Here is a 113073-nt window from a genome sequence, read left to right on the forward strand (position 1 = left end):
TACAGCAGTCTGTAAATGGGAACCAAACTCTCATCATACCTTCGAACGTTTCGACCATGAACGTAGCGGTTGCTTGCACGTGCTATCAGGGCGGTATCATGAAGATCAGCGGGATGTATCTCCGAAAGAAGCTTCCCGTTCCTTTGAAGATAGTTTCCTCGCCGGACACGATGGTTGCAAATAATGCAAACTACTCCAGCCAAATACAGACCGCGAGTGTCCATCCCGGTGATATCATTTCCTATAATCTGTCCGTCGCTCCATCATGGCTGCAAATGAATTCTGCCGGCATTCTATCCGGTATTGCTCCGTCGTCTTCGGGTGTCTTCCCTGTAACGATCGTCGCGAGTGACCAGCATGGCGACAAGGACTCGATCTTGTTCAACATCCACGTCGTAGAACCGGTTCACGACGCGATTCAAATAGGTTCTCCTCCCGATACCGTCGTTGCTCCCAATGCAATGTATTATTATCCAATCTACGCCACGGGGTCATATCTCACGGACTCGCTGCAATATTACAAGCTCAGCGGCCCGGCGTGGTTATCAATATCTCCTGACGGCATTCTCATCGGCACTGCCCCTGCAACGGATTCGATAACGCATATGGTTTCAATTCTAGTTAGAGACCAGCATGCCGATGCAGATACCCAGTCTTTCTCGCTCGCAGTTCACCCTCTGGTTATCGATAATTTTGGCTACAACGATTCTCCGCTTGATCACGGCTGGCTTGCGACGACGGGAAGCGGAACCGTGTCTGTCGGTTTTGATTCCACAATTAATGCACGAACCATGAATCTATCCACGTCCAGCGGTCTAGACTTTGGCGTCGACAAGTACGGCCGCTGGCTTGCCAATACAATCACTGCGGAAGTGAAATCGAGTTCGGATTTTATGTTGAAAGTGTGGGTGACTGACTCGAACGGGACTTCCGTCTACCTGCAATATTTCTCAGGTGATGGCCAGACGGCGACAGGTTCGGGCAACACATTTTCTTTTTATCTTGGCAGCCAGATTAAGAACGGAAGCTGGCAGTCGTTCGCTAGGAATCTTAATAGTGACTTGAACAGCGCAAAATGGGGAGCTAGCGTACGAAGGATACTAGGGTTCTCCATCAGAGGTGCCGTCCAGATCGGCAACTTGGAGTTAGGCGAAAAAGTAGATAGCCCCGACGGAGCTGACCTCCTGCCTTTTGCAAGATCATTTAAGTTGGAACAGAATTATCCTAATCCCTTCAACCCGTCAACTACTATAGATTACTATATCGGGGCGCCGAGTCGTGTAACAATAATCATTTACAACATACTCGGGCAGAAAATCAGAACTCTTTTCCGAAACGAGGAAAGGGGGGACGGGAATTACTCGGCGATCTGGCGAGGCGACAACGATTCCGGTCAACTAGTGAGCAGTGGCGTTTATTTTTATCGCCTTCAAGCCGTATCTCTCGATGGTGCGCATGATTATTTGACCACGAAGAAAATGATGCTCTTAAAATAAGATAGGGCTATCAAGGTACTAGGTCTCGATGCATTCCTTTTGGATCATAATATCCATGGACAGTAAGGATTCGCTAAAAAAATTCAAGGCATCAGATGCTGTCTTGATTTACGCAGCAGGAATGAGAATTTTATTGCGTTCCAGTTGAGTTTGCATTGTTTTAACATATATATAACCCCTTCACAGAAATTTGTGCATAACCCAAAGAAGCAAAAATAAGATATAATGAATGCTGGTGAATTCAAATTAGGAATATTAGGGTGTGGGAGGTGGGGAATAAATCACGTGAAGACGGCTCATCAGCTGTTCGGGAAGGAATTAATTCTGGTTTCCGATCCGGCGACGGAAGCATGCGGCCGAGTGAAAAGGATTTCGGAATCGATTGCGTTTACCACCAAAGCCGATGGGGTGATCAACCATCCGGAGATCAATGCCGTGATTGCAGCAACTCCCGCGGAGACTCACTACGCCGTGGCGCGGAAACTTCTCGAAAGCGGGAAAAATGTCCTGGTCGAAAAACCGATAACTCTTCATCCGTCGGAGGCTGAAGAGCTGATTCGAATTGCGGAGAGAAAGAGATTGAAACTGATGGTGGGCCACGTTCTTCTGTACCATCCTGCGGTGCTGAAGCTGAAGGAGCTTGTCAAAGGCGGGAAGATAGGGAGGCTTCAGTATCTGTACAGCAACAGGTTAAATTTCGGCACTGTGCGGACGGAAGAAAACATACTATGGAGTTTCGCTCCGCACGATATTTCGATAATTCAGTTGCTGACGGAGTCGAATCCGGTTCGAGTCGAAGCCCGTGGAGCATCGTTCCTGCAGAGCAACATCGAAGACTCGACTGTAACATACTTGTCTTACCCGGGAAATGTTCACGCGCATATATTTGTAAGCTGGCTTCACCCGTTCAAAGAACAGAGGCTGGTGGTGATCGGCGATAGGGGGATGATGGTGTTCGAAGACAGTGCCCCAAGAGACAAGCTGAAGTTTTATCCGAAGAGGTTCGATAACGTCAACGGCACGATACAGAAGTTCGACGGCGAGTTCGAGGTTATCCCGCACGACGACAAGCAGCCGCTTGCGGAAGAACAATGCCATTTTATGAAATGCGTAACAGAGAATCTGACACCTTTGACCGACGGAAAACATGCGCTCGAAGTCCTGGAAATACTCGACAAAGCCGGGAAGAACCTAAAGGAAATGAGGAACGGAAAATGAATGATGAGAAGATGCATCCCGGTGCATCCGAGAAGAAATACTATGTCGACGAACATGCCGTCGTGGATGCTGATGTAGAAATTGGAGAAGGTACAAAGGTTTGGCACTTCTCGCATGTCCAATCGGGAGCGAAGATCGGGCATCATTGCGTGATCGGGCAGAATGTAAACGTTGGGAATAATGTAACAATCGGTAACTACGTGAAGATTCAAAACAACGTTTCAATTTATGAAGGGGTGACGCTTGAGGATTACGTTTTCTGCGGGCCATCCATGGTATTTACGAATATTCTGGATCCCAGATCAAAGTATCCTCAGGTCGGGTCTAAATATTACATCAAGACATTGGTAAAGGAGGGAGCTTCGCTTGGAGCGAACTGTACGGTCGTGTGTGGACACACGATAGGCAGGTTTGCGTTTGTCGGAGCCGGCGCCGTCGTGACAAAGGACATTCCTGATTTTGCGCTCGTGGTTGGAAACCCTGCAAAAATAATGGGTTGGGTGAGCGAAGCGGGAAGGAAGCTGGAGTTCGATAAGAATGGGGTTGCCTACTGCGAGAAATCAAAAAGGGAATATAAGTTGGAAGATGGAATCGTGAGGGAGATTGCTCAATGAAAGTTCCACTGCTGGATTTAAAAGCGCAATACAGTTCAATGAAACGTGAGATCGACGAAGCATTAATCAGGGTTGCCGAGTCACAGCACTTCATACTCGGGCCTGAAGTAGAGACATTAGAGAAGAAATTGGCTTCATATTTAGGTTGCAAATATGCGATAGGCGTTTCCTCCGGCACAGATGCACTTTTAGTTGCGTTAATGGCGATCGATTTAGAGCCCGGAGATGAAGTCATTGTCCCGACGTTCTCATTTTTTGCAACTGCCGGAGTCGTTGCACGATTGAATGCTGTACCTGTCTTTACAGATATCGACCCCGTTTCATTCAATATGGATCCGAAGGATGTCGAGAGAAAGATAACGAAGAAGACTAAATGTATAATGCCGGTGCATTTGTACGGACAAAGCGCGGACATGGCTGTCGTGATGGAGATCGCTGAGAAGCACTCGTTGAAAGTAGTTGAAGATGCTGCGCAGGCTATCGGGGTACAGTATAAAGACGGCAGAAGAGTTGGGACCATTGGAGATATCGGATGCTATTCCTTCTTCCCGAGTAAGAACCTGGGAGGATTTGGAGACGGAGGAGTGGTCGTGACAAACGACGATACCCTCGGAGAGAAGTTAAGAATAATGAGAGTCCACGGCGGCAAGCCGAAATATTATCACAGGATGATCGGTGGAAATTTCAGATTAGATGCGTTGCAGGCAGCAGTGTTGAACATTAAACTGCCTTACCTTGATGGATGGTCGGAGAAGAGACGTGAGAATGCTGCCTTATACACGCGGCTGTTCGTTGAAAAGGGACTCGCGGAGAAGGAGGGGGTTACATCGTTCAACGACAGGAACATGGTACTTCTTCCGAAGGCTGTATACGCCGCCGCCGGACACAAGAATCATCACATTTACAATCAATATGTAATCCGTGTCGAGAGAAGAGACGAACTCAGGAAATGCCTTACGGATAATGAAATCGGTACGGAGATATATTATCCTGTGCCGTTTCATCGGCAGGAATGCTTTGCATATCTGAAATGCAATGACAAAGATTATCCTCATTCAAACTTTGCCGCGGAGCACTCCCTGGCGCTCCCGATTTATCCCGAATTGACTAATGAACAAATCGAATGGGTCGTAGATTCGATAGCCAAATTTTTGAAGAGAAATTAGTGCAAGAATTTAAAATTAGAATTTAGTCCATGAAGGTACCGTTCCTCGATCTCAAAGCGCAATATCATTCAATCAAGAATGAAATCGATGAAGCAATTTTCAACGTAATCGAAAACTCTTCTTTTGTTCTCGGCCAAGCGGTATCCGATTTCGAAAATTCTTTCGCGTCATCGCTTGGAGTAAAGCATTGTATAGGCCTAAGCTCAGGAACTGACGGGAATCATTTGGTCCTTTGGGCTTTGGGCATAGGCCCAGGTGACGAGGTGATTATCCCTGCAAACACATTTGTCGCAACCGCCTGGGGTGCGACACTCTGCGGTGCGGTACCCGTCTTCGTGGACTGCGAAGAGAAGAGTTATAATATTGATCCTGCAAAAGTGGAAGCGGCAATAACACCAAGGACTAAAGTTATTGTGGCTGTCCATCTTTATGGTCAACCGGCTGACATGGACAGCTTGAAATCAATCGCCGAGCGGCGTAATCTGCTTCTCGTCGAGGACGCGGCTCAGGCGCACTTTGCGGAATATTTGACCCGTGAGACAAATGTGGCCCAAAGCCAAGATAGTCTAGGTCTTACCCGAAAGTGGAAAAAAGTCGGAACTTTGTCACGTGCAGCTTCGTTCAGTTTCTATCCCGGAAAAAATCTCGGAGCTTATGGCGAAGCTGGTGCAGTGCTGACGAACGACGATGAACTTGCCGCAAGGTTCAGAATGATGAGAGACCATGGCGGCACTCAGAAATATCTTCACGAAGTCTACGGCCACAATTACAGGATGGAAGGAATCCAAGGTGCAGTGCTCGGAGTAAAGTTGAAACACTTGGAACAATGGAATAATGCACGAAAAAATGCTGCGGAGAAATATCGCGAAATGCTCGGCGATGTCGAAGAGATCGTCCTCCCGGAACAAATGGAGTATGCGAAGCATGTTTATCATTTGTTTGTTGTAAGAGTAAAAGATGAACGGCCGAAGAGGAAGGACAGATTGCGGAATGAATTGCAGAAGTTCTTGGCAGAAAGAGGTATCGCGACAGGTCTCCATTATCCCGTTCCTTTGCATTTGCAGCCGTGCTTCTCGCATCTCGGTTACAAGAAGGGTGTGTTCCCCATTACAGAAAAATTGGCTGAGAACGGATTATCTTTACCTATATACCCCGAGATCTCGGCGGATCAACTTGAGTTTGTTGGCGAATCTATCAGAGCTTTTTTTAAGAACTAATTCGGGTCCAGAAGATTGTCTTGAGATTTCCACTTTATAAATATGCGCTGCTCGCGATAGACCTCATCGTGGTCCTTGTGAGCTTCTGCCTGGCGATCATCTGGCGATTCGGATATTTTATGACTTATGAATTCGCCGCAGCAACCATCCTTCCACTGCTTGGAGTGTTCATTCTTCAATACAACAATCTCTATAGGATCAATGTTTTTCTCGATAGATCTGTGTCAGCTGTACAGGTCGTTAAATCAATAGCGGTATTGGCGATTCTTTATGTTATCGGAGGTTATCTTAGCGACTTTGCGCTGGTCTCTCCGAGCAGGCGTGCTTTTGAGTACTTCGTGTTTCTTTTGTTATTCCTTTTTATGGCGTACCGTGTAGTACTGCTCCCTATTGTTTTTGGAAGACTCGCCCATCGCGGAGTGCTCTTAAGGAAAATCTTGGTTGTTGGTGCAGGCAAGTGTGCTCAGAAATTTGCGAGGGAGATTGGTTCAAACAAAAAGCTCGGTCTGCAAATCGCCGGATTTGTCGACGATTCTATTCCCGTCGGTACGGGTGTATTAAACGGGTACAAAGTTCTTGGTGATAGCTCGGAAATAGATTTCCTTGCCAAAGAAACGGGATGCGATGAAATAGTAATAGCAATTAATAAAGTATCTCACAGTAAATTGCTTTCACTTATTAACGAATCAAAGAACACGGGTGCATCAGTCAGGGTTGTATCCAACCTGTTCGAGCCGGTAAGCTCAGTATCTGTTACTGAATCTTATACGTTTCATCCCGCGGTCACAGTAACGCGAGGTTTCTACTCCGACATGACTGCTATTTATCAGCGGATCTGTGATTTCATAATCTCGGCCATTGCCTTGCTCGTCCTTTCTCCTCTATTTCTCGTGGCGGCTTTGGCCATTAAACTTACCTCGAAAGGCCCGGTCTTTTATGCGCATGAAAGAATAGGGAAAGACGGGAAAGTCTTCAGGATGTACAAGTTTAGGTCGATGTATGTCAGCCAAAACGGCGACCGCAAGCGAGAGAAACTCATGCTGGATTTTATAAAAGGTGCAAGCGGAAAAAATGGTTCAGGAAAAATAATAGTTGATTCCCGTGTCACCGTGGTTGGACGAGCCTTGAGAAAGACAAGTTTTGACGAGCTTCCGCAACTAATAAACGTGATTAAAGGAGAAATGAGTTTGGTTGGGCCGAGGCCGTCTCTTCCTTATGAATATCAGGCGATGAAAGATTGGCATCGCGAGAGGAACAAGGCGTTGCCGGGCTGTACCGGGTTTTGGCAGGTTTATGGCCGCGGAAAATCTTCCTATGATGACATGGTGATGATGGACTTGTACATGATGGAGAATATGTCACCGTGGCTTTATTTGCAGTTGCTGTTAAAGACTTTTCCCGTACTCCTGTTCGGGAGGGGCGGAAAGTAATTTTCAAAGGAGCAAAGACACATGAAGATTGGTATCGTTGGGCTGGGGTATTGGGGACCAAACCTAGTGCGAAATTTCCTTGGCATCGACAATGTCACGGAAGTTCATGCGGTAGATAAGAATGAATCTCGTCTGCATCAGATTGCGAAAAGGCTGCCGGGGGCAAAGTATCGAAATGATTACGAAGAAATGCTCAAGTCAAGCGGGGTCGATGCCGTTGCAATCGCAACGCCGGTGGCGAGCCACTTCCCTCTGGCAAAAATGGCGCTGGAATACGGAAAGCACGTGCTTATTGAGAAACCGCTAACTGCTTCGGTTAGGGAAGCCGAGGAGCTCTGCAATCTCGCAGCTAAGAAGAATCTCGTATTGATGGTGGATCACACGTTTCTCTTCACCGGTGCGGTAATGAAGATGAAAGAACTGATCGATTCCGGTGAGGTGGGTGATCTCTATTATTTTGACTCGGTCAGAATAAATTTGGGTTTATTCCAGCATGACGTAAATGTGATCTGGGATCTTGCTACTCACGATATCTCGATTATGAACCATCTCATAGACAGAAAGCCCATCGCAGTCAGTGCTTACGGCACATCCCATTATAATCATGTGGAAGATGTTGCTTATGTGGTAGTGAAGTTCGAGGATAACCTCATCGCACATTTCCATGTCAACTGGCTTGCACCCGTGAAAATACGACGCATACTCCTCGGAGGACAGAGAAAGATGATTGTCTATGACGATATGGAGCCGAGCGAGAAAATAAAGGTCTACGACAAAGGCGTGGAAATAAAATCCAAAGAAGGAATTTACCAGACCCTCATCCAATACAGAACGGGCGACATGTACGCTCCGAAGCTGGAAGGAATCGAGGCTCTCTCTTTGCTCTGCAACAATTTTGTGAAGAGCGTCTTTAAGGAAGCGACCCCCGCTTCCGATGGAATCTCCGGACTGAACGTCGTAAGAATATTAGCGGCTGCAAATCGTTCTTTGCAGAATAACGGCAAAGATATCCTGCTCGACTAAAGACTGGTGTTATCATAACCCTAAGAGAACTGTTTTCGCGTTCCATAGGAATGTTTATTGCATTGTCACCGTGTGGAGTAGAGAGGCCATAATCGAGACATATCATGCTTAGAGTTGCTGTTCTAGGAAAGAACGATATCGCAATAGAGGCCACAAAAATCTTGACGGGGAATCAAAATTGCGAGATGGTTTTTGTGTCTCCCAATAATAGCGATCCTGGAGAAGATGGATGGCAAAGGTCGTTCAAGAAATTTGCCATTGAGCAGAAAATACCTACGGCGACTTTTCCAAAAATAAAATCTAAAGACTCAATTGAGTCTCTCATCAAATCGCGAATTGATCTCTTGTTTTCGTTTCAATATGACCAAATAATTAATCAGGAGGTCATCGATACGGCTAAGTTTGGAGCTATCAATCTTCATTTTGCTCCTCTCCCCAAGTACCGTGGGGTCTCTCCGATCGCGATGGCAATGTTGAATGGAGAAAATGAATTCGGGGTCACTCTCCACTACATGGATCCTGGGGTGGATACAGGGGATATCATAGCACAGAAGATTTTTGATATGTCTTTTGTAAAAAGTGCCAGGGAGCTTTATGATCTTTGTGTTGGCAAAAGTGTGGAATTACTAAGGGAAAATGTGGATGACATATTGAGGCTGAAGAATTCCAGGGTACCTCAGGATAATTCAAGAGCCTCGTATTATCCAGCAGGTCTCATAGATTTTAAGAAAAATGTGGTGAGTTGGAATAGGGACACGCGATCATTATATAATTGGATTCGCGCATTTATCTTTCCACCTTTTCAATATCCGGTCTTTCAGTCGGACGGAACTACGTTTGAGGTTCTCGAGTCGAGCCCAGATTATCGGAAAAACAAGTATGAGAAACCCGGGACAGTGGTTTTCAAAAAGGGTAACTTTTACAAAGTGGCTACCCACGATAGTTATCTTGACGTGTTTGTCCGAGAATCTCGAGACAAACTATGAGGATCTCGCGGCAACCAAGTGACATGTGCGGGCGGACCTCATCAGGAAACTGTAGATTTTGATTTTTAGGTTTTCGATTTTAAATTTACATTCAATGTCTATACCTCGGTTGGGCTGAAAATAAGTCTTCGAATATTTCAAAACCTAAGATTTTAAAAATGAGAATTGACTCGTGAAGATTTCCGTAATTGGTACCGGCTATGTCGGGCTTGTCACAGGCACATGTTTCGCCGAGACGGGGAATAATGTTGTCTGCATGGATGTGGACGCGAAGAAAATCGCACAGCTAAAGAAAAGGAAGTCTCCGATATACGAGCCGGGGCTCGATTCGCTTCTTGAAAAAAATATCAATGCAGGGCGGCTTTCGTTTACGACTTCTTTGAAGGAAGCCGTTATCGATTCTCAAGTGATTTTTCTTTGCCTCCCAACTCCACCCGGTGCGGATGGAGGGGCTGACCTGAAATATGTGATTGATGTTTCGCAGGAAATCGGGAAAATAATAGATACGGAATCACGGGGAACGCGCGGCAAGCTTCAGGGAAACGCCGGAGAGGCCGCATATAAGCTCCTTGTTACAAAAAGCACCGTTCCTATAGGAACAGGCGACAAAATTAAGGAAATTCTCAAGAGATATTCTAATGTAAAGCTTGAGATGGCTTCTAATCCGGAATTTTTGAAGGAAGGGAATGCAATCCAGGATTTCATGTTCCCTGATCGCGTCGTTCTAGGCGTCGAGAATGAGAAGGCGGAGCAAACTCTTCGTGAATTATATGAGCCCTTCGTTCGCACAGGAGCGCCGATTCTCTTGATGGAAATCCGCAGTGCCGAAATGGTAAAGTATGCCGCGAATGCGTTTCTTGCTACGCGGATATCTTTCATAAATGAGATAGCATCGCTTTGCGAAAAACTTGAAGCTGATGTGGACAAAGTCCGGATGGCGATTGGCTACGATAACAGGATTGGTCAGAAATTTCTTTTTCCAGGAATCGGATGGGGGGGAAGCTGTTTCCCGAAAGATGTCAAGGCGCTTATCAAAATGGGCGAGGAAGTATCGGTTGGAACGCCGGTTGTCTCAGCCGTGAATGCCGTCAACGAACGGCAGAAAAGAGTCCTCCCCCAAAAAGTAAAGAGACATTTTGGCCTCGACCTGAAAGACAAAAAATTTGCTATATGGGGATTATCCTTCAAACCGAAAACCGATGACATGAGGGAGGCCTCCTCTGTAGTCGTAATCGAGGAGTTGTTGAAATGCCGCGCAACGGTGTCGGCATTCGATCCGGTTGCCATGGAGAATGCAGAGAGAATCTTTGGGAAAAAAGTTTCTTATGCCAAAGACCCATATGCCGCTTTGAAAAATGCCGATGCATTGTTATTGATAACCGAATGGCAGGAATTCCGAGAACCGGATTTCGAGAAGATGAAGATGTTGATGAAGAACCCTGTAATATTTGATGGGAGGAATATATATAATCCTGGCAAGGTGAGAGCGGCAGGGTTCGAGTATTATGGAATTGGAAGAAAATAAGCATCCTAAAATCGAAAACCTTAAATCACAATTTAGCATCATCTTGTGTCAACTATCCTAATAACTGGTGGCGCCGGCTTCATAGGTTCGCACCTCTGTGACAGGTTTCTGACAGAGGGCGAAAATGTGATTTGTATGGATAATTTTCTTACCGGAAGTCCCGACAACATCGCCCACCTTATCGGAAATCCGAAATTCAAATTCATCCAGCATAACGTTACGGATTTTATCTATGTTGAAGGAAAAGTTGACGCCGTACTCCACTTCGCTAGCCCGGCTTCACCTATAGATTACCTCAAGCTGCCCATCCAGACTTTGAAAGTTGGTTCGTTAGGGACACACAAGGCACTCGGTTTCGCTAAGGCGAAAGGAGCTCGTTTTCTTTTGGCATCGACGAGCGAAGTCTACGGGGATCCGCTTATCCACCCCCAGCGCGAAGAGTACTGGGGGAATGTCAATCCGATTGGGATACGCGGGGTGTATGACGAAGCAAAGCGATTCGCCGAGGCACTGACAATGGCATATCACAGGTATCATGGTCTCGACACCCGCATCGTCAGGATATTTAACACGTTCGGTCCAAGGATGCGGCTTAACGATGGAAGAGTCCTTCCCGCCTTTATGAAACAGGCTCTGTTAGGAGAAGACCTCACTGCATTCGGCGATGGGACACAAACTCGCAGCTTTTGTTATGTGGATGATTTAGTCGAAGGTGTAGTTCGCCTATTGAGAGCAGACTACCATGAACCGATCAACATTGGCAATCCTGACGAAATTACTATCTTGCAGTTTGCTGAAGAGATCATCGAGATTACGAAGTCCGGAAGTATGATTTCCTTCATGCCTTTGCCAGAAGACGATCCGAAAGTTAGGCAGCCTGATATAACGAGAGCGAAAGAAATACTGAAGTGGGAGCCAAAGATAGCGAGAAAAGATGGTCTGAAGAAAACTCTTGAATATTTTCGATCGAGGATTTCTTCCCACCAAGAATGAATGAGTGAGAGGTCTTCTTGGAAGGAATTTGGGCATGGATTGGCAGTCGATAAGCAAATTCACGATTTCCCGGATGGATCTTTGGACAAGCGGCCGTCGCGATGCGTCTCATGAACGGATCAGGATGGCTTCTTTGTTTTAGAGATGGTGGTCGCGCCGTGTGCGCAGGGGCAAGGAGTAGTCGATAATCTAGTGATATAGTGTTAGAAAGCACGTCTGCTCGAAAGGTCTAGCACTTTGCTACATTTGTTATGCCGAAACAGCTAATTATGTGACTGTGGCGATATAGTGCTTGACAAATTTTTGCGCATGAGCTAACTTTTTGTTCAAAGGTAGGAGGTTTTAGGCGGCTTCTTAAAAAGGGATGTCTAGAGGCTGCTTTAAGGAGATTTGGACAAAAGACAGACGCTGATTCATGGTTTGAGGCAAAGGAGAAAAGGTTTTCGGGATGCCTCGAGCATGGTTGACAAAACTGACACCTCTTGCAGAATCAGGGACGCAAAGGGTCTTGCAACTGTAGTGGTCAGGCTTCTGAAAGAAATGTAATTCATTCTCTTTCAGGAGAAAATGCTGTTAATTTAAGGCATTAGTCACACGCAAGATAAATACTTGGCTCTCACGAGCTGCCCTGCTAAATATTTTTTCTTCTAGGCAGAAAGGTGAAAGACCGTGGTGTATCATTGTGGCGGTCTTGATGGTTAGTCACTCGACTGTGAGTGAGATAGCGAAGCTGTGGAAAAAATCTTCACGGTTTTGAGTGGACAAAGAAAGAGTCAGCATTATCATGGCATCCGCATGCAAGGCAATTCAAATAAAACTCGGCAACAATAAATGAAGAAAGCTCTTATCACCGGCATCACGGGGCAGGATGGCTCGTACCTCGCCGAACTTCTACTGTCGAAGGGATACGAAGTTCATGGGATAATTAGGCGCGCATCGTCCTTTAATACCTCGCGAATTGATCACATCTATGTCGATCCTCATGAGCCAAACGTGAGATTATTCCTTCACTTCGGTGATTTGTCTGACTCAGAAGAGATTTCAAGCATTATCTACAACATTAAACCCGATGAAGTGTACCACCTGGCCGCTCAAAGCCACGTTAGAGTGAGCTTTGATACTCCAGAGTATACCGGGAACGTCACTGCTTTAGGCACAACCCGCATTCTCGAGACTCTTAGAAGGAGTGGCCACGACATAAGGTTCTATCAGGCATCGAGCAGTGAAATGTTTGGATCCTCGCTCCCTCCTCAGAGCGAGGAAACACCGTTCAAGCCGAGAAGTCCGTACGCGGCTGCCAAAGTATATGCGTACTGGATGACTAGGAATTATCGAGAAGGGCAGGGCGTATTTGCATGTAATGGTATTCTGTTCAATCATGAATCTCCGAGGCGTGGCGAAACATTCGTAACTCGCAAAATCAGTGTCGCAGTGGCAAACATCCTGGCGGGGAAACAGAAAAAAATCTTCCTCGGAAATCTGGACGCAAAGCGAGATTGGGGGTTCGCTCCGGAATATGTTGAAATGATGTGGCGTATGCTCCAGGCTGAAAAGCCGGGTGATTATGTGGTCGGGACATCTGAAAATCATTCGGTGAGAGAATTTATTGAGCATGCATTCAAATATGTGGGAATATCTGTTTCTTGGAGTGGTTGCGGTGTCCAAGAGAAAGGTATCGCGGAATCAGTTGATGAAAGATGGCATCATATCCTCAAGCCGGGTAGCATCATCCTTGAGATTGATCCGTGGTATTTTAGGCCGACGGAGGTCGAGGATCTGAGAGCGGACATAACAAAAGTCAAAAATATATTTGGATGGACGCCGCGAGTGAACCTTGAAGCTCTAGTGAAAATCATGGTAGATTACGACATGAAAGCGTTAGCTCTCACGCCTCCCGGGGAGGGCGAAAAAATATGTTCTATGAAGGGATTCGAATGCTATCATTTTTGATGTTGGTATCGCTGCCCAGGAATCTCTGTCTATTCTTGTTTGGTGGCTGTTCAGACCATCTTGACTCTAGTATAGTGGTCGATGGTAGATAAATTGGTCCGTTATGTCCGCGAAGGTGAAACGGTTATCGCGGTAATGATACGGAAGGACTTTACTAAGGATGGAATCCATTTCTTCACCGAAGGTGAGTCTTCTCAACAATTGGCGTTCATGAAGCACCCCAAGGGTTATATCATTCAACCTCACGTGCACAATCCATTTTCCAGACAGATCCGAGATACAATGGAGGTAATTTTCATAAGAAAGGGCGTCTTGAGAGTTGACTTCTATTCAAGAAACAGAGTCTATCTTGAGAGCTCTGTTCTTACCGAAGGAGACGTACTGATGCTTGTTTCTGGTGGACACGGATTTCAAGCTCTAGAAGAGGTTGAGATGTTTGAGGTGAAACAGGGTCCATATGCGGGTGAAGCTGACAAGACGAAATTTAAGAATTTCCCCGACGAGAATTTACGAATCATTTGAATTGAGAGGAACGTTGATGTCAAAGCGGATTCCCGTGTGCGAGCCTTTTTTGAACGGAAATGAGCTTGAATATGTGATGGACGCTGTGAGAACCGGATGGATTTCCTCTGCCGGGATATATGTCAAGAGATTTGAAGAAGGGTTTGCGAGCTATTGCGGAGCTAAACATGCGGTAGGCATCTGTAATGGCACGAGCGCATTACATGTAGCTCTGCGAGCAGCGGGCATATGCGCAGGCGATGAAGTGATCATACCGGATTTCACGATGATTGCCACGGCCTTCTCGGTGTGCTACACAGGGGCTAAGCCGGTGTCTGTCGACGCCGAAGCAGAAACGTGGAACATTGATCCCGAAAAAATCGAATCCCGGATCACAAAAAGAACAAAAGCAATCATGCCGGTCTCGATCTTCGGCCATCCCTGTGACATGGATGCCATAGGCGCGATAGCCCGCGCAAAAGGCATTCTCGTGATTGAGGATGCCGCAGAATCGGTCGGCGCAGAATACAAGGGCAGGAAGACAGGAACTCTCGCGGATATAACCGCTTTCAGTTTTTACGCCAATAAGAATCTGACGACTGGGGAAGGCGGGATGGTGGTTACGAACAATCTCGATTTTTACAAACGAGCGATGCTTTTGAAGAACCTTTTTTTCCCGTTGGACGGAATCCGTAATTACCTTCATGAAGAAATCGGGTTTAACTATAGAATGTCCAATCTCCAGGCCGCAATCGGACTTGCTCAGCTCGAGAAGGCGGACGAGTACAGAAGGCTGCGAACGGAGCACGCGAAGATGTATCGTAAATACTTAATCGACGTTCCTGGAATTACTATGCAAAAGGACAAACCTGATGTGGTAAATGTGAACTGGATGAATGGCATAGTTGTAGATGCCGCGAAATACGGTCATTCGCGAGACGAGTTAATGTCTTATTTGGCCCGGAATGGTGTCGAGACGCGATTGTTCTTTGTTGGTATGCATCGCCAGCCTTCACTCTTGAAGTACGGCTGTAATTTTGATGGAGATTATAACGTGACCGATTGGCTGTCACAAAACGGATTTTATTTGCCGTCAGGAAGTAACCTTGCTGAAGATGATATCAGAACAATAAGTGATCTCATTGCCGGCTATGCCGGATAATGGAGAACAATCGGATGAATTTCACTGGCTACGCAAAATATTATGATCTCCTGTACGGCGACAAGGATTATGTCTCAGAAGCGCGGTATGCGCAATCACTGATCGAAAAATTCGGCGCCGGTTCAAGACGCTCCATTCTTGATATTGGATGTGGCACTGGACGGCACGCCGAATATCTCTCAGGGCTAGGTTACGAGGTTGATGGAATTGATCGGTCGAGAGAAATGATTTCGATAGCAGAAAGTCGAAGTATATCGCGGTGTCACTTCAAGGTAGGTGACGCAACGACATTTGTTTCGGAAAAAAAATACGATGTGGTACTTTCATTGTTCCATGTTCTCAGCTATCAAACAAAGAATGAAGATGTGGAGCTGATGTTGACAAATGCAGGACAAAGCGTCCGGAGGGGTGGGCTGGTACTTTTTGATTTCTGGTACGGACCTGCGGTCTTGACAGAAAAGCCATCCACAAGGGTCAAAACGGTCGAGAGCGATGGGCTGGTTATCCAACGTGTGGCCCGCGGCCATCTACGCGAAGACCAGAATATCGTTGATGTAGAAATCGACGTTCTGGCGCTTAACCACGCGACGCATAGTTACGAGCGACTCAATGAAGTTCATCCTATGCGTTATTTCTTTATTCCGGAGTTGGATTTTTTTCTTTCAAAGGTTGGGTTGCAGTCGAAAGCGTATTTTGCCTGGGAAAGTCAGGATCCGCCGAGTCCGTCAAGCTGGAGTGCATCTTGCGTCGCAGTGAAAGTTTCATAACTTTTTCATGACGAAGAGAGTCAGGACATCTCATCGAGCATATTCAAGTTGGTCGACCGTTGGAAAACGGGAAAGCACGAATGCAATGAAAGTCCGTTTGGTTCTGAAGGATCGAGGGTGGATACTCGAAAAAATCGCAAAGCGTCTCGCCGAATATCTGCCGAGATGGAATGTCAAAGCTGAGATTGACCAATTTCCTTCTTCCTCGGTTGACGTTAACCATTGGATGCTTTATTACGACACCGGCGGAAAGTTTGTGTCTAAGAATACTCTTGGAATTACTCATGTTGACCGCCGCGCCAAATTGCACGTTTTGAAGCGGCGATTAGAATCGGCAGATATGGGAATCTGCATGTCGCGGATGATGGTTGAGCAATTAGTCGCGCTTGGTGCTCCGCGTGACAAACTTTGCTTCATTTCTCCAGCGCATGACGGTTTGGTGAAACCTAAGAGGATTGTGGTGGGAATAACGACGCAGATAAGGCCTGATGGCGCCAAGAGAGAAAGCATACTGGTAGAAGTGGCAAAGAAGACTCACCTGGGAAATTTTCACTTTGAAATAATAGGTCCAAACTGGCAAAGAGTAATTCCTATCTTGAAGGCTGCAGGAGCTACCGTTAATTACAATGAAGGCCACTATACTAAAAGCAATGAAAGTCATCTAGCGTTAGTTGTCGACGCATTGACCCGCTTTGATTATTATTTGTACATGGGATGGGATGAAGGCTCTATGGGTATACTGGACGCACTGGCTGCTGGAATTCCAACCATTGCTACACCGCAAGGTTTTCATCTTGACATAGAATCCGGCATAACGCATCCGTTCATTGACTCGAAGGATTTGCATGAAATTTTCATGCGTTTAGGGAATGAGAGACAATCACGTATTGATGGAGTAAAGCATCTCACTTGGGATGAATATGCGAGGAAGCATGCGGCGGTATGGCATGCTATTGTAGGTGGGGAACGATCTCCCACAGATTCTGCAATCCATGAGGGAGTGACATTTGGCACAGACCTGCCGGAGAAATCAGGGACGGATTGGCGGGAGAATTGGTCGAGGATGCGGACAAGGACTAACAATACTGCACTGAAGGATGATTTTGCTATGTTATGGGAGTTTTACACGGGTAAGAAGCTTAGAGAGAATCGATTTTTCAAATTTGCCAAACGCCTAAAGTCAATGCTTCAATCAGACGAGCATATTCTGGGGAATTAGCTCCTTTACCCGAGGAAAAAGAACGTTCTCCATATCATATTGATAGGAATATTATCACACCCACTTGACCCCTTTTACTGATGCAAAGCTTCTATAGTTGGAGAATGTCAGGTGACCCTATCTTGACTTGTCAGAGGGACTAAACTCAAAGAAGGAAATATATCAGCTTATGAAATATCTTGTGACCGGGGGAGCAGGATTCATCGGCTCCAATATTGTGGAAGAGCTACTACGTAGAGGTCAGGAAGTTCGAGTCTTAGATAATTTTTCGACCGGTAAGAGACAAAACATCGAGAAGATACAGGAACGCATCGAGTTGATAGAAGGCAACATCTGCAGTTATCACATAGTACGTCGAGCGGCGGTCGGAGTAGACGTGATTCTACATCAAGCTGCTCTCCCTTCTGTGCCGCGATCTATAGCGGATCCTATCACTTCTAATGAAGTGAACGTCGATGGAACTCTCAATGTATTGAACGCCGCAAAGGAATGCGGAGTAAAGAGGATAGTATTCGCGTCATCTTCTTCTGTTTACGGTAATGCAACAGAATTACCGAAGCATGAAGGATTAAATTCTAATCCCATGTCGCCTTACGCTGTTTCTAAACTTGCCGGGGAAAAATATTGCGAAGTATTCTCACGATTGTATGGACTCGAGACGATCGCGTTACGATATTTCAACGTCTTTGGTCCGAGACAGGATCCCGATTCGCAATACTCGGCGGTGATTCCCAGATTCATAACGAAGATGCTTCACGACGAGCAACCCGTGATTTATGGTGATGGCAAGACAAGCAGAGATTTTACATTCATCTCAAATGTAGTAAACGTAAATCTGTTGGCTGCCGATTCAAAGATTGAACCTGGTTCCTGCTTCAACTGTGCGTGTGACAGAGAAATTTCTCTTAACGATCTTGTGGCAACAATAAACGTGGTTCTCGGAAAGAAGATTTCGCCAATTTACGCTGCAGCGAGGCCTGGCGACATAAAGCATTCTCGTGGGTCTATTGACCAGCTAAGGAGAAAGCTGCATTTCCTGCCTACAAACAACTTTGAAGACGAAATCAGTCTTACAGTGGAGTGGTTTCAGAAAAAACATCTTCGGTGACTACTCTTTGAATATTCTCAGAATCGAATCATATAAGAGAGGAATGGTTTTCTCCTCTTTATTTAACATCGGATCTAAGGCGTTAACGTTCTTCCAGAGCATCGTGATAGCCTATTATTTTGGTGCCCAGGCCGGGACGGACGTATTTTTCTACTGCCTGTCGGCCATTGGATTTATATCTTCATATTTTGTTAGCGTCAACCAAGCAGTGCTGATACCGGAAGCGATGAGAATCTCCATTCAAGACAACAAGGGGAAATCCATCCGCTTCTTGAATTTCTTTCTGCTCCTTTACGTGCTGATCAGCCTGCTGGTGATTCTTATACTCTATATGAGTCCGATCAAAACCTTCCTTCTTATCTCCAGGTTTGATCAGGGAGTTTTGCAGTCGAATGCAGAAATAATTCTTCTTGCCATTCCACTCCTCTTCCTGATGAATCTATCTTCCGTCTTGGTTGACATTCTGACCTCCTATAAGTTTTTTACCATGCCGATGGTTGCCAGCATGACGTACAGCAGCTTCGCTCTGGTGTTCATTTTCGCCTTCCACAATGTTCTAGCAATAGCCAGTATTATCATCGGTTTGCTTGTCGGGTACTCCGTTAACGTCGTTGTTCTCTTAGCCCTGCTAAAGACGAAAGTGGAATGGGAATTCAAAGTAGGAGGGGTTTCTATCGGATGGAGGAACTGGAAGAATCTTATCCTGATCCAGTTAGGAAACATAACGACTACCCTTGGCTCGTATCTCCCGTTATACCTCATAAGCGGATTCAACACCGGTGTTGTAACCGCTCTTAATTACGGCCAAAGAGTGTCCAACATCCCCGATCAATTAATCACAACTCAAGTGAGCCAAGTCTCTGCAATAAAGTTCAACGAACTTTATGCGTTGAGACAATTCTCGAAATTGAACGATGCTTTTGTAGAGGCGGCTTCGTTCCTTATGTTTTTTTTCATACCTATTAGTTTCATTTTGTTCCAATTCAGTCCGGAAATAATAAAACTGCTTTATCAAAGAGGAGCATTCGATCCAAAGTCAGTTATGATCACGTCAGAATTTCTAAAATATTTTGGCCTTACGCTCCCGTTTGTGGCTCTTAATACATTATCCACTCGATTGATGATGGCAGGACAGAAAATTAAAGCTAGTTTTTTTTCACAAATCGTTGTTAACGTCATTTTCCTCGTACTTCTCTGTTATCTAGTCGGAAGAATCGGCCCGCTTGGCTACCCACTTTCGGTGGTGCTTTACTTGCCTATTAGCGTGCTTCCGTATAACTTCTTTCTCTTCAGAGTACTGTTTCCGGAACTTGCCTACTGGAGAGTCATACGGAACTTCCTGTTGATAACTCTCGTCAATGTGGCAGTGTCGGCCCCGATTTATTTTTTGATTCGTGTGGGATTTGAGGGAGCGCTCTTTCTCTTCCTGAGCGTGTTCTACTATTTTGTCGTTGTCATTGTTATCAATTATCGGTTTACGATAAGTGAACAAACAAAAGAACTGTCAAGGTTGACAATCAATAGATTGATCGTCACCTTGCATTACGGGTTCTCTTAGACTTATCGGATAGTCAACTTCTAAATTCACACCCTATGATCAAAAGATATCTGAAGAATTTTTCAGGCTTTCTTGATAAGTACTACTTTCTTAAAAGGAAAGTAATACAGTTAAACAGCGTCCAAGAATTAAAAAAGGTATTTGGTTGGACCGAAAACCCTGTCTTGGATCGACCGGACATACGCGAGTTCGACTCGGTTGATGATGTCAACGAAAGGAGGTTGCGGGATGCTGAAAGTCTGGGGACAGTGTTGATCAATCTAAAGCCCAGGGTTGCACTTGAAATCGGCACCGCCAACGGCATGGGGACAGTTTTAATTGCTGCAAATGCGCCCGGCTCAGAGATCTACACCATCAACATTCCACCCGAAGAGGTTCTCAGCGGGAAAGGGGGAAAGCTGACGACAGTAGCGCTGGAAAGAGAGAAGATTGGGATCGAATACAAGAAGCGGAACCTGACAAATGTTCACCAGATTCTAGCGAACACTGCTACGTGGTCACCCGAAATTGGTAAGATTGATTTTGCCTTTGTCGATGGTTGCCACGATAAAGAGTTTGTCTTCAATGACACAAGAAAGGTGTTAGACAATTCCCATAAGAATTCATTCATTCTTTGGCATGATTTCAGCCTTGGATTGGTAAAGAACTACAAATGGATCGATGAGGTGTGCTCGGGAGTTGAAAAACTCTATAGGAAGGGTTACTTGACCGGTTACATATTTCATGTCAGAGATTCTTGGGTCGGAGTGTACAGGGTCGAATAAAGCCCGAGCTACGTCATGAATTCTGATCTTAAGATACTTTATGGTTACCCGGTGTATCCTTCGGCCGCTTACGGGGATGTGGAAGCGATGAACAAAGAGTACCTGGCACGCCTCTCGAGTGCCGGTTTTGACGTCGAGGGATTCTGTTTGACATTGGACCCACCGAGCGCGGCACTTTCATTCAGGGAACTCAACAGCATGTGGAAGCGGGGAGATAGAAAGCTGCTGCGAATGTATGAGAGGCTGGAGAAGGTGCTGGAAAGCAAAGATGTCCTGATCAATGCCTCGGGAATAAACCTCCATCCTCGCTTCGTAGAACAACTTTCGGTCTTTACGGTGTTTCAGTGTTTCGATGACCCCGAAAATTCTCGTAACCTGTCAAAACCTGCCGCTGCGGCTTATGATCTGAGTCTTGTCGGAAATGTCGCCGAGGTTGAAACGTACAAGAGTTGGGGAGTCAAAAACGCGGAGTGGACCGCTATTGGCTTAATGCATAATATCTTTGACCCTGGTCTGACGTACGAAGAGATTCTAGAAGGCGAAAGAGATATAGACATTTTTCTGATGGCTGATAAGACTGCACCATGGAGAAGGGAAAGGTTGGAGAAACTTGAGGTGGCATTTCCCCACGGCCACTTTTATGGAAAGGGATGGGCTAAGGGTATCCTTCCCCGCGAAATGGAACTCCAGATGTTAAGACGCTCGAAGATAGGGCCGAACATACATAACTCCACCGGTCCAATAAATCTCCGGACTTTTTATTTGCCTGCCAATGGCGTGATGCAGATTTGTGATAACAAGAGTCACCTGAGCGTTCTGTTCGAGCTGGACAAAGAGGTCATAGGATTTGATAGTGTGGACGAGTGCGTTGAGCTATGCAGATACTTTCTAAGTCATGATGTTGAACGACGAAGAATAGCAGCTGAAGGATGGAGACGGGCGATGAAGGATTACACGGAGACATCTGTGTTCAGAAGAAACGTCGAGCTAATAAGAAAACACATAGGGGCGCAGGAAGCGCGGCGAAATGGACGCGGAATAGCCTTGAGACGCTTGAATGAAACGAAATGGATTAAAGAACTGTGGTTCTTTTTTGTACTTATGGAGAAGGTTGAAACGGGTACTGAGAGATTGATTCGTCTGATGAGATATCCGAGAAGATTACCGGCCAAGCTCTTGCATTTGATAACAAGTTCGTTCACAAACTGAACCTCAGGTCCGGGATATTCAAGGCTACTTTGAAAAGATGAACAGAGAGAAAAGCGTATTCATTCTTGTTGGGGCCCAATTGGTTTTTCCGATGGTTTCAAGTTTGCTCCTGTCATTTAGCGATTTGCAGGTTGTCTATATCAACTATATCTTTTTGGGAATCTGCGCCATTTTTCTGACGGTGATAATGCCGAAATCTCCAGGCAAGCTGATGACTCTTTTCGGGAGACGAGCTGCTGCTTTGGCGGTCCTTGGCCTCCTAATCTTGTTGTTTGACAGGCTAGTTCGCGGTCCGGGTACAATGTTCGCCATTGCCAGAAGTTATGGTCTGCTAAGTGCGGCACTTGCTCTATTTGCGTTATCCAAATTGCCCAAGGTGTCGGGGAAGAGGGTCTTTGACTGGTTAACGATATTCTGTGCAGTAGTATTTCTGATTCAACTTGGGGTTTCGATTCGACAATCGGTTTCCGGAGTCAGCCATGACTATCTTTCCAACTCATATGACTGGAACGGGATGGATAAAAGATTCAAGAGTTCGGATCAACAGATTTACGGTCCAGCGGATGTTGAAGACAGGCTTCAACTCAAAGTCTTCGCTGCGAATGTAAACGTGCCATTTCAGATTGGTTTCGATGGAATGCTAGGTGCAAGCAATCATTGGGGGACCCAGCTTCCTTTTTATCTACTCATTTTCCTTTATCGCATAACTGAAGCCAAGCCGAGGAGACTATTCTTCTTGATTTGTTCTTTCTTAATAATCTTTGCAGCTTTTTTTAACACAACCAGGTTTTCCATTCTCGCTGTGGTCGTCACGTTGGCAGTTTTTGGAAACTATGTGATGCCCGGACTGAGGGCCCTGAAGGGAATCGTCCTTGCGGCGGTTCTGATATTTCTCTATTGGTACGGGGTAACTTTGGCAAGAGCAGCGGCGGAATACGTGTCAAAAACAGATACCATGACGCTCCGTCTCCAGACCTGGTCTGTATTTGGGAGATTTATATTTGCCAGAGACCTGCTCAGCATATTGGTAGGGTCAACGTTTGATGGCCTGTATAGGATTAGACAACTCCTGCAGTGGCCTGACACCGAGAATGAGGTCTTGGAAATACTCTTTGATTATGGACTCGTATTCCTTATCTATGCATTTGCAAATGTTGTGTTCCTGGTTAAGAAGATGCGGAGAATGGGGCACAAGGAGTCGTTTTTTACTAAGCTCATATTGTTCGACGTTTTTGCAGTTACCATCTGGAGCAATGTTCTATTCAGGTATTCAACCATGATACCTCTGTCGATATTTACATACCGAATGCTCTTGAGCGTGTATGACAATGTCAGCCCCACTATGCAGGCGACAAGTGCTCCATGAAGACACTAAGCATTCTGTTGACCACGGAGTCTCTCGGCCCTGGAGGGGCAGAAAGGCAGCTTACTGAGCTCGCAAAGGGTTTGTCCATTCACAATGACTTTAAGTTGAGTATAGTGTCATTCTCGCGGAAAAGCCACTATGATGATGAAGTAGAAAAGTGCTCGCCTCTCTTTCGCATATCTGATAGATATGACGTTTGGCGGCTCTCTGTGCTCAGGAACCTAATGAAGGCATATGATGCTGTCCGGCCGCAGATTGTGCATTCCTTTTTGGTGATGGATAGCATCTACGTTTACCTGCTCAGCTATTTCAGGGATTTTGTTTGGATCAACGGTTCGATTCGCGACACGATTGGTACCAGGGATTGGCAGCAGTATGCAAAGAAGAAGCTGTTAAAGTTGGCACCCTACGTTGTTGCAAATAGTCACGCTGGCTTAGAACATTATGGATTCAAAGCGGATGATAGACATGTTGTCATCCACAATGGAATAGATGTAGGCAGGTTTTCTCGCGCGAACTCAGACTCACCAAGAGAGTTCAGCATATGTTCCGTCGCGAACTTCTCAAGTTATAAGGATCATTGGACCCTTCTGAAGGCATTCAAGATCATTGCTGATCGAAATGTCAGACTATATCTGGTGGGTGACGGGAAATTCAGACCTGAGTACGAGAGCTATGTTAGATCCGAAAACTTGTCGGGAAAAGTTATTTTTCTGGGGAGGCAAACCGATGTTGAGCAGATCATTTCAAACATGGATCTGGGAGTGCTTTGCTCATACAAGCAAATTGGAGAAGGTTTTCCGAACGCTGTTCTGGAATTTATGGCGAGCGGCGTACCTGTGATCGCATCGAATGTTGGCGGCGTGAAAGAAATCATCCGAGACGGAATAAACGGATTTGTCGTTGACCCGGAGTCCCCTAAAATCCTTGCCGAGAGAATTCAATTTACAATGGACAACATGGCGCAGATGCGGCCCATCATAGAAACCGCTTTTGTAGACGTGAAAACGCGCTATTCATCCGAAATCATGGCAGAGAAGTATGCAAATTTCTATAGAAGCATCGCCTGACGTTTATAGTTCTGACTTAACGGGAGTCATATAATCTGGTTTTATGAAATTCTCTTTGATTGTGACAACTCAGGGAAGGCCAAAAGAATTCAACAGGTTGATGAAAAGCCTCGCAGAGCAATCGTACAAGGTTCTTCAGCTCGTTGTAGTTGATCAGAGTGACAACGACCGTATAGAAGAACTAGCGGCTCTCTATTCCTCTCGCTTCGAGGTCTCTTATCTACGTGCGCAGAAATGCAGTCTTTCCCATGCTCGAAATATAGGACTCCGGTTGGCTTCGGGTATTGTCATAGCATTTCCAGACGATGATTGTTGGTACGCTCGGGACACATTACTCGAAGTAAAAGGAAGATTTGAGAACGGCATGGAGGGATGTCCTGCATTGGATGGAGTATCTGTTCGTACTTTGGACTGGAACGGCGGGCCAAGCTGCGTTAGGTGGTTTAATAAAAGGTGTTTTGTGAATTATCTTAACGTTTGGAACACCACTATTTCTGTCGGTATTTTCTTATCCGCGAACTTGATAAGGAAGACAGGGCCATTCGATGAATCCATAGGGGTAGGTTCAGGAGGCAAGATCAGATCAGGAGAAGAGACTGATTTTGTGCTGAGAAGCCTTAATGTGGGTGCCAAAATACTGTACGATCCAAAAATATTTGTTCATCATGAAGACAACTTTTCAGGGGCATCAGTGAGCCCGAAGAAAGGTTTCGTCTATGGATACGGAATGGGCTATGTTATGAGAAAGAATGACTATCCATTCAGATTTCTTGGGAGGTTCTTGGTCAGGTCATTGGGAGGGTCTGTTTTGAATCTTTTCAAGTTTCGTATTAGAAAATCAGCAATTTATATTTCGATTGCGACTGGCCGATTGATGGGGTTCTGCCAGGGGAAATAGTCGATGGATTTTCAATCGCGTCGTGGATCTCGACATCAATTATGACAAAACCACCACACTAAGAATATCGTGAACGACCCCATAGTTATAGATGTCAGGATGCTCAGGCAATCTGGAATCGGTACTTATATACGCAACATAGTGCCTGTTCTAATCAAACTCCGCCCAACGCATATGTTTTGCCTCATTGGGAACAAGATTGATCTGGATGCGTTTGAGTGGTCGCGAGAGGAAAACGTAGTCGTTATTAACAGTCGGGCCCCGATTTACTCAGTTAGCGAACAGTTGGCTTTGGTGGGGAAGGCGCCTCGAAATGCAGCACTCTTTTGGTCGCCTCACTATAATATTCCCTTATTCTATCGAGGAAAATTATTGGTCACCGTCCATGATGTTTTCCATTTGGCGAATTCCCATTATGTGAATGGCGTTCATAAGAGAATTTATGCCAGGTATTTCTTCAATACTATTAGAAGAAAAGCGGCTAGGATCATATGCAGCTCTAACTTCACAGCTAGCGAGTTTGCCCGTTTGGTCGGGGATGCGGAGATTGAGGTGATTTATCCGGGTGTCTCACCTGATTTTTTTGATATTCCCCGCGAGCATAGTCTATTTTCACGTCCTTACTTTCTATGTGTTGGCAATGTGAAGCCTCATAAAAATCTTGGCAGACTTATCAAGGCGTTTAAGAAAATAGAAGGCGACGTACCCCATCTCCTCGTAATAGTAGGTCAGAAGGACGGTTTCATAACAGGAGATCCAACCGTGCAAGAAATCATAGACAGGGGACCAGAAAGGATAATATTCACGGGTCATGTCCCTGATTCGTTGTTAAGGCAATATTTTGTTCAAAGTGATGCGCTCGTTTTTCCTTCAGTATATGAGGGGTTTGGCATCCCACCGCTAGAAGCGATGGCTTGCGGTATTCCGGTCCTTGCTTCGAGAATCGAAAGCGTGAAAGAAATCTGTAAGGATTCCGTCTTGTACATGGATCCTTTGGACATTGATGATATTTCAGAAAAGATGAGGTTAGTCGTCCATGATACATCACTGAGAAGCGCGCTTGTCGAACACGGTGCAAGTTGTGTCAGGACGTACAACTACGAATCGACCGCGAAAAAAATTGCCGATTTGATGTCTCAGATTATCGAGGATGGTGCATCCAAAAGATGAACCGGACGAGACGATTCTCGAGTAGACATTCATGAAAATCTTGCTCATGGAATGATTATCAATAGAGCAAAAGACAAAAATAGAAAATTAAAAATCGCCATCGTCACGGAAGATTTTCTTCCTTTCTATGGTGGGCAGGAAGTCAGGTATTTGGAGCTCGCCGAGAAACTTTCCGAGTACGGAAGCAGTGTAGACATATTCACTATGAGAGTATATCCTCAAACCGAACCTGAGGAACGGTTTGGCCTCGTCAATGTATATAGGATAACAAACGCCTTGCGTTACAAGAACTCCATCTGGGGGAGGCGAAATCCAATAGACATCATTCGCTTTACATTTTCGATATTCCGGAAAAGGCGGGAACTCTCAGGATATGACATCGTTCTTTTCAACATTTGGCCTCTATTGCCGCCTTTGTTAATCCCTTTCTTTCTGAACACTGTGTCAGTAGTCGATTGGTGCGAAATCCGGCGATCATTTCTTTGGAATATTGTTTACAAACTCTTGGCAAGAAAAGGGCTTTTTCACATCGGTGTCAGCAAAGATATTTGCGAACAACTTGTCGACCACTATTCGATTGATCCCAAAGGAGTCATGCCAATTCTAAGCGGAGTAGATTTTTGTGGCTTAAATTCTGCTGTCCGCAACAAAAGCCGGGGCATGCTTCTCTTCATGAGCAGGTTCACTCAACACAAGGATCCGGAGATTGTCCTTGAGGCATTCAGATATGGTGGTCTTTTCGACCGTGGATATAATTTACATCTCGTGGGACACGGCGAACTATACGATGGTTTGAAAAACAAGTATCTTTTGGAAAAAGGCGTCGTTTTTCATGGGAGCGTTTCCGATAGAGACAAAGCCGTCCTACTGTCTGAAGCAATGGTGTTAATACTCCCGTCCAGAAGAGAGGGATTCCCGCGAGTCATCGCGGAAGCTTCCGCGACTGGAACGCCCACCATTACCACCAATGATCTGGGGAACGGTGGGGCCGACGTGGTAAGTGAGTATGGAATCGGGTGGGTTTGTTCGCATAGCCCTCAGGACATAAGTAGAACGATCCTGGAACATATTAGTTTGGATAACAAAGAGTGGATGGCAGTATCAGAGAATTGCATAGCAGTAGCTAAGGAAAAGTTTAGCTGGGATCGAGTCGCGAATGACTTTTTGGGATTCATTTCGAGGATAGGTAGCTTTGGTGACGCCTGATATTTCCTCCGCGCGGTTTTCTCATTCTCAAGGATCAGAAATTCTAGAAAAGGAAGTATATGAGTAGCGAAGTAGTACTGGTGACAGGTGGAATCGGCTTCATCGGAATGCATGTGATCCAAGAATTGCACGGTCGAGGGATAAAGGATGTTTCTATCGTTGACAACTTGTTCAAGGGAAAAAAGGAGTTCATGCAAGAATTTAAGACGGCAGTCGATTTCTTCCCGTTGGACATCAATTCCCCCAATCTTGATGATCTGTTTAAAGCGAAAAGATTTTCGATGGTCATACACCTTGCGGCGATTCATTCGATACCATACTGCATTTCCAATCCGGTTGGTGTGTGTGATGTGAACATAAAGGGGACTCAATCTATTATCGAGAGGTGCAAGAAGTTTAACGTCGCCCGCATTTTTCATGCATCGAGCGGTGCGGTATATAAACCCAGCAATCATAGACATACAGAAGATGATATTGCGGAACCAATCGAAATATACGGTGTGTCAAAATTGGCGAATGAATATCAAGTGAAGCTCCTATCAAATGCTACAGGAGCTAGGTGCGTCGTCGGGCGGATATTCAACGTAGTTGGAGGATTTGAAACGAATGAACATCTCATACCTGACTTGTTGAACAGAATGAAACACAGTTGCTGCATCGAGGTGGGAGCGCTGGACCCTGTCCGGGACTATGTACACGTGAAGGATGTAGCTCGAGCGATTGTGGATAGTACGCTGAATTCAGAAAACAGGTTTGATGTACTAAACATAGGGAGCGGTGAAGGTTATAGCGTCAGGCAGGTAATTGACATTTTATCCCAAATTGTTTCTAAGGAAGTAAGATTCGAGACTACCGAAACGCTCGTTAGAAAGATTGAAAGGCCACACCTTCTGGCCGATATTCGAAAGATTCATTCAATATTTGGTTGGGAACCTCAATATCATCTCACAGATGCCCTTAAGGATGCGGCTAACTATTTTGAGGTAATCTAGTTTATTGTATCGCATTTCTGATCTACGAAGTCCACCCGTACCGTCGCAGTGATGCTCCTTTGGGAATGTGAGGGTGTCTTTCCTCGGGAAGAATCTGTACGTATATGACTATAAGAGAGGCGGTTGTTCGTCAAAAGGTTTTCAGTAAAGATCCAAGATGTTTTTTCTTTGTTGCAGTTCGTTTGGGCTTCGAGGACACCGGATTTGGTGAAAAATAAATAGTAGGAAAGCTAGGGAGTAAAACATGCCTGAAAGAAAAGAGGCACTTGTCTGCGGTGCTGGAGGATTCATAGGTGGTCATTTGGTTCGGAGATTGAAAGAAGAGGGTCTTTGGGTCAGAGGTGTGGATCTGAAGTTTCCTGAGTTCAGAAAGAGTGATGCGAATGACTTTATCATTGGTGACTTGAGGGATCCGGTCGTTTGCGAGAATGTTATAGACCGACCTTTCGATGAAGTCTTCCAACTTGCGGCAGACATGGGTGGAGCCGGATTTGTCTTCACGGGCGAGAATGACGCGGACATCATTCACAATTCGGCGATCATAAATCTCAATATTGCACACGCAGCAGTGGATGCAAGAGTAAAGAAAATATTTTACTCTTCTTCTGCATGCATTTATCCGGCATATAATCAGGAGAATCCGGACAATCCGAAGTGTTCTGAAGATTCTGCATATCCTGCTGCCCCGGATAGTGAATATGGCTGGGAAAAACTATTCAGTGAACATGTTTATTTGGCGTTTCACAGAAACTATGGGTTGAATGTTCGTATAGCCAGATTCCACAACATATTTGGACCAGAAGGGACATGGAACGGCGGTCGAGAAAAAGCTCCAGCGGCCATGTGTAGAAAGGTAGCGGAGACCGAGGACGGGAGCGAAATTGAGATATGGGGGGATGGAAAGCAAACCAGGTCATTTCTTTACATTGATGAATGCCTAGATGCACTCCGCCGCTTAATGGATGCGGAATTTCCAGGCCCGGTAAATATTGGCTCTGAAGAGATGGTTTCTGTCGACCAGCTTGCTGAAATGGTAATGGATATTGCCAGCAAGAAGCTCTCGATTAGACATGTTTCTGGTCCCCTTGGAGTTAGAGGGAGAAATTCCGACAATCGATTGATTTACGAAAAGCTTCATTGGAAACCTAAGCAAAGTCTGAGGTCTGGATTAGAAAAAACATATCCGTGGATCAAAAAGCAGGTTGAGCAGGCAAAGGCAACTGTAAAGTAATCTCGGAGTGCCGATCACTTGCAAGATGTTATTTCTTATTCCACAAGTAGCGGGACTGGCGTCTGGTTCTAGATAGTCAAGCAAGAATTCACTGATCCTTCCTATACATGTGATTTTATTTTCGTCATTAGAAAGTTGTAATGCATCCATCTCTTAGATCGGTTTATTTGTTAAGGGTTATCATTGATTTATTGGTTTTGGTAATCGCCTTTACGATCGCAGTTTTCGGCGCAATATGTTTTAGTCATGCCGAACTCGCGTTTGAGCATTTGACAAACTTTTGTGTTGGCCTCCTTGCTATATGGGTCATAACGGCGGGACCTGCTCATGTCTATGATGACTTTCGATCAAGATCACTGGCTGTGGAAATCCTGACAGTATTGAAAAACTGTTTCGCGCAGGTGATTGCCCTTGTCTTTCTGCTCTTTTTTTCAAAGGAGACCTTGCTGTCAAGGGCCTTTGTGTTATCATACGGAGTGGTAATTGTTATAATGCTATCGACGGAAAAAATTGCCATCAGAGGAATACTCAAGCGTATTAGGAAGCACGGGAAAAATATGCGGAATCTCCTCATCATAGGAGCCGGTCATATAGGGAGAGGTTTTGCAGACAATGTTCATGAGAACCCATTCCTCGGATATAATGTGGTGGGTTTCGTAGACGACAACAGAAAAGATCAACTTAATGGCAGATACTTGGGGCCCTTGTCTGAGCTGGGCTCAATCCTCAGACAGAAAAAGATCGACGACATTGTCGTGGCGCTTCCCGCTTCAGCTCACCAGAAGATAATCGAGTGTATCCAAGCCGGGGCTACATTTGGAAAAAGAGTAAGGATTATTCCAAATTTTATAAAACAATCTCCCCTTAGGTATTATGAATCCTCAATGATTGGAGGGTTTCCCGTAATCGGTGTTGGTACCGTTCCGCTTGATCAAGTCCATCTGCGCATAGTCAAGAGGCTATTTGACTTAATAGTATCTTCGTTCGTTATACTGTTCGTCTTGATATGGTTGATACCTCTGATCTATGCATTGCAGAAAATATTTTCTCCGGGATCGGTTTTTTTCGCGCAAGCAAGAATCGGTCGAGGTGGTAAAATATTCAAGTGCTTCAAGTTCCGATCCATGCATGAGATCAATTCAAATCATGCAAATTTTACTCCGACTTCTCAAAGTGACGGAAGAGTCACCAGGCTCGGACGAATTCTTAGAAAAACAAACCTCGATGAAATGCCCCAGTTTATTAACGTGTTTTCCGGTAGCATGTCAATCGTAGGCCCAAGAGCACATCCGGTGTGTTTCCATAACGAGTATATTCAGTATGTTGAACATATCAGGCTAAGAAATTTGGTGAAACCAGGCATTACAGGTTGGGCTCAGGTAAATGGTCTCAGAGGAGATTCACCCAATCGAGAGGAAAACAAAAAAAAGATTCTTGAGCGCGTTGAATATGACCTTTGGTATATTGAAAACTGGTCATTCTGGCTCGACGTTTGGATTATGCTTAAAACTATATGGCGGACAATAGTGGGAGATCCCAAGGCATGCTGATTTCACTGTCAAGCCTTACTATCCAATCCATGATGCAACATAGGTATTTAAAACTGTCGTCTTTTTCCATATGCTATTGATAACATGTGGCTTATTTTACCTCAAAGTTCTGTACTACATAAATTAGGGATAACATGAGCAAGTCGATCCATTTTCTATTTTTTGCGCTACCGATGGTTGCTTCGGCGCAGATCACTTTCCCGGGCGGCCTCACGCCTCAGCAAATTCAACAGCGAGCCGCGCAGATGGGCTATAGCGTAGATACGGCTCAGATAAAACAGGTTGAGCAAGCTCAGTTGGAGGCAACTCCCGGCAAATCTGCGACCGCTCAAGCGGAGTCTTTGTCTGTTCCATCCTATCCGTTCTCAAAACAGTATTATTTTGTTCCGGCTTTCAGAGGTAGATCGGGCGCAGACACTCTTAATGCTTTCGGTTATAATGTATTTACCTATTCACCGACCACTTTCCAACCTGCTATGAATGTCCCCACTCCAACGGATTATATCATCGGTCCAGGGGATGAGGTGATAATATCATTATGGGGTGAGACCCAGCTTGTGCAGGATATCGTCGTCTCGAAGAACGGTGACATTTATATACCTAACGTCGGTCTTGTGGAAGTGAACGGACTGACGATGAATCAATTGCGCGACAGACTCTATGACAGGTTATCGAAGGTTTATTCCTCTTTGCGAACAAATGCCAAGGGGAGCACCAGTACTCACATGAATGTTTCAACCGGACAATTGAGGAGTGTAAAAGTCTATGTCATAGGCGAGGTTGCCAAACCGGGAGGCTATACTTTTCCGGCTCTTTCATCCGCATTCACTGCGCTTTACTATTCCGGCGGACCGAACATAAACGGAAGTTTGAGAAATGTGGAGGTTGTTCGTGGTGGGAAAATCATATCCAGCATAGATATGTATAATTATTTGGTGAAAGGCGATCAATCTGAAGACGTGAGATTGAACGACGGAGATATAGTATTTGTTCCACCGGTAGGAAAGCGTGCAGCCATGACAGGGAGCGTGTTCAGGCCTGCGATTTACGAGATGAAGAAGGGTGAAAATCTCGGTGATCTATTGAGATTTGCAGCCGGACTCACTTTTGATTCATATTTCCAGCGGGTGCATATTGAGAGGATAATTCCATTCGATGAGCGCCGGCAGTATCGAAATAATTTACTGAGTATGGACGTGAATTTTGATAGTGTTGGCGGCCTCATGGAAAGTCGCTTTGAACTCGACGACGGCGATGTAGTTACGATACCGTCGATCAACAATGTCCCTGAAAACAGGGTCAGTGTTGGAGGAGATGTAAGGCAGCCCGGCGTTTATGAACTATTAGGTCATGGTATGAGGGTCAGCGATCTCTTGATGAAAGCCGATAGCGTTTTCCCGGATGCTTTTCTGAACAAGGCGCTGCTAATCAGAACGCTTTCAAATGAGAAGAAAGTTATGTTGTCAATGAACCTTGGCAAGGCAATGCAGGGCGATCCTGACAATAATATTGAACTTGTGAATCGAGATTCACTTTACATTTTTAGAGACACTGCCTTTTTCCCTACGAGAAAAGTAGAAATCTTTGGAAATGTAAAGAAGCCTGGGAAATATGATAGATATCAGGATATGACTTTGACCGACCTGATTATTATTGCCGGAGGACTTGACGATTCAGCAACCACTGAAAACGTAGAGGTTACGAGGCTCGACACTTTAAGTTCAAATGTTTACGCATCTAGATTCACAGTCAACATGCCGAATGATTACTGGAATGTGAACGATAGCAGCGATTTTAAACTTCAAGATTACGATCGAGTGTTAGTGAAGCCTGATACGGCGCGAGAATATGAAAAAGTTGTTGATATCACCGGTGAAGTAGTCTTCCCGGGGTCATATACGATTCTACATCGAGGAGAAAAGCTAAGTGAGTTTGTAAGGCGAGCCGGTGGATATAGAAACAGCGCCTATACGGATGGGATATATGTATTGAGGAGTAATCCACTCCTGACGTCATTGCGTCCCATGAGGATTTCAGACACCGCCATGGTGAGGATTTACCAAGGGCAGCCCTTGATCGATAGAACTCAGTTCAATGCGGAGTTCGGGAATAGAATTCCAATTTCATGGAGCGACATAAGAAAAGATTCGTTGTCAATTTACAATTTGGAATTGAAGCCTGGCGACACCTTGGTAGTTCCGAGAGACCCGGGCACCGTCAGCGTGGTGGGCGATGTCGGACTTCCATCTACTGTGCCGTACAAAGCCGGCGCGGGTTTGGGTTATTACGTCAAGCAAGCCGGCGGTTACACAACGACCTCTGCTCAAGGTGATGAAGTTGTCATTCTTCCCAATGGGAAAAAGTGGGAACAATCCGGATTTTTCTTGATCCCCGATCCGGAAATACTCTCCGGCTCCACGATATATATCCCGTCTTATATTAAGCAGCCATCTTCGGACATTTGGCCGTTGATAAGGGATGTAATCACCGTCGTAAGCTCGACGGCAGTGCTGATATTCACAGTAAGCAAACTGTGAAAACGCGGCAGAACGAACTACGATGACGCCGCTCACCGTATGATTGCTCTGGTGTCTTTTTGCCGCCATATTTTTCCAAACGTTTAAAATAACTTTGAATAATCATGAGTGATAAAGAATTAAATAACGATTCAATCGAAACGGAAGAGGAGGTAGAAATTTCATTCGAAGAAGGATTCAAGAAGACCGTCAAGCGGCTTCGTCCGCACTTCCTGGCATTATGGATGTACAGGAAGAAGTATCTCTATTTCAACGTCAGCGTGCTCGTCCTTGGTTTATTTGCTTTGCTTTTCTTCGTTCAACCTTATTACGTCAGCTCCATTACCATACTCCCGGATTATGGCAGCAAGGAAACGACATTAAGTCAGCTTAGCAGTCTGGCTTCTCTGGCCGGCGTCAGTGTAGGGCAAGGAACTCCGACCGGCGTTTATCAAAATCTTTTGACGAGTGAGGCCGTGCTTTATCCTGTCATCTACGCAAGATATAAGACGGAAAAATATCCCGACTCGGTAAACTTGATCCAGTACTTCAAGGTAAGAGCCCACGACAATTTGCCGAAAGATTTGCAGGAGAGAGAAATGTTTTTAACGGAGTTCAGATCTCTCGTTGAAACGCGAATCACAACAGACCTTGATAGGATGACTAATATTCTCGCAGTATCTGTCAGGATGCCGGAAGCAAATCTCTCTTCTGATGTCGTAAACAATATCGTCAACTCGCTCGATTCTTATATCAGGACAAAGAGAAAATCATTTGCAACCGACCAGATGGAATACATCGAGCGACGTATGACTCAAGTTAAGGATTCTCTTACCGATGCAGAGAACAGGCTGACAAATTTCAGGGAACAAAACAGATTGGTGATGCAATCGCCCGAACTATTGCTGGAGCAGAGCCGGCTGACGAGGAACGTGGAGATATTAGACGCAGTTTTCCTCGAGCTTAGCAAACAGCATGAGCTTGCAAAGATTGACCAGATCAAGGATACTCCCGTCGTCAACATAACAGATTACGCCAAAAATCCAATTGTGAAAGCCGGTCCCAGGAGGCTCTCATTGCTTGTTACCATTTTATTATTGTCGGGATTATTCTCCGGGCTGTACTTCATGTTTCGAGAGAACATAATGAAATACATAGGATATATAAGAGGAAATAATCTTTAGGTTGATCGCAGATCATAATAGAACATTCGCAACAATGACCGCTTATTTCGGTAACGGGCTAGCAGACCACAGCAGGCATCTTTATTTGGGTTGAAATATTTTCTGGGATAGAATATATTATTAAGGAAAAAGAAATTGTTTTAAATAAGAAATTTTTTCATCCGAATATAATATTCGGGAGCCGAGTTCGGAGAATGTGGCCGGCTCAAAATTGGCAGTGAAATTGGATTATTGATTCAAGTACCGGTATTGTAAGCCTTCCCCGGGATGTTTCTGGCGGTACTGGTAAAATAAAAAAGGAGAAATTTAATGGCTACGATGATCACTGAAGAGTGCATTAACTGCGGCGCGTGTGAGCCGGAATGCCCTAACACAGCGATTTATGCGGGCGGCGTCGAGTGGGAACTCTTCGGCGAAAAAAAACCACCGGTCTCGAATGATTTTTATTACATCGTTCCGGAAAAATGCACCGAATGCGTTGGGCACCATGAACAGGAGCAATGCGCGGCAGTTTGCCCTGTCGATTGCTGCGTCCCTGACCCGAATCATGTTGAATCGGAAGAAGAACTTTTTGCCCGTGCGGTGAAATTGAATCCGGAACTTGCAGGTCTCGAGCTTGTTGGGGCTAATTCTAAATACCGCAAGTAAGATGTAACCGCAGGTTTAGGCTGAAAGGTCGGGTGCACGCCCGACCTTTTTTGTTTAGACTCAGTTGTCTCCAAAGTGAAAACTTTTCAGCCCGCTTTAGATGTTGAGGATAAATATGACATGTCGATAGATTCCGAGGATTACTCTAAACACGATATTATAGATGCGTATAGGTAGCAATACATTGTTAGCCCTTGAGACCGGGCATTTTTATCTCGATGGCGGCGCGATGTTTGGGGTCGTCCCGAAACCTCTCTGGAGCAAAACAAATCCTGCCGACGACAGAAATCGAATCGACCTTGCTCTGAGGGTCCTGCTCATAATGAACGACAAGCAGCGGATCATGGTTGACACTGGAATCGGGGAAGGATGGAACGATAAGTTTATCGATATATACGGTGTCGATCACTCGAAAAGTGCTCTTCAAACTTCATTGAGGAAAATTAACCTAACGGCGGAGGATATCACGGATGTTATCTTGACCCATCTTCATTTCGACCACGTCGGCGGCGCAACTTTTACGGATAACGACGGATCAATTAAGCCAACATTCCCAAACGCAAATTATTATGTTCAGAAGAAGCATTATGAATGGGCGACGAAGCCTTCCGAAAAAGATCAAGCGAGTTTTGTCAAAGAGAAATATCTGCCGCTTTATCGTCAGGGCAGATTGAAACTGCTCGACGGAGAGACAGAATTATTTCCGGGGATATTCATACGACTTTCCGACGGCCATACGGTCGCGCAGCAGACGGTTCTGGTCACGGATGGGAAAAAAACTCTTTACCATCCCGGCGACATGATTCCGACATCCTCGCACGTTCCTCTTCCGTTCATTATGGGCTATGATAACTTCCCGCTGATAACGCTTGAAGAGAAGAAGAGTATTCTTGCTCGCGCTGTCGAACAAAACTGGGTAGTCTTCTTTGAGCATGATCCGAAGTGTGCCGCTTCAACCGTCGAAAAAACAGAAAAGGGATTCAGGGCGGGAAACCCTGTCGGTCTGAGCGAAGGTACGGATTAGCGGCAATGGATTATTGTGGCAAACGAATTCTATAATATTAAACATCGAGCACTTCGCCGATTGTTAACCTTTAATCGCTAAGATGGATAAATTCATAAAAGTCGCAGCATTGTCGGAATTGATTGAAAGCAAGGGCATCGTGCGAAAACTGGGTGATGATGAGATCGCACTGGTAAAATTGGACGGACATATTTCAGCATTCATAAATGTCTGTCCTCATCAACATACACCACTCGTCGACAAGTCCGGCGGACAAATCGCTGGAGAAAATCTCACTTGTCCGATGCATGGGTGGACGTATGACCTCAGGACAGGAAAAAGTGTTGACGTGCCGTCTTACAGTCACAACGAAGCGGGATTCCAAGATATAAACATTTCCGAACGGGACATCTCGCACACCGCAAATATGATAACGAGCGGAAAGAGTGGCAAATTGAAAATGCTCGGCGTAAAGATTGAAAGCGGCTGCGTCTTTGTCAGAAAAGTGCCGGGCGATTTTCCTTGGTGATCGTCGGCCGAATATAAAGCTGGGAAGACGAGAAATGTGGATGGTCGGAGAGAAAATCAACACTGCCAGTTTCATGAGAGAATCCGCGAGGGAAGAGGGATTCGATTTAGTTGGAATTACCGGTGCAGAATACCTGACGGAAGAATCGTTGCATCTGAGGGAGTGGCTGAATCGCGGCTATCATGGGACGATGGATTGGATGGAGAAAAATTTTGAGAAGAGAATAAATCCCGGGAAAATCCTCGATGGCGCTCGAACGGTCATATCGCTCGGGAAAAATTATTATGTGCCGGTCAACCATGATGCGGATTTTCTAAACATTTCGAGATATGCATGGGGAGATGACTATCATCTTGTCGTCGGCAAAATGCTGAGCAAGTATGTTGGTAAACTGCAGAAGCAATTTCCCGCGGGCAAGTTCTTGTATTATTGCGATACCGGTCCTCTGATGGATAAAGTCTGGGCCCAGCGCGCCGGATTGGGATGGATCGGGAAACATACAAATGTCATCAATCGAGAGATCGGGTCATGGATTTTTCTCTCGGAGGTTATCACAGATATAATCTGCGATTACAACGAACCTGAAGTCGATCACTGCGGCAGCTGCCGCGAGTGTATCGACGCGTGTCCGACGGAAGCGATCGTCGAACCTTACGTCCTTGACGCGAACAAGTGCATCTCGTTTTTGACCATCGAGAACAAGGATGAAAAAATACCTGATGACCTTTCGTCAAAACTGAGTAATTGGGTGTTCGGCTGCGATATTTGCCAGGATGTTTGCCCGTGGAACAAGAAATTTCAAGTATCTACAGACGAGCCCGGATTTTTCCCGCGCTCAGAAAATTTGAATCTGAAAGCCGGGGAAGTTCATCTAATGTCAGGAGAAGAGTTCGCTGAAAGATTTCATCAAAGCCCCGTCAAACGTGCGAAGCATGAGGGTTTTCAACGAAATGCGAAAGCAATTTTGAATTCCGAAAGGAAATAACCGTATTATAGCTGAACAATAGAGTCAGAAATTAGTAAAGCGTAAACATTGAAAAGGAAAATAATTGAAAAACAAATATAGAGGATTCATTTTCGATTTGGATGGTGTGCTGGTTGACAGCTCGAGAATTCACTATTCGGGGTGGAGAAAAGTGCTGAATAGGTTCGATGAGGATTTTGATTATGAAACATTCCGGAAAAATTACTTTGGAAAACGTGGAACCGATACTTTCGAGATGATTTTCGGTAAAGGAAAGTTTTCTGCCGAAGAAGTGAAAAGGTTGTCCGACGAAGTCGATTCGAATTTTGTAAAAGTAGTCGGGGAGGTCGGTGTGCCGGTCAGAGGAGCTTTGGAGTTCGTAAGGTCACTGAAAGAATCCGGTGAGAAGGTCGCACTTGCTACCTCTGCTCCGAGACAGAACGTCGATGCGTTTCTCGATGCGTTTTCGATCCGCGGGATTTTTGATGCGGAAGTTTGCGGTGACGATGTTTCGGAGGGAAAACCTGACCCGGAAGTATTTCTTACGGCCGCATCGCGTTTGAATTTGGCTCCGAACAACTGCTTGGTCTTCGAAGATTCGCTCGCAGGCGTAACTGCGGCAAAAGCAGCCGGGACAACCTGTGTTGCGCTGTTGACAACCACTTCAAGAGACGTTCTCAAATCTGCAGACTATTTCATCGAAGATTTCCTGGATGGTGGATTAAATAAGATTATCAGTTTAAGAAATAAGGTGAAAGCATGAGTCATAGAAAAGTCATCATAATCGGCTCCGGTCCTGCCGGGTTGACGGCGGCAATTTATACTGCACGCGCGAACCTTAATCCGATTATCTTTGAAGGAAGCCAGCCTGGAGGGCAGCTGACAATTACAACTGAGGTTGAGAACTATCCGGGATTTTCTGACGGCATCATGGGACCCGAATTGATGGATGTCATGAAAAAACAGGCGTTGAAGTTCGGAGCCGAGGCGCAGTTCAAAGACGTGTCCGAGGTTGATTTTTCGAAGCGGCCGTTTGTGGTCAAGGCCGAGGACGATACTTTGACCGCGGATTCTGTCATAATTTCTACAGGCGCTTCGGCAAAACTTCTCGGCATCGGGTCCGAAAAAGCTTTGATGGGTTATGGAGTTTCCGCCTGCGCAACTTGTGACGGATTCTTCTTCAAGGGTCGGGAAGTAATCGTCGTCGGCGGCGGCGATACCGCGATGGAGGAAGCCACTTTCCTCACGAAGTTTGCAAGCAAAGTGACTGTGGTGCACAGGCGCGATTCACTTCGTGCATCGAAGATAATGCAAGAGCGAGCGTTCAGTAATTCGAAGATAAAATTTATCTGGGATTCGATTGTAGATGAGGTCCTCGGTGTGGAGAACAGGCGTGTGCGTGGAGTGATGTTGAAGAATGTCCTGACCGGCGAAAAGAGTGAAATGAAATGCGATGGCGTATTCGTTGCGATCGGTCACCAGCCGAACACTGCGATTTTCAAGAGTCAAATTGAGACTGACAAAGTCGGTTACATCGTAACGAAGAACGGCTCAACGGAGACGAGTGTGCCGGGCGTTTTCGCCGCCGGCGATGTCGCCGATAAGAAATATCGTCAGGCAGTTACTGCAGCAGGAACAGGCTGCATGGCAGCCATGGATGCGGAAAAATATCTGGAATCGTTGCACCGGAAAGCAGAGGATTGATTGTGGGATGAGAAGAAACCTCCCATCCCACTTGATGTTCAAACTATGAGGCGACTTCTTTTGACTTTTCTTTGAATATGAGCGCGAGCACCACGCCTAGAATAATGTATTCGATCACCCCGTAAATAAACCATTGAAGTGCCAGCGAGTAAGGAATCGCGATCATGGCATAAGTCCCGTAAGCCATTCCCACGCTCATCCATACTCCAATGTAGAATCCGTATCGGACGCCTTCCATGATCCCTTTCTTCTCAAACCCTTTCGAGAATATGAAGGTGAAAAAGAAGGCGCTGAAAATGTTGATGACGTGGAATATCCACATCTTGGAACTCATGTCCGAGCGCCATACACCCTGAAGTGAGTTGAGGGTGCTCATTAAGATGACTCCGTTGACAAGGAAATCAATAATCTCCATGACTATAAAAACCGCGACGAAGCCAAGCCATACTTTCTTGCTCATCTTACCTCCTTTTTGATGTTCTTGAGATGACTTGTCACAAAGCGATCACTTTATGATCCGGATGAATTCTAACAACTGGTCAGCTCAAAATCAAATCGATGATGGGAGAAATTTTTTTCTTAAAACAGTTATATTGATAGAGTAGCTATGGACGTTAAAAGTCGCAGGAAGATTGTACTCGTCGGAGACAAGGTTTTGGTCTCTCCCGACAAAAATCAGGAAAAGACAGAACACGGCCTGTACCTGCCGCCAGGGGTGAAAGACAAGGAGAAAGTACAGGGCGGCATCGTTGTTCAAGCCGGGCCAGGGTATGCCATGGCAAATCCGAGCTACATCGATCAGGAACCGTGGTCGACCCCTCGTGAGCCCGTGAAATATATTCCTCTTCAGGCGGAAACGGGGGATTACGCTTTGTTTCTTCGTGATCAAGCGGTTGAAATTGAATTTGAAGATGAGAAATATTTCATCATCAGCCATTCATCGATCTTGATGCTTATTCGCAGTACCGGCTTTTCCAACGGCTCATTCGGTTCGGACTTAAGTCTCTAGATACCCTCCTAACTCCATCTGGTTCTTCCCTTCAAATTCTGTACCACGTTTGTTTCTTGTTATGTTTCAAGTTATTAACTTAATAGCCCATGAGAGAGTTGTTGGTTATTGACGATATCGCAGTGGAAGGAACACTTCTTACGCGCAGGTTTGCGTGCGACCTTCTGAAGTGCAAGGGGGCGTGTTGCAGTCTGCCGGGCGGAAGGGGCGCTCCACTTCTAGATGCCGAGTTGGAACAGGTTCAAGAGACTCTTCCGTACGTTCTTCCGATACTCAATCAGGACAAAAGGATCGCCATAGAGAAATTCGGATTTTTTGAAGGGGAACCGGGCGATTATGCCACGACTTGTATCGGCGATGAAGATTGTGTTTTTGTTTATCGGGAAAACGGGATTGCGAAGTGTGCGATTGAGAGAGCATTCTTTGACGGGAAAATTAATTTTAGGAAGCCCATTTCGTGTCACCTGTTTCCTATTCGTGTCAGTAAATTCGGCGGGGATGTTCTTCGCTACCATGAAATTCCCGAATGTAAACCTGCCGTAAAGAAGGGAGTCTCTGAAAACGTAAATGTTGTAGAGTTTGTCAAAGCTGCGCTCATGCGACTATACGGTGAAAAGTGGGTGAGCAAGCTCCTGCAACGAGTCCATTTCGAAGAAGCGAATACAGATTTAATCACAGTGATTTCAGATAAATCGAGCGAGAAGGTTTAATGGGTGGTTTGAGATGCTGAAATTCGGTCAGACACAACGTCTCAGTCAGGAATTAAGATTACAGCCGCAGCAGATACTTTACTACGATTTGTTGCAGCAACCTATTTTTGCTTTGCAGCAGCGGCTGAGGACTGAACTCGACGAGAATCCGGTGCTTGAACTGGAAGAGGTCGATGAGCTGGTCGAGGAACCGGAGCTCGAGCTGAAGGACGCTGACGAAAAGCCGGAGAATCCCATCGACGAACCCGAATTCAGCGATACCGACCTCGATGAATTTAGAAATGACGGCACTGAAGTCCGGCTGAAAAGACGCAATGAGGACGATGAGGAATATGAATTTGCCCCTCCCGCAGTAGAAACCATGTACGACCATCTTATTCAGCAATTGTCGCTTCTAGACTTAAGCGACAAAGAGAAACGCCTCGGTGAAGAGATAATAGGGAATATAGATGATGATGGATACTTGCGGGAAGATTTACAGAAAATCGTCGACGATACGAATCTATCTTTTCAGCTGGATCTAACGATCCAGGATGCTGAAAAGGTTCTTACAGAAATCCAGACACTTGATCCTATCGGAGTCGGTGCGAGAAATCTGCGAGAGTGCCTTATGGTGCAGCTGAAAGCCCGCAGAGATATCGATCCCCAGGAACGGGCAATTGCCTTGAAGATCATCGAAGAAGGCTTTGAAGATTATTCGAATCACCGGTATGACCAGCTTTCTAAAAAGCTCGGCATAACTAACGGAGAATTGAAAGTTGCCGACGCGGTCATTCGGAAGCTGAATCCTAAGCCGGGCGAAGGCTTCTCTCTTCCTTTGGAAACGACGGTCGTTGTGCCGGACTTTGTCGTTGCCGAGAATGAACAGGGTGAGCTGATTATCACACTGAATGAACGCGATATGCCGCAGGTGAGAATAAGTCCTAGATATCTTGACATGATGAAACGCGCTCGCGGGAACAAGACGGATGCGCAGACGAAGGATTTTCTAAAGAGAAAACTGGAATCCGCAAAGTGGTTTGTCAATGCATTACAGCAGCGGCGCCAGACAATGCTCAGCGTCATGAGGGCGCTTATCGAAACGCAGCGAGAGTTTTTCACGGAAGGCCCCGATAGAATAAGGCCGTTAATATATAGAGATATTGCGGATAGAACCGGATTTGATATTTCCACAATCAGCCGTGTTGTCAGCGCAAAGTATGTGCAAACGGATTTCGGTGTCTTCAAACTCCGTGAGCTCTTCAGCGAAGGCTTGAAAACGATAGACGGAGATGAAGTGGCGACCCGTGAGATCAAGAATAAGATCAAAGCAATGATAGAGTCTGAAGAAAAACCCCTCAACGACGAAAAGATCACGGAAGTTTTGAACCAGCAAGGATATAAAGTGGCGCGGCGGACGGTTACAAAGTATCGTGAGCAGCTCAAAATTCCGCCGGCAAGAATGCGGCGAGAAGCGTGATCGCAAGTCGGAATGTTATTCCGATCTGCAGATCCGGAGGAGAAAAATGAAAATTCGTTCTACCACTGTAATCGGCGTCAACAAGGACGGCAAGTGCGCTATCGGTGCTGATGGGCAGGTCACCATCGGTCAATCGGTCGTGAAGCACAATTCCAAGAAGGTGAGAAAACTTTATAACGATACCGTCCTCGCCGGATTTGCGGGAGCTTCTGCTGATGCATTTACTCTGTTCGAACGATTCGAAGACAAGATTCAACAGTACCACGGTAATCTGAGCAGGGCAGCGGTTGAGCTCGCGAAGGATTGGCGGATGGACAAATACCTGCACAGGCTCGAGGCTCTTCTTGCAGTGATGAACAAAGAAACGATGCTTCTCATTTCTGGGACCGGTGATGTAGTGGAACCTGACGACAAAATCGTTGCAATAGGCTCTGGAGGCAATTATGCTCTCGCGGCGGCGCGTTCTTTGATAAAGCATACGAACCTTTCTGCAAAAGAAATTGTGCTGGAGTCCCTCAACGTCGCCTCTGAGATTTGTATATACACCAACAAGAATTTTTCAATAGAAGAAATTTAGTATGGCAAAGTTTCCCAAACAGATAACCATTGATAGTGTAAAGAAAGAGCTGACTCCGCGTGAAGTTGTCCGCGAACTTGACAAGTATATCATCGGACAGGATGCTGCGAAAAAATCGGTTGGCATTGCGCTGCGCAACAGGTGGCGAAGACAGCAAGTGCCGGAAAACCTCCGTGAAGAAATAATGCCGAACAATATAATCCTGATCGGACCGACCGGGGTTGGGAAGACGGAAATTGCCCGACGTCTCGCCAAACTTTCTAACGCCCCCTTTGTCAAAGTTGAGGCCTCGAAGTTTACTGAAGTTGGATATGTGGGACGAGATGTTGAGTCCATGATACGCGACCTGGTGGAAATTGCGGTTGCTAATGTAAAGGCCGAGAAAACCGCGGAAGTCAGGGAACGTGCCAGGACAATGGCTGAGGAACGTGTGCTTGATGAACTGATGCCCGTGAAGCCTCAGAGGAAAGTCAAATCCGCCGAAAGCGGACCCGACAACGGCGAGGAGGAATTGGAACGGAGAGAGTCACGAGAGAAACTGCGGCTAATGCTCCGCAATGGAGAGCTTGATAAGAGAACGGTGGAAGTTCAGGTTAACATCGAAGTCATGCCTATGATGCAGGTCTTCGGGCCGTTCGGCACCGAAGATCTTGGACCGCAATTTCAGGACATGCTTAGCAACATCATGCCGAAAAAAACAAAGTCGAGGCGGGTATCGATTCCCGATGCCTTGAAAATTTTCGAGCAGGAAGAAGCGCAGAAGCTTGTTGACATGGAAGGAGTAATCAGAGAGGCTCTGCGGAAGGTCGAGGACAGCGGAATCGTCTTTATCGATGAGATCGATAAGATAGCTAGCACGGGCGGCGAAAGCCATGGCCCCGATGTCTCGCGTGAAGGCGTTCAGAAAGATCTGCTGCCGATTGTCGAAGGCTCAACGGTGATGACAAAGTACGGAATGGCCAAGACTGACCACATACTCTTCATTGCAAGCGGCGCATTCCACACCGCGAAACCGTCCGACCTTATTCCGGAACTTCAGGGCAGATTTCCGATCAGAGTTGAACTGAATAGTCTCAATGAAGAAGATTTTTACAAAATTCTGACGAAGCCCGAGAACGCTCTGATAAAACAGTATACCGCCATTCTCGCCACTGAGGGAATCGAAATAAGTTTCAGCGAAGATGCAATTCGTGAAGTTGCAAAAGTTGCGACGGAAGTAAATGAGCAGGTCGAAAACATCGGCGCGAGAAGGCTTCATACAATCATGACAACCCTGCTGGAAGATATCTTATTCGATGTTCCCGATAAAATTGACGAGCGGGAAATTATGATTACCCGCGATCTTGTCCATGAAAAGTTGAGCAAGATTGTCAGGGACCGCGATCTGAGCAAGTACATCCTCTAAAAAACTCGAAATCCTGAGCACTAAATTCAAAACAAATCCGAGTCTTCAAAATTCAAAATGCAGAAAGTTTGGATCAGTGAAATTTGAATATTTAGAATTTCGTATTTCGAATTTGTTTACGGTCTTGGATTTAGAGTCTGGAATTTGTTTTCTCTGAGATGGCTGACTTTAAAGTTGAGATAGCGGATTACGCAGCCTATGCAAAATTCTTGTCCGATAACCCTCCTGACAATCCTTATTCGCTTCTTCCTTTGTTGGAGGCATATAGGGATGCTTTCTCAACTGATTTCCAGTTGCTGTTGATAATGAGGAATGAAGTCCCGGTCGCATCCAGCGCATTGTTTGCGGGGAAAAGATTCTTTCAGCCAACAATAAAGTTGATGCCGTTGAGAATCTACGATGGCGTCCATTTCCGGATACTTGAAGAATCAAAATTCCAAAAGCATGAGCAGGAAAGACTTTCAGCGCTTCAGTCTCTGGAGAAATATCTTGAGTCGAATTTCGCATTTCATCAGATGGTTTTCCCGCCCGGATTTTACGACCTTCGATCCTACCAGTGGTCGGACGCCAGAGTAATTCCACAGTACACTTACGTAGTAGAGCTTTCGAATTTTTCAGAAGAACATTACACCAAGTCCTTGAAAGAAGTTCTGCGAGCCGCTGAACATTCCGGTCTAATTGCCGGAGCCGGAGGCGTGGAAGACCTGGTGTCGCTGCAACAAATTGCTTATGGCCGTCATCGGAGGAGATCCCCGGTATCGGCCGGCGTGCTGCACAAGCTATTGAGTGGATTGAATCTCACCGGGTTGCTCGACATAAAATGTGTAAGAAACAGAAGTAGCGATGTCGTTTCCGCGATGGCATTGCTACGTACGAACTTAAATACGTTCTTTTATGTTGCCGGAACCGACGCAGCGGCAGAAAAAGGTGCTTCTCATCTGCTATATCATGAAATACTGAAATCTGAAAAGGAAAAGGGGATATGTTCCGTTGATTTCTGCGGTGCAAACACACCTTCAATCAACCTTTTCAAATCCGCTTTCGGTCCTCGGTTAGAGATCTATTTTAGGGTCTGGAGAGCGAACCGCTTGCCCACACGCCTCGTGTCTCTCGTTAAGAAAATTTGATGGACCAAGCAGTAACGAAAGGCGAACCCGCCTACGGGGAAAGCGAACAAATCTCTCTCACTCAAAATGCAGGGCTTGTCGGAATCTCGAAGCTGATAAGCATTTTCGGTTCCCTCGTGGCTTCGATAGCACTCGCGAGGATTCTGTCGCGTTCCGAGTATGGAAACTACGAGCAAGTTTGGCTGGTTTACAACTCGTCTCTCCCTCTGATCGCGTACGGACTCAGCAGCTCAGTCTATTTTTTTTCGGCGAGAGAAAATAGACGGACCGTCTATTCGGCGGTTGTGCTCGCCGCGTCAATCATCGGCATTCTCGTTGGAATCGTCCTAATGCTCATTGCCCCATCGATTTCGCGATTGTTTAATTCCAGCCAGCTTACCGATTATATACGTATGTTTGCCGTTTACTCGGTGATATCTTCGTCCTCCATCATGTTTGAATCGGTTTTCGTGACCGAGAAGAAAGTTGGACTGCTGTTGTTGGGGAATACGATAACATCGGTTCTGTTTGCCATCATGGTTTCACTTTCCGCGTTTGAGTTTCACAGTTTGACCGTTGTGTTCATTTCGGTCATTATCGTCGGGGGATGCAAATCGTTTTATCTCTTGATTTTTCTAATGAGAACACGAAACTTAACCGTTCATAGAGTATTTCCCGTTATGAAGGCGCAACTGTACTATGCGCTTCCGATTTTCGTGAGCACCATGATGGGGATAATCAGCAAGCAGATCGACAAGTATTTAGTGACCCTTTTTTATTCTTCGGATCAGTTTGCGGTGTACGCGGTAGGCTCGAAGGAGATTCCGTTGATTGCGGTCATCACCGGATCGGCGTCTGCAGTCCTTTTCCCAGTGTTGAGCAACTTTGGTTTCCTTGAGATGCGTCATAAGTTCGTCGAGGTTTGGAAAAATTCCATTTCAAAGACCGGCTTTTTCCTTCTTCCGATGATGGTGTTCCTTCTGTTTTCTGCCGGAGATTTTATGTATTTTCTGTTCGGACAGAAGTACGTTGCGAGCGCAACTATCTTCCGCATTTTTCTACTTCTTATCCCGCTAAGGCTGGCATTTTACGGTCAGGCGCTTTTTTCTCTCGGGAAACAAAAACTTTACATGTATACTGCAATTGGAGAAATGATCTTGAGCGGCGCTGCATCATATTTCCTTTTGGCGAAATACGGGCTCGAAGGTGCTGCGGTCGGTAAAATAATCATCACATACCTTCAAGTGATAATCATTGTCGGGGCGCTTCTTATTTTTCTCAAAACAAACATCAGAGAATTTTTCCCATGGATTAAAATTCTGAAAATATTAATTTTATCCATGATAGCATCCGCACCGGCTTTCTATGTCGGAAATTATTTTTCAAACGTTTATGTGCGTTTTATGATAGAAAGTTCCCTTTTCGCATCGGCTTACGCCGCTGCGGCAATCGCGACGAAGTCCGTGCGTCTAGTAGATCTAAGGAGACTTCGATTTACCGTGAATTGAGGGGAAATGATAATGATATTGGGTAGGCCTGCAGAAAAGACAATTGAGAAAATAGAAGATTACGCAGGAGGCTCGTGCGGAATTCATCGCGGAGTACTTCTCGTTGCGGACAACGTCCCCTGGTCAGACTGCGTTGTCAGGAAGGGAGATGCTATCAAGGAATCCATGCGGCTAATTTTTTCATTAGCAAATTTGCGGCTTCGGTTGTGCCGGCGCGCGGCTGTGCAATGGTCGCTCACAAAATCTGAGAGGTAATCGTGGTTTATATTTATTATCATGTCGTCTCGATAGAGACCTACAAGGCTAAAATGAAATCTTATTTTGATCAGGCGAAAAAGTTTGGTGTAACTTCGATCGTGCAAAAAAGACATGAACCTGAATATTTCATGGAAATTATATCCACCCGGTCGGATGTCGGCGAGCAATTGAAAGGACTTTCTGAACTGCGGGCCAGCATGGGCATGACTAAATTATTGCTGAATAACAAAATACATGTCGAAGTTTTTGATGAACTTATTGGGGAAAATCGGTAAGGAGGAATAGCATCAACCGAAGAGGCACAGTCATATTCCGAGGACTTGCAGACTGAAAATTGCACTAAACGTCCAAAGAACTTTTTCGTACAAACTATTGAGGCACCTGGTGCAGTTGAGGGCAAATTTCATTATCCCGCTTATAATCAATGGAAAAGTTACTTTTGAAGATCCTATTTTGAAGAATAAATTAAAATCATATTGGAGTAGAAATGTCTAAACTTGTTTTAGTCCGCCATGGTGAATCGCAATGGAATCTTGAAAATCGTTTTACCGGCTGGGTCGATGTACCACTATCAGAGCGCGGTGTCAAAGAGGCGGAATCTGCCGGCGAGAAATTGAAAAGTTACAGGTTTGATCTCGGATACTGTTCCAAGCTCAAGCGTGCGATAGATACCCTGAAAATCGTCCTGCAGAAAACCGGACAAACCAACCTTCCTGTTGAATATGATACGGCGCTTAACGAGAGACACTATGGTGATCTTCAAGGCTTGAATAAAGCAGAGACAGCAAAGAAGTATGGGGATGAACAAGTGCATATCTGGAGGAGAAGCTACGACGTTCCGCCTCCAAACGGTGAGAGCCTCAAAGATACAGCGGCCAGGGTTCTACCTTACTGGAAATTCAAGATTTATCCTGATGTCAAGGCGGGGAAGGAAATTCTAGTCGTCGCGCATGGAAACAGCCTACGTTCACTCGTGATGTTCCTCGACAACATGACGAAAGAGCAGGTGCTTGAGTTGAATATTCCAACCGGCGTCCCGCTGGTTTATGAATTCAGCGGCGAGAAGGTTCTCAGCAAAAAATATCTGGAATAAAACTCCGTAACATGCTAAATTTAAAGCCCTTGGCGGAGTAGCTCAGTTGGTTAGAGCAGTGGAATCATAATCCACGTGTCGGGGGTTCGAATCCCTCCTCCGCTACGAATCCCCATCAAAACGGCCTTCGTTCGCATGCCAACGGTTTATTATTTAAGATTTCTGAAGCAACGTGGACGTTCAGAACAATTGCAGGTTAGCCGTCTTTGCGCTAAATTAGTGTTTGGCATTGTAAGTTTCATGGTCGCAAACACCATGAGGCTTTCTCTTACAGCACAGTACAAAAAAGGAGTCATTATGAGTGCTAAGACAGTTGAAAGGTTGCTTGCTGTACTGCTTTTGGTGGTTTGGGTTCTCCTGTTGGTACGGGCGCGCGCCCTTAATCCGGCTGCATTTTCTGAAATGCAAGCCATCATCATTTTGGGATCCCTGGCAGTGTTAGTGGTTGTTGTTTTGTCTTTTGCCATAAAGCATCGTCTGCCTGTTCAGAACAAGGCAAAAGATAATATCGTCGCCGAATCAACAAATAAGTGATTCCAGTTTTGAAATTGTCGCTTTGACCGGCGGTCATTCTAATTGGACGCCTGCAGTATCCGGCGTTCCTTGCTAGATTTCAGAATTGCAGAGATTTAGATCCCGGGTGTCGCGAACCTCCTGAATGCGCCAGCTTCTGTCAAAGATCAACTGCAAGGTTTGATCGACTTTGCAGGTAGGTACAGCTGCATTTTTCCTTCAAGACAAAACCAAGAGATTAAATCAACAATGAAACGATTTATCGCATCGTTTTGCGTTACAGTCGTGGCAATATCTCCATGCTGCTCGCAATCACTTGATAGTTCTTTCGTCTCAGCGCTTTTTCGCGGACATGATGGCACGTTTGTCCTGTGCGATAAAAACAAAGGCGAATATTTTAGATACAATTCTAAACGTTGCGCCCAACGTTTCTTGCCTGCCTCGACGTACAAGATTCCAAATGCGCTGATCGGATTGGAGACCGGCGTAATTCCGGATTCGAATTACGTCATAAAGTGGGACGGCAACCCTGAGCCCATCAAGGAATGGGAACGAGACCACGATTTGAAGTCGGCTATTCAGTTCTCGGTTGTCTGGTATTTCCAGGAGCTCGCACGAAGGGTAGGCAGAGAACGAGAGCAGCGCTGGCTTGATACGCTCGATTATGGCAACAAAATAATCGGCGACAGTGTCGACCGTTTCTGGTTAGATAACAGTCTGAGGATCTCCGCCGACGAGCAAGTTGAATTTCTGAAGAAGCTCTATGGTGAGACTCTTCCATTCTCAAAACGTTCGATGAAGATTGTCAAAGATATAATGTCGTCGGAGCAGATCGGAAAGGCAACGATTAAATTCAAAACCGGAACGGGTCATTTCGAAGACCCCACCGACAGAGCTACACATTTTATCGGATGGCTCGTGGGATATGTCGAGCGCGAAGGCGAGGTTTATGTTTTTGCATTCAATGTTGACGGAAAGGATTTTGATGAAGTCTCCCGCCTCAGGGATTCAGCTCCCGTGGAGATCATGAAAGAGGCGGGGATCCTGTGATGAGCTCGTCATCCCTCTAATTTTTTGGGCGGATGTCGGCCACTGCTTCTTCGACGGTTTTGAATTTAAATTGAAATCCATCTTTGGATAACCGTTCGGGAACAACGCGCTGACTGACAAGTATCGTTTCTTCCGCCAATTTTCCGAGGAAAAGTTTTACTAAACTCTTCGGGATTCTGAAAAGAGTCGGGCCAATTTGTTTGCAGACTTCGGTCATTCTTGCAGGAACCGGGGCCACGAGATTGTAAATTCCGCTTGAGGCTGAATTCTTGATGAGGAAATAAATTGCGTTGATTTCGTCTTCATAATGAATCCATGGCATCCACTGTCTCCCCGAGCCGAGCATCGTTCCGGTGTGATATTTGTAGGACGAAGCGAGTTTTGGAAAAGCTCCACCACCCGAAGAAAGCACGACGCCGCTTCTGATTATGACGCACCTTACTCCTGAGGTTTCGACAGCTGCAGTCGACTTTTCCCATTCCCTCGCGACTTCTGGAAGAAAGCCACTCCCGCCCTCTGAATTCTCCGTCAGAATTTCCTCTCCGCGTGTACCATAATATCCTACGGCCGATGCCTGAATTAAGACCTGCGGCGGGTTCTTCATCAGACGGATGAGTTCACTGATTAATTGCCCGCCTTTCACTCGGCTGTCCTTTATCTTTTTCCGTTTATTTTTTGTCCAGATAGAAGAGCCGATGTTTTCTCCCGCCAAGTTTACGATTGCATCGGAATTGTCCAGCTCTTTCAAGAGGCCGTTCATGTTGTTGAATGACCACTCGATCGCTTCGAGTCTGTTTCCTAATAAAGACCTAGCACGGCCCGGATTGCGAGAGAGTGCGATTACTCGGTTGTTTTCCTCAATAAGGAAATCGATAAGGCCTTTCCCAATAAAACCGGTCGCTCCGGTGACTGCAATTTTCATTCTGTGTGAAAATATAACATGCGTCTGACAGAGAAAGTACGGTAATCTTAGGCTCCTATTTGACTGTCAATCAACCTGAACCGTTTCGTCGCGCGCTATTTGACTTGTGGTTGTGTTCCTAGTGAGTGGCGGAAGTATCTTTTTCCCGGCCTGATCGTCTATTCTGAGGCGTGTAAATCCAAAACAGAATTTTAAACTTTAGAAGATGTAGGAATGTCAAACAGTAGTATGTCTGTACCAAGATTGTCTTTAGTTTTTACATTCGCTCTATTCTGCTTTGCGTCGTCATCAACTGCAATTGCTCAGAATTATTCAATACGAGGCAGGGTAATTGATGAGAACATGTCAGCTTTGCCCGGAGTTTTGGTCCGTTTGATCGGGTTGTCGGATTCTGCTAAGTCCTATGCGGCTTCCACAGATTTGGATGGCACTTTTGCGTTCAAAAATATTTCGCGACAATCTTATCGACTTGACTTATCGGCAGTCGGCAGGAAAAATTTCTCAACGGTCATCAAAGTGGTTGACAGAAATATCGACATCGGGGACTTGTCAATGAAAGAGTCTGCGATTCCAATGCACGGCGTCACGGTGGAGGGCCGTGTCCCGTCGGCGATACAAAACGGGGACACGACGGAATTCCAGGCAGTCGCGGTCAAGATGAACCGTGATGCAACTATGGAGGATCTGCTGACGAAGTTGCCGGGGATCGTCGTCACGAACGGCACCGTGACAGTCGGCGGCGAAACCGTCCAGCGTGTCCTCGTCGACGGAAGACCGTACTTCGGCGACGATCCGACTCTCGCGATTCGCAATCTCCCTGCTGAGGTGATCGACAGGATCCAGGTTTTCGATCAAATGAGCGATCAAGCGCAATTCACAGGTTTTGACGACGGGCAGTCGGTGAAAGCCATCAACGTCGTCACAAGACGAAACAGGCCCAATTTGAATTTTGGGAAATTCACCGCGGGTTATGGAAGTGATGATGGGAGATACGATGCCGCCGCTAACATGAACATGTTTGACGGCAACAGCAGAATATCTTTGCTCGGCTCATCCAATAACGTCAACCAGCAAGACTTTTCTACACAGGATATTCTCGGAGTGATCTCTTCGAGAAATCAGACGTTCACGCCTGGAGCGGGTGGTGCTTTCGGAGGGAGAGGCCAGAGACGGGTAAACCCGTTTGGACGATCCGGCGCGATAAGCTCCAACAACCAGTTCGTTGGACAGCAGCAGGGAATTAATAACACCAGCATGATTGGAACAAATGCCTCAGACAGCCTGGCAGACAATCTCTTTGCACAGGGAAGTTATTTCTTTAACCGCGTTGGCAACCAAAACAATCAATATGATCACCGCCAGTATCTTCTCGGCGGTGATTCGACAAGTCTGTATGATCAAAATAGTAACGTCGCAAGTACCAATTATAACAACCGTATAAACGGCCGTCTCGATTATGCCGCAGATCCGTCAAACAAATTAACGATACTTCCGGTCCTATATTTCCAATCTAATCGTGCCAACAATTTTCTCGATGCGACGACCTCACAAAACGAAGACACTTCGACTAATACGAATTCCCTTAATAACGGCTACAATCTTACCGCGCATGCCATATATCGGCACGCCTTTGATTTGCCTGGGAGAACTATTTCCATGGATTTTGGTGCCGGCGCGAATAGAAAACATACCAGCGGGCTTCTTTCTTCAGCCGACCAATATTATGGCATCGGTCCGAACGACAGTCTTTCGCAGCAATCAGACTACCTATCGAATGTCGAGACGGTGAGCGCCAATCTCATCTACACCGAACCGACGGACGTCAACGCAATGGCTGAACTTACATATAACCCATCGTTCACCCGGAACACTGCTTATAAGAACACATACAATTTCGATCCCTTAACGCATGGGTACACCGATTTCTATTCCCCGCTTTCAAATTCTTATTCGGATAATTATATGACACAGAAAATCAGTTTCGGGTATCGATGGCGCAGTTCGGGTACCGTGGGCCGCGGGATCGGACCGAGCGGAACGGGATGGAACCTTATGGCGAATCTATCCTATCAGTATGCCGAACTAAACGGTGATGATTCAACTTCTACAAAGATGAGTATCACGAAAAAGTTTTGGGACTTTCTTCCAAGTGTTCTAATCAACTACACGTCGCCTGACCACAGGAATCTCAGGATTTTTTACAGGACGTCTACAAGCGCGCCGGCGGTCACACAGCTTCAACAAGTGATCGACAATTCCAATCCTCTTCTTCTCACGACGGGCAATCCTAATTTGGCCCAGTCGTACTCGCACTTGCTTCTTGCAAGATACAACCTCACGGCGCTCGGCCGAGCTAGGAGCATGTTCCTTCTTCTATTTGCTACATATACGCAAAATTACATCGGCAATGCAACGATAATTCCATCCCGCGACACCGTCTTATCGGATGGAACAGCGTTGACGCAAGGGACACAACTGACATATCCGGTGAATTTGAACGGTTATTGGAGCGTACGTTCTTTTTTTACCTATGGACTCCCGTTCGATCTAATAAGCAGTGCGCTGAACCTGAGCGCCGGCATGACGTACAACCGGACTCCCGGCATGTTGAATAATGTGGTAAGCGATGCTAATACAATCGGACCAAACGCGGGTTTCGTGATAGGAAGCAACATCAGTCAGGATTTCGATTTTACTATTTCATACATGGGGAGCTACAATTTCGCGATGAATTCTCAGCAGACGACCGGCAACGCCAATTATTATTCGCATACCGCTTTGTTGAAGTGGGTTTGGGAATTCTGGAACGGAATTGTTCTGAATAACCAGTTGAGCAACCAGATTACGAGCGGACTCGCTCAGGGTTACGACCAGAATATTTTGCTGTGGAATCTCAGCCTGGCGAAAAAGTTTTTTGCGGATGAATCTGGCGAACTGCGTGTTTCCGTAAACGATCTCCTCAGTCAAAACAAAAGTGTGAACCGATCGGTGACGGATACCTACATTGACGACACCCAGAATGAAGTTCTGACGAGATACGTCTTGGTGAGTTTCAGTTATACCGTGCGATGAGTTGCAGCCTCGTGCGATCCTGCGATCAAATATCGAACAACAGCCCGCACGAAAGATAAATTATCGGACCGGCCTTTTCCTGCTCGGGAATTATGTATCCAAACCCTCCTTCAAATATAAATCTCTCGCCGGCGGCAACTCTCGCCTGTGTTCCAAGATTAACAATCGGGAACAATGCATTTGGCGGAATCTGGTCGCCCGTACCAAAGAGACTTCCCGGATAACCTTTTGCGGCTCCTAATCGGAGAGACGCGTAGTAATTCCATGTCGTCTCTCTAACCGTACCAATTGTCAGTGCGACATCGCCATTTGCACTCTTGCCGTCGGAATCGTCAGCGAGTCCGAGGCCAGCCTCAACCCGAATTCTTTCGGACACCTGATATCTTCCAACAACTTTTGCGGTCAGTGTTCCTTTCCCATTATCGCTTCTAACTACTCCTACCACATCTATTCCAAGGTCAAGATTCTCCGCCACGCCGCGTTTGTATCTTCCGAACCATCCCTGTCCGCCTGAATGTGCGCCTGGAAAGAGTGCGAAGCCGGTCCCGACGGCGAGTCCGACCTCGGAATGGCCGGTGTCGACGACCGCCGGCCCACCGTATGTAACCAGCGGAGACGGCGGTGCGAAAGTTGAGCATCCCTCAAGTAACGAAAACAAAAGCACGATGACAGAATACTTTACCATGCTGCGCTCCCTCTCAGAACTTTAGTTTCTTTTACTTTTTTCTTCCGCTGAAAACTGCAAGCTCCAGAAACTTGAAGTAGCAGTCTACGTCCTGGTAGCCGATCTTTCGGAGCCACTCGCACTGTCTCTCGACTGGCGCAAGTACGTTTGCCTCCTTATCGGGCCGGTTGTAGAATTCTCTCGCCACTTCCGATCTCGTAAACTTCTCACCTTGTTCAGTTTTCAGTTCATGGATTGAGTCGACGAATACTTCGTCGAACACCTCGTGCGCCCATGTCGACTTCGGCAGCACGTGTTCCATGTTAATGAACATTCCACCGTGCCGCAACAGTTTGTACACTTCGGAGTAGATGCACCTTTTTCTGTTGTCGGGTTGATGATGAATTGAGAAACCAGAGACGACGACGTCAAACGGAGCTCGATGCGAGACCAGCTGAACCCACTTTAGATTTGCATAATCGAACGTGATGAAATCCAAATTTTTCGAATTGTCTCTTAATTTTTGTTTTGCGGCGTCGATCATCGGATCTGCAAAGTCGAGCAAGACTCCTCTTGATTTCGGATACATTTGCAAAATCGAAGCTGCTAATATTCCGTCGCCGCAACCCAGATCGAGAAAGCATCTCACTTCCCGCCTCATCATTTTGATCAACAACATCATCACCTGGATTTGTTCATTTGCCATAGGAATCGCGCCGCGGATTCCGGTCAAATACATTTTTGCTAATTCAGGCGACTTCCAGACTTCTGCCGTCTTTTTCCGCATAAAATAATTGTACTCCGATATAATAGTTTAAATTATTCATTTGCATATTCAGTCACAACTATTCTAGTTTAATACTAGTGCGAAGTCGGATCATTTGCTATGTATTGATAACCAGTGTAAGCGGCGGCTCGGTTGTTTCCAGCTTGACTTTGAAAATTTACGCTGCTAAACTAGCAGCGTAAGATATTAGGTAATTGGCGAATAAAATATTGAGGAGAAAACATGCGACTGCGGACAATTATTTCCATCGTGTTTGTGCTCATTCTTTGTTCTGTTGCTGCATACGCTCAAGAGCGTTCGTTTCTTTTCACAATGACTCAGCCCGGACCGAACGAGCCGTCGTTTGTCCATTATGATGCGGCTTACGGGCGCCAAACTTTTGAGCCGTTCGGGTCAGATGGTGTCGAACAAAATCTCGGTCTCCAGGCAAATCTTGGAGAGACGCTCACATTATCTGCGTACCTTGGGATGGCTTTGAATGGCGGAGCAGGCGAGACAACTCAACAGGCCGAGTTGCTGTGCCGTATTTTGAAAACCACCGATGCTGGCATCGATTTTTCCGCAGGATTGGGATTCCGTCACGAGTACAGTGGCACGGATGTCCTTCTCGGGAGATTTATTGTTGGAAGGCGGATCAATCAATGGGACGCCTATGGGAACTTGATTTTCGAGCACGCATTCGCCCCGAATCGTGATGACATTGATTTGACTTCAACTCTCGGCCTCTCACGCGAGATAACCAACGGTGTTCGGTTGGGAGTCGAAGCAGTGGGGCAGGACCTTGAGGGGTTCTGGACGCCGGATGAAGCAGAAGGAGGGGCTGTTGTTTTTATCGGTCCCGACGCAAGCTTAGCTTTTCCTGGAACGCCATGGAGCCTTGTTGTCGGAGGAGGCGCCATTATCAGGGCGACGTATAGTCCCGAGGGCAGCAGTGCATTGAGAGCTTTGCCAGAGCCGCAGAGCAACGGGTTTATCGTTCGTAGTGTATTATCATATGGATTTTGACGAAGACCGTTTTCAGAGGATAGATTGAATGGCATCGTACTTAACCCATTCGGTCTGAATAGAGGGGGATGTTACCGAGTAAATCTTCGTCTTAGAAGCCAAAGCTCATCGTTGCACTGACAAGCGCCGGGGAAATAAGTTGATAACCGTTGACGTGAGTCATGACAGGAATTCTCAGATCCGCATAGAGATTGAGCTGCCGGGCCAAGTTCACTTCGACGCCTGGTGAAACATAAATTCTTTCATATCCGGTGTTGGAAGGATCGGCGTTCTCACCGCTGTCCGTGCCACGGAACGAGGCGATAAGTTGGAGCATGGGAATAATCCTGTATGTTTGCTGTAGGTTGTCGTAGTGTGCGCCTAGACTCAGATCGAAGCTATCTCCAGGTCGATAGCCTTCACGATAGTTAAACGCATGTTGCCACAGTGCCTGTGCGTACCATCCCCAACCGGTTTCCTGCCCCATCTGATAACCGCCAAGGAGCAAGTCCGTGGTTCCGCTTCCTATTTGTGTGTCCCTATCCATGAGCGATTCGCTGAATGGTCCCGTTGGGAGCTTCAATCCCAATTGAATCCCCGTCGACATGTCCTCGGATAATCCTGTATACATGCCCATTACGCGCACATCGCCTAATGCCATGTGATCAACGGACGCTAAGTCTCCTGCATCATCTATGGTCTTGAAATACCTGTTCCAGATCGGAGCCTCAATCATCACTCCCCATTCCCTGTCTATCATGTCCTGAAAACCCAGCGTGTAGAAATTCGTGCGGATCTGCTTATCTCCGTTGGAATCCGGCGATGCAATCCCCCAATTATTCCAATCTTCGTTTTGGTTCATAAAATTATAAAGCAGAGATAGCTTGTATCCTGGTGAAATCGGCATCATCCACCTTGCGCCCACCGAAAAAACGCTGCACCCGCATGCACAGGCTAAGGTCGTAGTCGGCAAACACAGACCTGCAATTAACATCGATACAATAACTTTGTTCCAATTGTCCATAGAATATCTTGTTTATTGGTTTAACAAATTTTGCTGTCTCAAGTTCCGAATACTCTTGCACTCTCAAACGGTTTCTTTATAATCCGGCATTCACTGAGATGGCAGACTCCATGATTTCACTTTTGTACTGTTGATTATCTCGAAAGGGCGTGTTACTTTTATAAAAAAGGTGCCACGTGAAGAACGGTCAATTAATTAGGTTCGGGGTCTCTATGGAGGACGAGCTTCTCGAAATGTTCGATAAGATAATCGACAGAAGAGGCTATACTAATCGGTCGGAAGCGATCCGCGATTTCGTCAGAGAGAAAATAGTCGAAGAAGGAATCCACGATGCGAATTCTCTCGCGTTTGGTGTCCTGTCGTTCGTTTATGATCATCACGTCAGGGAGCTCGAAGGGAAACTTACCGATTTCCAGCATGAGCACTTCAAGAGCATCGTTTCAACATCCCATATCCATATCGACCATGACAATTGTCTGGAAGTAATAATTTTGAAAGACAAAGCCGGAAAGATAAGTGAAATAGCTGACAAGATGTTGAGCTATAAAGGGGTGAAGCACGGTAAGTTGAGCCTCACGCTTACGGGAAAAGAATTCTAACATCAACAAAGGAAGAAATCATGAATTATCTTAGGTACATTTTATTATCATTGATTGTTTGTATTTCATCTGCATATTCTCAACCGCAGAAATCCGATTCGACAAAGACGTACTACACCGAGCCGGTCGTGGTCACAGGCACGCAAGAAGGACTGAGCAGAAAATATGTGCCAGCATCTGTTTCTGTCGTTACCTCATCTGATCTGCAGTCGAGCGGTCAGATATCATTATTGGATGCACTGAGTGAAGAGGTACCGGGGCTGTATGTTCCTCAAAGAGGCGTCATCGGTTATGGAATAGAAAATCCTGCTGGGACGATAAGCATCCGTGGCTTAAGTGGAAATCCGAACACACAGGTGCTTGTGATGATCGACGGAGTCCCGCAATTCATGGGGCTCTACGGACATCCACTTCCCGATTCCTATCTTAGCCAGGACGCTGTGAGAGTCGAAGTGATTCGCGGACCTGCAAGCATGCTTTATGGGACAAACGCAATGGGCGGAGTGATCAATATTATTACAAAGAAAGCTGAACAAAACGGAGTTGAGTTCACAGGCGGAGCCAGTTATGGATCGTTCGATACGCAGGAGTATAACGGCGGGCTCGGTTATAACGACGGTAGATTTAATATTCTCGTATCCGGTGACCATGACCAGACCGACGGAAGCCGATCATACTCAAGCTTCAACACCAATGACGGTTATCTGAATGCGGGATACAATGTCGATGAGAATTTTGATCTCCATGCGACAGGAAGTATTAACAAGTTCAAAACATACGATCCAGGACCGGAATCGGCGCCATTGATTGACAACTGGTTCGACATTCTTCGAAGCTCGGGCAGCATTTCTCTCGATGATAAGTACGCCCAGACAGACGGATCTCTGAAATTGTTTTACAGCTACGGACATCATTCGATCTTTGGCGGCTTTCTTTCTGACGATAGAAATTTAGGCGGTGTAATATATCAGAACTTCAGGCCGTTTGAGGGTAACGTTATCACTGTCGGTGAGGATTTTCAGCATTATGGTGGAGGTGCTTATGATGCGAGTACCGATTACGGCATTCATTACATCGATGAGTCTGGAATCTATGCGATGGTAGAGCAGTTCCTTATGGATCAGATCATGGTCGATGCCGGTGCGAGGTTCGTGCACAATATTACTTTCGGAAATCAGATCGTGCCGTCGGCAGGCATATCATGGGGCGCGACAAATTCCACGACCTTGAAGGCATCCGTGTCGGAAGGCTACAGAAACCCAAGCATAGGTGAGCTCTATATCTTTTTCCCCTTGGAGAACCCTAATTTGAAGCCGGAAAAGATGTGGGACTATGAAATCGGCTTGCTGCAAGGTGTGAGCGATCGCGTCGCCGTTGAGTTGACAGGATTCGTCGAAAAGGGAAGTAACCTTATCGAAGGAGGGTGGGCCACTTTCTCGCAATTTGTAAACTCCGGCAGCTTTACTCATAAGGGCATCGAATTCGGCGGGCACTGCGTACCAATTGATGGGCTGAAGATAAATGCAAATTACAGCTTTGTCGAACCCGGGCAGGAGACCTATGAAACTCCCAAGCACAAGTTGTTTGTCGGGGTTAATTACGTTTACGATCGTGCTACTGCCAATCTGACTTTCCAGCATATCGCAGTGCTCTATGGTGCCGACGGATCACAGGAAAAACTTCCTGACTATACATTGCTTGGCGCACGTGTCTCTTATCAGGTTGCAGAATTCGTGAACGTTTATGTCTCTGGAGAAAATCTCTTCAACAGCAGTTATCAGACAATTTACGATTACCCGATGCCGGGCAGAACGCTGTTTGCAGGATTGAATTTGAGTCTCGGAACGCGATAAAGGTTCTGGATTAAAATTATCAACAAAAATGAAAGAGTATAAATATGACAACTCGAAAAAAAGTTTCATCGATTCTTCTCGTGACAACTTTGCTGCTGTCGGTAGTTTTCATAACATCTTTTGACAGTTCTGAAAAAAAGACTCGGAAAAATTGCGTTCCATTCATTCTTCACCTCTCTCAAAATGAGACTGACAAGGTCACATCCATCCTCGACTCGACGAAGAGTGTTCAGATGAGATCCGGCTTTGTGACTCTTCAACCGGGAGAGAATGTAGGGTCGCATAATACTGGACAGCATGAAGAACTCCTCGTTATTCTGGATGGCAGCGGCTACGCGGACGTAGAAGATCTTGGAAAGACAAATATCGAGAAGGGAATGGTTGTATATATTCCGCCGAACAATCAGCACAATGTTTATTGTGACGGTTCGTCTCCACTAAAGTATATTTACATCGTGGCCCCAACAAAGTAAGTATCTCTTCTACTTGCGGAGGTAAAGGATAACCAGCCGCTTTTCGTCCGAATTCTAATTCCGTTCTCTCCGGTTTTTTGTTAAATTAAAACGAGAGGAATGATAACCAATAGCATAAGGAAGAGGCTGAAGGAAATTTTCGGGAAAGAAAATGTTCTCGATTCTGCGGAAGATAGAATCGCCTATTCATATGACGGAACGCCGCTTTTAAGCTCACTTCCGGAGGCGGTTGTGGTTCCTTCGTCGGTAGAGCAGATCAGCAAATTGATGCTGTTGGCTAACGAGGAAAAATTTTCGGTGGTGCCGCGCGGATCGGGGACCGGACTAAGCGGCGGCTCGATACCTACAGAAAACTCTGTCGTACTTCTCATGACTCGATGGAATAAAGTCATCGAACTCGACAAAAACAATTTGACTGCATGGGTTGAACCCGGTGTGATCACAGGAAAATTTCAGTCGCTTGCAGAATCTGAAGGCCTTTTTTATCCGCCCGATCCCGGCAGCTCACAGATTTGTACGCTCGGAGGAAACGTCGCAGAAAATGCAGGCGGCTTGCGCGGGTTGAAATACGGCGTTACGAAAAATTACGTCCTCGGATTAGAGGTCGTCCTTCCAACCGGCGAAGTCATGCATATCGGCGGCAAGAATACGAAAGATGTCGCCGGATATAACCTGAAGGATATTTTAATTGGTTCCGAAGGAACGCTTGGAATATTCACAAAAATACTTTTCAAACTGATTCCGATGCCGCAGTCTAACAGGACCGTTCTCGCTTTTTATGATTCTATGACCAAGGCGGCGGAAACAGTCTCAGAGATAACCGCAAAGAGAATAATGCCGGCAATGCTCGAGTTTCTCGATAATCCGACAATTCGAGCGGTTGAAGATTTTGCGCACCTGGGACTCGATGTAAATACAGGCGCACTGCTTTTGATTGAAGTCGATGGTGCTATCTCAGCCGTTGAAGAGGACACTGGAATGATCAGGACGATCTGTAAGAATTCTGGAGCGAGTGATATTAAGATCGCAAAGGACGAAGCCGAAAGTACGAAATTAAAAGCTGCTCGCAAAACCGCTTTTGCAGCTCTCGCGAGAATTCGCCCAACCACAATACTTGAAGATGTGACAGTCCCGAGAAGCGAACTTCCTGCAATGGTTGACTTTATAAGCGAGACCGCGGAGAAATATGATGTACAAATCGGAACCTTCGGCCATGCGGGCGATGGGAATTTGCATCCGACCGGCCTCACCGACGAACGAGACAGGGACGAAATCCAGAGAACTGAGCAAACGTTCGATGAAATATTCAGAAAGGCTGTCGATCTTGGCGGTACGATAACCGGCGAACATGGAGTGGGGCTTGCAAAGAAGAAATTCTTCGAAGAACTCTATGATACTTCGTTCATTAGATGGATGAAGCAAACGAAGGAAATGTTTGATCCCAATTGCGTTCTCAATCCCGGCAAGATTATCTCGGTTAAGCCGCGTTGTGAGGGTGCACTGCCCAAAAGCAAGGAGCAAATCGAGAAGATCGTTAGCAAAATGGACAATCCATCAGAGGCTTATTTTTGAAGCCAACAATTTCCGATGATCTCCTAACTCAATGCATGCACTGCGGACTTTGCCTGCCCGTTTGTCCGACATACGAATTGACCGGTCTGGAAAAGAATTCGCCGAGGGGAAGAATCCGATTGATGAAAAATATCATGAACGATTCGCTTCCGGTTACTAATGCCTTCATGGAAGAAATGTATTTTTGTCTTGATTGCCAGGCGTGCCAGACCGCTTGTCCTGCAGGAGTTAGATACGGTGAGCTTGTCGAGGCGGCTCGAACGCTTGTCGAAAAGAAAAAATTTCTCCGTTTGAAAAATTTTATCGTAAGAAATTTTGTCGAACGAAGAAGCGTCTTGCGGGTGCTTGCCGTAGTCATAAGATTTTACCAGGACAGTTTGTTTGAAAGAGGTGTGCTCACGTTTCTAAGAGTGTTTTCCCCGATGCTATACGGGCGTGCTAAGTTGATGCCTCGAGTTTCAAATAAATTTGTCTTCCGAGCAATCCCTGAGACACGCGAACCCGAAGGAGACATTCGCGGCACGGTCGCTGTCCTGACGGGCTGTGTCATGGATGTTTTCTATGCGGATGTTAATCGCGATACTATCGATGTCCTTCTTATTAACAGCTGGCGTGTCATGGTACCGCGGGGACAAGTATGCTGTGGCTCGCTCGGTGGACACAATGGTGACGCGGAGTATTCAAAACGACTCGCAAAAAAAAATATTGAGGCGTTCGAGAAATCTGGCGCAGAATATTATGTGGTAAATTCAGCCGGCTGCTGCGCCTTTATGAAGCGGTACGCTGAAGTGCTGTCTGATGATCCTAATTATTCAGAAAGGGCGCAAAAATTTAGTAAGAAAGTCAGGGAATTTTCAGAATTCGTTTATCTGACAGGATTCAAAAAAACCCAATGCAAGGTTACCGAGCCGGTAGTGTACCATGAACCATGCCATCTGGTTCATACGCAAAGAATCAGTGAAGAACCCCGTTCGATTGTCGTTGAAATCGCCGGAGATAATTTTCGAGAGCTGAATGAAGCGACATGGTGCTGCGGTAGTGCGGGGATTTATAATGTGCTGCGATTCCGCGATGCATCCGAGATACTTGACCGGAAGATTGATAATATAAAAAAGAGCGGCGCCCGTTTGGTCATAACCGGCAATCCGGGTTGTCTTGCGCAAATAGGCTCGGGAATTCAAAAAGAAAACCTGGGGATAGAGGTTCTTCATCCCGCCACGGTTCTGAACAGACTCTACAAGAAGGAAGGTGCCGGGTGATTCCTCTTAAAGACAGGAATCCGTCTCACATCTTTCCATTCATAAACTATCTTCTCATCGCGGCAAATGTCGTTGTCTTTTTCTACGAATTGTCCCTGGGGCGACATCTCGACGATTTCATTGTCAAATATGGCTTGATATCTCATAGATATTTTTATGCGGTCGAGCATCATACCCAATTAATAAACAGGTATGTCCCATTTTTCTCTTCCATGTTTCTCCACGGCGGTTGGCTGCACATAATCGGCAACATGTGGTTCCTGTTTATTTTCGGCGATAACGTCGAAGATAGATTAGGTCACGGAAATTATCTGGCGTTTTATGTTTTGAGCGGGCTTGCGGCCGCGGTAATACAGTTGCTTTCGAGTGTTGGGTCTTCTGTGCCGACGATCGGTGCAAGCGGCGCAATATCCGGAGTGCTGGGCGCCTACCTCGTGATGTTTCCGCGCGCGAAGATTGTTACTCTTCTCCCCATCTTCTTCTTTTTTGACATCATCGATATATCTGCCTTCTTATTTATCGGATTCTGGTTCTTCATGCAATTCGTGAGCGGACTGCAGGCCATCGGCCTCGACACATCGGGTGGAATTGCCTGGTGGGCTCACATCGGCGGATTCGTCGCCGGAATTTTGATGGTGCCGGTGCTTAAGAAGCGCTGATTCACGAAGAAGTCCGAGACATCGCCTTTCCCGTATTTCGATGGATTTTATGCACCATGGCATGAATAATCTTTAATTTTATTTTATCGAACTTTCCTTGCCAAAAGCCCGTTCGTTATTTATTATTGTTGTAGAGAGAGGATAGCCAAATGTCAAATCCGGAGAATGCACCGGGCTGGCCCGGCATAGTACCACGCTGGACCTCCAGCGCGAAGTGCGGAGTCGGTACTGCTTTTACCGGGGTCAGCGCGACATGGTTTACCATATCGCATGGGATATTGAACGAAATTTATTATCCGCGCATGGACCAGGCGATGATCCGCGATATGGAATTTATTGTAACTGATGGTGCCGATTACTTTTCAGAAGAAAAGAGAGATACTGAGCATTCTGTAAAGCTGATGGCTCCCGGAGTTCCAGCTTATATTCTCGTTAATAAATGTACAAGCGGCCGATACCGAATAGAAAAAAAACTCATCGCTGATCCAAGAAGACCGGTCATGCTTCAAAAGGTCAAGTTCATTCCAATTAAGAAAAGTGATTATCATATTTACGTGCTCTTAGCTCCTCACATCGCAAATCGTGGTGGAGGAAACACGGCTTGGGTTGGAGACATCAAAGGTGAACCCGCTTTGATGGCAACCCACAGGGGATTCTCTCTCGCAATGGTTTCGTCGGTGCCTATGAAGCTGGCTTCGGCCGGCTACGTCGGGTACTCGGATGGCTGGCAGGATCTCAAAGCCAACAAGAAACTCACGAATTTTTATAAATGCGCCAAAAATGGGAATGTGGCTCTGGTCGCTGAGCTGGATCTTGGATCGTCGGGCAACGCTGCAATTCTTTCTCTGGGTTTTGGCGGAACGATGGACGAAGCGGGCCATCACGCGCTCGTTTCACTCAAGAGCGGCTTTGAAGAATCACAAGAAATCTATATAAGGTCTTGGAGCGGATGGAGCAATAATTTGTGGTCGCCGAAACTAAGAGCCAGCCTGTATGACATAAGCAAAGTCGTCTTGAAGGAACACACCGGCGTCAACATGCACGGAATCATAGCAAGCCTATCTATTCCCTGGGGCTTTTCAAAAGGAGACGATGACCTCGGCGGATATCATCTCGTCTGGCCCCGGGATATGGTGGAAGCTGCCGGAGCATTTGTCGCAATCGGTGCAAAGGACGAGGTCCGGCAAGCTCTGTTATATCTTGAAGCGACGCAGGAAGCGGATGGCCATTGGCCGCAAAACATGTGGATGGATGGCAAAGCTTATTGGAACGGAATACAGATGGATGAATCCGCACTTCCGATCCTACTCGTTGATCTTGCTTTTCGCAAAGGCATCATCTCGAATCGTGATGTGCAAAGCTTTTGGCCGATGATGAAGAGAGCTGCGGGCTTTGTCGTCCGAAATGGTCCGGTCAGCCAGGAGGATCGGTGGGAAGAAGATCCTGGCTACACGCCGTTTACTCTTGCTTCTGAGATTGCGGCACTTGTAGTGGCTGCGGAATATGCAAAAAAATTTAACGAGAAGAGAATTGCCGACTATCTATTGGAGACCGCCGACATATGGAATTCAAATATCGAAAGATGGATTTACGTTTGCGAGACGACTCTTGCCCAGCAGCTTGGTATTGATGGCTATTACGTCCGAATTTCACCTATTGATATCGCTGAGGCTGGTTCTCCAAAGGATGGATTTGTCCCTATCAAGAACAAGCCGCCCGGAAGCTCGAGTATGAAAGCAACATACATCCTCAGCCCGGATGCCCTTGCGCTCGTGCGTCTTGGTCTCCGCGACGGAAGAGACGTACGCATCCAAAATACTGTCAGAGCGATTGATAAATTGTTACGTACCGAAACGCCGGCGGGTCCTTCATGGCACAGGTATAATGACGATGGCTATGGCGAGCATGAAGACGGAAGTGCATTCGATGGAACAGGCATCGGGAGATTGTGGCCGCTCCTCACGGGAGAAAGGGCACACTTCGAGCTTTCATGCGGAAGAGTTTCTGAGGCGAAGAAACTCTTGAAAACAATGGAATCATTTGCAGGAGAAGGTGGTTTGTTGCCCGAGCAGATTTGGGATTCGCATGACATTCCGGAGAGAGAGTTATTTTTCTGGAAACCTTCCGGCTCGGCTATGCCGCTGGTCTGGGCCCACGCGGAATATATCAAACTCGTCAGATCCATCGAAGAGAAAAAAGTTTTTGATCGTCCGCCGCAAACCGTCAAACGGTATGTCAAAGAAAAGCACCCGTCCAATTATGCTTCATGGAGATTCAACCACAAGATCAAAACAATGCCTAAAGGTTTGAAGTTGAGAATCGAAGTCCTTGCGCCCGCGATAATTCACTGGTCGGCGGATGATTGGAAGACCGTGACGGATACACCCACCCGTGACACCGGCCTTGGCTTGCACACCGCCGACCTGGACGTTGCAGGGTTGAACCCCGACACAAAAATTTTGTTTACATATTATTGGAGGGATTCACAAAGGTGGGAAGGAAATGACTTTTCAGTTATTATTGAATAAGGAGAAATTATGGAAATAGGCTTGATCGGGCTTGGCAAGATGGGGGCCAATATGGCCGAGCGTCTTTTGAAAAGCGGCCACAAGGTTGTTGGATACGACCGGGATGCGCAAGCGGTTAAAAGAATTGTGGATCAAGGAAACATCGGGGCGAATTCGATTGACGATCTTATTTCAAAATTGAAGTTACCGAGAACAGTCTGGGTAATGGTACCTGCCGGCAAGCCCGTTGATGACACTATTGACATTATGATCGCCGGGTTGAACAGAGATGATATAGTGATCGACGGAGGTAATTCATACTACAGAGACTCAATTCGTCGAGCGAAAAAACTTGCCGATCACGGCGTAAAAATGATTGATGCAGGCGTGAGCGGCGGCATCTGGGGATTGAAGGAAGGATATAGCATCATGGTCGGAGGTGAAAAAGGAACGGTGGATTATTTGAAGCCGATTTTTGAAGCGCTTGCTCCTGCGAAGGACAAAGGATGGGGACACGTCGGACCGAATGGTGCAGGGCACTTTGTGAAGATGGTTCACAATGGAATTGAATATGGTCTGATGCAGGCATATGCTGAGGGCTTTAACTTGATGAAAAGGAAAACTGAATTTGACCTGGACTTGCATCAGGTCGCTGAGATTTGGAGATACGGAAGCGTTGTGAGAAGCTGGCTTCTCGATTTGACGGCTGCGGCATTGCAGGACGACCAGAACTTAACCAAGGTTGCGCCGTATGTCGCAGATTCCGGAGAAGGGCGATGGACTGCATTGGAAGCAATTGAGCTTGGTGTGTCGCTTCCCATCATAGCTCAATCGCTTTATGAGCGATTTGCAAGCCAGGACAGCGAAGAATATGGAAATCGACTTCTGGCAATGATGCGCCACGAGTTCGGCGGACATGCCATAAAAGGAGAGGAAAAGTAAAATGAACAGTAAGAGGATACCGCCGTATTTGTTCATAATCATAGGAGGCACCGGCGATCTGGCAAGGCGAAAACTTCTTCCGGCAATCTGCAAATTGTGGGAGAAAAATTTATCCGAATTTTATTTGATCGGGTCGGGAAGTGGAAAGAAACACGACGACTCGACGTACCGCGACTTTGTAGCAAGATCGCTGGAAGAGGAAAATGTGGACACAAGCCATATCGATTCGCTCGATTGGCTTTATTATCAATCCGTTGGTACGGGCTCATTGGAGGAGTTTAAGTCCTTTGCGAACAGAGTCTTACAATTGGAAAAGGATCTCAACCTGACGGGAAACAGGGTCTTTTATCTCGCAGTTCCGCCGTCGATTTTTCCGAATACGATCAGGAATCTCGGGGAAGTTGGTCTGAACAAAAGCGGCGGCGAGATAAAGCTCGTCGTTGAAAAACCATTTGGGAAAGATCTGCAATCTGCAAAAGATTTGAACCGGCTGGTGCACACCTATTTTGATGAGTCGCAGGTTTACCGAATAGATCATTACCTCGGAAAAGAAACTGTTCAGAATCTTCTCGCTTTTCGTTTCAGCAACGCGATGTTCGAATCACTTTGGTCCCGCGACAGGATTGAAAGAGTCGAAATAACGGTTGCAGAAACTCTCGGTCTCGAACATCGGGCCGGTTATTATGACAAAGTCGGCGCTTTGCGCGATATGATACAAAATCATTTGACTCAACTCATGACGCTCGTGGCGATGGAGGTACCGACGGCATTGGAAGCCGATGATGTGCGTCACGAAAAGGTGAAGGTCCTTCGGGCTGTTTCGCCGATTTCTCCGGAGGATGTCGTGCGCGGTCAGTACACGCGCGGCGCTGTCGAAGGAAAAGAGGTCGTCGGATATTGCGAGGAGGAAGGAATCAATTGCAGCGATTCACGCACCGAAACTTATGCCGCAGTAAAACTGAATATCTCAAACTGGCGGTGGCAAGGCGTACCTTTTTTGTTGAGAACCGGGAAGAGGATGTTCAAAGAGGCAACAGAGATCGCAATCACTTTCCGTCGTCCCCCTGTCTCCATATTCAGACAATTTTCCATAAAAGATATTCAACCCAATAGACTCATCATCACGCTGCAGCCCAATGAGGGTTTTGACTTGTACTTCAAAGTAAAAGAACCGGGCGAATCATATAAACTTACGACTCAGAGTCTGCATTTTGAGTATTCCGAGATTTTCGGACGGTTGCCTGACGCATACGAGACATTGCTCCTCGATGTTCTGAAAGGCGATCAGACATTGTTCGTTCGCGCTGACGAAGTTGAATCGTCGTGGGAACTCTACACGCCGCTTTTATCCGGTGGTTCTGATGTGTACAAGTACGCTTCAGGAACTTGGGGACCGGTGGAAGCCGAAAGATTGCTCGACGGTGAGAAATGGTGCACGATGTGATTGGTGAGGTAAGAAAATTCCGTGACCTCATTGAGCTTAGCTCGGCCGTAGCGGAAAATATCGCCGAACTCATCAAAGAAGTCGTTGCTTCAAAAGGCGTTTTTCATCTTGCATTGTCAGGAGGGAATACTCCAACAACTCTATTCCGCATCCTCGCCACGACGTATCGTAATTCAATCCCGTGGAAATCTGTTCACGTTTTCTTTTGCGATGAGCGCTTCGTTCCGCACATGGACCCTCTGAGCAATTTTCGGATGGCGAAGGAAAACTTGTTTGATCTGCTCTCTATCCCGAGAGAAAACATACATCCTATTCCAACTGATTATTTGGAGTTTGAGATTTCAGCAGGATCCTACGAAACTGAGTTGCGAAAATTTTTCTCCGACGACGGAAATACTTTCGATCTCGCCGTCATGGGAATAGGAAAGGAGGGGCACACTGCCTCTCTTTTTCCGAATTCGCTGGCACTCGATGAAGAGGAAAGGTGGGTATTAGCTGTGCATGTGAATGCGGTTCCACCGCGGCGTGTAACGCTTACTTTCCCGGTTCTGAATCGCGCCGGGGCGGTCTACTTTCTTGTCTCCGGCACCGACAAAGCGGAAATCATGGGAAGAATTCTCGACAACTGGTTCGATTATCATGCTTGCCCTGCGGTCGGAATCATCCCTAAAAATGGCAGGCCAGTCTGGTGGATTGATTTGTCTGCGTCACCTGATGGGAGGTAAGAAACTGGGAGGCTAATATCAGCCGATCCTTTGTAGTTTGAAGAGGGCGGATTTCACCCAGGGCTACAGCCTTGAAATACTGTGTTGCTCGTATGCAGTACCTCTTTTTTTGCTTTTTCCCCTAAAGATTTTACGGATTATCTCGCCAAATTTTTAGTGAAATTGTCGTAGGATAAGAAAATTTATAACTTCCGCTAAATCAATAAGTTAGCACCTTGACTTTTGTCATCGTTTTTGTTATTATTTCTTGAATTCACCGGAGGTTTATTGGCAAATAAGGAAAAAAGAGTCATCGTTTCCAAAGGAAGCTCGAAGGTTCTTTATTCTCTTCCTCAGGATGATATTCTCCTGACAGAGTTTCGATCTGAAATAGCAATTGACGGGAAGAAGGTCTTCAAAGTCAAAGAAAGACCAAAGATTGCGGCGGAGTTGCAGGCATTTATTTACGCGTATTTGGAGACTTACCAGATACCGACTCATTTCTTTAGCCAATCGGGCGGAGAGCTTCTTGTGAAGCGTTTAAATATCATTCCCGTTGAAATAACTGTCCGAAATTTAGCATCCCATTCATTTGCCAAGAGGTTCAAGCATTTCAAATCGGGGCAACTGTTGGATTTCCCGATATTCGAATATCTTCTGAAGAATGAGGTGGGGGAGTCTTTCGTCAATGATACGCATTTGTACGCGCTGCAAATCTTGTCGCCGGATGATTTCCGGACGATGACACGACTGGCAAGCAAAATTGATGCAGTCATGAAAAGTTTTTTTGAAAGACGCGGTTTTACTCTTGTAGACATCACGATGAAGTTCGGCAAGCATAAAGGCATGATAATGCTCGGCGATGAAATTTCTCCCGAAAACATAACCGTGATTGACAACACGACCGATGAAGAGATTTCCGTTGTGGAGGCCCGTGACTCGCGCGAGGCGTCTAAGCAATATCAATTGGTCTATGATCGTATCTTTCCTTCCCTCCAGCGTAGCGCCGCACCTCCAAAGCGCAAGGCTTAACAAAGATGTTTCTCCGGCTAGCTCACTATGGTTACGACGTTGTCGCAGTTGTAGTGCTGTCGTGTGTCGCAGCGGTATTTGTCTCTTTTTTTGTTGCGAGCGCACCGGCCAAAGTAATTCTTGATATTGCAGCGCTTGCAGCTGGAGCCTCCACGTTCTATTTTTTCCGCGATCCTGACCGGACTTTACAGATGTCCGGTGATCATGTTGTGATATCACCTGCCGACGGCAGGGTGGTATTTTGCAGCGAGGTGGAGGAACCCGAGTTCCTGCGAAGCCGTGCGAAGATGATCAGCATTTTTATGTCGCCGGTCGACGTGCACGTAAACAGAATCCCGGTAAATGGCACGGTGAAGTTTCTCAAATATGTTAAAGGAGAATATCTTGTCGCGTTCGATGAGAAGTCAAGCGATAGAAACGAGAGGATGCTGATCGGAATTGAAAATAAAGGCGCCAGAGTTTTGTTCAAGCAAATAGCCGGTTTTATAGCACGCAGGATCGTATGCAATCTTTCGGAAGGTCAGACAGTCACCGCAGGCGAAAGATTCGGAATGATTAAGTTTGGGTCTCGCGTCGACGTTCTCCTTCCATTAAATTGCGATGTAAAAGTCAAGTTGAACGATAAGATTTTTGCCGGAAGCACTATAATCGGAGTGATGCAAAGTGAGCCGTGAGGTACGTGAAAAGTGCCGCCTTGCGGCACCGCGCAGATCATGTTTAGGGCGTGATGATCGGGAAAAAAGCAGTAATGATTGAATGAGTAGAAAAAGAAAATACAATATTCACATTTCCAGAGCGGTCATCCCGAGTTTTTTCACGATTCTCAACATGTTTTCAGGTTTCATGTCGGTCTTGTCATCTGCCGATAAAGATTATGCTTCGGCGGCATGGCTTATAATACTTGCAGCAATTTTCGACAGTCTCGATGGCATCATGGCACGCCTGACAAGAAGTTCCAGCGAGTTTGGCGTGGAGCTCGATTCGCTTTCGGACCTTGTTTCGTTCGGCGTCGCACCGTCGTTCATGATTTATCGAATCGGACTTCATACCCTCGGGCCGCTTGGCACTCTTTCAAGTGCGATGCTTATGGTGTTCGGTGGCTTGCGGCTTGCGCGATTCAACGTCCAGCTTGTCGGATTCGACAAGGATTATTTCAAGGGCTTACCTATCCCCTCGAGTGCAATCGTGATCAGTTCGTTCGTTCTTTCATTTTATGATAGGACCATGGGAGCTCTCGACACAGATGCCATAGTACTTCCTGCAATAGCAGTTTCTCTGTCTTTATTAATGGTAAGCACTGTTCGCTACGATACGATCCCGAAATTCAGCAGGCGCGCAGTTCGTTCACATCCGATGAAGTTTTCCATTTTTATGATATCGCTGTTAATTATAATTGCGACACTAGGTAAGGCGCTTTTCTGGTTATTTGTTCTCTACATAGTCGGCGGATTGGTCCGCTGGGTGGTTGAGCACATCAAGGCTCTTCTTTCTCCGCCGAAACGTGAAGAAGAAGAGGAAGATGTCGAGCTCAGTAGTTTTGATATTTGAGCTTAGATTACAGGGCGATGACCCTGGGACACAAATTGTCAATATTCAGAATTAGTGTGCTTGTTGGTTTGAGATTGTTCGATACGAGCTATGTTAGATTAAGGAGTAAGAATTGTATAAGGCAATAATAAAGGTTACGCTGAAGAAAAAAATACTGGATCCCCAGGGAAAAGCTATCGAAAGCAGTCTGCACAATCTGGGTTTCTCAAGTCTTACCGGCGTCAGAACCGGCAAGAATATTGAAATCTCTATAAATCAGAATGATCTCGAGCAGGCAAGGAGTTCAATCCAGTCTGCGTGTGAAAAACTTCTTGCAAATCCCGTGACGGAGGAGTTTGAGTACGAGATATTCGATCATGCTGGCACAGCCGTGGCTGGGTTCTCGACACAGCACAAGCAAGTTAAAGAACCGGTCGGTTAAGATGGCACACAAAGTAGGAGTTGTGGTTTTTCCCGGGTCGAATTGCGACCGGGATGCTTTCAACGCGTTCGGAAGCGTTATGGAGCAGAAGGTGGAATTTCTATGGCACAAGGACACGGATCTTGACGGCGTCGATGTCGTCGTTCTTCCGGGCGGTTTTTCTTACGGGGATTATCTGAGGTCCGGTGCAATTGCAAGATTTTCACCGATAATGAACGAAGTGAAAAAGTTCGCGGAGCACGGAGGACTCGTAATGGGAATTTGCAACGGTTTTCAGGTCCTTGTCGAATCAGGATTGCTGCCCGGGGCTTTGTTGAGGAATGCAAAGTTAAAATTCGTGTGCCGCCAGGTTTACTTGAGAACTGAAACTGTGAAAACGCCGTTCACCTTGTCTCTTAAACGCGGACAAATTTTGAAGGTGCCGATTGCTCATGGTGACGGGAACTATTATGCCGATGATACCACGTTAAAAATGTTGCAGGACAACGACCAGATTGTTTTTCGTTATTCAACGCAGGATGGCGTAGTTACACAAGAGTCAAATCCGAACGGCTCGATTCTCAATATTGCAGGCATCGTCAATAAGAACCGAAACGTTCTCGGGATGATGCCTCATCCTGAGCGGGCCAGCGAGCAAATCCTTGGGAGTGCGAATGGTGCGTTTGTTTTGAAATCGGTCATTGAAAGTTTAAATTGACAAAAAACGGAGGCGATCATGCTTGAGGATTTGAGCTTCGGAAAAATTCTTCTGATAGTTTTGGTGCTCGTCATATTCTTTGGCGCTAAGAGAATTCCAGAAATCGCACAAAGCCTCGGTAAGGGAGTGAAAGAATTCAAGAAGGCTGTCAAAGACATACGGGAAGATCCCGAGAAGAAGAGCGAAGAAAAGAAATAAGGTTTTGGTCATCGAGCTGCCGAGATACAGGGTTATTGAACGGATCGTCCCTCTCTGTGGTTGAGATCCTGCGCCTGCTGAACTGCGGGGGTGCTTAGTGATGGTTTTGAAGGTAAGGGGAGAAATTTTAAATTAATAAGCAAAGAATTTTTTCTTTGCTTGTTAATTCGAAGACAAAAGGGAGTCACCTATGGCGTGGCTCTGGAGTATTAACGATGCTTGAAGATTTAAGTATTGGTAAAATCCTATTGATTGTCGTGGTCATTTTGATATTCTTCGGTCCCAAGAAAATACCGGATTTAGCGCAGTCTTTGGGAAAAGGTATAAGAGAATTCAAAAAAGCCATGCGTGATGTATCGGATGAGATGCAGAAGCCGGTTAATGAAGAACCCAAAGCTACAGCGCAAAAATCGATAGAATCACCTCCGCAGGTTTCCCAAACAGATTCTTCATCTACAGCTCAACCAAAATCATAACAGCGATTGTCTGACACATACCAGAGTTTTCGGAAGCGGCTTCTTAACGCGGAATTCACCTGCAAGAGTATCACGGAATCCTATCTAAAGAGGGCCAAGGCAGGCTCAAACCTGAACGCTTTCCTTCAGCTCTTTGATGAATGCATGGAAGATGCGGAAAAAGTTGACGCGAAAGTAAAAGCTGGTACAGCCGGGAGGCTTGCAGGTCTCGTCCTTGGAATCAAAGATGTTATTGCAATCAAAGAAAAGCGTCTCACGTGCGGCTCTAGGATGCTTGAAAATTTCGTTTCTCCATACGATGCGACAGTCGTGGAAAGGCTGAGGGATGAAGATGCGATTATCATCGGCAAGACCAATCCGGATGAGTTTGCAATGGGCTCCTCGACGGAGTACAGTGCGTTTGGACCCACATTGAATCCCGTGGACACATCTCGCGTGCCCGGGGGGTCCAGCGGCGGTAGCGCCTCAGCTGTCGCTGCGGGATTGTGCCATGGTGCGCTTGGCACAGACACAGGAGGATCGATAAGGCAGCCCGCGTCATTTTGTGGGGTTGTCGGGTTGAAACCGACCTACGGTCGCGTGTCTCGTTACGGGCTCGTTGCCTACGCGTCGTCGTTTGATGTGATCGGACCGTTTGCAAATTCAGTTTACGATATTGCCCTGATTCTGGAGGTCCTTGCAGGGCACGATGAGCGAGATTCAACCTCCGCAGAAAAACCCGTACCGCAGTATACTTCTTTTCTTGACAGAGACGTGAAAAATCTTAGGCTTGGGATCGCCAGAGAGACGCTGAGTTCCGGTGTGGCGAATGAGATCAGGGAAGCGATCGAAAAGCGGATTGACGAGCTTCGTTCCGAGGGAGTAGATATTATCGAAATCTCGCTGCCACATCTCGATTATACCATTCCTGCCTATTACATTCTTGCAACGGCCGAAGCCTCATCTAATCTTGAAAGATATGACGGTGCAAGATACGGTCATCGTGCGAAGGATGTCGAAGAGCTTGAAGATATGTATATCCGCTCACGGACGGAGGGGTTTGGCCCTGAAGTCAAAAGAAGGATCATGCTCGGTACGTTCGTTCTTTCGGCCGGATATTACGATGCATATTACCGCAAAGCTCAGAAAGTCCGCAGAATCATCAAGCAGGATTTCGACGAAGCTTTTGGGAAGGTCGATGCAATAATAACTCCTACTGCTCCAACCACAGCATTCAAAATTGGTGAGAAGACTTCCGATCCGCTTCAAATGTATCTCTCCGATATTTTCACGGTCTCCGCAAACCTGGCTGGAATCCCGGGGATCTCAGTGCCGATCGAGAAGGATGAGAGATCGCTGCCGATCGGTGTGCAGCTTATGGGAAGACAGTTTGAAGAAGAAACGATTCTGACGTTAGCAAGTTTTATCGAACATTCCGTGAAAAACCGAAAGAACCACGATGAGCATACTCGTTGACAAATCCACGCGTCTGGTTGTTCAGGGGATTACAGGAAGTGAAGGATCCTTTCACGCTGGTCAGATGATCGAATACGGAACAAAGGTTGTGGCCGGTGTAACTCCGGGAAAAGGCGGCACGACGCTTCTGGAAGTCCCGATCTTCAACACTGTTGCAGAGGCGGTAGAAGATGAAGAGGCAAACACATCTATCATTTTTGTCCCGGCGGCGTTTGCCCCCGATGCGATCGTCGAGGCGGCAGATGCCGGAATCCGATTGATCGTCTGCATCACGGAGGGGATTCCGGTTCGCGACATGATCGGAATATATGATTATCTGAAGAAGAAGAATGTTCGAATGATCGGTCCGAATTGCCCGGGCGTGATTTCTCCCGGAAAAGCCAAAGTTGGGATAATGCCGGGTTTCATACATCGACAGGGGACCGTCGGCCTTATCTCGCGCAGCGGTACGCTGACGTATGAAGCGGTTGCGCAAGTGACTGCAAAAGATTACGGTCAGTCGACGTGTGTCGGAATCGGCGGCGATCCTATCATCGGAACAAAGTTCATTGATGCGCTTCGTCTTTTTAAAGACGACGGTCAAACCGAGGCAGTTGTAATGATTGGGGAGATCGGCGGAACCGCAGAAGAGGAAGCAGCGGATTACATTAGAAAAAATTTCGACAAGCCTGTAATCGGATTCATAGCGGGACGCACCGCGCCTCCAGGAAGAAGGATGGGACATGCCGGCGCGATAATTTCCGGCGGACACGGGACCGCCGATGAAAAAATGGCGGCGATGAAAAAGGCCGGCATCATCGTGGTCGAAAGCCCGGCGTCAATCGGCAATGCAGTCGCGAGAGTATTAGGGAAGAAATTGAAGAGTAAAAAAAGAGTAACGGTTTCCAAAAAACTTCGGAGAAGTTCTAGATTTAAGAAGTTTACGGCGGCAAAGAAGTAAGAAGCAATAAATCAGAGACAAAACGAGAAAATCTAATCTTAAGAATTATGGAAATGAATCGTACACTCGCAATATTAAAACCCGACTGCGTCCGAAAAAACTTGATTGGCGAAGTAATCGCACGAATGCAGAAGGCGAAATTCAAAATAGTAAGTATGAAAATGGTGCGTCTGACTGAAGAAGCTGCTGGTGAATTTTATGCGATCCATAGGCAGCGCCCATTTTACAAAGATCTGGTGCAGTATATGACATCGGGAGCGTGCGTCCCGATGGTGCTTGAAAGAGAAAACGCCTTCGAAGAGTTTAGAAAATTCATCGGCGCTACCGATCCGAAGGAAGCAGCACCGGGGACGATACGTCGCGATTTTGCCGAAAGCAAGCAGGAAAACATCGTACACGGATCGGACAGTCCGGAAAATGCCGCCCGGGAGATTTCATTTTTCTTCTCCGAACGTGAGCTAGTCGAGCTTCTTTAGAGTTGCCGCTTAAAAAGTTAGAAACACTCAACACAAAATCACTTCACAAAAACCCTTATTGGGAATATCGGCTCGATAACTATGTCCTTCCCAATGGCGACACTGGAGAGTACCACTATGTGCACAGTCCTGGCTCAGCGATGGTTGTCCCGGTGGATGAAAACGGCAGGCTCGTTCTTGTGAAACAGTTCCGTTATCTCTGGAAAAAGGAGAGTATAGAATTCCCCGCGGGCGGCATGAAATATGTCGATCCCCTTGTCACGGCAAAAAACGAGCTTGCCGAGGAAGCCAACTTGGGTGCTTCAAGCTGGAAGTTTGTCGGCGAGTTTAACCCCTTCAACGGCGCGACCGACGAGATCGCAACAGTTTATCTTGCGTCAGGTCTGAGTAGAATTGAAAAGGAAAAGGACGCTTCGGAGGAATTCGAAGTCATCAAGATGACGATTCCGGAGTTTCAAGCGGCGATCGATGGGAAGGAAATTTGGGATGGGATGACGCTCGCCGCATGGATGCTTGCACGTCCGGCTGTTCTGGACTACATTGGAGAATTAGAGAGGTGATTTTCTTTCTCGCTGTCACGGTAGATTTTAAAAAACGGCAGGTACGGCCGCACAAGTGCAAGTTGTCCCTTGAAGGCCGCCCGACTCTTCAGCATATTTTACATTAGTAAAGATGATTCGTTTCAACATTCCGCAAATTGAATGTCACCCTCTTTGAATTTCTTCCGCGCCTCGTTTTTTGTCGCCGCCATTGCGTTTTCTTTATCATGGTTCACCTCGATTTGTCATGCTCAGGAGCAGCACGGAAAAGAAGCGCGCAGGCCTCGCCCTCCGCGGGATACGACACAGCGGGTTTTGACCCCGCAGGATTCCGCGCGCCTCGCGGCTTCTAAGATAGACACGACCAAACCCGTGCTCGGAAGACTTGTTAGTCCTGTCTTTGACGCGGGAATGATCACAGATGAGCCCTCCTTTTCTATAACGGATTCCGAAATAACATGGAACGATTATACCTTTTCAGGAGAAGTTCTTAACAAGATTCCCGGAACGTATCTCGCGAATATGTACGGGGCGGGTGACCCGTCGCAGCTTTATTTCGATGGTATGGGAAGTCAGTATTCAAGATACTTGCTGGATGGAGTCGAGCTGAATGAACCGACAACTGCTTCAATGAACCTGTACCATGTTCCAATGGAATTTGTCGACAATGTCGAATACCTCGATGCGCTTCGTGCACCGATATATCAGTTCAACGCAAATGGGAGTTTGGTGAATTTTCAAACTCAATCTTACAGCGAAGCGAAACCTTATTCAAAAGTCAGGCATCTCGAGGCTCCGTATAATTATCTGATCACCGACGGGGTGTTCTCGCAAAATATCGGATTCAACTCCAACATTGATGCCGGCTTCGAGCGGCAGACGACAGATGGAAGATTTCAAAATACCGTTTATGACGGCGTCAACATTCGCGTGAAGTATCGTTACAGTATAGACTCTACCCACCAGCTGGCTGCGACTGAATTGTATTACCGCACCAAAGGAGGTGCGAATGGCGGTTCACTTCCGTACAGCGTGGACGCGAGCATCTTTGATCAGAATTTCAATTCCGTTCGAAGCTCAACAGCTGACTTAACTTATCTGCAGCATCATCTCCAGGTTGCGTACTCTGAGTCGGATCCGAAGGATTCTACTCAATTCTACACCCTGTCGGCGTATTACGATTACTATAATTTTGAATTCGGCGAGTTGGCGAATGAGAGGATCGACAGCTCATTTTACCTCACCAACATAAGCCGCCGAGCCGGCGCAAATCTGAGAGGAAGCCGGTCGTTTCTGGGCGGTCACTTCAACTTCGGTCTCGAAGCTGTCAGGGAAGAGAATCCGTACAATTCCCGCGCGAGCATTCCATCGGCAAATCGGGTTTCTGCATACGGCGATGAGGAGATATATCTTTTCGATTTTGTAAAGGTCGGCGTTTTTGGCAGGGGAGACATAGTGGTCGACAAATTTTATCCGGATTTCGGCGCGTCGTTCGGTCTCGGGAACGATATATTCAATATTGAAGCCGGCGGAAACGTCTCCGACCATGTTCCATCGATGTCGGACAAATATTTCGTCACAAGATATTTCGTCGGAAATTCGGATCTGAATGCCGAGACAGATAAAACTTTCCAGTTGAAGGCGGGTGTAAAACTCGGGGAATCTTTTGATCTTGCAGTAAAACCGTACATGAAACTGATTGATGACCCGATTTATTTTCAGACAAAATACGTGGGGCAGTCGGAATATCCGCAAATCTCGGTACTGAATCTGAATAACAGAAAAATATACGGACTCGATGCAAGCGTAAAGGTTGGCCTGTGGAAATTTACGGCGGACGGAATGTTGAATTACGTGGATGAAAAAATAAACAGCAATGAAGTCTACATATTGCCCAAGATATTTGCCTCGGGGGAATTATACTTCCATGATGTATTCTTCACGGGCCATTTAGATTTGAAGGTGGGAGTTCGCGGTCAGTTTGAAACGACCTTTAACGGGGAAGAGTTTTACCCGGAGGCAATGATTTTCTATCCCGGCACATTGAACAGTTTCGGGCCTTCCGGCAGTTCAGATTTCTTTGTGCAGGGGAGGGTTCGGGACGCCGTTATCTATTTCACGATATTCAACATAACCGGCCAGCTGTACGTTCTCGCTCCGGTTTATGCTGCGTTGAACACGAGTTTCGCTTTAGGAGTCAATTGGGAATTTCTCAATTGACAAGCCGGGAAAATTTAATCTAGCTTCGCGATCTCGTCACTTCCGGTCAATTGCATTTCTGACATGCGAAGCCAGGTTGCTCATTGAATACGGTTTGGAAACTATATTATTCACTCCCATCGAGATGAGATCCTCGACCTTTTCTCCTATGCTGAGTCCGGTCGCGAGAAGCACAGGCAGCTCCGGTTTCATATTTTTCAATACAGGATATACTTCGGCACCGGTCATTTCCGGCATAAGCATATCGAGGATCACAAGATCTATTTCCGAGCAGTGCTCTTCAAATGCGGCAATTCCTGCAGTCGCTCCTTCTGCAGTTAAAATTTTGTAGCCGAGTCCCTCAAGAATTTCACGAGTTAAATCCAGCAACGTCACTTCGTCATCTATGATCAGAATGGTTTCCGATCCGCGGGCCATTTCAGTCGGTGATGGTACAGCCTCGTCGATGGGCATTTTATCAGTAGCGGGGAAATAAATCCGAACAGTTGTACCACGGTCGGGCTCGCTGTAAACCTTTATCAGGCCTTTGTGATTCTTTACGATCCCGTAGACGATCGACAGCCCGAGCCCAGTCCCTTTTCCGAGAGGCTTGGTGGTGAAAAACGGCTCGAAGATTTTTCTTTTGATTTCTTGAGTCATACCGACTCCAGTGTCGGAGACGCTCATGCAGGCATACCGGCCGGGTTGAGCTTCGGGGAATTGCTTGAGCACCTGCGGAGTAAACTGGATATTTGATGTTTCAAGCCTTAACGTCCCTCCGTGCGGCATTGCGTCGCGCGAGTTGATGCTGAGGTTTATGATTATGCTTTCGAGCTGGCTAGGATCCGCTTCGATCGTATAAAGTGTTGGATCGAGCGCGGATTCGATCTTAATATTTTTGCCGATACTTCGAGTAAGAATCTTTATGCCGTCATTTACTATGTCATTAAGTCTCACCGGTTTGACGTCGCTCTCGTGCTGCCGAGAAAAAGTCAGAAGTTGAGAGGTGAGTTCTGCCGCTCTTTTTGCCGATGAGTCGAGAACGTCCAGATATCTTTTCAAGTTTTGATCGGAGTCGGCATATTTTTTTCTCATGATTTCTACGGCGCCATAAATTGAGCCGAGTAGGTTATTGAAATCATGAGCGACACCGCTGGCGAGCTGGCCGATGCTTTCCATCTTCTGCGATTGGATTAGCTGCTCTTCCAATTTCCTTGTCTCGGTTACGTCGACGAGTGCTGCCTGAATGGCAGGCTTCCCCATGTAAGTTATCCCCGCCGCCCATCCCTCCAGGGTCTTGATGCTTCCCGATTGTGTCACTACCCGGATTGTGAATTTCACATCTCTATTCGGGGATAATGCGGCCTCTGAGAATTTTTCAAAAAGCTGGACATAATCATTCGGATGGATGAAACTGTCCAGAGACATGCCAAGCAATGAATCCAACTCCGTCTCGAATAAGTTGCTGAGAGTCGGATTTGCATAGATGATGGCATCGTTTTGTATAACCATGACTCCAAGCAGTGAATGCTCAACGAGGCTCCTGTATTTCTCTTCAGATTCATGCAGGGCGGTTTTCACCGATTGCTCGACCGTCACGTCTCTCCCGATCGCAAGAATGCCGGCCACTTTATTCGCGACATGGAGCGAGGTCATGCTGAAATCGACGATCCGTTCCTCGTTGAACTTTGTGAGGAGTTTAATCATGCATCGGGAATGCTGCTTGCGTGATTCGAGCTGCTTGAGAATCTCCTGCACGATATCTGACTCGCCGGGGGCCGCCAGCATCGAAAAAGATTTTCCCCAGATTTCGTCCGCGACATATTGCGTCAGGTCGAAAAATCTTTTGTTCGCAAATACGAATTCGCATCTGTCGTTCAGCAGGATGACCATGTCGTTTGCCTGCTCCACGAGGTTGCGGTAGCGGTTTTCCGATGCGCGCAGTTGCTCCTGGAGCCGTCTCTTTTCGGTGATGTCTCTCTGAATTCCCCACATACGGACTAGGTGTGAATCCTGTACTTCCCCGAAGTATGAATTCTCGAAATAGTGAATGTTGCCGTGGTGATCTTTTTCTATCGTTTCAACGTTAGTGATTGAAAAGTTTTGTTCGGCGAATTTTACCTTGGACGCTATGTACACGTCCATGTCGGCTATGAATTCATTCGAATGTTTCCCTACAAGGTCTTCGGGATTTTCAAAACCGTACATCTGTGCCACAGCATGGTTACATTCCACAATTATGGCTCTTTCAGCTATTTGTTTTGCAATTTCATTTTTCCCCTGAGCCACACTTATGGGTTTTGTGAATTCTATCCTCCAAATTCCTTCCGAGCTGTTCTTGATGAAGGTTTCGTATCGTTGTGTTTGCAGCTCCAGCTCCTCAGTCGGCATTTCTGAATCTAGGAATGCCTCGCGCTTTTCCTGATGCGATTTGCGCTTTGAGCCGCCCGCCTGCGGAGATGATGGTTGACGCTTCATCAATATGTTAGAATTTGACTCGACATGCATTCGTCCAATTTTTCTAAACACCCATTGTCAGGGCACTAATAGACCGGGACCTCTGATATGAATTTATTGCAGGCTTACATAAAATTCAAATAACAAGTCAAATTCGGCCGCTTCAGAGGCATCAAGCGGATGCTCTAAGGATTTACCATTCCGAAAGGCAGAAGTTTCCCCAGCAGAATTCCCGAAGCAAACAAGAGTCCGAATTGAGAATGTAAGGCTGATGACGCTTTCATCGCCGGCATCATCTCTGCGGGTGTGTGTTTCCTGCGAAAGATCCTAATTGATTTGACCGCGGTCGGTATGCTTGCCAACGAGACGAGGACTGACGGAGATGCAAGTTTGAGAAGTACGAATAAAATGACAAGCGCGAAACTCGCGGTAAACATGATGCCCAGAACGGTTGTCGCTTTCGAGTGTCCTAATAATATAGCCAGTGTCCGTCGGCCCTTTTTCATGTCGCCGTCCGCGTCCCGAATGTTATTCGCCAAAAGAATCGCTGCGACTAGGATCGAGATAGGTAAAGACAAAATTACGGAATCTGACGTCACTGAACCCGTCTGAACATAGAAAGCGATCACTACTATCATCGGCCCCATGAGAATACCTGCAGTCAGCTCTCCTAAAGGTGTGTAAGCGATTGGTGATCTACCCCCGGAATAAAGATATCCAGCCAGCATGCTCACTGAGCCGGCAACTGCGATCCACCAATTCGTTCTTGCGCAAATATATGTTCCAAGCAAAACTGCTATTGCAAAGAAAAGCTCTGCCATATTCAATACAATTCTCCCGGAAATCTCATTTCGGACTATTACTCCACCAATTCCAACTGAGTTCATCGTGTCCAAACCTCGTTTGAAATCGAAGTATTCGTTGAACATGTTGACCGCAGATTGAATCAGCAACGAAGCAAACAGCATAGCTAAAAATAAAAACAGATCCGACTTTCCTTTTTCAAATGACATTGCAGTTCCAATCAGAACCGGCATTATTGATGCCGTGAGAGTGTGCGGCCTCGCGAGCCTCCACCATTTTTTTCCTGCAGCGGATTTGTTGTCGAACATGCCGGTTATTTAGACATTTTGCACAGAGGAACTAAGAGTCCATCAGAACAGCGGTCTATATCTGAACTTAGCTCCAATTTTTTCCTCGACGAATTTCTTCGTCGCTTCGGTGTCAATTCCATTTACGCCGACGATTGTCATCGAAACCTCTGAAATGTAATTCTTAGCTTCTCTTGTGAACTCGACCATCGCATCCCACTGTTTCCCATTTTCGGTCCCCATCAACTTTTGATATTCGACCGGATCGGTCGAGTTGAGGCTGACCGAAACTGCGTCGATAAGACCATGCAATTCCGGCAAGATGTTTCTATGGTTGATTATATTCCCGTGTCCATCGGTGTCGAGCCGCGCTCTCCCCCCGTTCTCTTTTACATAGCGCGCAACCTGTTTTACAACTTCCAATTTGATCGTCGGCTCGCCGTAGCCGCAGAAAACGATCTCTCTGAATCTCTTCGGGTCGCCAATTTCTTTTATCAGATCTTCAGGAGCAGGCTCTTTCTCGATGTGAAGATTATGTCCCTTCACCATGGCTTCACCTTTGCGGTCGCAGAATATGCAGTCGGAATCGCACCGCAATGTCAGATTCAAATAAAGTGAATCTTTTATTTGGTATGCAATCTTGGGTTCTGGCCTCTTTCCAACTCCGAATAATTTATATGCGTTATAGGAGGTTATGCGACGAATGTCTTCGTCATTGAGATTTTGTAACTCTGCGATTTTTCGCGCGATGATTGAAACATAAGCGGGTTCGTTTGTTTTGCCGCGATGGGGGACTGGTGCCAGATAGGGTGCGTCGGTCTCGATGAGAAAATGTTCCGGCTGGATTGTCGTCACGACTTTTTTTAATTCTGAGCCGGAATCATTGTGAGAGAATGTTACCATTCCACTTATGCCGAGGTAGAAGCCGAGATCGATTGCGCGGCGCGCCATGTTGTAAGTCGAATTGAAGCTGTGAAGCACACCGCGGGGCTGCGGATTTATTTGGTAGTCGAACCGCTTCGGTAAAGCCCAGCTGTCGTCCGAATTGCTCTCGAGAATGCTCATCAAGTCGAAATCCGACTCGCGATTGTGAATCGAAACCGGAAGCCTGACTGATTTGGCGATTTCGAGCTGCGCCTCGAGGGTTTTCTTCTGAACCTCCGGCGGAGAAAAATTGTAGTGATAGTCGAGTCCAATCTCTCCGATGGCGACGACTTTTTTATGCGAGGAGAGTTCCGCGATTTTTTTCAATGACTGTTCGTCTGTTTTCGATGCATCATGGGGATGAATGCCCACTGCGGCGAAAACCATCTCAAATCTTTCTGCAAGTGCAACTGCATTTTCAGATGATGGTACATCCCAGCCGGGAACCACCACGCACCCAACGCCCGAGGCGCTTGCCCTCTCTAAGATTTCTTCTACGTTCTTAAACTTCTCATGATTTAAATGAGAATGTGTATCGACAAGGTAACTCATACCGGAGAATTTTTATTTTTTTGTGTTCTAAAACTTCAACTTATAAGACAATTTCGCTAATGTGAAGGTCAAATGCAGGGTATTAGTGAGTCCGAAATCTGATTTTAGGCTCAAGAGCAGATACGCGAAAACCAATGGCTGGAAATACACGCCTTTGGCGGTCGCCGCCAAAGAAGTACGACGACACGGATGGGTTTGATGGCTCTTTATGGCATTTTGTCTCAACGAGGTGTGGACTGTCCACGGCAATGGCGCCTAATTCGTCCCGATTTCAGGGCATTTGTGGGCACGGCGTTTGACGCAATTAGGTCGTGAATTCTTCAAATGGAATGAGGTTGACCTGTCTTCAAGACCATTCCTTTGGAAGACAGACTGACAAAAGGTCTTCTGCGCACTATGCAAATCAAACAAACTCATGCTTCAGCAGGAACTCGATTTCCCGGAGATTCAATTCCCGAAAAAGAGGAAGTAAATGATTGAGATCAGAATGCATGGCAGAGGAGGTCAGGGTGCGGTCATCGCGGCCAAGATTCTTGCCTCCGCAATATTCAAAGAAGGAAAATACGCGCAGTCTTTTCCCTCGTTCGGCGTCGAGAGAAGGGGGGCTCCGGTGCTCGCGTTTACAAGAATCGATAACAAACCGATCAGGTTGAGATCTGCAATATACGAACCTGACCATCTCATCGTGCTCGATGCAACATTGATCAAATCGACGAACGTTTTTTCCGGATTAAAAAGGGGCGGAACAATTCTCGTTAATACCCCGAGTCCGAAAAGTTTGTTCAATTTTCCGGAAGAATATTCAGTTGCGGTTGTCGATGCGGCGGGGATTGCGGTTAAACATAATATTGGAACGAAGGCGATGCCGATAGTAAACACATCGATACTCGGAGCATTCGCAAAGTTTACGGGAATCGTAACGATAGAAGCGGTCGTGGAAGCAATTCGAGAGGAAGTTCCGATCCTGCGCGAGAAGAACGCTGAAGCCGCAAGAGAAGCTTATGACTCCATAGAAACAGGCGTCTACGGGAACCAGAATGTTTCAGTGGAAGCGACCGGGAAGGTTCATTAACATGGCACAATATGAATTCACTAAAGTGGAAACAATGCCGCCGCTGGCATTCTCCCTCGAATCGACGCGTAAAATTCCTACGGGAAGCTGGAGGGCTGTCAGGCCGATTTACAAAAACAAAACGTCGCCGTGTGAAACTGGCTGTCCTGCAGGTGAAAAAATATCGAACTACTTTGATCTCGTCCGGCAAAAGAAATATGACGAGGCGTGGCAAGTAATTCTGGAGGATAATCCGCTTCCCGGAGCAACAGGCCGGGTATGCTACCATCCGTGCGAAGCGAAGTGCAACAGAGCATCCTACGATGAACCAGCAGCGATTCACAGCATAGAGCGGTTCATAGCGGACAAAAATATACACAAGAAGCATCATCCAGCAGAATATGTTTCGCCTAAAAGTGAAAAGGTCGCAGTAATCGGTTCCGGCCCCGCCGGTCTTTCGTGCGCGTACCATCTTGCACGAAAAGGATACCGCGTAATCATCTACGAGGCGGAGCATGAACCCGGCGGAATGCTCAGGTATGGGATACCGCATTATCGTCTGCCGAAAAATATTTTAAAAAAAGAAATCGGCGACATCGTTAATTTTGGAGTTGAAATACGTACCGATTCACGGATAGGCACCAATGTACCATGGAGTGAGCTTGAAAGATTTGATGCCGTCTTTGCTGCCGTCGGATCGATGACAAGCAGGAAAATCGGAGTCGGAGGAGAAAATTTGAAGGGCGTCCTGAGCGGATTGGAATTCCTACACGGACTCAATGTCGGGTCGATTCCAAAAATCGGCCGGAGGGTCTTTGTGATCGGCGGCGGGAATACTGCTATCGATACAGCGCGGAGTGTCCTGCGTCTTGGCAGGAAGGCCACGATACTCTATCGGCGAACTCGTAATGAGATGCCTGCTGTCCCGGAGGAAATTGATGAAGCAGCAAAGGAAGGTGTGAAGTTTGAGTTTCTTGTGGCACCGCTTAAGATCATCGGCGATCATGGAAAAGTGTCGAAGATAGAACTTATCCGAATGGAGCTTGGTGATCGCGATGAGTCCGGACGGAGAAAACCTGTTCCTGTAAAGGGCTCGAAGTTTGCCGTCGTTGCGGATACGGTGATCACGGCAACCGGAGAAGAACCCGATCTATCATTTCTTCCTTATTCGTTCTTAAAAAAAGGCGTTAGAATATTTGTCGATGACGATCACTCGACCGGCGTACCGGGAATCTTTGCAGGTGGAGACGCGGCGACAAATCCGAACGGAACTGTCGTGGATGCAATCCGGGCAGGTAAAGAAGCTGCCACATCCATAGATGAGTTTCTCGGCTGGAAATCGAAAACGAATGGCTTGAGCCGGGAGATAGTAAAATTCGAAGACTTAAATACATTTTATTTCCCGCACCAGGAGCGGGTCAAGGTTCAGAGAATCACTATTGAGAAAAGCAAAGCATCATTTGCCGAGGTAAACAAGACTTTGAACGACAGAAAAGCACTTGATGAAGCCGACCGATGTTTCAATTGCGGCACTTGTATGCATTGCGATGTGTGTATGACGTTCTGTCCGGATGTTGCAATTCACAAAGACGAATCCGGAGAATATTTTATCGACTACGATCACTGCAAAGGATGCGGGATTTGTGTAAATGAATGTCCGCGAGAGGCCATGGAGTTAGTTCCCGAGAGCACACCCGCTGCAAATTCCGATTACATCCAGGACAGCGTTAGCGCGCGATCTTCAATCGAGGAAGTCGAGCAATGAGCAGCGAGAATAAAAACTATTTCGTTCACGACTCAACTGACAAGGTACTGGTCATCGAGGGGACACATGCTGCTTCCCACGCAGTTAAATTAGCGCAGGTTCAAGTCATAGCCGCCTATCCAATCACACCGCAAACCGGAGTCGTGGAGGAGTTGTCGGAATTTGTGAGCAGGCATGAGCTGGATGCAAAGTTTATCAAAGTTGAGTCCGAGCATTCCGCGATGGCGTGTTGCATCGGGGCTTCTATAAGCGGCGCGAGGGCCTTCACCGCGACATCGTCACAAGGTCTTGCACTGATGCATGAGCTGCTTCATTGGGCTTCCGGCAGCAGACTGCCGATTATTATGGTGAACGTCAATCGTGCCATGGCACCACCATGGTCAATATATGTCGACCACAACGACAGTCTCTCACAGCGCGATACCGGGTGGCTTCAGTTTTATGCCGAGAGCAACCAGGAAGTCCTTGATACGGTTCTGCACGCCTATAAAATTGCCGAGATCGTGCTGCTTCCGGTTATGATAAATCTTGATGCGTTTGTATTGAGTCATACGTCGGAGCCGGTGGCAATTCCGAAACAGGAGTTTGTCGATGAATTTCTTCCGAAGCGAAATGCGGAGTTTAAAATTAATCCAGCAGATCCCCATGCTTACGGAGCATTGATGGGCCCGGACGCCTACATGGAGATGCGATACAAATTATTCCAGTCTATGGAGGATTCACGCGAAGTTATTCGGAAAGTCGACGCTGAATATGCTGAGAAATTCGGGCGCTCGTACGGTGGATTAGTCGAGGAGTATTGCACCGAAGGTGCTGAGGTGGTGCTTCTGACCTCCGCTACCGCGGTGAGCACCGCAAGAATTGCAGTCGACGAAATGCGCGGTCTCGGATTCCCGGTTGGGTTGGTGAAACTCCGAACGTTCAGACCGTTTCCGGTCGACGAAGTTAGATCGGTCGCCGGACGTGTCGGCAAAATAGGAGTTTTGGATAGGGACATTTCGTTTGGTGCAACCGGAATGATTTATCAGGAAGCAAAAGCTGTCCTTTACAATGCAATGACCAGGCCGAAAGTATTCGGCTTCATAGCGGGCCTCGGCGGGCGCGACATCACTGTCGAGACTATCAAGGAAATTTTTTCATATGTCCTGAACCATGATGCACCCGGGAATGAAACAATTTGGGTCGACTTGAAATCCGACGATGTGGAAAGCGGGGATCGGATTCCTGAAACCGGAAACGGGAGAGAATAGAGGAGATCGTGGCACAGATAAAATTCGAGCTGCCGGTAGAAGAAATACTTTCGCCTGGTCACTTTGCGTGTCCGGGATGCAGCGGTGCTCTGACCATGAGGTATCTATTGAAAGCTCTTGGAAGAAAGACAATCCTGGTCATTCCGGCTTGCTGCTGGTCTGTGATCGACGGCCCCGTTCCATATTCAGCCGCAGGCGTATCCGTTTTTCATACTGCATTCGAAACCGCCGCTTCAGTTTCGAGCGGGATAAAAGCGGGGCTTGAAGTTCAGGGAGATCATGAGACGACGGTCGTGGCTTTTGCGGGAGATGGAGGCACTTTCGACATAGGTCTTCAGGCACTTTCCGGCGCAGCGGAGCGCAACGATGATTTCATTTATGTTTGTTACGACAACGAAGCCTACATGAACACCGGTATCCAACGAAGTTCTGCGACGCCGTTGGGAGCGTGGACGACTACTACGCCGAAAGAGTCACCGAAATCCGAGGGCAAGAAGAATATTATCGAAATTCTTGCCGCGCATCGCATACCTTACATTGCAACCGCAAGCGCGGCATATCCCGATGACATGATATCGAAGTTCAGAAAGGCCAAAGAGCTTCGTGGCACAAGATTCGTTCATGTGTTTTCGCCGTGCCCGCCGGGATGGAAGTTCGAGCCGGAGGATTCGATAAGGATTTCGCGGCTCGCGATCGAAAGCAGAGTATTTCCTTTGCTGGAAATCTTCGACGGGGTGGACTTTCGTTTATCGCACGAACCTTCTGGAATTCCCGTTCGCGATTACCTGAAAGTTCAGGGGAGATTCAAACATTTGAAAGAAAAGGAAGTTGAGATGATCCAGAAGAATGTTGACGAGGAATGGGAAACGCTGGCGTTAAAAGTTAGAAACAGCAAGTCAAGATTTAGAACCCAAAACTAAGAATCTGACATCTCAGTTGTTTCTTGCCCCTTCCTTGACCCATGTTTTCAATCCCTGGATTTGATTCAGTGTCAAGACGGACAAAAATGGGGTGTCATCATGGATGTATTTGCCCTCTATCCATTGAACGAAAACGCTGTGCGTGGTATCCCCATTAGTTAAAATTAATCCGGATACGGAAGTCGTTGCGCTTATGTAGTTTGTCAGGTTCAAACCACCCTCCGCAGGCCCATTTATTCCGTCATTATGACAGCTTATGCATCCCACGTTAAAAAGTGGTTGGACATGCACACTGTAGCTGACATTCGATGCCGGGAAAACGATATCGCCGATCGGGGTGTTCACGGTGTTTTTGCAGGATGAGAGCGCGATCGCAAAAGCTGCGGTGAGAAAAGCTATCGAGATTGATTTCATGGATCTAATTTAGCAATACTCCATGTCGAATCAATGGTAGGATCCAGTACCCATTTTTTCTCTCCTTTCAATTATTCGGACTTCAATTTAAATTAGACATGTGAAGGTTTTAGTTTTCTTCATCGCTCTGACTTTTTATCTCGCCGTTTCAAATGCCGAATCGAAACCGTCCGAGCCTGTCCCGATTGTTTACGTGCTGCCGAGAAAACGGCTGAGATTTCCCCGACGCCGTTGTTCAAACCTGGTGAACATCGGTATCATCGTCTAATTCAAGTTTGACATTAGAGTTCCTCTTCCGAAGAATTCAACGTTGAGAATTGGAGAAATGATAATTATCAATCAGAGTTTCCTGTTAACTGCATCACAACTTTCGGGAAACTTTGCCGATTGATGTGCTTGTTGAAAACCGAAAAGGAGAATCATGAAAAAAAGCATTATCAAAAATCTAATTATTCTGTCGGCTGTTCTTTTCGCGGCATGTTCGAAGTCGTCAAGCTCAAACCCAATGAGCTCTTCCGATACAACCAATGTGAGTTTTGCGAGTCAGGTACAGCCGATCTTCACCTCAAATTGCACCAACTCGAGTTGTCACGGGGGAACCACACCACAAAGGGGACAGAATCTCTCAGCCGGCCAGGCATACAACAATATCGTGAACGTCGCGAGTCAGGAAGTCCCATCATATGATAGAATCAGGCCGTACAGGTCGGACAGCAGTTATCTTTACCTGAAGATAACCGGTGCGTCGGGAATTACTGGAGCGCGAATGCCATATGGTGGATCACCACTTCAAACTTCCGACATTGCCACAATAAAGGCATGGATAGACCAGGGAGCAAAGAACAACTGATGGATTTGGAATCGGGGACTCGAGAATACAAAACCGGGGGCAAAGCGTAGGTCTGAATCGTGGTTTCTAGATGTTTGTTTTTTACGTTTTGCCTCCCGTTTCCCGCGTCATGTTCGAAACATTCAGACTACAACGTGGTCGGTCCGCCACCACCCGACGCGTCTGGCGTAAGCTTTTCAGGGCAAATCCAGTGGATATTTACTGCGAACTGTGCCTTGCCGGCTTGTCATGCAGGTTCTCAGCCGCAAGACGGGATGTCGCTGGAAATTGCCAAAGCCTACTCGAACATTGTGAATCAACCCAACATAGAGGTCGGCAATTACCTTATAGTAAAGCCATTTTATTCCGACAGCAGTTATCTTTATTTCAAGATAACAGGGAATTCGATAGCAGGCCCGCGAATGCCATATCAGAAACCGCCGCTTCCCGATACGCTCATACAAACAATAAAACTCTGGATAGATCAGGGAGCAAAAAATAATTGACAGTGCTGTCAGCTTTCAGAGTTATCAGCAATAAGATAAAAGCTCCTTATAGCGCTTGTTCTACTTCCACTTTTTTATTAGATTATATTAAGGCGATGGAGTTCGCCGAGTAACCATCGTGAATTCCCCTTGTGGGAACACAATTTAGCGATTGATGACTCCTACTTAATTAAGAAGTAGGAGTTTTTTATTTTATGACAATGGTAGCGAGCGTAGGAGTTAACGATTGCAGGAAAGATGCGAAGATCGCATTTCTAATGCTTGTGAAAGAGCTCCATCGACAACTGTCACTTGCATTCCCCGATCTATTGCCTCGCGTGGAAATCATAGAGGCGAAAATCTCCGATGAACAATTCAATCTTGTTGTGGTGGGCCAATTCAAGCGAGGGAAATCGACTCTTATAAATGCATTGCTGGGGAAAAATATACTCCCGGCTGCGGTCGTGCCGCTCACTTCGATCATAACGATCTTGCATTACGGGACAGAAGAAAAAATAACAGTCAGCTTCACTGATGCACATACGGAAGTCGTTGAGCGAGAGAGGCTTCCTCAGTACGTCACAGAGAAATTGAATCCCGAAAACTCAAAAAATGTTGAACAGGTCGATATCGAATTCCCGGGTAAATTTCTTGAGGGCGGTGTTTATCTTGTGGATACTCCCGGAGTCGGGTCAATTTATGCTCATAACACCGATACTGCAAATCATTTCCTCCCGGAATCTGACGCGACCATTTTTCTCATGACCGCCGACCAGCCTTTGAGTATCGGCGAAGTGGAATTCCTGCGGAACGTTCGCGAGCACGTTACAAAAATATTTTTTGTTCTGAATAAGGTTGATTTACTTTCTGAAGCTGAGCGCAATGAAGCGGCGGCGTTCATTAAAGATTCGCTGTCAAAGGAGATGTCCGTCCCTCAGGACAGCATAAAGCTTTTTCTTGTCAGCTCGAAATTCGCCCTTCTTGCGCGAGAGAGCGCAGACAAGGAATTAGAGAAAAAGAGCAATTTCGAATTTCTCGAAAGTGCATTGACGAATTTCCTGTCTAAAGAGAAAGAAGATGTTATGCTGGACGTTGCCTCAAGGCGTGCTCAGAGAATTGTAGTGGAAGCTTCAGCTCTTGCGCGGCTTCGATTGAAAGGTTATTCGCAATCTATAGGGAGCCTGCAAAAAAAGATCGAAGAGTTCAGGAAATTTAAGAAAGAGATTCAAAAGAGACAGCAGGACGTTTCCCGCGTGATCTATACAGCTTATAACATCACAACGATGATAGAAGAAGACGCTTTGATCTTTAAAGGGAAGACCCAGCCTGAGGTCGAAAGGCGTTTCGAAGAGATCGCGGCAAAGAACAAACATCTGCGCCCCACGAAGCTCATTGATGCGCTTGACAAAGCAATCATCCAGCTTGTTACGAAATTTGTCGACAAATGGCGCTATGAGGAAGAGGCAAAAGTAAAAGATAAGTTCAACGCAGGCGTTGATGAATTCTTCAGCAGAATGAACGAGCTTATAAACGATGTGTACCAGCATGCAGCTGAGCTATTCGACGTTGAATTCCAGAGAGTGGAAAGCTATCCGCTTTTCAGCGATGAGACCGAATTTTACTATTTCATCTTAGAAGACATAAAGCCGTCCCTCGAAGAACTTTCTGATGCGATCGTAAGAAGACTTCCGAGAGCGATCGCTAAGGGCCTGATTCTTAGAAAACAAAGAGAAACTCTCAAGATAGAATTCGATAGGCAATGCGGGAGGGTGCGTTATGATTTCATAAAGCGGATCGATAAAAGCATGATGAAGCTTGGAAAAACCTCAGCAGATACAGTGAATGACCACGTGGAAAAAATCGACAAGATAATTGCGGACGCTATGGCGATTCGTGAGAAAACATCTACGGAAGTTTCGGCTAGGATCGCTGAATATGAAGAAACACTTTCCAAGCTTACTTACCTTGGGAGCAAATTTGCGAAGCTTGAGAGTTGAGAAAAGGTGGAAGCAAGAAGTCGGACGTAAGAGCCATCCTTTGGAGAGCAATGAAAAAATGACGGGCAAGAAATAGATGTCTGAACTTAAAATCGAAGATGATCTAACGAGAGCCAAGCGCGGATTAACATGGCTAAGGTTAGAAGAAGCTCTTCATGGTACAGATTGTCCGATTTGTTCGCAAATGGAGAAAACCGAAAAACATTACATAGAAGGAATACTTTACGAATATGTGCTTGATGCTGGAGTTAGGAAGAAGCTTCACAATGGGCACGGGTTCTGTACACATCACGCCAAGTGTGCCCTCGAGGCAGAGAAAAAATTGCGGAGTGATGGGCTTCATCTTGCAACAATGTTTGAATCCGTGGTTGAGGAAAATCTGAAGATACTGAGAAACCAAATTGAGCTGTTGAACAATCTTACCAGCGAGAAAAACAAGAGGAAGAAGAAAAAATCGGTCCATTCTATCAATGTCACCGAATGTCTTATCTGCAATTTCGTTGAAGAGGCGGAACAAATAGCTGTCCACGGATTTCTGTATTTCTCGAGCGACGAGGAGCTTATTGAAACTTATGTCTCGTCGAGGACGATACTTTGCTTCAGGCATACGGAGATGCTGGTGAAAGAGAAAGTCAATACTCGAATCGTTAAGACGACGGTGAAAAAATTAGATAAGATAAAAGAAGACCTGTCTAATTTTATGAAAAAGCATGATTACCAGAGCGCACAAGATTACAGCGAAGATGAGCTTCGAAGTTACATCGACGCTGTAAATTTTTTTCCCGGAGAATACAGAAAATGAGGGATAGCGAAATCGGAAATTGCACCAAGAATCACGGATGCACTGTCTAATTTGTGATAGACGTTATATTGAATGCTTTTTCACTTTGGAAGAAATTCGTTGTCTTTTAGATTTAACACGGTGACGGAATTCGACGTTGATTTTCTCTGAGAGATGATGGCTCCTGCTGCGGATAATTCTTCTGCAACGAGAATTTTTTTGTACATAATCTAGAAGAAATCAAATGGTTAAGAATATGCTTGTTTTTGTCGGCGGCGGAATAGGTGCTGTATTCAGGTATTTCCTTGCGGGCTGGATCTACAGGGCCGTCGGAACAGATTTTCCATATGGTACGCTCGTAGTCAATGTGATCGGATGTTTTGTCATCGGACTTTTTATGACGATGGCGGAAGATAGATTTCTCATAATTCCTTCAATGAGGATCTTTGTCGCTGTCGGGATCATTGGAGGATTTACGACGTTCTCGACATTTAACTTTGAGACGCTGGAGCTTTTGAAGGATGGGGCCTTCACTTTAGGACTGTTGAACATTGGTGCGTCGATAGTTCTTGGACTATTGGCGACATGGATCGGTGCGGTCGTCGGGAGAATAATTTAATGGAGGCTAAAATGAAATTGGAAGGAACGGGAAAGCTTCTTCGCATATTTATCGGTGAAGATGATCATATAGACAAGAAACCGCTTTATCAGGTATTTGTGAAGCGTGCTAGAGAAGTCGGAATGGCCGGCGCAACGGTTTTACGCGGAGTGGAAAGCTTCGGCGCCGGTAGCATAATTCACACGGCGAGACTTCTTGAACTCAGCGAAGACTTGCCATTTGTGATTGAGATTGTAGATACCGAAGAGAAGATCGATGAATTTCTGCCGATTGTCGAGGAGCTTTTTGAAAAAGCAGGATGCGGCGGGATGATCACTTCGGAGAAAGTCAACGTGATTCACTATACTCACGGAAGAAATCCGTAATTATTTTTCAGCGTTAAGTAGTCAATCATCGGTCAGGAAGCAAAAACGAAGTGTTGAATCATGACAGCAGGAAATGAAATAACGAAAGAAGTCTTGTCCAAGGAAAAACATGCCGCACTAAGATTTGTTCTTCTTATTGGTGTGGTGAGTCTTTTTGCCGATTGTGCTTACGAAGGCGCACGCAGCATTACAGGTCCGCTTCTTGCGGTGCTGGGTGCGAGTGCAGCTCTCGTCGGACTTATCAGTGGACTCGGTGAGCTCCTGGGTTATGGCCTGCGCCTCGTTTCCGGCAGGCTGAGCGAGCGTACGGGAAAATTCTGGCCTATCACACTTCTCGGCTATGTTATCCAGATGAGCGCAGTGCCGATGCTGGCTCTAGCTCCGAATTGGCAGATAGCAGGTTTGCTGATCATACTGGAACGCGTCGGCAAGGCGACTCGCAATCCCCCTCGGGATGTCATGCTCTCACATGCCGGCAAGCAGCTTGGCGGATTTGGCTGGGTATTCGGGATACACGAGGCGATGGATCAGTTCGGGGCACTTGTCGGACCTATCGTAGTCGCATTTGTGCTCGCTGCCCGCGGCAGCTATCAACTTGCTTTTGCAGTGCTTCTCGTGCCGTCAGTTTTGACGCTTATGCTTATCTCCACTGCTCGCTTCTTGTATCCGAGACCGTCGGACATGGAAGTGAGTATTCAAAATGTCGAATCGAAAGGACTCCCAAAAATTTTCTGGCTTTATCTTGCCGGCGCGGTATTGGTTGCAGCAGGATTCGCGGATTTCTCTTTGATAGCGTTTCATTTTCAAAAAACTTCCGCAATCCCAAGTACATGGATTCCGATTTTTTATTCAATCGCAATGGCGGTGAGCGGAGGCGGGTCGCTATTGTTCGGAAAACTCTTCGATCGCGCCGGACTTCGGATATTGATTCCGTTGACCGTGATTTCTGCTGCTTCGGCTCCGCTCCTGTTCTTCGGCGGATTCTGGACCGCCCTCATCGGTGCCGCGTTATGGGGACTCGGTATGGGAGTGCATGAGTCCATCATACCTGCTGCGGTCGCAACAATGGTACCGCAGCAGCGAAGACCGTCTGCCTACGGACTTTTCACTGCCGGCTATGGGATCTTCTGGTTCGTGGGCAGCGTAGTGCTCGGAATATTGTACGACATATGGATACCCGCAGTTGTGATTTTCTCCGTTGTGCTTCAGCTGATTGCAGTTCCGATATTTCTGAGCCTTGGGCGAAAAACAGTTCCACATGACGCGGCTTGAGTAATTGAATCTTTCGAAGGTCAGCTTCGAAGTTACGCATCGTTCTCCTTCGCTGCCGGGCGATACAGCGATAGATTGATAAACACACCCACATTATCTAACTTTAGATGTACAACAATTCATAAATGGAGATCAAATGAAAATTAAATCTTTAGACGCATTAGAAATTTTGGATTCAAGGGGAAATCCGACGGTAGAAGTTAATATTATTTTAGAAGACGGTACGCGAGCAAGGGCCATGGTGCCGAGCGGAGCTTCGACAGGTGAGAAAGAAGCGACTGAATTAAGGGACGGCGACAAGAAACGATACGGGGGAAAAGGTGTGAAGAAGGCAGTAGATAACGTTGTCAAGAAGATTGCCCCGGAAGTAACGAAGCATGAATTCGGCTCGCAAAGGGAGATCGACTATTTTCTGATTGACCTCGATGGGACAGAAAACAAATCTGCACTTGGAGCAAATGCAATTCTTGGCGTTTCAATGGCGTTTGTCAGGGCATCAGCTGAAAGCGCAGGGGTGCCGCTGTACCAGTACATCGGTGGAGTCAATGCGAATCTTCTTCCCGTTCCTTGCATGAACGTGATTAACGGCGGGAAACACGCGGACAATACTGTCGACTTCCAGGAATTTATGATCGCGCCGCATAACGCGCCGTCGTTTGCCGAAGCGATTCGGATCGGCGAAGAGGTGTTCCATGCTCTGAAGTCTGTCCTTCATGGAAAAGGACTCAGCACTGGAGTCGGCGATGAGGGCGGATTTGCTCCTGATCTCAAATCTAACGAAGAAGCTGTCGAAGCCATATTGGAAGGAATCACGAAGGCCGGATACAAACCTGGAAAAGATGTCAGCATCTGTCTTGATCCTGCTGCCAGCGAAATGTGGGACAATGGCAAATATCTTTTCTTCAAGAGCACGAAGAAAACCAAGTCAAGTGACGAGATGGTTAAGCAGTGGGAAAGCTGGGTGAAGCAATACCCGTTCGTTTTGATCGAGGACGGGTTAGCTGAGAACGATTGGGAAGGCTGGAAGAATCTCACCGAGATACTTGGATCGAAAATCGAGCTTGTCGGCGACGATTTATTCTGCACAAACAAATCCATACTGGCAAAAGGAATCGGGAAGAAAGTCGCGAATTCAATCCTGATAAAACTGAACCAGATCGGAACCGTTACCGAGACTCTTGAGACGATTGAGCTTGCTTACCGGAATAATTACAATTGTTTCGTTTCTCATCGTAGCGGCGAAACTGTTGATACAATCATCTCGGACCTGACTGTTGCTGTAAATGCGGGACATCTCAAAACCGGTAGCGGCTGCCGAGGAGAAAGAATCGAGAAGTTCAATCAATTAATGCGGATTGAAAAACAACTGGGGAAAGCTGCTCGGTTTGCCGGCAAATCTGCCTTCAAGAACGCGTAAATAATCTTAGGAATTTTATGAAATGCGACTTGCTTTTTAAGTGAGTCGCATTTATTATTTACTCCCTACAACAGGAGCTGGAGGTAGAAGGCTTAAAATAGCCTAATTTCAAACAAAATTGAGGCATTAAAGACTTATGCTAAGTTTCCGAATATAAAAATGTCTTAGTGTAAGGACTCTTTAACTTGATGAAAACCGATCCAGAAGGCTACATGCATCATGGTTGCTTGCAGCGACATACCGTTGGGCATCATGAAAGGTTTTTGTCAATGTTAATGGAAGGGAGAACATAATGAACGCGATCGTGAAATTTTTTAGGAAGCACCTGACACGCGTGACAGTCATTCTTCTGTTTGTGTTCGCGGTGCTGGAAGCTATAGGGTATTTTCAGCTGAACTCCTTGTACTCTCAATTGGCAGGCAGCAGCCTCCTAGCTTTGGGTATTTTCGGCAGTTTGGTGGCGATCGCCATCATAATAATTCATCAGGCGATTTCACTTTATGGTCCCATGAAACTCCTTTCGGGGAAAATAAAAATGATGGCGGAGAAAGATATCACGTCTTTCTCTACTGCTCTCACCGAGATGGCACACGGAAATTTAACGTCTGAAGTCAAGATTGAAGTCGGCACGATCGCCACTTCCGTCAACGGCTATGTCGGTGAGATGGTCAAGGGGTTGAATTCGATAATCACATCCCTCAACGATGCAAGCAGGGAATTCAATTCAGCGACCGATAAGCCGTGTCAGAGGCTGTTCTACGTCGGTGCCGACTCATACCTTGAAGGTCAGGCGTGTGCTGAAGCCATGGGGAATGCTCTAGACGGAAAAGGAAAGGTAGTCATCATCATAGAGAAATTCGGCAACATTGCGCACGAGATGAGAAGAAAAGGGTTTGAAAATACAATCAGAGAAAAATTTCCGGCGATCATCATTCTTGACGTTGTCGAATCCACCCTCCAGAAAGAAATCGTTTATGACAAGACTAAGGAGCTTTTGAGAAAGTATCCTGACCTATCCGGAATCTATATCAGCTTCGGTGGCGCCGCAGCCGCAAGGGCGGTAGCAGAATCTGGAAAGGGTGGTCAGATCAAGGTCATATGTCACGACCTTGCGGACGAAACGATGCGGTACGTCCGGGAAGGGGTCGTCGCCGCGACACTTTCACAGGATGTATTCGCGCAGGGCCATGATCCTGTGATACTCCTTTTCAATCATGTTGCCGCCGGTTGGCATCCCAGTCATTCAAGGCTGCTGACAAACATGGATCTCGTTACTAAAGAAAATTACTCGCAATTCTGGCAGGAGGGAAAGGGTGTAATTGAGACAGAAGTGACGGCTGATAAGAGGCCGAAACCGCTGAAGAAATCAACTCGCGCGATAAAGATCATGGTGCTCGGAAGGGAGGACGATCCTTTTTGGATTGCATTTAGATTGGGAGTCGACGTCGCGAGGAGAGAATTGTGGAGTTATAATGTGACGGTCGATTGGTCGATTCCTAAGATGTCTAAGGATGGCGGGAAGAAATTCGATACCAGCGCTCAGGTTTATGGACCTGCCATAGAGGATTGCATCAAGAATGGATACGACGCAATTAGTGTCGGAGTATTCGACAAAAATCTTGTCCCCTATATCAACAAAGCGGTCGATAACGGCTTAGTGGTTGCGACATTCAACAGTGAGCCGCTAAGTCTACGTGGATTATTCATGACGCTGGCGGTTCGGGCGAAGAGGCTGCTGAGTCTAAGCGGCGAATTGTCACGTACTGCAAAAAGGTCAATTGAAGACGCCAGCAAGAACGCTGATACTATTCATCAGATGGCGAAGGCTTTGAATGACGAAGCGGTCTCGTTGAGCACAGCAAGCACTAACATGCAGCAAATATCCGCTGCCATTGAGACCATAGCAAAAGATTCCCACGATCAAAAAGTCGCGGTGGAAGATGTTGCCGCATCTGCAGTTGAAATTTCCAAGGCGATAGAATCTGCGAATAGAAGCGCGAACACGGTGGTCTCGGCTTCCTCCGAAGCCATAGTGACTGCAAAAGAAGGGGCCGATACGGTCATGCAAAGTCTCAGACAGATGAAAAGGATAGAGGATACCGTCGGCGCCTTTGCTGAAAAAATTGAGAGGATGGCCAAACAATCCGAGGAGATTGAAGGCATAATCGAAACCATAGAGGATATTGCGGAACAGACTAATTTGCTCGCGTTGAACGCCGCTATCGAAGCCGCACGCGCCGGCGAGCACGGAAGGGGCTTCGCGGTTGTTGCCGATGAGGTGAGGAAACTTGCAGAGCGGTCAGCTTCTTCTACAAAACAGACCTCAAGTCTTATAAACAAGGTGCAGGCAGACATCGCGGACGCAAGCGGATCAGTAAAACTAATCGTCGATAAAGTAAAAGAAGGGACTTCGCACGCAATAAAATCCGGTGAAGCTATCAACAAGCTCCTCGGGTCTTCAGAAAATGTCAACAAGCAGATTGACGTGATGGTCGAAGCGAACGGTGTGGTGTCGGAAAATATGTCGGGGTTGCTGAAGTCGATCGAGAAAATCTCCGCAGTCGTCGATCAGAACATGAGCGCTACCGAGGAGCTGAGTACGAGCATCAGGCATACAGTGGAGATGATACATAATGTTGCGAGCATTGGCGAAGAAAATGCGGCAACCATCAACGAAATTTCCGAGCAGACCCGCAAGGCAACCGAAGAGGCACAGGATGTGGGTCAGATCGCAACCGGCCTGGCCAGTATGGCTGACGACATTCAAGCATCGACCGCTCAGTTCAAGATAGAAAATGATGAGCTTGTCAGGAACTGAAAATAGCGGAAGTCTCCTCAGCGATTTTGCCGAATTCTCAGCGGAATAATTTCTGAGGAGAATTTTTCGAAGTAAACATAAGTCGCGGGGTTTAGCGGTTTCTTTGCCCTTCAGGGCGGCCTGAGATTTCTAAATAAAAAACCTTATCCTGTTCCAGACCTCTCTGATAGGTGTCTTTAACCCTCTGCATACAAAAATCCTCAAGTTGTTCTCATACGGAATAGCAAATTTCGATTCGATGTTTCCCTCTTCTTCCACGTTAGAGAATGTCCGCAGGTACTCGTCTTTGCTTCCGCCGATGGCTATCATGATATCTCGGGTCGTATCGCCATACCCCCAATACCAGAAATTATTATGCGGGCAAATCACAGGGGGAAGCCGATATTTCTCTGCAAAGAAATCTATGGAGCCTGCTTCACCATAATTCCAGGTGAACACCTTTGCTCTTTTCTGCTCTTCCGGCGTGAGAGACGTGTAGACTTTTGAAACAGTTGCAGCCATGTTTTCCCATCCGAACATGTCTGCATAAAACTGTGGAAGTTCCTCGAGATGTTTTCCTTCCGGTGACGGCTGCTGTATCCCTATCGTTTGCGAGTACCGAATATAGACGTCAACAGGGAGAATGGGGATTGCATAGGGCACGGTGAAGATTCCGCCGATGAAGAGATAAATTGGTGCCGCAATCCTGATCCATCCCGTCATCGGCATATTGGATAGCTTCTCGACCATGACACCACCGGCAGCGAAGAGGAGCGGCATGGTAGCCGATAAATATTCCGATTTGCTGTGCCCGTTGATTAGTAATATCAAGAATGTCGTGACAAATATCAGCCCAGCCAACCTAAATCGTTTTCCTTCTCTGTGGAATAGAAGAAAATAAAGCCCGGAAAGCCATACCGGCAAAGTCACAGGTCCGTTAATCAAGAGTTGTCCCGATAGAAAATCCCATCTCGTAATTCCTGAGTACTTGCCGAATGTGGCGTTCCTTATGAATTCCAGATGGGCGAAACCGTGTGTGATATTCCAGACGATGAATGGGCTGAATATGAGTAGCGCGATTGCTCCGGAAACGTACGGCCATTTAGTCATAAAATATTTTCTCTGCTCGGTAAACATCATGCTGACAACCAGACCCGCACCCAGCCACAGAAAGTCGATCTTGTTGAGCAATCCGAGACCGACCACGATCCCGAGCCATATCCACGACTTCTCGTTTTTTGTCTTGATGAGCCGTACCACGATGTAAAAGGCCACTGCCCAGAGAAGCCAATCGAAACTATTCATTGAAAAAATGGCGAACATCCCCAAAAATATCGGGGATAGAGTTAGAGAGAGGCATGCTGCGGTTATTGCGACGGTTTTTCCGCTTAATTCACGTGCAATTTCGCCGGCGAAGAAGACAGTAAATCCTGATGCGAGTGCCGGAACGAACCGCAGCGCAAAGACCGAATCGCCGAGGATTAGTCTGCTGATGGCAAGAATGAAAATAGAGAGGGGCGGTTGATCAACATAACCCCAAGCGAGCCGCTTGCTGCATGCGATATAATAAAGCTCATCTCTGAAATACCCGTAACCGGCGAATGCATTCGTGTATAGGTGTAGAAGAAATTCCACGAGTGAAAATCCAACAATCAGATAAAGTAACTTCTTGGAATTTGCGTTGTCGCCCATTTGCTCCATCTTATACTCCTTAATGATCCATGAGAAAGATACTCGATTTAAGGAATTACGGGCAACACCCTTCAGTGTTTCACCGCAGGAAAATCGGAGAACTTTGTAGTACCAGCCGGGAGGATAATTCTAAGTGTGCAAAAGATACTTCATTTTGCCGAGTACATTCCCTGGTAGCTCTTATCGTAGTTGGAACTCTGGTAGAATTCGCACTTCATGCAGCTTGCCAGCTTCATTGCGAACGTTCCCTGAACAACTCCCCCGCAAAATGTTCCGGCAATTCGGGCGCAATGGTTTCCGCTGTCGGGATATGCAGGGCACACACCCAACTCGGCGGTTCTAGCGCCGCCCTTTTCTCTGCCGCATTTTTTAAATTCCCAGCAATTCATTTCTAGTCTCTTTGTTGATGCCTTCAATTCATGTATCGGAATTATTTTTCTTTCCTAAAGTTGCTTTGGATCATGAAATTAATCTGTAATTGATGCCATGGAATATGGCTTGCATTTTCGTGCTGCGGATTTTCAATGTGAAGCGGCATGAGATGACGGGATTGGATTTATAAGAATCGACATGAAGGGCAGAGAGTCAATTTAGATCTTAGTAAACTGCCTCTCCGCCGCATCGTGGATGCAGTTTTATTTTCTATTCGTCTCCGCTCGATTTTTTGTTCGCGGCGTTGTCACTGCTGCTTGAGGTCGAGGGCTTTCTGAGTCTTCGGAGTGAACTTGACTTCTTTCAGCGTGAAGCCGGCATCGGCGACTGCTTTCACCAACTGATCTCTTGTCACTTGCGTGGTCGCTGGAACGTCAAGGCTTGCATATCCGGTATTATAGTTCGCCTTTACATTTTTCGCTCCTTTAAATTTGCAGAGACTGCTCTCCAGGCTCTTCGAGCAACTCGAGCACATCATACCGGAAACGCGAAGGTTTATGTGTTCCGTTTTTGCGGTGGGCTTGTTCTTCGCGAAGGAGTTGCTTTGGAAGACACTAATTGACAGGAATGCCGCGAGAGTAAGCAATCCTGAAATTAATTTTATCGTTTTCATTCGATCCTCCGATTTTTGTTAATTTACAACAAAAACTACCCGGAAGCCCGAGAAGTTCCCCCGATATAAACCTTGCGAAGTCACCGAGACGGTTCGGCGGAGCATGTGGCGAGGTCTTCGCAGGGTCATCCGTTCAATGCACGCCCCCTATTCTTTTCTTCATTATTATCTTAGAGATCGTTGAGGTCTGCGAGTATTTAGGGAGCCTATTGCATGTCCAGGTCGCCGGCCAGCCTTCTGTGATGGGTAGCGACATCTGCCCCGGTTGCGAGTGCGACCATAACATCTAAGTCAGCAACACTAATAGAATTAGGGGGATCAGTGCTGGAGGTGATTTGCTGAGAACGGCAAGCTATGATTTTAACTTGATCTTCCGTCTGTCGAAACCAGCAATTCGCTAACAATATGCGAAAATAATTTGCGAAATCACTTGACATTTAAATTCACTCCCGTTATATTCATGCGTTGTACTGAATGTTAGCGCTAACAATTTGCTGGCGTTTTTGGTGTTAAGTTAGTGCTGGAATCGAACAAGGGAGAGACAATACGTTAGAAATTTTAGCTACAACAATATTTACTATCCTTTTCATGTTAGCGCTAACATAATCGTGAAGTCAATAGGGAGATACGTTTTGAAAGATCGGTTACTTCATGCCTTTCTAAACGCCATCAATTTCTTTGGGATGCTCATGCGACGTCATTATGCCTCTCCAATTCTTTGGATTGTGCTGGTGTCGAAGACCCAGAGCGCAGATCGATCCTGCAAGCCTGATGCTGTTAAATATTTCCAGGACTTTGTTGCAAGCCGTTTCTGCCCTGAGAAATCTACTGGCGAATTCTGCGAGGAGTCATTTCAATGAAACTAGCTATATACGGCGAATGCAGACACGGCTGCAAATTCTCCTTCGAGCCCCGGAAGTCTGCAAAGATAAGATGAATTCTCAATCATAAAGGTGGAGGTGAGAGGTAAAATGTCAATAAGAACATATACTGGTTTTCTTGCCATCTTGGCGATCATGCTTACCGCTCAATTATCGTGGAGTGCCCCCGGCAGGATCAAAGGCAAGGTAACTGATGCTACCACCGGTGAGTCGCTTCCCGGTGTGACCGTCCAACTCGAAGGGACCTCCTTGGGTGCAGCCACGGGACTGGATGGGAGTTATGTCATTCCAAACGTTCCAGCAGGATCTTATACATTGAAGGCATCATATGTCGGTTCCAAGACGCTGGAAACCAACATACAGCTGAACGAAGACGAGCAACTCGAAGAGAACTTAAAGTTAGAATCGGTTGGCGTCACGACGAAAGAAGTTGTCGTGACCGCTCAGGCGAGCGGCCAGAATGCGGCCATCAATCAACAACTGACTTCGAACAATGTCGTGAACGTGGTTTCGGCTGCGCGCATACAGGAACTGCCCGATGCCAACGCGGCGGAATCTGTCGGAAGACTGCCGGGCATCTCATTAGTCAGGAATGGAGGTGAAGCTACACAGGTCGTTATCCGCGGACTTCAGCCGAAATACAACTCGATCACGATTGAAGGAGTACAAATACCGGCAAACGACGCGGGCAGCGTTTCTACTAATAGTACTAACACGGTCATTAGTTCCGATATCACTCCCGGTGGCCGTGCGGTTGATCTGGGTATGATTTCATCGACCAGTCTTGAAGGAATTGAGGTCTATAAAACAGTAACAGCCGATATGGATGCTTCAGCCATTGGCGGCGTCGTGAACTTCGATATCCGGCGTGCAAAATCGAATCCTAACGGCACAGCGTCATTTTCACTTCTCGCACAGGGAGCATACAACGATTTGATGACTTCCTACAGGGATTACAAATTTGTCGCAAGCATTGAAAAGAGATTCTTTAATGATAATCTTGGTGTGTTCGTGCAGGGTATTGCACAAAGGCAGAACTTAACTTCAGATCAGCTCGGAGCATACTACTACAATAATAATTTAGATGTAGCAAAGGATCCGGATACTGTCGCGATGGGGAGCACAACCCTTACCTTCATCCCTTCAATTCAGAAGCGATATGACGGAACGGTAACATTGGACTATAAAATACCCGATGGCGAACTGGCTCTTTTAAATATTGTCAGCCATGGCACGACGACTACAGAACAACATTCAGAGCAATACACGGTGCAAAATGCTCCCAGCAATAAGGACGTCATTACCTTGGGAACATCACTCCAGACGAACAATCTTAATGTCGTCACAGACATCTTAAGCTATAAGCAGACATTCGGAGCATTGGAAATTGAGGCAAAGATATCCAACGCCTATTCCGATAATGCCACGCCGAACGCATGGTATATGGACTTTCAACAACAGTCAGCGGGAACAAGCAGCATTTCAAGCAACCTCACGCCCTCGGAGGTAGCTCATCAAGCGCAGAGTTTGATCGATCCGGGTAAAATGTACTGGACGGATAATAGTGCATGGCACGATTTCAGCAAACAGGATGATAAACAAGCGGCACTGGATATTGAAAATAATTTTGGTCTTTCAGACCTCATTTCTTTAACCTTGAAAGGCGGCGTTGCGTACAAGTATACGACTCGTTATTACGACTACGATTATGCTGCCGGTCTTTTGGATATTAGAGCGGCGGCTCAGAACGGGGCCCGGCAAAATGTTATCCAGCAGCTTCCCTGGTTAGGAGATCCACCTTATAATCTTGATCCAACAGGAACTAATTTTTTTACTATCAACGGGTTTTATGATTCCGGAATGAATTTTGGGAAATTTTTCAATGGCGGATATTCTATGTACTCGGCAATCAATGCAGATATTATCGATAAAATGATGAGTATCATGGAATCCTATAGAGCCGTGCAGGGGGGATCACCGGATCAGCCCGTATTCGATTATGACTCGGTGTCGAGCAAGGCTAATGATTATTCGGGATATGAAGCCCGCAGTGCAGGTTACCTTATGGCTACTCTGGACGTAGGTCCATGGATAACTATTATTCCCGGCGTTCGATATCAAGCATTGAGAACCTCCTATACCGCCGCACATTTTCTGAATTATGATGATGGGAAAATCAATAAAGGCTATCCATACACGATGGTAACAGACAAGGAATATCATGGATATTGGCTGCCTGATATCAGTATAAAATATAGTCCATCGGACGTGATCAGTTTACGGGCATCATTTACAAATACATTATCGTATCCTGATTTCAACACCTTTGTTCCAAAAGAAGATATTGGTTTAGCAAATAAATTTGTCAACTGGAACAACACAGCAATAAAACCGGAACGAGCACATAATTACGACTTTCAGGTTTCAGTACATGATAATACATTTGGATTATTTGCTGTCAGCCCATTCCTAAAAACAATTGACGATGAGATTTATAATCCGGGAACCATCTACCTCGATACCATCAAGATAAAAGAACTTGGTTTCCCGAGTTACACCAACCTGTTTACTCTCAACACCTATATTAATAACCCATATCAGATTAAAGTATGGGGGATTGAAACAGAATGGCAAACGCATTTCTGGTATTTGCCCAGCCCATTTGACGGTTTAGTGATGAACATCAACTATACACATCTTTACTCTCAAGGACAGTTTCCATACACAATAATTACTCATCCCACTCGTTTTAGTATTGCGTATGTTGACACATCCTTTTTCGATAGACTCTACCAACAACCTAATGATGTTGTGAATCTTTCAGTCGGTTACGACTACAGGAAATTTTCAATTCTTGTTTCTCTGATTTATCAATCAAATGTATTCGACCAAAGCAACTTCTGGTGGACTCTCCGTTCCGACAAAGCAAAATATCTGCGATGGGATCTTTCTGTCAAACAAGGATTACCCTTGAATGGAGTGGACATTTATCTTGATGTCAATAACATTAATAAGGAAGCGGACACCTATCTCGTACGGAAAAATGGATTTCCCACTTCAGAATATAATTATGGGCTAAATGCAGATGCCGGAATTCGATGGGATTTCTATTAAAACTATTCAAACTGCATTAAACCAAAGAATGAGTTAATAGCAGGAAGGAGGACAAATCAAAACAGCTACTATTCAAATGGATATTCCGGTGAGGCACTATGTGTTCATTGCAAATTGACCGGATATCTATTGCAGTTGGTCAGCAATTAACAACGAATAAACCTCAAAGAAAGGATATCTACTATGAAAACGATACTCAAATTGTTCGTTCTCATTACGGTGGCGATGTTATTATTACCACGATCAACGATGTCTGCGACTGTCCCTGATACGGTCCGCGTTTGGGCGAATCCCTCCACGTGGCCTGCAGGCTCACTCAATGACGTTGTTAACAGTGATACCGTTGCCGGCGGGTACGTTAAACCGAATACCGTTTTTCTATTGCAACAAACAGGAACTCTTGATTCAGTCTATTACGTAACGGCTCCCATCTCTGCAAAAGGCAGCGTTACCATTATCGGAAAAATCAATCCAAAGAGCGGTCATCCACCAGTAATTGCCCCGTATATCAACACTGATAATTCTTCCATCGGTGATTACTTTGAACCTCAGGGAAATGATACTCTTACATTAAAGGGATTGTATTTTATAGGTACTCGTCCAGACGGCGCGTCGAATACCGGCCGCTTTGTTAATCCGACAGGGGATCATAACACATTCATTTTTGACCATTGCATTCTTGAAAATATTACCGGACCCCAACACACGCCAAACTTGTTCGATACCTGGGCGCATGCTCATTGCAGTTTCTATATAACCAACTGTGAGTTTCGGAATAATCAAGATGACGCGGTAGGAAATCCCGGATTTGCATGGATCGAAGTCAGTGATTCTGCCGGCGTTCCCTGCGACACGGCGTATTTCCATAATAACACCTTCTTTTTTAACGGTGGTTTAGTACTCGGAGGAGGCGGATTTACGTGCTACAAGCTGGATTTCCAGCATAATACAATCTTTATGTCAACTCAACAAGGTGTTTTCGAGTTGTATCAACTAACAAATGCGGTAATTACAAATAACGTTTTCTACAGTGTAGGTTCAGCAAGTCAACCGACTTCGTGGGGGTGGAATCCAGGCAGTTGGTTTACCGGTGCGATTGTTTTAGATACTCTTTCGGCAACGCTCAAAGGACCTGCATTTAACCTCACAGAGGCCGACCGGCATATTACCATCACGAATAATGCTTATTACTGGCCTACTGAGATTCAAAATGCATGGACAACTCTTAGTCTTTCTACCCAGCAATTAATCGGAGCTCGTCCTGGCATGCTTACAGATAAAACAACATGGCCCCATATCAACGTCTCAGACAACGACAGCACAGATCCGGGGTTTAATGCGACGCTCCTTTCTCAATCAATCACAAATATGCTCACCTTGGTTGATACGGCGTATGGTGGTACTGCCAGCGGGACGGCAGGTGGTTATCGTCCATACGTTTATCCGCTGGCCCTCCCCACTGATACAATCAAATGGACAAATGTTGCGCCAAACTGGGCAGCGACACAGGGTTATCCAGTCCCAGAAAATCTGCGATATTCAAATACGACTTTTCAGACTGCAGGTACTGATGGAAAAGCTTTAGGCGATTTGAATTGGTTCCCAGAACAGTTGATTGGAGTCCACCAGACTTCAAATGTGATACCCTCGGAGTTCAATTTGAGTCAGAACTATCCGAATCCGTTCAACCCCTCCACAAACATCAAAGTCAGTCTGTCGCACGCTGGCGTGATGAGCCTTACTATTTACAACGTGCTCGGACAGGTGGTGCAAGTCGTTGACCAGGGTCGCAAGGTAGCAGGAGAATATACCTACAACGTGAACCTGGATAGGTTTGCGAGCGGTGTCTATTTCTATACGCTTCGGGAAGAGACGAACTCTATTACTAAAAAGATGCTTCTCCTTAAGTAACATGGATGGATCATGCCTGCAGTTTCTCCCCAATTACTCTCGCACTGCAGGCTCCTCCATGTGTGATTAGGGATTTCTTTAAAGATCAGACATTGCACTGAGGGTACTCTCCGGAATAATGCAATATGAGTTCGAGTCGGAGAGCCCCCTCCGTGCTGGATAAGGAAACGTTAATGAAATTTCTCAGGTGTCACTGCAATGCACGGAGACTTGTGCGATCGTTACGCGCACCGTCTTTTCTGCTCTTTCCATCTCATTTCATTTCGACTGGAGCGGCAAATCTAGTGGCTCAGATCATTTTAGTTGTAAGCAAAAACTCGAATAGGGTCTAAAAGGGAGCAGAAAACGCTTCGATAGCCGTGGAGAGTTTAGAACACTGAGGATTTCGTTGAGAAGGGATAGGTTGGACAATGGAAAGTTATTCGATGAATAAGCAATCAGCCGTGAGAAGAGTGACAGCATCGATCGAGGTTTTTTACACATCGGCGAAATCATTTAGTATGCTAGCCGTCTTCTGTTTATTGACGCTTCAGCCTTTGAGGGTCATGGCACAATTTGCAAACGGGGCGGATGTCGGCTGGTTGTCGCAAATGGAAGCTGATAGGTATGTATTTAAAGATGACTCAGGAATTCAAAAGAACTGCCTGGATATTCTGAAAGAAAAAGGAATCAATGCGCTGAGGTTCAGAGTGTGGGTCAATCCGAGCGGCGCATACTGCAGCAAAAAGGACGTAGCATACATGGCGCACCGAGCGGACAGCATGGGTTTTAGTCTGCTGATAGATTTCCACTGCAGCGATACCTGGGCTGACCCGAGCCACCAGGCAAAGCCTGCGGCGTGGGCAAATGATCCTCTGCCGAAGCTGCTCACAGATCTTTATAATCATGTTTACAGCGTATTGGATACACTTAAATCGCTTGGTGTGGTTCCTAAATGGGTGCAGATAGGGAATGAAACCAACAACGGCATGTTATGGCCGACCGGGAAGGCTACAGATTCCATGGCGAATTTTGCCAAGATGATCGACACCGGCTATGCGGCAGCTAAAGCGGTTGACAGCTCGATTCAAGTAATAGTTCATTTGTCGAACGGGCATGACGATGCCATGTACAGGCGGATGTTCGATGGTTTGAAGAGCAACGGCGCCAGATGGGATATAATCGGAATGTCGGTGTATCCATATTGGGCCCAATTGCCCTGGGCTACGGATGATAGTCTGGCGCTGATAACCATGAACGATGTCATCGTAAGGTACAACACGAAAGTAATGGTGGTTGAAGCCGGCTACCTCTACAATGATCCGATCAACGCAAACCACTACTTGTTGGACCTAATAGCAAAAACAAAATCAGCAGGCGGGCTGGGCGTATTCTATTGGGAGCCTGAATGTTATAATTGGCAGGGTTATCAACTCGGGGCATGGGACCCGGCCACGGAAAAGCCCACGGTTGCAATGAATGCCTTCTTAGGCATAAATGCGACACTGGTGAATGAGACAGAGAGTATTTCCGGTTATAATCTCTATGTTTATCCTAATCCATTTAATCCGAGCACGACTATTGAATACGGACTTCCCACATCCTCAAATGTTTCAATTGTGATATACAATGTGCTTGGTGAGGAAGTGGCCCGGCTCCTCAATGCTCGCGAGAACGGCGGTCAGCATGGTGTAGTCTGGTCGACGAATAACGTTCCGAGCGGAGTGTACTTCTGCAGAATGATATCCGGGAATTTCATGGCCGTGAAGAAGATTGTTTTGATAAAATGAAATCCTTTTTCAGTTGAAAGGGAGTATTGAAATGGTTCGACAGATTTACGCGGGACTTGCCTTTCTATGCATCGGATTGCTCCCCGCGCTTGGTGGACAGGTAAGCGGATCTGGTGCAGTGAACTTGAATGCAACGACTCCGCGCGAAAAGCTGCTGCTCGATCCTGGCTGGAAATTCCATCTTGGAGATGCAGCGTCCCCTGAAAAAGATTTCGAATATGGAATCATGGAGACGTTTGCGAAGGCAGGGGTAGCAAGCGGACCCGCACGACCGGACTTCAACGACTCTACATGGCGCACCGTAGATCTTCCCCACGACTGGGCTGTTGAACTGCCTTTTGTCGACGTTGACGACAAAACTGTGAACGACCATGGTTACAAACCGCTCGGCAGAGATTTTCCCTCCACATCGGTTGGATGGTACAGGCGCACATTCACTATCCCTAAGGATGATGGTGGAAATAGGATCATCGTGAAGTTCGATGGCGTCTTCCGTGACAGCAAAGTCTGGTTCAACGGATTCTTCCTGGGGGAACATCTCAGCGGCTACACCGATTTCGATTTCGACGTGACAGACTACGCCAACTTCGGTGGCAGTAACGTGCTTGTTGTACGAGTCAACGCGACGCAGGCGGAGGGGTGGTTTTACGAGGGCGCCGGAATCTATCGGCATGTCTGGCTGCTCGAATTTGCTCCGCTCCATATACCACTCTACGGTACCTACATCACGTCAACAGTAAAAAGCGATTTCGCATCTGCCAATGTTGACATTCGGACCGAAGTCTTCAATCAGGAGTACTTGCAGACTGACTGTCGGCTTGTTTCTGTTCTGCTCGATGAAAAGGGAAAAGAGGTCGGTAGAAACACATCGCAAATCTCTCAGTTGAATCAATATGAGAAAAAGAAATTTAACCAGAAAATAGAAGTGGCCGATCCACATCTCTGGTCGCTGCAGAATCCGTATCTTTATTGCGTCGTTCAACTTGTGGAATCAAAGGGAAAGGTCGTCGATCGAATCACCAGCAAGATCGGCATTCGATCTGTACGATTCGACAGAGACAATGGATTTTTCTTGAATGGCAAGCATGTTGAGATACAGGGCGTGTGCTGTCATCAGGACCACGCAGGGGTAGGTTCGGCCCTTCCCGATGGACTTCAATATTTCAGAATCACGAAATTGAAAGAAATGGGCTGCAATGCATACAGGACCAGCCACAATCCTCCGACGCCGGAACTGCTCGATGTGTGCGATAGCGTCGGCATGCTGGTTCTTGATGAGAATCGATTGATGGGAGGTACGCCTGAGATTAGTAATGAATTTAGAAGACTCATCTTGCGTGACAGGAATCATCCATGTGTAATTGCCTGGTCTATTGGAAATGAGGAGTGGGCGATTGAGAATAGCGAAATTGGTGCAAAGATCGCTCGCACTCTTAAGGGCATCCAGCGTGAATATGACCCATCGAGGTTGTGCACCGCTGCAGCGGACAACGGCGATCAATATGAAGGCATCAATAGCGTCGTCGATATTCGGGGCGAGAATTACATAGAACGGGTGAAGGACTTTGACAAATATCATCGGGCACATCCCGAACAACCGATGT

At 46.4% G+C, this 113073-nt stretch carries 100 protein-coding genes, 1 tRNA gene and 1 riboswitch; of the genes, 89 read left to right on the top strand and 12 right to left on the bottom strand.

What is annotated here, in order from left to right:
* The 35 genes from VLX91_10420 to trxB all read left to right on the top strand — a co-directional run.
* Positions 1–1496: putative Ig domain-containing protein (locus VLX91_10420; protein HUI30621.1), on the top strand; the 1496-nt coding region annotated here is incomplete at its 5' end.
* A gap of 225 nt (positions 1497–1721) precedes the next feature.
* Positions 1722–2714 (top strand): Gfo/Idh/MocA family oxidoreductase, encoded by a 993-nt coding sequence (locus VLX91_10425; protein HUI30622.1) that lies wholly within the window; start codon positions 1722–1724, stop codon positions 2712–2714.
* On the top strand, positions 2711–3328 hold the full coding sequence (locus tag VLX91_10430; protein HUI30623.1) for a DapH/DapD/GlmU-related protein: 618 nt from the start codon (positions 2711–2713) through the stop codon (positions 3326–3328). Before VLX91_10425 ends, VLX91_10430 begins: the two co-directional genes overlap by 4 nt.
* Complete coding sequence (locus VLX91_10435; GenBank protein HUI30624.1) at positions 3325–4494, top strand: DegT/DnrJ/EryC1/StrS family aminotransferase; 1170 nt, start codon at positions 3325–3327, stop codon at positions 4492–4494. Before VLX91_10430 ends, VLX91_10435 begins: the two co-directional genes overlap by 4 nt.
* A 29-nt stretch (positions 4495–4523) precedes the next feature.
* Positions 4524–5711: a DegT/DnrJ/EryC1/StrS family aminotransferase gene (locus VLX91_10440; GenBank protein ID HUI30625.1), complete on the top strand. Its 1188-nt coding sequence runs from the start codon at positions 4524–4526 to the stop codon at positions 5709–5711.
* Between the two features lie 20 nt (positions 5712–5731).
* A complete protein-coding gene (locus VLX91_10445) occupies positions 5732–7141 on the top strand; it encodes a sugar transferase (protein ID HUI30626.1) in 1410 nt (469 codons plus the stop codon).
* A gap of 21 nt (positions 7142–7162) precedes the next feature.
* A complete protein-coding gene (locus tag VLX91_10450; GenBank protein HUI30627.1) occupies positions 7163–8164 on the top strand; it encodes a Gfo/Idh/MocA family oxidoreductase in 1002 nt (333 codons plus the stop codon).
* Positions 8165–8268: 104 nt separating this feature from the next.
* Positions 8269–9150, top strand: a complete 882-nt coding sequence (locus tag VLX91_10455; protein HUI30628.1) for a formyltransferase family protein — start codon at positions 8269–8271, stop codon at positions 9148–9150.
* A 172-nt stretch (positions 9151–9322) separates the two neighbouring features.
* Positions 9323–10675, top strand: a complete 1353-nt coding sequence (locus VLX91_10460) for a UDP-glucose/GDP-mannose dehydrogenase family protein (protein HUI30629.1) — start codon at positions 9323–9325, stop codon at positions 10673–10675.
* Positions 10676–10720: 45 nt separating this feature from the next.
* Positions 10721–11668, top strand: a complete 948-nt coding sequence (locus tag VLX91_10465) for a UDP-glucuronic acid decarboxylase family protein (GenBank protein HUI30630.1) — start codon at positions 10721–10723, stop codon at positions 11666–11668.
* An 831-nt stretch (positions 11669–12499) separates the two neighbouring features.
* Positions 12500–13618, top strand: a complete 1119-nt coding sequence (gene gmd / locus VLX91_10470; protein ID HUI30631.1) for a GDP-mannose 4,6-dehydratase — start codon at positions 12500–12502, stop codon at positions 13616–13618.
* A gap of 81 nt (positions 13619–13699) precedes the next feature.
* A complete protein-coding gene (locus VLX91_10475; GenBank protein HUI30632.1) occupies positions 13700–14140 on the top strand; it encodes a hypothetical protein in 441 nt (146 codons plus the stop codon).
* A gap of 16 nt (positions 14141–14156) precedes the next feature.
* Positions 14157–15281, top strand: coding sequence for a DegT/DnrJ/EryC1/StrS family aminotransferase (locus VLX91_10480; GenBank protein HUI30633.1), 1125 nt, complete (start codon positions 14157–14159; stop codon positions 15279–15281).
* A gap of 14 nt (positions 15282–15295) precedes the next feature.
* The gene (locus VLX91_10485; GenBank protein HUI30634.1) at positions 15296–16048 is read left to right on the top strand and encodes a class I SAM-dependent methyltransferase; all 753 of its coding nucleotides are present in this window, start codon (positions 15296–15298) and stop codon (positions 16046–16048) included.
* 7 nt (positions 16049–16055) lie between these two features.
* On the top strand, positions 16056–17267 hold the full coding sequence (locus VLX91_10490) for a hypothetical protein (protein ID HUI30635.1): 1212 nt from the start codon (positions 16056–16058) through the stop codon (positions 17265–17267).
* A gap of 169 nt (positions 17268–17436) precedes the next feature.
* Positions 17437–18375, top strand: a complete 939-nt coding sequence (locus tag VLX91_10495) for an SDR family oxidoreductase (GenBank protein ID HUI30636.1) — start codon at positions 17437–17439, stop codon at positions 18373–18375.
* 7 nt (positions 18376–18382) lie between these two features.
* Positions 18383–19933: a lipid II flippase MurJ gene (locus tag VLX91_10500; GenBank protein ID HUI30637.1), complete on the top strand. Its 1551-nt coding sequence runs from the start codon at positions 18383–18385 to the stop codon at positions 19931–19933.
* Positions 19934–19968: 35 nt separating this feature from the next.
* Positions 19969–20697, top strand: a complete 729-nt coding sequence (locus tag VLX91_10505; GenBank protein HUI30638.1) for a class I SAM-dependent methyltransferase — start codon at positions 19969–19971, stop codon at positions 20695–20697.
* Positions 20698–20712: 15 nt separating this feature from the next.
* On the top strand, positions 20713–21906 hold the full coding sequence (locus VLX91_10510) for a glycosyltransferase (GenBank protein ID HUI30639.1): 1194 nt from the start codon (positions 20713–20715) through the stop codon (positions 21904–21906).
* A gap of 37 nt (positions 21907–21943) precedes the next feature.
* On the top strand, positions 21944–23272 hold the full coding sequence (locus VLX91_10515; protein HUI30640.1) for a hypothetical protein: 1329 nt from the start codon (positions 21944–21946) through the stop codon (positions 23270–23272).
* Positions 23269–24342: a glycosyltransferase family 4 protein gene (locus VLX91_10520; GenBank protein ID HUI30641.1), complete on the top strand. Its 1074-nt coding sequence runs from the start codon at positions 23269–23271 to the stop codon at positions 24340–24342. The genes VLX91_10515 and VLX91_10520 overlap by 4 nt, the downstream gene beginning before the upstream one ends.
* A 43-nt stretch (positions 24343–24385) precedes the next feature.
* Complete coding sequence (locus VLX91_10525) at positions 24386–25240, top strand: glycosyltransferase family 2 protein (GenBank protein HUI30642.1); 855 nt, start codon at positions 24386–24388, stop codon at positions 25238–25240.
* Between the two features lie 174 nt (positions 25241–25414).
* Positions 25415–26410 carry a glycosyltransferase family 1 protein gene (locus VLX91_10530; protein ID HUI30643.1) on the top strand — a complete coding sequence of 332 codons (996 nt, stop codon included), beginning with the start codon at positions 25415–25417 and terminating at the stop codon, positions 26408–26410.
* Positions 26411–26461: 51 nt separating this feature from the next.
* Positions 26462–27616, top strand: coding sequence for a glycosyltransferase family 4 protein (locus tag VLX91_10535; GenBank protein ID HUI30644.1), 1155 nt, complete (start codon positions 26462–26464; stop codon positions 27614–27616).
* Positions 27617–27675: 59 nt separating this feature from the next.
* Positions 27676–28608 (top strand): NAD(P)-dependent oxidoreductase, encoded by a 933-nt coding sequence (locus VLX91_10540; GenBank protein HUI30645.1) that lies wholly within the window; start codon positions 27676–27678, stop codon positions 28606–28608.
* Between the two features lie 244 nt (positions 28609–28852).
* Positions 28853–29839 carry an NAD-dependent epimerase/dehydratase family protein gene (locus tag VLX91_10545; GenBank protein ID HUI30646.1) on the top strand — a complete coding sequence of 329 codons (987 nt, stop codon included), beginning with the start codon at positions 28853–28855 and terminating at the stop codon, positions 29837–29839.
* A 140-nt stretch (positions 29840–29979) separates the two neighbouring features.
* Positions 29980–31389 (top strand): exopolysaccharide biosynthesis polyprenyl glycosylphosphotransferase, encoded by a 1410-nt coding sequence (locus VLX91_10550; GenBank protein HUI30647.1) that lies wholly within the window; start codon positions 29980–29982, stop codon positions 31387–31389.
* A 134-nt stretch (positions 31390–31523) separates the two neighbouring features.
* Positions 31524–33926, top strand: a complete 2403-nt coding sequence (locus tag VLX91_10555) for an SLBB domain-containing protein (protein HUI30648.1) — start codon at positions 31524–31526, stop codon at positions 33924–33926.
* A 104-nt stretch (positions 33927–34030) separates the two neighbouring features.
* A complete protein-coding gene (locus VLX91_10560) occupies positions 34031–35089 on the top strand; it encodes a hypothetical protein (GenBank protein ID HUI30649.1) in 1059 nt (352 codons plus the stop codon).
* A gap of 309 nt (positions 35090–35398) precedes the next feature.
* Complete coding sequence (locus VLX91_10565) at positions 35399–35737, top strand: YfhL family 4Fe-4S dicluster ferredoxin (GenBank protein HUI30650.1); 339 nt, start codon at positions 35399–35401, stop codon at positions 35735–35737.
* Between the two features lie 163 nt (positions 35738–35900).
* Complete coding sequence (locus VLX91_10570; protein ID HUI30651.1) at positions 35901–36761, top strand: MBL fold metallo-hydrolase; 861 nt, start codon at positions 35901–35903, stop codon at positions 36759–36761.
* An 82-nt stretch (positions 36762–36843) separates the two neighbouring features.
* A complete protein-coding gene (locus tag VLX91_10575) occupies positions 36844–37269 on the top strand; it encodes a Rieske (2Fe-2S) protein (protein HUI30652.1) in 426 nt (141 codons plus the stop codon).
* Positions 37270–37309: 40 nt separating this feature from the next.
* Positions 37310–38254 (top strand): tRNA epoxyqueuosine(34) reductase QueG, encoded by a 945-nt coding sequence (queG, locus tag VLX91_10580; protein ID HUI30653.1) that lies wholly within the window; start codon positions 37310–37312, stop codon positions 38252–38254.
* Positions 38255–38318: 64 nt separating this feature from the next.
* Positions 38319–38996 carry an HAD family phosphatase gene (locus VLX91_10585; protein ID HUI30654.1) on the top strand — a complete coding sequence of 226 codons (678 nt, stop codon included), beginning with the start codon at positions 38319–38321 and terminating at the stop codon, positions 38994–38996.
* Positions 38993–39937 (top strand): thioredoxin-disulfide reductase, encoded by a 945-nt coding sequence (trxB, locus tag VLX91_10590; protein ID HUI30655.1) that lies wholly within the window; start codon positions 38993–38995, stop codon positions 39935–39937. The genes VLX91_10585 and trxB overlap by 4 nt, the downstream gene beginning before the upstream one ends.
* A 43-nt stretch (positions 39938–39980) precedes the next feature.
* On the opposite strand, the gene VLX91_10595 is transcribed toward trxB, so the two are convergent.
* A complete protein-coding gene (locus VLX91_10595; protein HUI30656.1) occupies positions 39981–40397 on the bottom strand; it encodes a hypothetical protein in 417 nt (138 codons plus the stop codon).
* A gap of 147 nt (positions 40398–40544) precedes the next feature.
* Between VLX91_10595 and VLX91_10600 the strand changes: the two genes are divergently transcribed.
* The 12 genes from VLX91_10600 to blaOXA all read left to right on the top strand — a co-directional run bounded on the left by VLX91_10600 (position 40545) and on the right by blaOXA (position 50625).
* Positions 40545–40946, top strand: a complete 402-nt coding sequence (locus tag VLX91_10600) for a co-chaperone GroES family protein (protein ID HUI30657.1) — start codon at positions 40545–40547, stop codon at positions 40944–40946.
* A 101-nt stretch (positions 40947–41047) separates the two neighbouring features.
* Positions 41048–41656: a DUF3109 family protein gene (locus tag VLX91_10605; protein ID HUI30658.1), complete on the top strand. Its 609-nt coding sequence runs from the start codon at positions 41048–41050 to the stop codon at positions 41654–41656.
* A 13-nt stretch (positions 41657–41669) separates the two neighbouring features.
* Entirely contained in the window at positions 41670–43115 is a 1446-nt protein-coding gene (gene rpoN / locus VLX91_10610; GenBank protein ID HUI30659.1) for an RNA polymerase factor sigma-54, read from the top strand.
* 46 nt (positions 43116–43161) lie between these two features.
* Positions 43162–43692: an ATP-dependent protease subunit HslV gene (gene hslV / locus VLX91_10615; protein HUI30660.1), complete on the top strand. Its 531-nt coding sequence runs from the start codon at positions 43162–43164 to the stop codon at positions 43690–43692.
* Position 43693: 1 nt separating this feature from the next.
* A complete protein-coding gene (hslU, locus tag VLX91_10620) occupies positions 43694–45097 on the top strand; it encodes an ATP-dependent protease ATPase subunit HslU (protein ID HUI30661.1) in 1404 nt (467 codons plus the stop codon).
* A 158-nt stretch (positions 45098–45255) separates the two neighbouring features.
* Positions 45256–46224, top strand: a complete 969-nt coding sequence (locus VLX91_10625) for a GNAT family N-acetyltransferase (protein ID HUI30662.1) — start codon at positions 45256–45258, stop codon at positions 46222–46224.
* Positions 46224–47711, top strand: a complete 1488-nt coding sequence (locus tag VLX91_10630; GenBank protein ID HUI30663.1) for an oligosaccharide flippase family protein — start codon at positions 46224–46226, stop codon at positions 47709–47711. The genes VLX91_10625 and VLX91_10630 overlap by 1 nt, the downstream gene beginning before the upstream one ends.
* A 308-nt stretch (positions 47712–48019) precedes the next feature.
* Positions 48020–48244 carry a hypothetical protein gene (locus VLX91_10635; protein ID HUI30664.1) on the top strand — a complete coding sequence of 75 codons (225 nt, stop codon included), beginning with the start codon at positions 48020–48022 and terminating at the stop codon, positions 48242–48244.
* A 212-nt stretch (positions 48245–48456) separates the two neighbouring features.
* Positions 48457–49062 carry a 2,3-bisphosphoglycerate-dependent phosphoglycerate mutase gene (locus VLX91_10640; GenBank protein ID HUI30665.1) on the top strand — a complete coding sequence of 202 codons (606 nt, stop codon included), beginning with the start codon at positions 48457–48459 and terminating at the stop codon, positions 49060–49062.
* A 31-nt stretch (positions 49063–49093) separates the two neighbouring features.
* A tRNA-Met gene (locus tag VLX91_10645) sits at positions 49094–49167 on the top strand.
* 30 nt (positions 49168–49197) lie between these two features.
* Positions 49198–49596 (top strand): hypothetical protein, encoded by a 399-nt coding sequence (locus VLX91_10650; protein HUI30666.1) that lies wholly within the window; start codon positions 49198–49200, stop codon positions 49594–49596.
* Between the two features lie 228 nt (positions 49597–49824).
* Complete coding sequence (gene blaOXA / locus VLX91_10655; protein HUI30667.1) at positions 49825–50625, top strand: class D beta-lactamase; 801 nt, start codon at positions 49825–49827, stop codon at positions 50623–50625.
* Positions 50626–50641: 16 nt separating this feature from the next.
* Here the strand turns inward: blaOXA and VLX91_10660 are convergent, their stop codons facing one another.
* Positions 50642–51547, bottom strand: coding sequence for a TIGR01777 family oxidoreductase (locus tag VLX91_10660; GenBank protein ID HUI30668.1), 906 nt, complete (start codon positions 51545–51547; stop codon positions 50642–50644).
* A gap of 213 nt (positions 51548–51760) precedes the next feature.
* On the opposite strand from VLX91_10660, the gene VLX91_10665 reads away from it, so the two are divergent.
* Complete coding sequence (locus VLX91_10665) at positions 51761–54619, top strand: outer membrane beta-barrel protein (GenBank protein ID HUI30669.1); 2859 nt, start codon at positions 51761–51763, stop codon at positions 54617–54619.
* A gap of 25 nt (positions 54620–54644) precedes the next feature.
* Here the strand turns inward: VLX91_10665 and VLX91_10670 are convergent, their stop codons facing one another.
* Positions 54645–55304 (bottom strand): hypothetical protein, encoded by a 660-nt coding sequence (locus tag VLX91_10670; GenBank protein HUI30670.1) that lies wholly within the window; start codon positions 55302–55304, stop codon positions 54645–54647.
* Between the two features lie 31 nt (positions 55305–55335).
* Positions 55336–56070, bottom strand: a complete 735-nt coding sequence (locus tag VLX91_10675) for a class I SAM-dependent methyltransferase (GenBank protein ID HUI30671.1) — start codon at positions 56068–56070, stop codon at positions 55336–55338.
* Positions 56071–56292: 222 nt separating this feature from the next.
* Between VLX91_10675 and VLX91_10680 the strand changes: the two genes are divergently transcribed.
* Entirely contained in the window at positions 56293–57075 is a 783-nt protein-coding gene (locus VLX91_10680; protein ID HUI30672.1) for a hypothetical protein, read from the top strand.
* Between the two features lie 91 nt (positions 57076–57166).
* On the opposite strand, the gene VLX91_10685 is transcribed toward VLX91_10680, so the two are convergent.
* On the bottom strand, positions 57167–57916 hold the full coding sequence (locus tag VLX91_10685) for a hypothetical protein (GenBank protein ID HUI30673.1): 750 nt from the start codon (positions 57914–57916) through the stop codon (positions 57167–57169).
* A gap of 338 nt (positions 57917–58254) precedes the next feature.
* Here VLX91_10685 and nikR point away from each other — a divergent pair, with 338 nt between their 5' ends.
* The 22 genes from nikR to VLX91_10795 all read left to right on the top strand — a co-directional run bounded on the left by nikR (position 58255) and on the right by VLX91_10795 (position 80092).
* Positions 58255–58677 carry a nickel-responsive transcriptional regulator NikR gene (gene nikR / locus VLX91_10690; GenBank protein ID HUI30674.1) on the top strand — a complete coding sequence of 141 codons (423 nt, stop codon included), beginning with the start codon at positions 58255–58257 and terminating at the stop codon, positions 58675–58677.
* Positions 58678–58697: 20 nt separating this feature from the next.
* A complete protein-coding gene (locus tag VLX91_10695; GenBank protein ID HUI30675.1) occupies positions 58698–60530 on the top strand; it encodes a TonB-dependent receptor in 1833 nt (610 codons plus the stop codon).
* A 44-nt stretch (positions 60531–60574) separates the two neighbouring features.
* Positions 60575–61003 (top strand): cupin domain-containing protein, encoded by a 429-nt coding sequence (locus tag VLX91_10700; protein HUI30676.1) that lies wholly within the window; start codon positions 60575–60577, stop codon positions 61001–61003.
* 99 nt (positions 61004–61102) lie between these two features.
* Positions 61103–62575 (top strand): FAD-linked oxidase C-terminal domain-containing protein, encoded by a 1473-nt coding sequence (locus VLX91_10705; GenBank protein HUI30677.1) that lies wholly within the window; start codon positions 61103–61105, stop codon positions 62573–62575.
* Positions 62576–62610: 35 nt separating this feature from the next.
* Complete coding sequence (locus VLX91_10710; GenBank protein HUI30678.1) at positions 62611–63834, top strand: (Fe-S)-binding protein; 1224 nt, start codon at positions 62611–62613, stop codon at positions 63832–63834.
* A complete protein-coding gene (locus tag VLX91_10715) occupies positions 63831–64493 on the top strand; it encodes a rhomboid family intramembrane serine protease (protein HUI30679.1) in 663 nt (220 codons plus the stop codon). The genes VLX91_10710 and VLX91_10715 overlap by 4 nt, the downstream gene beginning before the upstream one ends.
* A gap of 149 nt (positions 64494–64642) precedes the next feature.
* The gene (locus tag VLX91_10720) at positions 64643–67021 is read left to right on the top strand and encodes a glycoside hydrolase family 15 protein (protein HUI30680.1); all 2379 of its coding nucleotides are present in this window, start codon (positions 64643–64645) and stop codon (positions 67019–67021) included.
* A gap of 9 nt (positions 67022–67030) precedes the next feature.
* Positions 67031–67942, top strand: a complete 912-nt coding sequence (gene gnd, locus VLX91_10725) for a decarboxylating 6-phosphogluconate dehydrogenase (protein ID HUI30681.1) — start codon at positions 67031–67033, stop codon at positions 67940–67942.
* Position 67943: 1 nt separating this feature from the next.
* A complete protein-coding gene (gene zwf / locus VLX91_10730) occupies positions 67944–69386 on the top strand; it encodes a glucose-6-phosphate dehydrogenase (GenBank protein HUI30682.1) in 1443 nt (480 codons plus the stop codon).
* Positions 69371–70111 carry a 6-phosphogluconolactonase gene (pgl, locus tag VLX91_10735; protein ID HUI30683.1) on the top strand — a complete coding sequence of 247 codons (741 nt, stop codon included), beginning with the start codon at positions 69371–69373 and terminating at the stop codon, positions 70109–70111. The genes zwf and pgl overlap by 16 nt, the downstream gene beginning before the upstream one ends.
* A 267-nt stretch (positions 70112–70378) precedes the next feature.
* Entirely contained in the window at positions 70379–71122 is a 744-nt protein-coding gene (locus VLX91_10740; protein ID HUI30684.1) for a phosphoribosylaminoimidazolesuccinocarboxamide synthase, read from the top strand.
* Between the two features lie 5 nt (positions 71123–71127).
* Complete coding sequence (locus VLX91_10745; GenBank protein HUI30685.1) at positions 71128–71796, top strand: phosphatidylserine decarboxylase family protein; 669 nt, start codon at positions 71128–71130, stop codon at positions 71794–71796.
* Positions 71797–71878: 82 nt separating this feature from the next.
* Positions 71879–72670 (top strand): CDP-diacylglycerol--serine O-phosphatidyltransferase, encoded by a 792-nt coding sequence (pssA, locus tag VLX91_10750; GenBank protein HUI30686.1) that lies wholly within the window; start codon positions 71879–71881, stop codon positions 72668–72670.
* A 112-nt stretch (positions 72671–72782) separates the two neighbouring features.
* The gene (gene purS, locus VLX91_10755; protein HUI30687.1) at positions 72783–73091 is read left to right on the top strand and encodes a phosphoribosylformylglycinamidine synthase subunit PurS; all 309 of its coding nucleotides are present in this window, start codon (positions 72783–72785) and stop codon (positions 73089–73091) included.
* Position 73092: 1 nt separating this feature from the next.
* Entirely contained in the window at positions 73093–73788 is a 696-nt protein-coding gene (gene purQ, locus VLX91_10760; GenBank protein ID HUI30688.1) for a phosphoribosylformylglycinamidine synthase subunit PurQ, read from the top strand.
* Between the two features lie 18 nt (positions 73789–73806).
* Positions 73807–73986 (top strand): twin-arginine translocase TatA/TatE family subunit, encoded by a 180-nt coding sequence (tatA, locus tag VLX91_10765; protein HUI30689.1) that lies wholly within the window; start codon positions 73807–73809, stop codon positions 73984–73986.
* A gap of 215 nt (positions 73987–74201) precedes the next feature.
* Positions 74202–74462, top strand: coding sequence for a twin-arginine translocase TatA/TatE family subunit (locus VLX91_10770; protein ID HUI30690.1), 261 nt, complete (start codon positions 74202–74204; stop codon positions 74460–74462).
* A 6-nt stretch (positions 74463–74468) separates the two neighbouring features.
* Positions 74469–75917: an Asp-tRNA(Asn)/Glu-tRNA(Gln) amidotransferase subunit GatA gene (gene gatA / locus VLX91_10775; protein ID HUI30691.1), complete on the top strand. Its 1449-nt coding sequence runs from the start codon at positions 74469–74471 to the stop codon at positions 75915–75917.
* On the top strand, positions 75901–76857 hold the full coding sequence (gene sucD, locus VLX91_10780) for a succinate--CoA ligase subunit alpha (protein ID HUI30692.1): 957 nt from the start codon (positions 75901–75903) through the stop codon (positions 76855–76857). The genes gatA and sucD overlap by 17 nt, the downstream gene beginning before the upstream one ends.
* 53 nt (positions 76858–76910) lie before the next feature.
* Positions 76911–77333 (top strand): nucleoside-diphosphate kinase, encoded by a 423-nt coding sequence (ndk, locus tag VLX91_10785; protein HUI30693.1) that lies wholly within the window; start codon positions 76911–76913, stop codon positions 77331–77333.
* A gap of 2 nt (positions 77334–77335) precedes the next feature.
* Positions 77336–77893 (top strand): NUDIX hydrolase, encoded by a 558-nt coding sequence (locus VLX91_10790; protein ID HUI30694.1) that lies wholly within the window; start codon positions 77336–77338, stop codon positions 77891–77893.
* Between the two features lie 141 nt (positions 77894–78034).
* Complete coding sequence (locus tag VLX91_10795; GenBank protein ID HUI30695.1) at positions 78035–80092, top strand: putative porin; 2058 nt, start codon at positions 78035–78037, stop codon at positions 80090–80092.
* 36 nt (positions 80093–80128) lie between these two features.
* Here VLX91_10795 and VLX91_10800 read toward each other — a convergent pair whose 3' ends face one another.
* The 3 genes from VLX91_10800 to VLX91_10810 form a co-directional block, all read right to left on the bottom strand.
* Complete coding sequence (locus VLX91_10800) at positions 80129–82549, bottom strand: PAS domain S-box protein (protein ID HUI30696.1); 2421 nt, start codon at positions 82547–82549, stop codon at positions 80129–80131.
* Between the two features lie 164 nt (positions 82550–82713).
* The gene (locus VLX91_10805; protein HUI30697.1) at positions 82714–83640 is read right to left on the bottom strand and encodes a 1,4-dihydroxy-2-naphthoate polyprenyltransferase; all 927 of its coding nucleotides are present in this window, start codon (positions 83638–83640) and stop codon (positions 82714–82716) included.
* Positions 83641–83682: 42 nt separating this feature from the next.
* A complete protein-coding gene (locus VLX91_10810) occupies positions 83683–85095 on the bottom strand; it encodes a TatD family hydrolase (protein ID HUI30698.1) in 1413 nt (470 codons plus the stop codon).
* Positions 85096–85567: 472 nt separating this feature from the next.
* Here VLX91_10810 and VLX91_10815 point away from each other — a divergent pair, with 472 nt between their 5' ends.
* From VLX91_10815 to VLX91_10830, 4 genes are read left to right on the top strand one after another with little or no spacing between them, the layout of a single operon-like run.
* Positions 85568–86167 (top strand): pyruvate ferredoxin oxidoreductase subunit gamma, encoded by a 600-nt coding sequence (locus tag VLX91_10815; GenBank protein HUI30699.1) that lies wholly within the window; start codon positions 85568–85570, stop codon positions 86165–86167.
* A gap of 1 nt (position 86168) precedes the next feature.
* Positions 86169–87911, top strand: a complete 1743-nt coding sequence (locus VLX91_10820; protein HUI30700.1) for an NAD(P)-binding protein — start codon at positions 86169–86171, stop codon at positions 87909–87911.
* The gene (locus tag VLX91_10825; protein ID HUI30701.1) at positions 87908–89161 is read left to right on the top strand and encodes a hypothetical protein; all 1254 of its coding nucleotides are present in this window, start codon (positions 87908–87910) and stop codon (positions 89159–89161) included. Before VLX91_10820 ends, VLX91_10825 begins: the two co-directional genes overlap by 4 nt.
* A gap of 8 nt (positions 89162–89169) precedes the next feature.
* The gene (locus VLX91_10830) at positions 89170–90081 is read left to right on the top strand and encodes a 3-methyl-2-oxobutanoate dehydrogenase subunit beta (GenBank protein HUI30702.1); all 912 of its coding nucleotides are present in this window, start codon (positions 89170–89172) and stop codon (positions 90079–90081) included.
* A 12-nt stretch (positions 90082–90093) separates the two neighbouring features.
* Here VLX91_10830 and VLX91_10835 read toward each other — a convergent pair whose 3' ends face one another.
* Positions 90094–90495: a hypothetical protein gene (locus VLX91_10835; protein HUI30703.1), complete on the bottom strand. Its 402-nt coding sequence runs from the start codon at positions 90493–90495 to the stop codon at positions 90094–90096.
* A 100-nt stretch (positions 90496–90595) separates the two neighbouring features.
* On the opposite strand from VLX91_10835, the gene VLX91_10840 reads away from it, so the two are divergent.
* From VLX91_10840 to VLX91_10885, 10 genes are all read left to right on the top strand, one after another.
* A complete protein-coding gene (locus tag VLX91_10840) occupies positions 90596–90763 on the top strand; it encodes a hypothetical protein (protein HUI30704.1) in 168 nt (55 codons plus the stop codon).
* Between the two features lie 153 nt (positions 90764–90916).
* Complete coding sequence (locus tag VLX91_10845) at positions 90917–91345, top strand: hypothetical protein (GenBank protein HUI30705.1); 429 nt, start codon at positions 90917–90919, stop codon at positions 91343–91345.
* A gap of 134 nt (positions 91346–91479) precedes the next feature.
* Positions 91480–91830, top strand: coding sequence for a hypothetical protein (locus tag VLX91_10850; protein HUI30706.1), 351 nt, complete (start codon positions 91480–91482; stop codon positions 91828–91830).
* A gap of 82 nt (positions 91831–91912) precedes the next feature.
* A riboswitch (Fluoride riboswitch) is annotated at positions 91913–92001 on the top strand.
* A 23-nt stretch (positions 92002–92024) separates the two neighbouring features.
* Positions 92025–93806 (top strand): dynamin family protein, encoded by a 1782-nt coding sequence (locus VLX91_10855; GenBank protein ID HUI30707.1) that lies wholly within the window; start codon positions 92025–92027, stop codon positions 93804–93806.
* Between the two features lie 76 nt (positions 93807–93882).
* On the top strand, positions 93883–94608 hold the full coding sequence (locus VLX91_10860) for a DUF6062 family protein (protein ID HUI30708.1): 726 nt from the start codon (positions 93883–93885) through the stop codon (positions 94606–94608).
* 223 nt (positions 94609–94831) lie between these two features.
* On the top strand, positions 94832–95206 hold the full coding sequence (crcB, locus tag VLX91_10865) for a fluoride efflux transporter CrcB (GenBank protein ID HUI30709.1): 375 nt from the start codon (positions 94832–94834) through the stop codon (positions 95204–95206).
* A gap of 11 nt (positions 95207–95217) precedes the next feature.
* Positions 95218–95571, top strand: a complete 354-nt coding sequence (locus tag VLX91_10870; protein HUI30710.1) for a DUF190 domain-containing protein — start codon at positions 95218–95220, stop codon at positions 95569–95571.
* A 60-nt stretch (positions 95572–95631) separates the two neighbouring features.
* Positions 95632–96843: an MFS transporter gene (locus VLX91_10875; GenBank protein ID HUI30711.1), complete on the top strand. Its 1212-nt coding sequence runs from the start codon at positions 95632–95634 to the stop codon at positions 96841–96843.
* A gap of 136 nt (positions 96844–96979) precedes the next feature.
* Positions 96980–98260 carry a phosphopyruvate hydratase gene (gene eno, locus VLX91_10880; protein HUI30712.1) on the top strand — a complete coding sequence of 427 codons (1281 nt, stop codon included), beginning with the start codon at positions 96980–96982 and terminating at the stop codon, positions 98258–98260.
* 292 nt (positions 98261–98552) lie between these two features.
* Positions 98553–101078, top strand: a complete 2526-nt coding sequence (locus tag VLX91_10885; GenBank protein ID HUI30713.1) for a methyl-accepting chemotaxis protein — start codon at positions 98553–98555, stop codon at positions 101076–101078.
* A gap of 129 nt (positions 101079–101207) precedes the next feature.
* On the opposite strand, the gene VLX91_10890 is transcribed toward VLX91_10885, so the two are convergent.
* From VLX91_10890 to VLX91_10900, 3 genes are all read right to left on the bottom strand, one after another.
* Positions 101208–102758, bottom strand: a complete 1551-nt coding sequence (locus VLX91_10890) for a glycosyltransferase family 39 protein (GenBank protein HUI30714.1) — start codon at positions 102756–102758, stop codon at positions 101208–101210.
* A gap of 140 nt (positions 102759–102898) precedes the next feature.
* Positions 102899–103138: a hypothetical protein gene (locus tag VLX91_10895; protein HUI30715.1), complete on the bottom strand. Its 240-nt coding sequence runs from the start codon at positions 103136–103138 to the stop codon at positions 102899–102901.
* 290 nt (positions 103139–103428) lie between these two features.
* Complete coding sequence (locus VLX91_10900) at positions 103429–103794, bottom strand: cation transporter (GenBank protein ID HUI30716.1); 366 nt, start codon at positions 103792–103794, stop codon at positions 103429–103431.
* 971 nt (positions 103795–104765) lie between these two features.
* On the opposite strand from VLX91_10900, the gene VLX91_10905 reads away from it, so the two are divergent.
* The 4 genes from VLX91_10905 to VLX91_10920 all read left to right on the top strand — a co-directional run.
* On the top strand, positions 104766–107789 hold the full coding sequence (locus VLX91_10905) for a TonB-dependent receptor (GenBank protein HUI30717.1): 3024 nt from the start codon (positions 104766–104768) through the stop codon (positions 107787–107789).
* 183 nt (positions 107790–107972) lie between these two features.
* On the top strand, positions 107973–109700 hold the full coding sequence (locus VLX91_10910) for a T9SS type A sorting domain-containing protein (protein HUI30718.1): 1728 nt from the start codon (positions 107973–107975) through the stop codon (positions 109698–109700).
* 425 nt (positions 109701–110125) lie between these two features.
* A complete protein-coding gene (locus VLX91_10915; GenBank protein ID HUI30719.1) occupies positions 110126–111469 on the top strand; it encodes a glycosyl hydrolase 53 family protein in 1344 nt (447 codons plus the stop codon).
* A 31-nt stretch (positions 111470–111500) separates the two neighbouring features.
* The coding region (locus VLX91_10920) for a glycoside hydrolase family 2 TIM barrel-domain containing protein (protein ID HUI30720.1) at positions 111501–113073 on the top strand (1573 nt) is incomplete at its 3' end.

The organism is Candidatus Acidiferrales bacterium, from assembly GCA_035515795.1.
GTDB lineage: Bacteria > Bacteroidota > Ignavibacteria > Kryptoniales > JAKASW01 > JAKASW01.

Excerpts from the sequence above, each read along its gene's own strand:
- VLX91_10820 (HUI30700.1), top strand. The coding sequence starts at position 86,169 with ATGGCACAATATGAATTCACTAAAGTGGAAACAATGCCGCCGCTGGCA.
- VLX91_10520 (HUI30641.1), top strand. The coding sequence starts at position 23,269 with ATGAAGACACTAAGCATTCTGTTGACCACGGAGTCTCTCGGCCCTGGA.
- VLX91_10660 (HUI30668.1), bottom strand. The coding sequence starts at position 51,547 with ATGAAAATTGCAGTCACCGGAGCGACCGGTTTTATTGGGAAAGGCCTT.
- tatA (HUI30689.1), top strand. The coding sequence starts at position 73,807 with ATGCTTGAGGATTTGAGCTTCGGAAAAATTCTTCTGATAGTTTTGGTG.
- rpoN (HUI30659.1), top strand. The coding sequence starts at position 41,670 with ATGCTGAAATTCGGTCAGACACAACGTCTCAGTCAGGAATTAAGATTA.
- VLX91_10665 (HUI30669.1), top strand. The coding sequence starts at position 51,761 with ATGTCAAACAGTAGTATGTCTGTACCAAGATTGTCTTTAGTTTTTACA.
- VLX91_10870 (HUI30710.1), top strand. The coding sequence starts at position 95,218 with ATGAAATTGGAAGGAACGGGAAAGCTTCTTCGCATATTTATCGGTGAA.
- VLX91_10545 (HUI30646.1), top strand. The coding sequence starts at position 28,853 with ATGCCTGAAAGAAAAGAGGCACTTGTCTGCGGTGCTGGAGGATTCATA.
- VLX91_10640 (HUI30665.1), top strand. The coding sequence starts at position 48,457 with ATGTCTAAACTTGTTTTAGTCCGCCATGGTGAATCGCAATGGAATCTT.
- VLX91_10600 (HUI30657.1), top strand. The coding sequence starts at position 40,545 with ATGGACGTTAAAAGTCGCAGGAAGATTGTACTCGTCGGAGACAAGGTT.
- VLX91_10425 (HUI30622.1), top strand. The coding sequence starts at position 1,722 with ATGAATGCTGGTGAATTCAAATTAGGAATATTAGGGTGTGGGAGGTGG.
- VLX91_10495 (HUI30636.1), top strand. The coding sequence starts at position 17,437 with ATGAAATATCTTGTGACCGGGGGAGCAGGATTCATCGGCTCCAATATT.
- VLX91_10430 (HUI30623.1), top strand. The coding sequence starts at position 2,711 with ATGAATGATGAGAAGATGCATCCCGGTGCATCCGAGAAGAAATACTAT.
- VLX91_10555 (HUI30648.1), top strand. The coding sequence starts at position 31,524 with ATGAGCAAGTCGATCCATTTTCTATTTTTTGCGCTACCGATGGTTGCT.
- VLX91_10710 (HUI30678.1), top strand. The coding sequence starts at position 62,611 with ATGCACTGCGGACTTTGCCTGCCCGTTTGTCCGACATACGAATTGACC.
- VLX91_10485 (HUI30634.1), top strand. The coding sequence starts at position 15,296 with ATGAATTTCACTGGCTACGCAAAATATTATGATCTCCTGTACGGCGAC.
- eno (HUI30712.1), top strand. The coding sequence starts at position 96,980 with ATGAAAATTAAATCTTTAGACGCATTAGAAATTTTGGATTCAAGGGGA.
- VLX91_10490 (HUI30635.1), top strand. The coding sequence starts at position 16,056 with ATGACGAAGAGAGTCAGGACATCTCATCGAGCATATTCAAGTTGGTCG.
- VLX91_10685 (HUI30673.1), bottom strand. The coding sequence starts at position 57,916 with ATGAACCAAAACGAAGATTGGAATAATTGGGGGATTGCATCGCCGGAT.
- purQ (HUI30688.1), top strand. The coding sequence starts at position 73,093 with ATGGCACACAAAGTAGGAGTTGTGGTTTTTCCCGGGTCGAATTGCGAC.
- pgl (HUI30683.1), top strand. The coding sequence starts at position 69,371 with ATGGTGCACGATGTGATTGGTGAGGTAAGAAAATTCCGTGACCTCATT.
- VLX91_10525 (HUI30642.1), top strand. The coding sequence starts at position 24,386 with ATGAAATTCTCTTTGATTGTGACAACTCAGGGAAGGCCAAAAGAATTC.
- VLX91_10440 (HUI30625.1), top strand. The coding sequence starts at position 4,524 with ATGAAGGTACCGTTCCTCGATCTCAAAGCGCAATATCATTCAATCAAG.
- ndk (HUI30693.1), top strand. The coding sequence starts at position 76,911 with ATGAATCGTACACTCGCAATATTAAAACCCGACTGCGTCCGAAAAAAC.
- VLX91_10700 (HUI30676.1), top strand. The coding sequence starts at position 60,575 with ATGACAACTCGAAAAAAAGTTTCATCGATTCTTCTCGTGACAACTTTG.
- VLX91_10635 (HUI30664.1), top strand. The coding sequence starts at position 48,020 with ATGAAATCTTATTTTGATCAGGCGAAAAAGTTTGGTGTAACTTCGATC.
- VLX91_10505 (HUI30638.1), top strand. The coding sequence starts at position 19,969 with ATGATCAAAAGATATCTGAAGAATTTTTCAGGCTTTCTTGATAAGTAC.
- VLX91_10515 (HUI30640.1), top strand. The coding sequence starts at position 21,944 with ATGAACAGAGAGAAAAGCGTATTCATTCTTGTTGGGGCCCAATTGGTT.
- VLX91_10565 (HUI30650.1), top strand. The coding sequence starts at position 35,399 with ATGGCTACGATGATCACTGAAGAGTGCATTAACTGCGGCGCGTGTGAG.
- gnd (HUI30681.1), top strand. The coding sequence starts at position 67,031 with ATGGAAATAGGCTTGATCGGGCTTGGCAAGATGGGGGCCAATATGGCC.
- VLX91_10770 (HUI30690.1), top strand. The coding sequence starts at position 74,202 with ATGCTTGAAGATTTAAGTATTGGTAAAATCCTATTGATTGTCGTGGTC.
- VLX91_10810 (HUI30698.1), bottom strand. The coding sequence starts at position 85,095 with ATGAGTTACCTTGTCGATACACATTCTCATTTAAATCATGAGAAGTTT.
- VLX91_10910 (HUI30718.1), top strand. The coding sequence starts at position 107,973 with ATGAAAACGATACTCAAATTGTTCGTTCTCATTACGGTGGCGATGTTA.
- hslV (HUI30660.1), top strand. The coding sequence starts at position 43,162 with ATGAAAATTCGTTCTACCACTGTAATCGGCGTCAACAAGGACGGCAAG.
- VLX91_10510 (HUI30639.1), top strand. The coding sequence starts at position 20,713 with ATGAATTCTGATCTTAAGATACTTTATGGTTACCCGGTGTATCCTTCG.
- VLX91_10900 (HUI30716.1), bottom strand. The coding sequence starts at position 103,794 with ATGAAAACGATAAAATTAATTTCAGGATTGCTTACTCTCGCGGCATTC.
- VLX91_10745 (HUI30685.1), top strand. The coding sequence starts at position 71,128 with ATGTTTCTCCGGCTAGCTCACTATGGTTACGACGTTGTCGCAGTTGTA.
- VLX91_10455 (HUI30628.1), top strand. The coding sequence starts at position 8,269 with ATGCTTAGAGTTGCTGTTCTAGGAAAGAACGATATCGCAATAGAGGCC.
- VLX91_10905 (HUI30717.1), top strand. The coding sequence starts at position 104,766 with ATGTCAATAAGAACATATACTGGTTTTCTTGCCATCTTGGCGATCATG.
- VLX91_10815 (HUI30699.1), top strand. The coding sequence starts at position 85,568 with ATGATTGAGATCAGAATGCATGGCAGAGGAGGTCAGGGTGCGGTCATC.
- zwf (HUI30682.1), top strand. The coding sequence starts at position 67,944 with ATGAACAGTAAGAGGATACCGCCGTATTTGTTCATAATCATAGGAGGC.
- trxB (HUI30655.1), top strand. The coding sequence starts at position 38,993 with ATGAGTCATAGAAAAGTCATCATAATCGGCTCCGGTCCTGCCGGGTTG.
- VLX91_10860 (HUI30708.1), top strand. The coding sequence starts at position 93,883 with ATGTCTGAACTTAAAATCGAAGATGATCTAACGAGAGCCAAGCGCGGA.
- blaOXA (HUI30667.1), top strand. The coding sequence starts at position 49,825 with ATGAAACGATTTATCGCATCGTTTTGCGTTACAGTCGTGGCAATATCT.
- VLX91_10680 (HUI30672.1), top strand. The coding sequence starts at position 56,293 with ATGCGACTGCGGACAATTATTTCCATCGTGTTTGTGCTCATTCTTTGT.
- VLX91_10825 (HUI30701.1), top strand. The coding sequence starts at position 87,908 with ATGAGCAGCGAGAATAAAAACTATTTCGTTCACGACTCAACTGACAAG.
- VLX91_10855 (HUI30707.1), top strand. The coding sequence starts at position 92,025 with ATGACAATGGTAGCGAGCGTAGGAGTTAACGATTGCAGGAAAGATGCG.
- VLX91_10805 (HUI30697.1), bottom strand. The coding sequence starts at position 83,640 with ATGTTCGACAACAAATCCGCTGCAGGAAAAAAATGGTGGAGGCTCGCG.
- VLX91_10550 (HUI30647.1), top strand. The coding sequence starts at position 29,980 with ATGCATCCATCTCTTAGATCGGTTTATTTGTTAAGGGTTATCATTGAT.
- pssA (HUI30686.1), top strand. The coding sequence starts at position 71,879 with ATGAGTAGAAAAAGAAAATACAATATTCACATTTCCAGAGCGGTCATC.
- VLX91_10895 (HUI30715.1), bottom strand. The coding sequence starts at position 103,138 with ATGAATTGCTGGGAATTTAAAAAATGCGGCAGAGAAAAGGGCGGCGCT.
- VLX91_10675 (HUI30671.1), bottom strand. The coding sequence starts at position 56,070 with ATGCGGAAAAAGACGGCAGAAGTCTGGAAGTCGCCTGAATTAGCAAAA.
- VLX91_10915 (HUI30719.1), top strand. The coding sequence starts at position 110,126 with ATGAATAAGCAATCAGCCGTGAGAAGAGTGACAGCATCGATCGAGGTT.
- VLX91_10475 (HUI30632.1), top strand. The coding sequence starts at position 13,700 with ATGGTAGATAAATTGGTCCGTTATGTCCGCGAAGGTGAAACGGTTATC.
- VLX91_10630 (HUI30663.1), top strand. The coding sequence starts at position 46,224 with ATGGACCAAGCAGTAACGAAAGGCGAACCCGCCTACGGGGAAAGCGAA.
- VLX91_10575 (HUI30652.1), top strand. The coding sequence starts at position 36,844 with ATGGATAAATTCATAAAAGTCGCAGCATTGTCGGAATTGATTGAAAGC.
- VLX91_10480 (HUI30633.1), top strand. The coding sequence starts at position 14,157 with ATGTCAAAGCGGATTCCCGTGTGCGAGCCTTTTTTGAACGGAAATGAG.
- VLX91_10835 (HUI30703.1), bottom strand. The coding sequence starts at position 90,495 with ATGAAATCAATCTCGATAGCTTTTCTCACCGCAGCTTTTGCGATCGCG.
- VLX91_10625 (HUI30662.1), top strand. The coding sequence starts at position 45,256 with ATGGCTGACTTTAAAGTTGAGATAGCGGATTACGCAGCCTATGCAAAA.
- VLX91_10670 (HUI30670.1), bottom strand. The coding sequence starts at position 55,304 with ATGGTAAAGTATTCTGTCATCGTGCTTTTGTTTTCGTTACTTGAGGGA.
- VLX91_10800 (HUI30696.1), bottom strand. The coding sequence starts at position 82,549 with ATGAAGCGTCAACCATCATCTCCGCAGGCGGGCGGCTCAAAGCGCAAA.
- VLX91_10695 (HUI30675.1), top strand. The coding sequence starts at position 58,698 with ATGAATTATCTTAGGTACATTTTATTATCATTGATTGTTTGTATTTCA.
- VLX91_10795 (HUI30695.1), top strand. The coding sequence starts at position 78,035 with ATGTCACCCTCTTTGAATTTCTTCCGCGCCTCGTTTTTTGTCGCCGCC.
- sucD (HUI30692.1), top strand. The coding sequence starts at position 75,901 with ATGAGCATACTCGTTGACAAATCCACGCGTCTGGTTGTTCAGGGGATT.
- gmd (HUI30631.1), top strand. The coding sequence starts at position 12,500 with ATGAAGAAAGCTCTTATCACCGGCATCACGGGGCAGGATGGCTCGTAC.
- VLX91_10720 (HUI30680.1), top strand. The coding sequence starts at position 64,643 with ATGTCAAATCCGGAGAATGCACCGGGCTGGCCCGGCATAGTACCACGC.
- VLX91_10530 (HUI30643.1), top strand. The coding sequence starts at position 25,415 with ATGTTTTGCCTCATTGGGAACAAGATTGATCTGGATGCGTTTGAGTGG.
- VLX91_10540 (HUI30645.1), top strand. The coding sequence starts at position 27,676 with ATGAGTAGCGAAGTAGTACTGGTGACAGGTGGAATCGGCTTCATCGGA.
- VLX91_10435 (HUI30624.1), top strand. The coding sequence starts at position 3,325 with ATGAAAGTTCCACTGCTGGATTTAAAAGCGCAATACAGTTCAATGAAA.
- crcB (HUI30709.1), top strand. The coding sequence starts at position 94,832 with ATGGTTAAGAATATGCTTGTTTTTGTCGGCGGCGGAATAGGTGCTGTA.
- VLX91_10535 (HUI30644.1), top strand. The coding sequence starts at position 26,462 with ATGATTATCAATAGAGCAAAAGACAAAAATAGAAAATTAAAAATCGCC.
- VLX91_10885 (HUI30713.1), top strand. The coding sequence starts at position 98,553 with ATGAACGCGATCGTGAAATTTTTTAGGAAGCACCTGACACGCGTGACA.
- VLX91_10650 (HUI30666.1), top strand. The coding sequence starts at position 49,198 with ATGCCAACGGTTTATTATTTAAGATTTCTGAAGCAACGTGGACGTTCA.
- VLX91_10890 (HUI30714.1), bottom strand. The coding sequence starts at position 102,758 with ATGGAGCAAATGGGCGACAACGCAAATTCCAAGAAGTTACTTTATCTG.
- VLX91_10595 (HUI30656.1), bottom strand. The coding sequence starts at position 40,397 with ATGAGCAAGAAAGTATGGCTTGGCTTCGTCGCGGTTTTTATAGTCATG.
- hslU (HUI30661.1), top strand. The coding sequence starts at position 43,694 with ATGGCAAAGTTTCCCAAACAGATAACCATTGATAGTGTAAAGAAAGAG.
- queG (HUI30653.1), top strand. The coding sequence starts at position 37,310 with ATGGTCGGAGAGAAAATCAACACTGCCAGTTTCATGAGAGAATCCGCG.
- VLX91_10570 (HUI30651.1), top strand. The coding sequence starts at position 35,901 with ATGCGTATAGGTAGCAATACATTGTTAGCCCTTGAGACCGGGCATTTT.
- VLX91_10450 (HUI30627.1), top strand. The coding sequence starts at position 7,163 with ATGAAGATTGGTATCGTTGGGCTGGGGTATTGGGGACCAAACCTAGTG.
- VLX91_10845 (HUI30705.1), top strand. The coding sequence starts at position 90,917 with ATGAAAAAAAGCATTATCAAAAATCTAATTATTCTGTCGGCTGTTCTT.
- VLX91_10560 (HUI30649.1), top strand. The coding sequence starts at position 34,031 with ATGAGTGATAAAGAATTAAATAACGATTCAATCGAAACGGAAGAGGAG.
- VLX91_10875 (HUI30711.1), top strand. The coding sequence starts at position 95,632 with ATGACAGCAGGAAATGAAATAACGAAAGAAGTCTTGTCCAAGGAAAAA.
- VLX91_10705 (HUI30677.1), top strand. The coding sequence starts at position 61,103 with ATGATAACCAATAGCATAAGGAAGAGGCTGAAGGAAATTTTCGGGAAA.